The sequence below is a fragment of the Arthrobacter koreensis genome (assembly GCF_009193255.1).
GTDB lineage: Bacteria > Actinomycetota > Actinomycetes > Actinomycetales > Micrococcaceae > Arthrobacter_B > Arthrobacter_B koreensis.
On record NZ_WACG01000008.1, the window covers coordinates 55,957 to 163,715 of the forward strand.

General features: G+C 66.3%; 90 protein-coding genes, 2 tRNA genes, 1 rRNA gene, 1 pseudogene and 2 riboswitches (1 of these 96 running past the window's edge). Of the genes and pseudogenes, 43 read left to right on the top strand and 51 right to left on the bottom strand.

Annotated elements, in window-relative coordinates:
• The 4 genes from GD628_RS15305 to GD628_RS15320 form a co-directional block, all read right to left on the bottom strand.
• A protein-coding gene (locus GD628_RS15305; RefSeq protein WP_152275298.1) for an alpha-mannosidase crosses the window boundary here: on the bottom strand, positions 1 to 2,361 show its 5' portion. 639 nt of this gene lie to the left of the window's left edge; the window shows 2,361 of its 3,000 coding nt (coding positions 1-2,361); it begins with the start codon at positions 2,359 to 2,361; its stop codon lies off the left edge, out of view.
• Between the two features lie 41 nt (positions 2,362 to 2,402).
• The gene (locus GD628_RS15310) at positions 2,403 to 2,981 is read right to left on the bottom strand and encodes a helix-turn-helix domain-containing protein (RefSeq protein WP_091607698.1); all 579 of its coding nucleotides are present in this window, start codon (positions 2,979 to 2,981) and stop codon (positions 2,403 to 2,405) included.
• A gap of 225 nt (positions 2,982 to 3,206) precedes the next feature.
• A complete protein-coding gene (locus GD628_RS15315) occupies positions 3,207 to 4,409 on the bottom strand; it encodes an AI-2E family transporter (protein WP_091607700.1) in 1,203 nt (400 codons plus the stop codon).
• Positions 4,410 to 4,422: 13 nt separating this feature from the next.
• Positions 4,423 to 6,174, bottom strand: coding sequence for a long-chain-fatty-acid--CoA ligase (locus GD628_RS15320; protein ID WP_091607702.1), 1,752 nt, complete (start codon positions 6,172 to 6,174; stop codon positions 4,423 to 4,425).
• Positions 6,175 to 6,505: 331 nt separating this feature from the next.
• On the opposite strand from GD628_RS15320, the gene GD628_RS15325 reads away from it, so the two are divergent.
• Entirely contained in the window at positions 6,506 to 7,636 is a 1,131-nt protein-coding gene (locus GD628_RS15325; RefSeq protein WP_152275299.1) for a VIT1/CCC1 transporter family protein, read from the top strand.
• A 113-nt stretch (positions 7,637 to 7,749) separates the two neighbouring features.
• Here GD628_RS15325 and GD628_RS15330 read toward each other — a convergent pair whose 3' ends face one another.
• From GD628_RS15330 to GD628_RS15340, 3 genes are all read right to left on the bottom strand, one after another.
• Positions 7,750 to 9,387 carry an MDR family MFS transporter gene (locus tag GD628_RS15330; protein ID WP_152275300.1) on the bottom strand — a complete coding sequence of 546 codons (1,638 nt, stop codon included), beginning with the start codon at positions 9,385 to 9,387 and terminating at the stop codon, positions 7,750 to 7,752.
• Positions 9,384 to 10,022 (bottom strand): TetR/AcrR family transcriptional regulator, encoded by a 639-nt coding sequence (locus tag GD628_RS15335; protein ID WP_152275301.1) that lies wholly within the window; start codon positions 10,020 to 10,022, stop codon positions 9,384 to 9,386. Before GD628_RS15335 ends, GD628_RS15330 begins: the two co-directional genes overlap by 4 nt.
• 83 nt (positions 10,023 to 10,105) lie before the next feature.
• Complete coding sequence (locus GD628_RS15340; RefSeq protein WP_152275348.1) at positions 10,106 to 11,161, bottom strand: zinc-dependent alcohol dehydrogenase family protein; 1,056 nt, start codon at positions 11,159 to 11,161, stop codon at positions 10,106 to 10,108.
• Positions 11,162 to 11,916: 755 nt separating this feature from the next.
• Here GD628_RS15340 and GD628_RS15345 point away from each other — a divergent pair.
• Complete coding sequence (locus GD628_RS15345) at positions 11,917 to 13,476, top strand: alpha/beta hydrolase family protein (RefSeq protein WP_152275302.1); 1,560 nt, start codon at positions 11,917 to 11,919, stop codon at positions 13,474 to 13,476.
• Positions 13,477 to 13,524: 48 nt separating this feature from the next.
• On the opposite strand, the gene GD628_RS15350 is transcribed toward GD628_RS15345, so the two are convergent.
• The 5 genes from GD628_RS15350 to GD628_RS15370 form a co-directional block, all read right to left on the bottom strand.
• Positions 13,525 to 14,907, bottom strand: a complete 1,383-nt coding sequence (locus GD628_RS15350) for a sugar porter family MFS transporter (RefSeq protein ID WP_152275303.1) — start codon at positions 14,905 to 14,907, stop codon at positions 13,525 to 13,527.
• A 78-nt stretch (positions 14,908 to 14,985) separates the two neighbouring features.
• Complete coding sequence (gene sucD / locus GD628_RS15355; RefSeq protein WP_091607723.1) at positions 14,986 to 15,888, bottom strand: succinate--CoA ligase subunit alpha; 903 nt, start codon at positions 15,886 to 15,888, stop codon at positions 14,986 to 14,988.
• A gap of 31 nt (positions 15,889 to 15,919) precedes the next feature.
• Entirely contained in the window at positions 15,920 to 17,089 is a 1,170-nt protein-coding gene (gene sucC / locus GD628_RS15360) for an ADP-forming succinate--CoA ligase subunit beta (protein WP_152275304.1), read from the bottom strand.
• Between the two features lie 201 nt (positions 17,090 to 17,290).
• On the bottom strand, positions 17,291 to 19,792 hold the full coding sequence (pcrA, locus tag GD628_RS15365) for a DNA helicase PcrA (protein WP_152275305.1): 2,502 nt from the start codon (positions 19,790 to 19,792) through the stop codon (positions 17,291 to 17,293).
• Between the two features lie 72 nt (positions 19,793 to 19,864).
• Positions 19,865 to 20,668, bottom strand: a complete 804-nt coding sequence (locus tag GD628_RS15370; RefSeq protein ID WP_152275306.1) for an inositol monophosphatase family protein — start codon at positions 20,666 to 20,668, stop codon at positions 19,865 to 19,867.
• Positions 20,669 to 20,743: 75 nt separating this feature from the next.
• Here GD628_RS15370 and GD628_RS15375 point away from each other — a divergent pair, with 75 nt between their 5' ends.
• Complete coding sequence (locus GD628_RS15375; protein WP_226802591.1) at positions 20,744 to 21,388, top strand: hypothetical protein; 645 nt, start codon at positions 20,744 to 20,746, stop codon at positions 21,386 to 21,388.
• Positions 21,389 to 21,406: 18 nt separating this feature from the next.
• On the opposite strand, the pseudogene GD628_RS15380 reads toward GD628_RS15375, so the two are convergent.
• Positions 21,407 to 23,374, bottom strand: a pseudogene (locus GD628_RS15380) (MMPL family transporter); the annotation flags it as partial.
• 102 nt (positions 23,375 to 23,476) lie between these two features.
• Here GD628_RS15380 and GD628_RS15385 point away from each other — a divergent pair.
• Positions 23,477 to 24,025: a MarR family winged helix-turn-helix transcriptional regulator gene (locus GD628_RS15385; protein WP_091607736.1), complete on the top strand. Its 549-nt coding sequence runs from the start codon at positions 23,477 to 23,479 to the stop codon at positions 24,023 to 24,025.
• 32 nt (positions 24,026 to 24,057) lie between these two features.
• A tRNA-Arg gene (locus GD628_RS15390) sits at positions 24,058 to 24,131 on the top strand.
• A gap of 33 nt (positions 24,132 to 24,164) precedes the next feature.
• Here the strand turns inward: GD628_RS15390 and GD628_RS15395 are convergent.
• On the bottom strand, positions 24,165 to 26,063 hold the full coding sequence (locus GD628_RS15395) for an ABC transporter ATP-binding protein (protein WP_091607739.1): 1,899 nt from the start codon (positions 26,061 to 26,063) through the stop codon (positions 24,165 to 24,167).
• 243 nt (positions 26,064 to 26,306) lie between these two features.
• On the opposite strand from GD628_RS15395, the gene GD628_RS15400 reads away from it, so the two are divergent.
• Entirely contained in the window at positions 26,307 to 27,962 is a 1,656-nt protein-coding gene (locus tag GD628_RS15400) for a sensor histidine kinase (protein ID WP_193313293.1), read from the top strand.
• On the opposite strand, the gene fdhD is transcribed toward GD628_RS15400, so the two are convergent.
• Positions 27,959 to 28,810 (bottom strand): formate dehydrogenase accessory sulfurtransferase FdhD, encoded by an 852-nt coding sequence (gene fdhD, locus GD628_RS15405; RefSeq protein WP_091607745.1) that lies wholly within the window; start codon positions 28,808 to 28,810, stop codon positions 27,959 to 27,961. The genes GD628_RS15400 and fdhD overlap by 4 nt on opposite strands.
• Positions 28,811 to 28,885: 75 nt before the next feature.
• Between fdhD and GD628_RS15410 the strand changes: the two genes are divergently transcribed.
• Complete coding sequence (locus tag GD628_RS15410; RefSeq protein ID WP_091607748.1) at positions 28,886 to 31,237, top strand: FdhF/YdeP family oxidoreductase; 2,352 nt, start codon at positions 28,886 to 28,888, stop codon at positions 31,235 to 31,237.
• Here GD628_RS15410 and GD628_RS15415 read toward each other — a convergent pair.
• From GD628_RS15415 to GD628_RS15445, 8 genes are all read right to left on the bottom strand, one after another.
• Positions 31,188 to 32,477, bottom strand: coding sequence for a molybdopterin molybdotransferase MoeA (locus GD628_RS15415; protein ID WP_193313294.1), 1,290 nt, complete (start codon positions 32,475 to 32,477; stop codon positions 31,188 to 31,190). The genes GD628_RS15410 and GD628_RS15415 overlap by 50 nt on opposite strands.
• On the bottom strand, positions 32,474 to 32,758 hold the full coding sequence (locus GD628_RS16795; RefSeq protein WP_226802592.1) for a DUF6457 domain-containing protein: 285 nt from the start codon (positions 32,756 to 32,758) through the stop codon (positions 32,474 to 32,476). Before GD628_RS16795 ends, GD628_RS15415 begins: the two co-directional genes overlap by 4 nt.
• 9 nt (positions 32,759 to 32,767) lie before the next feature.
• A complete protein-coding gene (mobA, locus tag GD628_RS15420; protein WP_226802593.1) occupies positions 32,768 to 33,448 on the bottom strand; it encodes a molybdenum cofactor guanylyltransferase in 681 nt (226 codons plus the stop codon).
• Positions 33,445 to 33,942: an HNH endonuclease gene (locus GD628_RS15425; protein ID WP_091607753.1), complete on the bottom strand. Its 498-nt coding sequence runs from the start codon at positions 33,940 to 33,942 to the stop codon at positions 33,445 to 33,447. The genes mobA and GD628_RS15425 overlap by 4 nt, the downstream gene beginning before the upstream one ends.
• 234 nt (positions 33,943 to 34,176) lie before the next feature.
• A complete protein-coding gene (locus GD628_RS15430) occupies positions 34,177 to 34,965 on the bottom strand; it encodes an NlpC/P60 family protein (RefSeq protein WP_091607756.1) in 789 nt (262 codons plus the stop codon).
• A 30-nt stretch (positions 34,966 to 34,995) separates the two neighbouring features.
• Positions 34,996 to 35,802, bottom strand: a complete 807-nt coding sequence (locus GD628_RS15435) for an NlpC/P60 family protein (protein ID WP_091607759.1) — start codon at positions 35,800 to 35,802, stop codon at positions 34,996 to 34,998.
• Between the two features lie 3 nt (positions 35,803 to 35,805).
• Positions 35,806 to 35,962: riboswitch (cyclic di-AMP (ydaO/yuaA leader) on the bottom strand.
• 125 nt (positions 35,963 to 36,087) lie between these two features.
• Positions 36,088 to 36,852: a M23 family metallopeptidase gene (locus GD628_RS15440; RefSeq protein WP_152275310.1), complete on the bottom strand. Its 765-nt coding sequence runs from the start codon at positions 36,850 to 36,852 to the stop codon at positions 36,088 to 36,090.
• 3 nt (positions 36,853 to 36,855) lie between these two features.
• A riboswitch (cyclic di-AMP (ydaO/yuaA leader) is annotated at positions 36,856 to 37,065 on the bottom strand.
• An 85-nt stretch (positions 37,066 to 37,150) separates the two neighbouring features.
• Positions 37,151 to 37,852: an iron-dependent transcriptional repressor DtxR gene (locus GD628_RS15445; RefSeq protein WP_091607764.1), complete on the bottom strand. Its 702-nt coding sequence runs from the start codon at positions 37,850 to 37,852 to the stop codon at positions 37,151 to 37,153.
• A gap of 224 nt (positions 37,853 to 38,076) precedes the next feature.
• Here GD628_RS15445 and serC point away from each other — a divergent pair, with 224 nt between their 5' ends.
• Positions 38,077 to 39,201 carry a phosphoserine transaminase gene (gene serC / locus GD628_RS15450; RefSeq protein ID WP_152275311.1) on the top strand — a complete coding sequence of 375 codons (1,125 nt, stop codon included), beginning with the start codon at positions 38,077 to 38,079 and terminating at the stop codon, positions 39,199 to 39,201.
• Between the two features lie 48 nt (positions 39,202 to 39,249).
• Here serC and GD628_RS15455 read toward each other — a convergent pair whose 3' ends face one another.
• Genes GD628_RS15455 through GD628_RS15465 form a run of 3 tightly spaced genes read right to left on the bottom strand, consistent with a single transcriptional unit; the run spans position 39,250 to position 41,469 of the window.
• Positions 39,250 to 40,545, bottom strand: coding sequence for an MFS transporter (locus tag GD628_RS15455; protein WP_152275312.1), 1,296 nt, complete (start codon positions 40,543 to 40,545; stop codon positions 39,250 to 39,252).
• Between the two features lie 54 nt (positions 40,546 to 40,599).
• The gene (locus GD628_RS15460; RefSeq protein ID WP_152275313.1) at positions 40,600 to 41,070 is read right to left on the bottom strand and encodes a DUF3027 domain-containing protein; all 471 of its coding nucleotides are present in this window, start codon (positions 41,068 to 41,070) and stop codon (positions 40,600 to 40,602) included.
• 15 nt (positions 41,071 to 41,085) lie between these two features.
• Complete coding sequence (locus GD628_RS15465; RefSeq protein WP_091607783.1) at positions 41,086 to 41,469, bottom strand: cold-shock protein; 384 nt, start codon at positions 41,467 to 41,469, stop codon at positions 41,086 to 41,088.
• A gap of 229 nt (positions 41,470 to 41,698) precedes the next feature.
• Between GD628_RS15465 and GD628_RS15470 the strand changes: the two genes are divergently transcribed.
• The 7 genes from GD628_RS15470 to GD628_RS15500 all read left to right on the top strand — a co-directional run bounded on the left by GD628_RS15470 (position 41,699) and on the right by GD628_RS15500 (position 52,099).
• On the top strand, positions 41,699 to 41,980 hold the full coding sequence (locus GD628_RS15470) for a hypothetical protein (protein ID WP_091607788.1): 282 nt from the start codon (positions 41,699 to 41,701) through the stop codon (positions 41,978 to 41,980).
• A 40-nt stretch (positions 41,981 to 42,020) separates the two neighbouring features.
• The gene (locus GD628_RS15475; RefSeq protein ID WP_152275314.1) at positions 42,021 to 44,456 is read left to right on the top strand and encodes a helicase-associated domain-containing protein; all 2,436 of its coding nucleotides are present in this window, start codon (positions 42,021 to 42,023) and stop codon (positions 44,454 to 44,456) included.
• On the top strand, positions 44,449 to 46,095 hold the full coding sequence (locus tag GD628_RS15480) for a DNA repair helicase XPB (RefSeq protein ID WP_091607799.1): 1,647 nt from the start codon (positions 44,449 to 44,451) through the stop codon (positions 46,093 to 46,095). The genes GD628_RS15475 and GD628_RS15480 overlap by 8 nt, the downstream gene beginning before the upstream one ends.
• 480 nt (positions 46,096 to 46,575) lie before the next feature.
• On the top strand, positions 46,576 to 48,852 hold the full coding sequence (locus tag GD628_RS15485) for a LuxR C-terminal-related transcriptional regulator (protein ID WP_152275315.1): 2,277 nt from the start codon (positions 46,576 to 46,578) through the stop codon (positions 48,850 to 48,852).
• A gap of 571 nt (positions 48,853 to 49,423) precedes the next feature.
• Positions 49,424 to 50,134: a response regulator transcription factor gene (locus GD628_RS15490; protein ID WP_091607814.1), complete on the top strand. Its 711-nt coding sequence runs from the start codon at positions 49,424 to 49,426 to the stop codon at positions 50,132 to 50,134.
• A gap of 3 nt (positions 50,135 to 50,137) precedes the next feature.
• Positions 50,138 to 51,622, top strand: coding sequence for a sensor histidine kinase (locus tag GD628_RS15495; protein ID WP_338083429.1), 1,485 nt, complete (start codon positions 50,138 to 50,140; stop codon positions 51,620 to 51,622).
• Between the two features lie 186 nt (positions 51,623 to 51,808).
• Entirely contained in the window at positions 51,809 to 52,099 is a 291-nt protein-coding gene (locus tag GD628_RS15500; protein ID WP_091607820.1) for a WXG100 family type VII secretion target, read from the top strand.
• A 204-nt stretch (positions 52,100 to 52,303) separates the two neighbouring features.
• Here GD628_RS15500 and groL read toward each other — a convergent pair whose 3' ends face one another.
• Complete coding sequence (gene groL, locus GD628_RS15505; protein ID WP_091607823.1) at positions 52,304 to 53,941, bottom strand: chaperonin GroEL; 1,638 nt, start codon at positions 53,939 to 53,941, stop codon at positions 52,304 to 52,306.
• Positions 53,942 to 54,358: 417 nt separating this feature from the next.
• Here groL and GD628_RS15510 point away from each other — a divergent pair, with 417 nt between their 5' ends.
• Positions 54,359 to 54,922, top strand: coding sequence for a TM2 domain-containing protein (locus GD628_RS15510; protein WP_152275316.1), 564 nt, complete (start codon positions 54,359 to 54,361; stop codon positions 54,920 to 54,922).
• A 121-nt stretch (positions 54,923 to 55,043) separates the two neighbouring features.
• Here GD628_RS15510 and GD628_RS15515 read toward each other — a convergent pair whose 3' ends face one another.
• The 3 genes from GD628_RS15515 to GD628_RS15525 form a co-directional block, all read right to left on the bottom strand.
• The gene (locus tag GD628_RS15515) at positions 55,044 to 55,247 is read right to left on the bottom strand and encodes a cold-shock protein (RefSeq protein ID WP_066301805.1); all 204 of its coding nucleotides are present in this window, start codon (positions 55,245 to 55,247) and stop codon (positions 55,044 to 55,046) included.
• A gap of 185 nt (positions 55,248 to 55,432) precedes the next feature.
• Positions 55,433 to 56,035: a LytR C-terminal domain-containing protein gene (locus GD628_RS15520; protein ID WP_152275317.1), complete on the bottom strand. Its 603-nt coding sequence runs from the start codon at positions 56,033 to 56,035 to the stop codon at positions 55,433 to 55,435.
• Between the two features lie 35 nt (positions 56,036 to 56,070).
• Positions 56,071 to 56,379 (bottom strand): DUF3263 domain-containing protein, encoded by a 309-nt coding sequence (locus GD628_RS15525; RefSeq protein WP_091607832.1) that lies wholly within the window; start codon positions 56,377 to 56,379, stop codon positions 56,071 to 56,073.
• 166 nt (positions 56,380 to 56,545) lie between these two features.
• Between GD628_RS15525 and GD628_RS15530 the strand changes: the two genes are divergently transcribed.
• Together GD628_RS15530 and GD628_RS15535 are read left to right on the top strand one after the other, a co-directional pair.
• Positions 56,546 to 57,328, top strand: a complete 783-nt coding sequence (locus GD628_RS15530; RefSeq protein ID WP_420837579.1) for a uracil-DNA glycosylase — start codon at positions 56,546 to 56,548, stop codon at positions 57,326 to 57,328.
• Positions 57,329 to 57,360: 32 nt separating this feature from the next.
• The gene (locus tag GD628_RS15535) at positions 57,361 to 58,206 is read left to right on the top strand and encodes a siderophore-interacting protein (RefSeq protein WP_152275318.1); all 846 of its coding nucleotides are present in this window, start codon (positions 57,361 to 57,363) and stop codon (positions 58,204 to 58,206) included.
• 15 nt (positions 58,207 to 58,221) lie between these two features.
• Here the strand turns inward: GD628_RS15535 and GD628_RS15540 are convergent, their stop codons facing one another.
• Positions 58,222 to 59,796: a threonine/serine exporter family protein gene (locus GD628_RS15540; protein ID WP_091607984.1), complete on the bottom strand. Its 1,575-nt coding sequence runs from the start codon at positions 59,794 to 59,796 to the stop codon at positions 58,222 to 58,224.
• Between the two features lie 280 nt (positions 59,797 to 60,076).
• The gene (locus tag GD628_RS15545) at positions 60,077 to 61,153 is read right to left on the bottom strand and encodes a lipid II:glycine glycyltransferase FemX (RefSeq protein ID WP_091607837.1); all 1,077 of its coding nucleotides are present in this window, start codon (positions 61,151 to 61,153) and stop codon (positions 60,077 to 60,079) included.
• Positions 61,154 to 61,380: 227 nt separating this feature from the next.
• Between GD628_RS15545 and GD628_RS15550 the strand changes: the two genes are divergently transcribed.
• Positions 61,381 to 62,433, top strand: coding sequence for an LLM class flavin-dependent oxidoreductase (locus GD628_RS15550; protein ID WP_152275319.1), 1,053 nt, complete (start codon positions 61,381 to 61,383; stop codon positions 62,431 to 62,433).
• Here GD628_RS15550 and GD628_RS15555 read toward each other — a convergent pair.
• On the bottom strand, positions 62,430 to 63,995 hold the full coding sequence (locus GD628_RS15555; RefSeq protein ID WP_193313295.1) for an MFS transporter: 1,566 nt from the start codon (positions 63,993 to 63,995) through the stop codon (positions 62,430 to 62,432). The genes GD628_RS15550 and GD628_RS15555 overlap by 4 nt on opposite strands.
• Positions 63,996 to 64,110: 115 nt before the next feature.
• On the bottom strand, positions 64,111 to 65,025 hold the full coding sequence (locus GD628_RS15560) for a CHAD domain-containing protein (RefSeq protein ID WP_152275321.1): 915 nt from the start codon (positions 65,023 to 65,025) through the stop codon (positions 64,111 to 64,113).
• A gap of 138 nt (positions 65,026 to 65,163) precedes the next feature.
• Here GD628_RS15560 and GD628_RS15565 point away from each other — a divergent pair, with 138 nt between their 5' ends.
• Positions 65,164 to 66,141: an aldo/keto reductase gene (locus tag GD628_RS15565; RefSeq protein ID WP_152275350.1), complete on the top strand. Its 978-nt coding sequence runs from the start codon at positions 65,164 to 65,166 to the stop codon at positions 66,139 to 66,141.
• Between the two features lie 7 nt (positions 66,142 to 66,148).
• Here GD628_RS15565 and GD628_RS15570 read toward each other — a convergent pair whose 3' ends face one another.
• The 3 genes from GD628_RS15570 to GD628_RS15580 form a co-directional block, all read right to left on the bottom strand.
• Entirely contained in the window at positions 66,149 to 67,090 is a 942-nt protein-coding gene (locus tag GD628_RS15570) for a sugar ABC transporter permease (protein WP_091607848.1), read from the bottom strand.
• Positions 67,087 to 68,694 carry an ABC transporter permease subunit gene (locus tag GD628_RS15575; RefSeq protein ID WP_152275322.1) on the bottom strand — a complete coding sequence of 536 codons (1,608 nt, stop codon included), beginning with the start codon at positions 68,692 to 68,694 and terminating at the stop codon, positions 67,087 to 67,089. Before GD628_RS15575 ends, GD628_RS15570 begins: the two co-directional genes overlap by 4 nt.
• 91 nt (positions 68,695 to 68,785) lie before the next feature.
• Entirely contained in the window at positions 68,786 to 70,078 is a 1,293-nt protein-coding gene (locus tag GD628_RS15580; RefSeq protein ID WP_091607854.1) for a sugar ABC transporter substrate-binding protein, read from the bottom strand.
• 267 nt (positions 70,079 to 70,345) lie between these two features.
• Here GD628_RS15580 and GD628_RS15585 point away from each other — a divergent pair, with 267 nt between their 5' ends.
• From GD628_RS15585 to GD628_RS15600, 4 genes are all read left to right on the top strand, one after another.
• Positions 70,346 to 72,070 carry a glycoside hydrolase family 13 protein gene (locus tag GD628_RS15585; protein WP_193313296.1) on the top strand — a complete coding sequence of 575 codons (1,725 nt, stop codon included), beginning with the start codon at positions 70,346 to 70,348 and terminating at the stop codon, positions 72,068 to 72,070.
• 4 nt (positions 72,071 to 72,074) lie between these two features.
• On the top strand, positions 72,075 to 73,130 hold the full coding sequence (locus GD628_RS15590; protein WP_152275324.1) for a LacI family DNA-binding transcriptional regulator: 1,056 nt from the start codon (positions 72,075 to 72,077) through the stop codon (positions 73,128 to 73,130).
• A gap of 78 nt (positions 73,131 to 73,208) precedes the next feature.
• Positions 73,209 to 73,580, top strand: coding sequence for a DoxX family protein (locus GD628_RS15595; protein ID WP_091607862.1), 372 nt, complete (start codon positions 73,209 to 73,211; stop codon positions 73,578 to 73,580).
• Entirely contained in the window at positions 73,577 to 74,515 is a 939-nt protein-coding gene (locus tag GD628_RS15600) for a hypothetical protein (protein WP_152275325.1), read from the top strand. Before GD628_RS15595 ends, GD628_RS15600 begins: the two co-directional genes overlap by 4 nt.
• A gap of 33 nt (positions 74,516 to 74,548) precedes the next feature.
• Here the strand turns inward: GD628_RS15600 and GD628_RS15605 are convergent, their stop codons facing one another.
• Positions 74,549 to 75,232 (bottom strand): GntR family transcriptional regulator, encoded by a 684-nt coding sequence (locus GD628_RS15605; protein ID WP_152275326.1) that lies wholly within the window; start codon positions 75,230 to 75,232, stop codon positions 74,549 to 74,551.
• 48 nt (positions 75,233 to 75,280) lie between these two features.
• The gene (gene tcuA / locus GD628_RS15610) at positions 75,281 to 76,756 is read right to left on the bottom strand and encodes an FAD-dependent tricarballylate dehydrogenase TcuA (RefSeq protein WP_091607870.1); all 1,476 of its coding nucleotides are present in this window, start codon (positions 76,754 to 76,756) and stop codon (positions 75,281 to 75,283) included.
• A 240-nt stretch (positions 76,757 to 76,996) separates the two neighbouring features.
• On the opposite strand from tcuA, the gene GD628_RS15615 reads away from it, so the two are divergent.
• From GD628_RS15615 to GD628_RS15625, 3 genes are read left to right on the top strand one after another with little or no spacing between them, the layout of a single operon-like run.
• Positions 76,997 to 77,977 carry a Bug family tripartite tricarboxylate transporter substrate binding protein gene (locus GD628_RS15615; protein WP_091607873.1) on the top strand — a complete coding sequence of 327 codons (981 nt, stop codon included), beginning with the start codon at positions 76,997 to 76,999 and terminating at the stop codon, positions 77,975 to 77,977.
• A complete protein-coding gene (locus tag GD628_RS15620) occupies positions 77,974 to 78,606 on the top strand; it encodes a tripartite tricarboxylate transporter TctB family protein (protein WP_152275327.1) in 633 nt (210 codons plus the stop codon). Before GD628_RS15615 ends, GD628_RS15620 begins: the two co-directional genes overlap by 4 nt.
• Complete coding sequence (locus tag GD628_RS15625) at positions 78,607 to 80,145, top strand: tripartite tricarboxylate transporter permease (protein ID WP_091607879.1); 1,539 nt, start codon at positions 78,607 to 78,609, stop codon at positions 80,143 to 80,145. It abuts the gene before it with no gap.
• A gap of 5 nt (positions 80,146 to 80,150) precedes the next feature.
• Here GD628_RS15625 and zapE read toward each other — a convergent pair whose 3' ends face one another.
• Entirely contained in the window at positions 80,151 to 81,203 is a 1,053-nt protein-coding gene (gene zapE / locus GD628_RS15630) for a cell division protein ZapE (protein ID WP_091607881.1), read from the bottom strand.
• 112 nt (positions 81,204 to 81,315) lie between these two features.
• Between zapE and GD628_RS15635 the strand changes: the two genes are divergently transcribed.
• From GD628_RS15635 to GD628_RS15650, 4 genes are all read left to right on the top strand, one after another.
• Complete coding sequence (locus tag GD628_RS15635) at positions 81,316 to 82,173, top strand: hypothetical protein (RefSeq protein ID WP_141653702.1); 858 nt, start codon at positions 81,316 to 81,318, stop codon at positions 82,171 to 82,173.
• A 123-nt stretch (positions 82,174 to 82,296) separates the two neighbouring features.
• A complete protein-coding gene (locus tag GD628_RS15640; RefSeq protein WP_091607887.1) occupies positions 82,297 to 82,587 on the top strand; it encodes a DUF1540 domain-containing protein in 291 nt (96 codons plus the stop codon).
• A 22-nt stretch (positions 82,588 to 82,609) separates the two neighbouring features.
• Complete coding sequence (locus tag GD628_RS15645; RefSeq protein ID WP_152275328.1) at positions 82,610 to 83,500, top strand: HNH endonuclease; 891 nt, start codon at positions 82,610 to 82,612, stop codon at positions 83,498 to 83,500.
• A gap of 14 nt (positions 83,501 to 83,514) precedes the next feature.
• The gene (locus GD628_RS15650; protein ID WP_152275329.1) at positions 83,515 to 83,898 is read left to right on the top strand and encodes an RNA-binding S4 domain-containing protein; all 384 of its coding nucleotides are present in this window, start codon (positions 83,515 to 83,517) and stop codon (positions 83,896 to 83,898) included.
• Between the two features lie 87 nt (positions 83,899 to 83,985).
• On the opposite strand, the gene GD628_RS15655 is transcribed toward GD628_RS15650, so the two are convergent.
• The gene (locus GD628_RS15655) at positions 83,986 to 84,288 is read right to left on the bottom strand and encodes a hypothetical protein (protein ID WP_091607895.1); all 303 of its coding nucleotides are present in this window, start codon (positions 84,286 to 84,288) and stop codon (positions 83,986 to 83,988) included.
• 164 nt (positions 84,289 to 84,452) lie between these two features.
• On the opposite strand from GD628_RS15655, the gene GD628_RS15660 reads away from it, so the two are divergent.
• Together GD628_RS15660 and GD628_RS15665 are read left to right on the top strand one after the other, a co-directional pair.
• Complete coding sequence (locus tag GD628_RS15660; RefSeq protein WP_152275330.1) at positions 84,453 to 85,205, top strand: hypothetical protein; 753 nt, start codon at positions 84,453 to 84,455, stop codon at positions 85,203 to 85,205.
• A 75-nt stretch (positions 85,206 to 85,280) separates the two neighbouring features.
• Positions 85,281 to 85,706, top strand: coding sequence for a hypothetical protein (locus GD628_RS15665; RefSeq protein WP_152275331.1), 426 nt, complete (start codon positions 85,281 to 85,283; stop codon positions 85,704 to 85,706).
• Here GD628_RS15665 and GD628_RS15670 read toward each other — a convergent pair.
• Positions 85,703 to 86,356, bottom strand: a complete 654-nt coding sequence (locus GD628_RS15670; RefSeq protein ID WP_226802594.1) for a peptidyl-tRNA hydrolase — start codon at positions 86,354 to 86,356, stop codon at positions 85,703 to 85,705. The genes GD628_RS15665 and GD628_RS15670 overlap by 4 nt on opposite strands.
• A gap of 69 nt (positions 86,357 to 86,425) precedes the next feature.
• On the opposite strand from GD628_RS15670, the gene GD628_RS15675 reads away from it, so the two are divergent.
• On the top strand, positions 86,426 to 87,064 hold the full coding sequence (locus GD628_RS15675; protein ID WP_152275333.1) for a LysE family translocator: 639 nt from the start codon (positions 86,426 to 86,428) through the stop codon (positions 87,062 to 87,064).
• Positions 87,065 to 87,200: 136 nt separating this feature from the next.
• On the top strand, positions 87,201 to 88,022 hold the full coding sequence (locus tag GD628_RS15680) for a transporter substrate-binding domain-containing protein (RefSeq protein WP_152275334.1): 822 nt from the start codon (positions 87,201 to 87,203) through the stop codon (positions 88,020 to 88,022).
• Here the strand turns inward: GD628_RS15680 and GD628_RS15685 are convergent.
• The 3 genes from GD628_RS15685 to GD628_RS15695 are packed head-to-tail and all read right to left on the bottom strand — an operon-like array spanning position 88,019 to position 92,580.
• Positions 88,019 to 88,630 (bottom strand): isochorismatase family protein, encoded by a 612-nt coding sequence (locus tag GD628_RS15685; RefSeq protein ID WP_152275335.1) that lies wholly within the window; start codon positions 88,628 to 88,630, stop codon positions 88,019 to 88,021. The two genes, GD628_RS15680 and GD628_RS15685, sit on opposite strands and share 4 nt — an antisense overlap.
• Positions 88,627 to 90,501: a hydantoinase B/oxoprolinase family protein gene (locus GD628_RS15690; protein WP_152275336.1), complete on the bottom strand. Its 1,875-nt coding sequence runs from the start codon at positions 90,499 to 90,501 to the stop codon at positions 88,627 to 88,629. The genes GD628_RS15685 and GD628_RS15690 overlap by 4 nt, the downstream gene beginning before the upstream one ends.
• Before the next feature lie 6 nt (positions 90,502 to 90,507).
• Complete coding sequence (locus tag GD628_RS15695; RefSeq protein WP_091607914.1) at positions 90,508 to 92,580, bottom strand: hydantoinase/oxoprolinase family protein; 2,073 nt, start codon at positions 92,578 to 92,580, stop codon at positions 90,508 to 90,510.
• Between the two features lie 245 nt (positions 92,581 to 92,825).
• On the opposite strand from GD628_RS15695, the gene GD628_RS15700 reads away from it, so the two are divergent.
• Genes GD628_RS15700 through GD628_RS15710 form a run of 3 tightly spaced genes read left to right on the top strand, consistent with a single transcriptional unit; the run spans position 92,826 to position 95,660 of the window.
• Positions 92,826 to 94,034, top strand: coding sequence for a CaiB/BaiF CoA transferase family protein (locus GD628_RS15700; RefSeq protein WP_091607917.1), 1,209 nt, complete (start codon positions 92,826 to 92,828; stop codon positions 94,032 to 94,034).
• Positions 94,031 to 94,993: a beta/alpha barrel domain-containing protein gene (locus tag GD628_RS15705; protein ID WP_152275337.1), complete on the top strand. Its 963-nt coding sequence runs from the start codon at positions 94,031 to 94,033 to the stop codon at positions 94,991 to 94,993. The genes GD628_RS15700 and GD628_RS15705 overlap by 4 nt, the downstream gene beginning before the upstream one ends.
• A 10-nt stretch (positions 94,994 to 95,003) precedes the next feature.
• The gene (locus GD628_RS15710; protein ID WP_091607922.1) at positions 95,004 to 95,660 is read left to right on the top strand and encodes a GntR family transcriptional regulator; all 657 of its coding nucleotides are present in this window, start codon (positions 95,004 to 95,006) and stop codon (positions 95,658 to 95,660) included.
• A gap of 254 nt (positions 95,661 to 95,914) precedes the next feature.
• Here GD628_RS15710 and GD628_RS15715 read toward each other — a convergent pair.
• Together GD628_RS15715 and GD628_RS15720 are read right to left on the bottom strand one after the other, a co-directional pair.
• A tRNA-Thr gene (locus tag GD628_RS15715) sits at positions 95,915 to 95,991 on the bottom strand.
• Between the two features lie 127 nt (positions 95,992 to 96,118).
• Positions 96,119 to 96,997, bottom strand: a complete 879-nt coding sequence (locus GD628_RS15720; protein WP_091607924.1) for a DsbA family protein — start codon at positions 96,995 to 96,997, stop codon at positions 96,119 to 96,121.
• Positions 96,998 to 97,161: 164 nt separating this feature from the next.
• On the opposite strand from GD628_RS15720, the gene GD628_RS15725 reads away from it, so the two are divergent.
• The 4 genes from GD628_RS15725 (at position 97,162) to GD628_RS15740 (ending at position 102,126) form a co-directional block, all read left to right on the top strand.
• Positions 97,162 to 98,628: an alpha,alpha-trehalose-phosphate synthase (UDP-forming) gene (locus GD628_RS15725; protein WP_193313297.1), complete on the top strand. Its 1,467-nt coding sequence runs from the start codon at positions 97,162 to 97,164 to the stop codon at positions 98,626 to 98,628.
• 5 nt (positions 98,629 to 98,633) lie between these two features.
• A complete protein-coding gene (gene otsB, locus GD628_RS15730; RefSeq protein WP_152275339.1) occupies positions 98,634 to 99,401 on the top strand; it encodes a trehalose-phosphatase in 768 nt (255 codons plus the stop codon).
• 167 nt (positions 99,402 to 99,568) lie between these two features.
• Positions 99,569 to 100,657: an ABC transporter ATP-binding protein gene (locus tag GD628_RS15735; protein WP_091607932.1), complete on the top strand. Its 1,089-nt coding sequence runs from the start codon at positions 99,569 to 99,571 to the stop codon at positions 100,655 to 100,657.
• A 113-nt stretch (positions 100,658 to 100,770) separates the two neighbouring features.
• Complete coding sequence (locus GD628_RS15740; RefSeq protein ID WP_091607935.1) at positions 100,771 to 102,126, top strand: DUF4032 domain-containing protein; 1,356 nt, start codon at positions 100,771 to 100,773, stop codon at positions 102,124 to 102,126.
• Positions 102,127 to 102,192: 66 nt separating this feature from the next.
• On the opposite strand, the gene GD628_RS15745 is transcribed toward GD628_RS15740, so the two are convergent.
• Entirely contained in the window at positions 102,193 to 102,948 is a 756-nt protein-coding gene (locus tag GD628_RS15745) for a DUF4190 domain-containing protein (RefSeq protein ID WP_091607938.1), read from the bottom strand.
• A gap of 198 nt (positions 102,949 to 103,146) precedes the next feature.
• Between GD628_RS15745 and GD628_RS15750 the strand changes: the two genes are divergently transcribed.
• Positions 103,147 to 104,886, top strand: coding sequence for a glycoside hydrolase family 13 protein (locus tag GD628_RS15750; RefSeq protein ID WP_152275340.1), 1,740 nt, complete (start codon positions 103,147 to 103,149; stop codon positions 104,884 to 104,886).
• 15 nt (positions 104,887 to 104,901) lie between these two features.
• Here GD628_RS15750 and GD628_RS15755 read toward each other — a convergent pair whose 3' ends face one another.
• The 3 genes from GD628_RS15755 to rrf all read right to left on the bottom strand — a co-directional run.
• A complete protein-coding gene (locus GD628_RS15755; protein WP_152275341.1) occupies positions 104,902 to 106,275 on the bottom strand; it encodes an FAD-binding oxidoreductase in 1,374 nt (457 codons plus the stop codon).
• A gap of 9 nt (positions 106,276 to 106,284) precedes the next feature.
• Positions 106,285 to 106,758, bottom strand: a complete 474-nt coding sequence (locus tag GD628_RS16575) for an SRPBCC domain-containing protein (RefSeq protein WP_091607945.1) — start codon at positions 106,756 to 106,758, stop codon at positions 106,285 to 106,287.
• 929 nt (positions 106,759 to 107,687) lie between these two features.
• Positions 107,688 to 107,759 (bottom strand): 5S ribosomal RNA (rrf, locus tag GD628_RS17010); the annotation flags it as partial.

The window sequence follows — 107,759 nt, forward strand, 5'->3', positions numbered from 1 at the left end:
CTCAGCCGAGGCCCGGTCCGCGAGCACCGCAACCGGGAAGCCGAGCTTCAGCAGCTTCTGCCGCTCCTGCCAGTCCACGTTGATGTCCAGGTCCAGGGCGCGCCCGTCGGGGCTCACGGAAATCCGTTCCCGCAGTGACGAACTGCCGAACCCGCAGTCCAGCACCAGGCTGTCCCCGTCCGGGATCAGGTCTCCGCGAAGCGTGAGGGCGCCGGTACGGTCCGCGGCGTCGATGTCCCACGCATCCCACTGGTTCGGGGTGTCACGGAAGAGCTGGAACCGGTTCGCTTCTTCGCCCGGGACCACCAGTTCCCGGCCGCTCTCTCCGCGCAGCGAGAGCAGGGCACCTGTTGGACCAAAGCGTGCGGTGAGGCGGTCCGAGGACAGTTCCCAGCCGCCGTCGTACGCGTTGATCCGAACCGCGGCAGGCTCTGCCGGCCCGGCACCGGCACCCATGGCAGGTATCCCCCGCAGCGCCACCGGCGCCGCGTTGAAGACGAGGGTGCCGGTGCCATCCCCAGCCAGGGCCCGCAGGGCCCGGCGCGTGATCCGCTCCAGCTGCTCCGCGGTTTCCGCATAGGCGCGCTCGGCGTCCTGGTATACCCAGGCGATGGAAGAGCCCGGCAGGATGTCGTGGAACTGTCCCAGCAGCACCGTTTTCCAGGCCGCTTCAAGCTCCTGATACGGGTAGTCCGTGCCGCAGCGGACCGCAGCGGAGGCCGCCCACAGCTCCGCCTCCTTCAGCAGAGCCTCGCTGCGCCGGTTGCCGCGCTTGGTCCGGGCCTGGGAAGTGTAGGTGCCGCGGTGGAACTGCAGGTACATTTCCCCGGACCACACGGGCGGTTGCCCGTAGTCTTCCTCGGCTTGCGTGAAAAACTCCTGCGGGCTGGAAAACCGCACCTGCGGGGACCCTTCCAGCGACGCCGTGCGGTGGGCGGCGGCAAGCATTTCGCGGGTGGGTCCTCCGCCGCCGTCGCCCCAGCCGAAGGGCACCAGCGAGAGGTTCGTGGCGCCCTTCTCGCGGAACTGCCGCTGGGCCCGGGCCAGCTCCTGACCGGTCAGCGCGGAGTTGTAGGTGTCAACCGGCGGGAAATGGGTGAAGACCCGGGTTCCGTCGATCCCTTCCCACAGGAACGTGTGGTGCGGCATGGTGTCGGATTCGTTCCAGCTCAGCTTCTGGGTGAGGAACCACCGTGAACCGGCAGCACGGATGAGCTGCGGGAGCGCTCCCGAGTAGCCGAATGAATCGGGCAGCCATACGTCCAGCGGTTCAATGCCGAAGGCCTCCAGGAAGAAACCCTTGCCAAAGGTGAACTGGCGCACCAGCGACTCTCCGGAGGGCAGGTTGGTGTCCGCCTCGACCCACATGCCTCCCGCCGGGACGAACCGTCCCTCCGCGACCCGGGCGGCAACGCGGGCAAACAGTGCCGGATGGTCCTCCTGCAGCCAGGCGTACTGCTGGGCGGAGGACGCGGTGAAGACGAATTCCGGGTCCTTCTCCATCAGCGCCAGCACGTTGGCGAAGGTGCGGGCCACCTTGCGCCGGGTCTCGCGCACCGGCCACAGCCAGGCGCTGTCGATGTGCGCGTGCCCGACGGCGTGGACCAGGTGGGCGCTGGCCGCTGCGGGAGCGCTGAGCGCCGGTTCCAGCAGCGTCCGGGCCGCACTGGCAGTGCCGGAGACATCCTGCGGATCCACGGCGGCAGCCGCCCGTTCCATGGCGCGCAGCAGTTCATGCCGGCGCGGGGAATCCATGGGCAGTTCATGCATCAGGCCCCAGAGCACGGCGAAGTCCTGGGCCAATTCCCAGACCTGGACGTCCAGCAGCGCAGCGTCCGCCCTGCGCAGGACGTACAGCGGCTCACTGCCGGCGGTATCCGGGCTCCCGAGCGGCGTGGGCAGGAAGCTGAAGTTGCCAATCACGTTCGGAGTCGCGGCCGCCTCCACCCAGAGCAGGATGGCGCTGCCGGGCTCCTGTTCCAGCGGCACGGCCATGTTGGTCGATTCGAGCGCCTTGAGCACGTTCCCCTCGGCGTCGTAGACCAGTCCCTCGGCCTGGAAACCGGGCATGTCCGTACTGAAGCCAAGGTCGATCAATGCTTCCGGCAGGAAGCCCGGTGCTGCTGCCGGGACCGTGCCGGTGAGGCGGAACCAGGTGGTTCCCCAGGGCCTGCCCCAGCGGGTACCCGGGGTAACGGGACGGTAGTCCTGCGCGGTAGCTTCCGCGAAGGACACCGGTTCCGCCGGGGCGTCCCAGGCTGCGGGGTGAAGCGGTTCAGGCGCGGTCCAAAGATGCGGGGGCAGCCGCTGGGCGAGGAAACGGGCAAGACGGCGTTCGGTGAGTTCACGGTCCGGATGCATGCGCCCACTGTGCGCGCCGCACTGCCCGGTTGGGAAGGGGACTAGGCGGAGCCGGGGCTGACCAGGGTCCAGATGACGACGGCAGAGGCATCGGGGTCCGGGTTGCGCCAGGAATGCGGCTCCTTGCCCGGGAAGGTCACGGTGTCCCCGGCCGTGAGGCTCATGGTTTCGGCGGTGAAGATCAGCTCCAGCCGGCCTTCGGCGACGTGCAGCACTTCAACGTCGCAGTCAACGGAGTACAGGTCGGCCTCGCCGGTGCCCCCCGGGACGATCTCCGAGCGGATGACCTGGACGCGGCGTTCAGTGCGCGGGGTGACCAGCCGCTCGTTGATGCCGTTGCCGCCCAGGTTAATGCCGGGCGCCTCGGGCCAGCGGACCAGCGTGGTCTGCGGCGGCAGGAACAGGTCCCCGATGGAGATGGAGAGCACCTGGCAGAGCGTCACCAGCGAAGCCACCGAGGGAGAGGTGAGGTCCCGTTCCACCCGGCTCAGGAACCCCTTGGTGAGCCCGGTGGAGTCGGCTACCTGCTCAATGGTCAGGTGGCGCGCCTGGCGTGCGGCACGGATCCGGGAACCGATGGCAATCGGCGCATTGCTTGGTTCGACAGACAGAGCCTTCATGCGGGCAGCCGTCCTTTCGTTCCCCTAGTTGTTCCTGCGGTCCGGTCCTGCCGGGGAAGTCCGGAAGGCGTCGCCTGCGCCGCGGCCGCTATGGTGGAGGCCGGTGCTGCATGTTTCACACTAATTGACCCGTGCCTTCGGCGCCCATTAGCTTGGGTAAACAATAGTTTCGTGACCTACAACGCCGGCAGCGCCGGCTCCCAGTACCGCACCGGGTCCGGACGGTTAATCCCCTGCCCGTCCGGCCCCGGTGCTTCCAAGTTCCGCCGGGTGGTCTGCTGAATCCGCGTCCTGATCGGGGGACGCAACCTCCGCCACTTCCTGGGGGTCGCCCGTATCTTCGCCGATCCAGACCTTGATGACGGCCCAGCCGACGGCGGCTAGCGGCACCGAGAGGATCGCGCCGATGATGCCGGCGAGGATGGTGCCGGCAGTCAGCGCGAGCAGGATGACGAGGGCATGGATGCTCAGGGTCCGGCCCATGACCACCGGCTGCAGGAAGTTCCCCTCGAGCTGGTTCACGGCAATGATCACGATGACCACGATCAGGGCCACGAGCGGCCCGTTTGCCACGAGGGCAATCAGCGCGGCGAGGGTGCCGGCAGCGGTGGCGCCGACCAGCGGGATGAAGGATCCAACGAACACGATCACGGACAGCGGCAGCGCCAGCGGCACCCCGAGGATGAACAGTGCCGCACCGATGCAGATAGCGTCCACGGCGGCAACGATCGCCGTGCCGCGGACATAGCCGCCCAGCACCTCCATGCTGCGGGCGCCGGCAAGCGCGGCTTTCTCCCGGCGCTCCCCGCGGAACCAGCGCAGGATGAAGGCCCAGATCTTGTCCCCGTCCTTCAGGAAGAAGAACAGGACAACAGCCATGAGGACAAACCCGGTGGCGAAGGATCCGGCGGCAGAAAGTCCGGCGATCGCGCCGCTGCCCGCGGTTGAGGATGTCGCGAAGTCCAGGACAGCGTCCCGGGCATCGGAAATGGCCGAGTCGTCCAGGGCCAGGGGGCTGTCCTGGACCATCGAGTACAGCTCGTCAAAGCCCGCTGCGGCCTGGTCCACCAGCTTGGACCACTCGCTGCGCACCGCGAACACGATTCCGGTGACGAGCCCGCCGAAGACGGCCAGGAGCAGCAGGAAGGACGTGCCGGTGGCCAGTGCTCCCGGCCAGCCCTTACGGCGCAGCCAGTTCACGAACGGTGCAATGGCGGCGGCGAGAATCAGGGCGAGCAGCAGCGGAATGACCACCAGGGTCACCCGGGTCAGGCCGTAGACCGCCACGCCCACCAGCAGCAGGACCAGCAGCAGCTGGGCCGAGCGCAGCGCGGCATGGCCCAGGCCGTCGTTCCAGTAGCCTGCCAGCTGCTTCGGCTCGCTTTGTACCTCGGACTTGTTCGGAGTGGAGCCGGGCTGGCTGTCCATGGTTTTCCCCCGTCTAGGTTGTGGGTCCGGCCTCGTGGCCGGTTCCCTTTGGCTGCAGCGACTCTTTGACGTGGCGCCGGAGCACCTTGCCGATCAGGGACCTGGGCAGGTCCGGGATCTGCACAATGCGGCGGGGCACCTTGTAGGCTGCCAGTTCCGCCCGCACAAAGGAACGCAGTTCATCGGCGTCGAATTCCGCGTTGGGCCGGGCGACGACGGCGGCTACCACGTCTTCTCCGCCGCCGGTGCGGGTCAGGCCCACAACGGCAGCCTCGGCAACGGCCGGGTGGCGCTTCAGGGCTTCCTCGACCTCGGAGGGTGAGACGTTGAAGCCTCCGGTGATGATCAGTTCCTTGATCCGGTCCCGGATGGTGACAAAGTCGTCGTCGTCCACCGAGACGATGTCCCCGGTACGGAACCAGCCGCCGTCGAGCAGCGCTGCCCGGGTCTCGGCCGGTTTGTTCCAGTAACCCTGGAAAACCTGCGGTCCGCGGATCAGCAGTTCTCCGGCTTCACCGCGGTGGCGTTCCTTCGTGGGATCTTCCGGGTCCACTACCTTGATGTCCGTCAGCGGGAAGGGAACGCCCACGGTGCCGGCCTTGCGCGTTGGTCCCATGGGATTGCCGAGGGCCACCGGCGAGGTTTCCGTCAGGCCGTACCCCTCGATCAGGTAGCCTCCGGTTGCCTTCTCCCAGGCGTCCACCGTGGCAGCGGGGAGGTTCATGGCTCCGGAGATGGCGAAGCGGACGCCTTTGAGGGAAATGCCCTGCTCCTGCGCACCGGCCACAATGCGGTCGTAGATCGGCGGCACCGCGGGGAGGAAGGTTGGCGGGGTCTTCTTCGCCGCTTTGAGGACCATGTCCACGTCGAACTTGGGGAACAGGACCAGCTTGGCGCCGATGCTCATGGCGAAAGTGAGGCTCAGGGTCAGACCGTAGGCATGGAACATGGGCAGGACGCCGTAGACGGTCTCCTTGCCCATCCGGATCCCGGGAATCCAGGCCCGGCCCTGCGCGGCGTTCGCCATGAGGTTGGCGTGGGTGAGCATAGCGCCCTTGGGAGCCGCCGTGGTTCCGGAGGTGTACTGGATGGCAGCGAGGTCCTCCGCCCGGGGGTGCGGAGAGCGGCGCGGCAGCGGCCGGTTATCCAGCAGTTCCTTCCACTCAAGGACCCGCCTGCCGGCGCTGCGGGGCTTCTTGTCCGGAGCCAGGGCGCTGCGGCTGCGGCGGGCAGCGGGAAGGGGGAGCTTCAGGAGCAGCCGGGTAGTGCGCGGCATGGCGCTGATCAGGTCCACGGACACGATAGTCCGGACCGGAATATCTGCGGGCAGGGACTGGATCCGGTCCGCCACCTTGTCCCAGACGATGGCCACGGTTGCTCCATGGTCCTCGAACTGGTGGCGCAGTTCGCGGTCGGTGTAGAGCGGATTGTGCTCCACCACCACCGCGCCCAGGCGCAGGACGGCGTAGAAGGCAACCACGTGCTGCGGCGCGTTGGGCAGGACCAGCGCAACGCGGTCTCCGGGGCCGACGCCGAGGCGCTTGAGCCCCGCTGCGGCGCGCCGGATCTGCTCCCCCATGTCGCGGTAGCTGGTGGTGGCGCCGAAGAACTGCAGGGCCGGCTTGGAGCCGTACCTGCTGACGGATTCCTCCACCATGTCCACCAGCGAGCCCTTGGGCAGCTTGAGGTCCTGCGGCACGCCGTCGGCGTAGTGGCGGGTCCACGGCCGGTGAAAGTCAGGGAATCCCTTGGAAGCTCTACTCACGGTTTGAACTCTATCCCTTGCTGGACGGGAGCAATGCACCCGGACGGAACGGGGGCCAGCTGCAGTTGGGGCGCCCTTCCGGGCGGAATCGCTGGCCTGAGCTACACTTGAAAGCTGAAGGGGAGTAGCTCCGGTACACCTCCAATTCTAGGTTCGGCTCCGGCCGCACTAAAAATTGGAATTCGGACCGAGGCCTGTCGACATACTGGCTGTACATGCAGCCCGGCAGTCCACCCGCGGTGCATGGCACCGGGGCGAGCGAGACCTTCGGCCAGACGTAGAAGCTGGCCGGAGCCCTCCCTGTTTGCTCCGGCCATGACCAGGAGCGTGTGTGAAAAACCCACCAACTCAAGGGCAGCCGCACCCTGCGCACCCCACCCCCAGCCCGGCAGAGCGCCGTCGTTGGAGGCAGTACCTAGCCGACGAGCAGGCCGAAGCAGCCACCTATCGTTACCTGGCCGAGCGCCGTGAGGGAGAAGAGCGGGACATCCTGCTCGCCCTGGCCGAAGCAGAAGGCCGGCATGAGGAGCACTGGCGCCAGCTGCTCGGCCCGGACGCAGACAAACCCATGCGCCCGTCACTGCGGAACCGCATGCTCGGGCTGCTGGCCCGCCGGTTCGGATCAGTGTTCGTGCTGGCCCTCGCGCAGCGCGCCGAAGGCCGTTCCCCCTACAGCGATGACCCCAACGCCACCAGCGCCATGGCTGCCGACGAGCAGATCCATGAAGAGGTGGTGCGCGGACTGGCAACCCGCGGCCGCACCCGGCTCTCCGGAAACTTCCGCGCCGCGGTGTTCGGGGCCAATGACGGGCTGGTCTCCAACCTGGCCCTGGTCATGGGCATCGGCGCTACCGGCGTCTCGAGCACCTTCGTGCTCTTCAGCGGCATCGCCGGCCTGCTTTCCGGTGCCTTGTCCATGGGCGCCGGCGAGTATGTTTCAGTCCGGTCCCAGCGGGAGCTGCTGGAAGCCTCCAAGCCCACCCAGGTGACGCTTTCTGCCGCCAAGTCCCTGGACATCGACGCCAATGAGCTGGTCCTGGTGTACCGGGCCCGCGGCATGTCCCGGGAGGCAGCCGAGCACCGGGCAGCAGAGCGAATGGGGCTGTACACCTGCGACTGCGACCCGTCCCTGTCCCTGCAGCCGGAAAAGATGGAAGAGGCCGGCGCGGACAAGCATGAGACGGTCGGCACCGGCCTCGGAGCTGCGATTTCCAGCTTCTGCTTCTTCGCCTCCGGCGCCATCATCCCCGTTCTTCCGTACCTGTTCGGCATGGAGGGGCTCGCCGCCGTCGTGCTCTCCTGCACCCTGGTGGGAATCGCACTGGTCCTGACCGGCAGCGTCGTGGGGCTGCTCTCCGGAGCCTCCCCGCTCAAGCGCGGCCTGCGCCAGCTGGCCATCGGCCTCGGGGCCGCCGCCGTCACCTATGTACTGGGGATGATCTTCGGAACCTCCGTGGCCTAGCCCGCACCGCACCCCACCCCACCCCATCGCACCGCACCCCATCGAGATGACAGAAACTGCCCGTATGAGCGTTCATACGGGCAGTTTCTGTCATCTGGATGTTTGGGGGCGGGTCAGCGGGACGTGGGCGCGCCGACCTGACGCAGTTCGGTGGTGCTGGGGCCGTTGCCCTCGTCTTCCGTGCTGATCAGGACGTTGCCTTCACCCAGGGCCTCCGGCAGGACTTCCGGCTCCAGCCGGGTTGCCAGCGGTTTCTCCTTGATGAACAGGCACAGGATCGTTGCCACCACGGCCATGGGAACCATGAACAGGAACAGCGGGATCAGGGCCTCGTTGTAGGACCGGATGATGATGTCCTGGATTGCCTCCGGCAGCTCGTGCACAAGCTTGGGAGTCAGCGAATTGCCTCCCCCGGTGGCGGAGGCGGCGCTGGCCGGGAGCCGCTCGGCCAGCAGGTCCGAAAGCCGGTGCGCGAAGAGACTGCCCACGACGGCGGAGCCCAGGGTGGCGCCGATCTGGCGGAAGTAGTTGTTCGCGGCGGTGGCGGTTCCAACCTGGCTCATCGGGAAGGAGTTCTGCACTACCAGGACGAGGATCTGCATGTTCAGGCCCAGGCCAAGGCCGAGGACGGCGATGTAGACGCACAGCTGCCAGACCGGGGATTCGGCCGCGATTGAACCCATCAGTACCAGCGCCAGGATCATGATCGCGGAGCCCGCGATGGGCATCCACTTGTAGCGCCCGGTCTTGGAGACCAGGGATCCGGACAGCACGGAGCTGAACAGCAGGGCACCCATCATGGGAATCATCAGCAGGCCGGCCTCGGTGGCACTGGCGCCGGTGGCCATCTGCAGGTACGTAGGGAGGTATCCAATCGCGCCGAACATGGCCACGGACGTGAGCAGGCCGGAGGCGGTGGCGAGGTTGAAGTTGCGGTCGCGGAAGAGTTCCATCGGGATGATCGGCTCAGCCGTGCGGCGTTCGACCATCACGAAGACGACGCCGGCGAGGATGGTGCCGCCGGCCAGGCCCAGGATCACCGGGTCACTCCACGCGTGGGTGCTGCCGCCCCAGCTGCTCACCAGGACCAGGCCAGTGGTGGCCAGGGCGATGAAGACCATGCCCCATAGGTCGATCTTGGGCCGCGAGGTGACCGCACGGGGCTTCAGGAAGAACAGTGCGCCGAGCAGTGCCAGCACGCCCACGGGAATGTTGAACCAGAACGCCCAGCGCCAGCCGGGCCCCTCGGTGAGCCAGCCGCCGATCAGCGGTCCTACCACCGAGGAGAAGGCGAACACGCCGCCCATCCAGCCCATGTACTTGCCGCGCTCACGTGCCGGGACAACGTCGGCAATGATTGCCTGGGAGAGGATCATCAGGCCGCCGGCGCCAAGGCCCTGGATAACGCGGGCGATAATCAGCCAGGTCATGTCCGGAGCCAGGGCGCCGACCACGGAACCGGCCAGGAAGATGACGATCGCGGCGACCAGCAGGTACTTGCGCCCAATCAGGTCGCCCAGTTTGCCGTAGATGGGCATCATCACCGTGGAGGCCAGGATGAAGGCCGTGATCACCCAGAGCATCAGGTTGGCGCCGTTAAGCTCGCCCACGATCGTGGGCAGGGCGGTGCCGAGAATGGTCTGGTTCAGCGCCGACAGAAGCATGGCCAGGACCAGGGCGGTGAAGACAAGCACGAGGCTGGGTTTTTTCCCGTGGCTTGCGGGCGCTGCAGCGGCAGCTGAATTCGTCATAGAAGTTCCTTGAAGACGTCTCGGAGAAGTTCAAGGCCCCGATCGAGGGCCGTGAACTGGGCGGTGGCGGTCGGGTTTGACCAGGTTTTCTGCATCACGTGGCGCATGCGGGTGCTGGCAGTGAGGACAATCGTGAAGGCGACGTCGTCGACGTCGTGCCCCAGCCAGGCCGAACCGGGCGGCCGTTCGCGCCAGCGCCGGGACTCGGCGAGCTGGCTGGTCACCGTCTCAAGGACAAGCTGCTCGACCTTGAGGATGTACTGGTAGCGCCGGTGGCGCAGCTGGGGGTAGGCCTCGTAGATGCGCCCGCGGAGTTCGGCTGAGTCGTCGCCGCCCTGGATGGAGCGCACGACGGCGAGCATCAGGCGGCTGACCTCCGCCAGGAGGTCCCCCTCAATGTCGAACGCCGCCAGCATTTCGGGCTCGACGGACGGTTCCTTCAGCCCCAGGACCGCGTCTTCCTTGCAGGGGAAGTAATTGAAGAAGGTCCGTGCGGAGACTCCGGCTTCCTCGGCGACCACTTCGACGGTGACGCCCTCGATGCCCTCGCTGAGGGCACGGTTGGCGGCAGCCGCGTGCAGCGCCGCCCAGGTTTCGGCGCGCTTCCGATCGCGGAGGGAAAGTAGTTGACTCACCGAACTACTTTGTCATCCGTAACATTTTTTCACAACTGCAAAATTGCAGATGTGCAAGGAATCACAGCATACTGACGATGCCGCTAGGGCTTGAGCATCACCTTCACCGACTTCCGCTGGTCCATGGCAGCGTAAGCCTTGGCAGCATCCTCCAGCGGAAGCACCGAATCGAAGACCTTTCCGGGGTGGATCCTGCCGGCCAGGACATCTTCCAGCAGTTCGGGCATGTAGGTCCGTACCGGGGCCATGCCGCCGCCCACGGTGATGTTCTTGGCAAACAGCACGCCGATGGGCAGTTCCGCGCCGCCTGCGGGGACACCGACAAACCCAACCCGTCCGCCCGGACGCGTACACCGCAGTGCCTGGTCCATGGATTCCGCCGTGCCGACGCACTCCAGCACCGCATCGGCCGGAACTCCTCCGAGCAGCTCGCGCACCCGGGCCGCACCTTCCTTACCCCGTTCGGCCACCACGTCGGTGGCTCCGAATTCACGGGCAAGTGCCGCCCTGTCCTCGTGGCGGGACATGGCGATGATCCGGCCGGCACCGAGGCGCGAGGCAGCCAGCACGGCACACAGCCCGACGGCGCCGTCGCCTACCACCACGACGGTCGATCCGGCGGTGACGCCGGCGCTGACCGCGGCGTGGTGCCCGGTGCCCATGACGTCGGAAAGGGTCAGCAGGTCAGCGAGCAGGGAGTCCTCAGGATCGGATACCCCGGGAACCTTGACCAGTGTGGCTTCGGCATTGGGAACCCGGACAGCCTCACCCTGGGCGCCCTGGACAAAATCGCCGTGGACGTCCTTGCTGCCCCAGCCCACCAGCTCCTCACAGGCAACCGTCACGCCAGAGCGGCAGGGCGCACACTTGCCGCAGTTGCCGGTAAAAGGAGCGATCACGAAGTCGCCGGGTGCCAGCGAGGCGACGTCGCTGCCTACGCTTTCAACCACGCCTACGAACTCGTGGCCGATGGCACGGGGCTCGGGCGTTTCCCGGATGCCGCGGTACGGCCAGAGATCCGATCCGCAGACACACGCGGCACTCACCCGCACCACCGCGTCGGAGCCGCGGAGGACCGAGGGGTACTCCCTGTCCTCAACTCGGATGTCGCCGGGGCCGTGAATGATGGTGGCGCGCATGGCTGCCTTCCTGTTTGCGGGCATAGGTTCCATACCAGCCTAGCCGCGGAAGGGAAAGCCGGGTGCATGGGTAGTTCTCCCCATGTCCACTTTCCGGGATCCGGTCTAGCGTGTTGACGGGGGCATAAACGGAAGTTGGCGGACACCATCACGGACGCCGTCACGGGAGCACAAGGACAGGTGGAACATGCTGAGGCACTGCAAGGGACTGCCGGTCCGGCTGGCTCCGCGAGAGCGGATTCCGCGTACGCTGTGCCGGCGTAACTGGAACCGCATTCCCCGCTGCGTTCGCGCAGCGTAGTACGCCCCTAACCCCAACAGATTTCTTCCCGCCGGCCCACCGCCGAAGCTGGGAAGGCCAGATCCACGCTCCTCGTGCGTCGAAGCCGCCGGGATCGTGCTGGCAGCAGGACCGGCTTCCCCCAGCCGCCCCGCTGCCCCCGCCGCCGGTCCCCCCAGGCCGGCGGCGACGAACGTAGACCGCCGCTGAGTCCGGCGACGCGTTGCAGGCAGTGGCTGGAGCGGGAGGACGGACCCGCTCCAGCCACCGCCGGATTCCCCTCCCGCACCCCGCCCCGGCACCGAAACGCTGTAGGCACCGAAACGCAGTGGGCGGCGAAAAAGATTGCCGCTGAAGCGGCCCGCACGGACACATTGCCTTGTCTGGACATTCTTAGGGCACCTAGTCTCTGGCTAACCTACTGGCCGGTAGAACCTGGATCGGCCTGACAAAGACGTCACAGAAAAGGTCCCACATGCGAAAAACCCCAGCCCTGCTCGCCGCAGGAGCCCTCCTGGCAGCGTCCGTCCTGGCAGCACCCCCGGCCTCGGCATTCACCGGGCCCGGCGGGGCGGCGCCGCCGGCGGTGCGTACCGACGTCGTTGTTCCCTCCTTCGACGGAACCCCGATCCATACCAATTTCTTTCCCGCCCTGGGGCTGCAGGCGGGCGAGAAGGCACCCACCGTCATGGTGGGCCCGGGCTTCGGACTTCCCGGGGGACGCATCCCGTCCACCACCACGAGCACGCTCATCGGGTCCATTGGCATCCCGCCCCTGCGGGAAGCCGGCTACAACGTCCTCACCTGGGATCCGCGGGGCTTTGGTTTCAGCGGCGGCGAAGCCTATGTGAACAACCCCGCATACGAGGGCCGTGACGGCCAAGTGCTGATCGACTTCATTGCGCAGCAGCCGGAGGCGGAACTCGATGCTCCCGGTGATCCGGTGCTGGGCATGGCGGGGGCCTCCTACGGCGGCGGGATCCAGTTTGTGCTCGCCTCGCTGGATCAGCGCGTGGATGCCATAGCCCCCACCATCGCGTGGAACAACCTGACCACCAGCCTCTACAAGGCTGGTTCCTTCAAATCCGGCTGGGGTACCCTGCTCTGCCTGGAGGGTTCGGTCACCGGACAGCTGGGCGAACTGGTTGGCAACAGCGGCGCACTCGCCGCTCCGGTGCGGAAGGCCTGCCGGGAAGGCATGACGTATCCGAATACCCTCAGCCCGGAATCGGTTGCGTACTTCGATTCCCTGACACCGCAGAGTATGTTCACCTCCATCACGGCGCCCACGCTGATCATCCAGGGCACGGTGGACACCCTGTTCACCCTCGATGAAGCCACCCGGAACTACAACCTCATCAAATCCACGGGCACAGAGGTCAAGATGCTGCAGTTCTGCGGCGGCCACGGACTGTGCTCCTCCGGGGTTGCCGGACCGGACCGCATTACGGACGCCGTGCTGGACTGGTTCAGCAAGCATCTGGACGGCCGGGACGTTTCCACCGGTCCCGGCTTCGAATTCATTGACCAGCTGGGAACCACCCGTGCCGCAGAGGGATACCCTGCACCGGTGGGGGCACTGACCGGTACCGGCAAGGGAACCCTGCTGCTCTCCCCCGCCGCAATCAGCGGGGGCGTCATTGCCGCTGCCTGGGCCCCGGTTGCCGTCAACGCCCCCGTCGCCGCCCCGTCCGCAGCAGCCCAGGTCTTTGGCGCACCGCAGCTGACCCTCACCTACCGCGGAACGTCCAGGACCCCGAATACCCACGTCTACGCCCAGATCATCGACAAATCGCGCAGTTCCCTGGTGGCCGGCAACCAGGTAACGCCGCTCCCGCTGGTCCTGGACGGCACTGAACGGACCATTACGGTTCCGCTGGAGGAAATCTCCTACCTGGTCACTCCGCAGAGCAGGTTGGTGCTGCAGGTGACCCCCAGCTCCTCGGTCTACACCTACCCGAAGGTGACGGCACTGACGTCGTTCACCGCCTCGGTGTCGCTGCCGGTGATCGGCGACTACCCGGTGGTGCAGTAGTTACCGCCCGCGGTGCCCTTCGGCAGATGCTGCCGGAGGGCACCGGGCTCACCCCGCGCGCAGCTTCAGCTCGAGTTCTTCCAGGGACAGGCCCCGGGTCTCCGGCATGAACCGCCGGACAAACAGCACGGCGCAGATGCCCAGGCCAACGAAGATAAAGAACGTGTTGGAGATACCCAGGGCGGCCATCAGCATGGGGAAGGAGAACCCGACCGCGAAGTTGGCCATCCACTGCACGAACACTGACAGTCCGATGCCCAGGCCGCGGACCCGCAGCGGGAAGATTTCGGCCAGCATCAGCCACGTCACCGGTGACACAGCGCCCTGCTGGAAGGCCAGGAAGAGGACGGTCAGGGACAGGACGGTGAAGCCGCGGGCGGTGCCCTCAGGCATCAGGATGGAAGCGGCCCCGATGAGCGCCAGCGTGGTGGTGGTGCCGAGCAGCCCGGTGATGAGCATGGGCCGGCGGGCCACCTTGCCCAACAGCCAGATGCCAATCAGTGCCGCCGCGACGGAGACGACGCCGTTGGCAATGTTGGCTGTCAGCGCAGCCTCGGTCCCGAACCCGGCGTCGGCCAGGATCTGGGTCCCGTAGTAAATGATTGCGTTGACACCGGTGATCTGCTGGACGATGGACAGGCCCATGCCAATCAGCAGCACGCGCAGCAGCCACGGCTCGGCGAAGTCCTTCAGCCGCCCGGTCCGTGTAGTCCCGGCGAGTCCCTTGATCTCGTTGTACTCCGCCTGTGCCTCCTCAGCGCTGCGGATCTTCTGCAGGGCTGCGAGCATCTGCGCGTACCGGCCCTTGGAGCCCAGCCAGCGCGGGCTCTCCGGCACGAAATGCATTCCGATCCACAGCGCGATTGCCGGAAGGGTGGCGACCAGGAGCATCCAGCGCCAGACGTTGCCTTCCTCGCCCCAGACGTTGCCAATGACGGCGTTGCAGACGAAGGCCGCCAGCTGGCCGCTGACAATCATCAGCTGGTCACGCGTCACCAGCTGCCCGCGGCGGGCCGCCGGGGCGAGCTCAGCCAGGAACATGGGTACGACGGCGGAGGCGCCGCCAACGGCGAGGCCCAGGACCACGCGGGCGAGGACCATGATGCCAACCCCGGGTGCTGCGGCGGTGCCGGCTGCACCGAGCATGAACACGACGGCGAGGATCAGCAGCAGCCTTCGCCGGCCCAGCCGGTCGGCGAGCTGTCCGGCGCCAACGGCGCCGAAGGCTGCACCAAAGAGCAGGCTGGAGGTGATCAGGCCTTCGGTGAACGGGGTCAGGCCCAGGTCATCCTGCATGTAGGGCAGCGCCCCGTTGATTACGCCGGTGTCGTACCCGAAGAGGAAGCCGCCCAGGGTGGCGATCCACGTGGCGCGACGCAGTGCCCGCCGGTGGGCGCTAGGAACGGCCGGGGAAGCTGGCTTGGAACTCATGTACTTGTCTTCCTGGAGGTGGACGCACAAAACCCCCGTGCACCGGAAAACCGGGAACGGGGGTCTGTGCTGGTGGAGCTAGAGCGAAGCGTAGACTTCGCGCAGCAGCTCAGCGGTCTCGGACGGCGTCTTGCCGACCTTCACGCCTGCTGCTTCGAGTGCTTCCTTCTTGGCCTGTGCGGTTCCTGCGGAACCGGAGACGATGGCGCCGGCGTGGCCCATGGTCTTGCCTTCGGGAGCGGTGAAGCCTGCCACGTAGCCGACAACCGGCTTGGTGACGTTGGCCTTGATGAAGTCTGCAGCGCGCTCTTCCGCGTCGCCGCCGATTTCACCGATCATGACGATCGCCTTGGTCTCGGGGTCAGCTTCGAAAGCTGCGAGGGCGTCGATGTGGGTGGTGCCGATGATCGGGTCGCCGCCGATGCCGATGGCAGTGGAGAAGCCAAGATCGCGCAGTTCGTACATCATCTGATAGGTCAGGGTGCCGGACTTCGAAACGAGGCCGATCGGGCCCTTGCCCGTGATGTTGTTCGGGGTGATGCCAACCAGGGCTTCGCCCGGGGTGATGATGCCGGGGCAGTTCGGGCCGATGATGCGGGTGACCTGGTTACCGTCTGCGTCCACCTTGGACTGGGCGTGGGCCCAGAACTCGGCGGAATCCTGCACGGGAACACCTTCGGTGATGACCACAACGAGGCCGATGCCGGCGTCGATTGCTTCCATCACGGCGTCCTTGGTGAAGGCCGGCGGAACGAAGACGATCGACACGTCAGCCTCGGTCTTTTCCATGGCCTCGGACACGGTGCCGAAGACGGGGAGCTCAACATCGCCGTGGGTCACGGTGGTGCCGGCCTTGCGGGCGTTGACGCCGCCAACAACCTGGGTCCCGGCCTTGAGCATCAGGGCGGTGTGCTTGGTGCCTTCGCCGCCGGTGATGCCCTGAACGATGACCTTGGAGTCCTTGTTCAAGAAGATAGACATGTGTGAATTCTCTTTCTGGGGATCGGCTCGGTCAGCGAGCTGCGTTGGCGAGCTCGGCAGCCTTGTCGGCGCCGTTGTCCATGGTGGTTGCGAGGGTAACCAGCGGGTGGTTGGCCTCGGCCAGGATGCGGCGGCCTTCCTCCACGTTGTTGCCGTCCAGGCGGACGACCAGCGGTTTGTTGGCCTCGTCGCCCAGGATCTCCAGGGCCTTGACGATGCCGTTGGCAACGGCGTCGCAGGCGGTGATTCCGCCGAAGACGTTCACGAAGACGGACTTGACCTGCTCATCGTTGAGGATGACGTCCAGGCCTGCGGCCATGACGGATGCCGAGGCTCCGCCGCCGATGTCCAGGAAGTTGGCGGGCTTCACGTTGCCGTGCTTTTCGCCTGCGTAGGCAACGACGTCGAGGGTGGACATCACCAGGCCGGCACCGTTACCGATGATGCCAACTTCGCCGTCGAGCTTGACGTAGTTGAGGTCGTTCGCCTTGGCCTTGGCTTCCAGCGGGTCCGCAGCGTCCTTGTCTTCCAGCTCGGCGTGGCCGGCCTGGCGGAAGTCGGCGTTCTCATCCAGGGAGACCTTGCCGTCCAGGGCAACGATGTCCCCGGCGCCGGTCTTGACCAGCGGGTTGACCTCCACGAGGGTGGCGTCTTCCTTGGTGAAAACGTCCCAGAGCTTCAGGATGGCGTTCACGACGCCTTCGCGCAGTTCCGGCGCGAAGCCGGCTGCGTCGACGATTTCTCCGGCCTTGGCCTGGTCGATGCCGACTGCCGGATCCACGGCGACGCGGGCAAGGGCGTCGGGGCGCTCAACGGCGAGCTGCTCGATTTCCATGCCACCTTCAACCGAGCACATGGCCAGGTAGTTGCGGTTGGCGCGGTCCAGCAGGACCGAGAAGTAGAACTCCTCGGCGATGTCCGCACCCTGGGCGATCATGACCTTCTTGACCGTGTGGCCCTTGATGTCCATCCCGAGGATGTTGCTGGCGTGCTCGAAAGCCTCGTCAGCGGTCTTAGCCACCTTGACGCCGCCGGCCTTGCCGCGGCCGCCAACCTTTACCTGGGCCTTGACGACGACGACGCCGCCAATCTTTTCGGCTGCGGCTTTGGCTTCTTCAGGAGTGTGCGCCACGATTCCGGCGAGCACGGGTACTCCGTGCGCCTCAAACAGATCGCGCGCCTGATATTCAAACAGGTCCACGGGCTAGTGTCCTTCTACGTCGAAGTAGGTTTACATATTGATCAGCTGATCAAGAAGCAGATGCATCGAGCCGGGCTGCCCCAATGGCACTTTAGTCCCTTGGCGCCGGGGGCCCACCACAGACTACCGCTTTAGTGACGAAGGGCACAGTTCGACGGTTTGTAGAAGAACCGGCCTTTCCGCTATGGGGCTGAGGCTGTGTTATGACTCCTTGGTCAGCGGCGCGTAACGCAGCAGCAGCCGCTTCTCGCCGACGTCGAACTTCACCTTCGCCACCGTCTTGTCCCCGGAGCCTTCCACGGCCAGGACCTGGCCGTGGCCGAAGGACGTGTGGTTGACCTTGTCCCCCACCGCGACCGAAATGACTTCCTTCTGCGGCTGGACGCGGCCCATGGCCTTGGAGACGGGCGCGGCGGCGATGCTCCCGCCGGTGGAGGAGGCCGATCCTGCGCCCCAGTGCGATCCGCTGTACCGGCTGGAGGTGATGCTTCCTCCCCCGCCCCACGTGGGCCGGTCCATGCCCTCGCGCTTCCATTCGATGAGTTCCGAGGGCACTTCCCCCACGAACTGGCTGGCCGGGTTGTACTGGCTCTGGCCCCACATGCTGCGCACCTCGGAGCGGGTGAGGTAGAGCCGCTGGCGGGCGCGGGTCAGGCCCACGTAGGCCAGGCGGCGTTCCTCTGCCAGCTCGGCCGGGTCCGTGGCCGAGCGCTGGTGCGGGAAAATGCCCTGTTCCATGCCGGTCAGGAACACGACCGGAAATTCGAGGCCCTTGGCGGTGTGCAGGGTCATGAGGGTCACCACGCCCTGGCGGCGGGATTCCTCGACGGCGGCTGCCACTTCCTCGGCGGAGCCCTCCGGTGCGTCCGGAATCTGGTCCGCGTCCGCCACCAGGGAGACCTGCTCCAGGAACTGTTCCAGGGTTCCTTCCGGATTGTCGCGCTCGAACTCACGGACCACGGCGACCAGTTCGGCCAGGTTCTCCACACGGGACTCGTCCTGCGGGTCCGCGCTCTGCCGCAGCTGCGCCAGGTAGCCGGTCTGTTCCAGCACCGCTTCCAGGGCCGCTGAGGCACCGGACCCGGATGCCACTTCGGCCAGGTCGTCGATGAGTTTCACGAAGCCGTTGACCGCGTTCAGTGAGCGGGTGGCCAGCCCGGGGGCGTCTTCGGCCCGGCGCAGCGCAGCCATGAAGCTGATCCGCTCCCGTTCGGCGAGTGCCGCCACGGAGTATTCGGCGCGGTCGCCGATGCCCCGCTTGGGTTCATTCAGGATCCGCCGCAGGTTCACGACGTCGTCCTGGTTCACCAGCACGCGCAGGTACGCCAGGGCATCCTTGATTTCCTTGCGCTCGTAGAACCGGGTGCCGCCAACCACCTTGTACGGCAGGCCCACGCGCACCAGGACGTCCTCCAGAGAGCGGGACTGGGCGTTGGTGCGGTAGAAGATGGCGACGTCGCCGGGCCGCAGGTCCTCTTCGTCCTGCAGCCGGTCGATTTCCTCGGCAATGAAGCGTGCTTCCTCGTGTTCGTTCTCCCCCACGTAGCCGACGATCTTCGCGCCGTCGCCCTCCGCCGTCCAGAGTTTTTTCTCCGGACGGTTGGGGTTGCGTGAAATCACCGCGTTGGCTGCGGAGAGGATGGTCTGCGTGGAGCGGTAGTTCTGTTCCAGCAGGATGGTGCGCGCTGAGGGGTAGTCCTTCTCGAAGTCCACGATGTTACGGACGTCCGCGCCGCGGAAGGCGTAGATGGACTGGTCTGAGTCGCCCACCACGGTCAGCTCGGCCGGCGGGATGTCCAGGTGGCCTTCACCTTCGACGCCCACGAGCTCGCGGACCAGGGCGTACTGGGCGTGGTTGGTGTCCTGGTACTCGTCCACGAGGATGTGCCGGAACCGGCGCCGGTAGTATTCGGCAACACCCGGGAAGGCACGGAACATGAAGACCGTCTGGGCAATCAGGTCATCGAAGTCCAGGGCGTTGGCCTGGCGCATCCGCTGGGTGTAACCGGTGTAGACCTGGGCCACGGCCTGCTCGAACGGATCCGAATAGTTGGCACTGGAGGCGTAGGACTCATCGTCGATGAGTTCGTTCTTCAGGCCGGAAATCTTGTTGGCAATGGCCTTGGGCGCGAACCGCTTGGGATCAAGGTCCAGACCCTTGGCCACCAGCGTGATCAGGCGCAGGGTGTCCGCTGAGTCGTAGATGGAGAAGTTCGAGTTCATCCCCACTGCCTTGGCTTCCCGGCGCAGGATCCGCACGCAGGAGGAGTGGAAGGTGGAGATCCACATGGTCTTGGCTACCCCGCCCACGAGGGACTCGATGCGCTCCCGCATCTCCGCAGCTGCCTTGTTGGTAAAGGTGATGGCCAGGATCTGGCCGGGGTTGGAGCGGCCAGTGGCCAGCAGGTAGGCAATCCGGTGGCTGAGCACCCGGGTCTTGCCCGAGCCGGCACCGGCAACGATCAGCAGCGGGGATCCGGCGTGCTTGACTGCCTCTTCCTGCTGCGGGTTCAGCCCGCGCAGCAGGTCTGCGGCGCGGGCTTCATCCACGCGCCCGGAACCGCTGCGGTGCTGACCGGCAGCAACTGGGGTGTCCGCGCCCGGCTTCCGTGCGGCGTCTTCCGCGGCCGTGGCCGCATCCGGGTCAGCGGAGGCCTTGGTCTTGGCGGGCGTGGAAAAGTACGGATCAAAGAGATAGTCCATGGTGGTTTTAAGTCTAGGCGCTGGCCCCGACATTTGCCCGGACGCCGTTTCCGCCCCGGCCGCACGGACCCGCTAGCTCGTGGAGAGCCGGTGCTGGATCTCCAGCACCGCCGCTGCCGGACCGGCAATGTGCCAGCGGAACCCGTTGACTTCCAGGACCGCCGTCGTTCCTCCGGCTGCTTCCACGATCGCCTTGCCCGGCAGCCAATCCCACTCCGGGCAGCTGTGCTGGAACCAGGCACCCAGCCGGCCGTAGGCAACGGAGCCAAGGTCACAGGAGCCGCTCCCCAGCATCCGCAGGGTTGCCGCGCCGGCTGCAGCCCTGGTCCAGGGCCCGGCTACCTCTTCCCGCTGCAGCCAGGTGGGGTGCAGATACGTACCGGCGCTGAGCCGGTCCAGCGCAGTGTCCTCCAGTGGGGCCAGTTCCTTGCCGTTCAGCGTGGCCGGGTACCCGGGGCCGCCGAGCCACAGCTGGTCCTCCTGAGGCTGGAAAACGGCACCGAGCAGCACCTCGGGGTCCTGGTCGACAGTTTCCGGGAACGGGTCGGTGCGCAGCGCCAGGGCGGAACACCAGTAGGTGGAGCCGGAGAGGAAGTTGTACGTGCCGTCCACCGGGTCGATCACCCAGGTGCGGCCGGAGGTTCCCTCGTGGCTGGCACCTTCTTCGCCCAGGATCCCGTCCTCGGGGCGCAGCCTTCGCAGGGTCTCAAGGACCAGCTTTTCGGCTGCGTGGTCAGCTGCGGTCACGACGTCGGAGACCGAGGTCTTTTGTTTGCCCGTGAGCCCCTCGCTGCGCATGGCCAGGGCCAGGGCGCCGGCTTCCCGGACCAGGGACCCGGCCAGGGCGAAATCTTCTGCAGTGGCATTCGCGCTCATGCGCCTTAGCCTAAACCGTTCCTTCCCCCGCCGTCCTCCGCGGATGCCGGCGGCGCCCTCCGCCATACTGGAGGCATGGGTAAAACTCCGGCACAGCGCGCCGCCAAGCACGGCGACAAGGCACAGCTTCCGGCGGGGACGCAGGTCCCCGCCAATCCAACAACGCAGCGGACGCCGCAGCAGGCCAAGGCCAACGCCAATTTGGTCGTGATTGCCGCGGCGGCCACCGCGCTGTTCATGTTCTGGTACTACCACTTGCTGGTCCTGAACCAGATGACCCAGCTTTCGGGCGGACTGGCCATGCCGGACTCGCTGATCGGCGGGTACAGCATGGAGTACCTGGCTGCCCTGCGCTCGGCACTGGATGCCGATGCGCTGGGCCAGCTCAGCTACGTCCACAAGACGGCAGGTACCCTTTTCCCACTGATTTTCGGATTCGCCTGGCTGCTGATCATTGGGCTCAACACCCGGCGCCGTTCGCTGCGCTGGGTATTGTGGGCCGCGCCGATCCTCTTTGTCATCGCGGATCTCTGGGAAAACGTCGTCATTGACGGCGTTTTGGGCTCTGCCGAGCTATCGTCCGGAGACGCTGCCCTGGCCAGCTTCCTGACGGTCGCGCGCTGGGTCCTCCTCGGTCTCAGCCTCGTGGCGTCCGTGGTTGCCGTTTTTAGCTCCCGGACGGCTCGGCCACCAGAACTTGTCGCCGAGGACAAAGACTAGGGCCGGAACGATCACGGTCCGGACGATCAGGGTGTCGAAGAGGACACCGATCGCCACGGTGATGCCAACCTGGGTCAGGGTGACCAGGGGCAGCACGCCAAGGACCACGAACACTGCCGCCAGCAGGATGCCTGCGCTGGTGATGACGCCGCCGGTGGAACGGAGCGCGGCCAGCATGCCCTTCTTGGTTCCCATGGTGGCCGCATTCTCGCGGGCCCTGGTGACCAGGAAGATGTTGTAGTCCACGCCGAGCGCCACCAGGAAGAGGAAGCTGTACAGCAGCGTCAGGGTGTCCAGGGCCGGGAAGCCCAGGACGTTGACGAACAGCAGCCAGCTCAGGCCGCTGGCGGCAAAGAACGTGAGCAGTACCGAACCGACCAGCAGGAACGGTGCAACGAGGGACCGCAGCAGGACCAGCAGCACCAGGAACACGAGGATGATCACCAGGCTGACAACCAGGGTCACGTCATGTGTGTTGGCGTCCAGCTGGTCAACCCGTTCGGCCGCTTCGCCGCCCACCAGCGCTTCGTACTCGGGGGAAGCCGCGAGTTCCGAGCGCAGGTCACGGATGAAGTCGTTGGATTCTTCGGTTCCGGCCTCGTAGGAGTTGATCAGGTCGATCCGGGTCAGGCCGTCATGTTCGCTGCTGATGGTGGCGCTGTCCACGCCGTCCAGGGAGCTGAGCTCGTCCGCTGCGGCTTCTGCCTCGTCCGAGTTCACCAGCACGATCACCGGTGAGGTGCTGCCGGCGGCGAATCCTTCGGAGAGCTTCTCCGCGGCCGTCACGGCTTCGGGCTTGTCCGTGAACTGCTCGTTCTCGCTCAGGCCAATCTTGGCGCTGAAGAGCCCGCTGGCCATGACCAGGAGAACCACGACGGCGATGCCCGCGATAGTCTTCGGCCGGCTGGCCGTTGCGTCACCCAGCTTGCCCCAGAACTTTCCTTCCCGTGCCGGGTCTCCGACCTTGGGCACGAACGGCCAGAACAGCTTCCGGCCCAGGAGCACCAGTGCTACGGGAAGCAGGAAGAGGGCGCTGAGAATAGCGAAGACGATTCCCAGTGCGGCAGAGAACCCGAGTCCGCGGTAGCTCATGGTGTCGGTAAAGAGCAGGGTCAGCAGTGCCAGGATGACGGTGCCGCCGGAGGCGATGATCGCTTCACGGGTGCGGCTCAGCGCCTTACCCATCGCCGCGTAAACACTGTCATGGATGCGCAGCTCTTCACGGTAGCGGGCGATGAGCAGCAGGGCGTAATTGGTTGCCGCACCGAAGACGAGGACGCTGGTGATGCCCACTGCAGAAGGATCAACTTCAATTCCGGCGAGCGGGGCCAGGACGTCCACCATGCGCAATGAGAGCTGTTCGGTGGCAGCAACGATCGCCAGCGGGACAATCCACAGCCACGGGGAGCGGTAGGTGACGATCAGCAGCAAGGCCACCACCGAAGCGGTCACTGCGAGGAGCGTGAAGTTGGCTCCGGCGAAGACGCCGGCCAGGTCCGCAGTAAATGCCGCGCCGCCGGTCAGCTCGGCCTTGATCCCCTCGGGAGCTGCCTCGCTGACCGCCTCACGCAGGTTGGCGACCTCTTCCCCCACAGCGTCGCCGTCGTCGCTGGCGGACTGCAGGGTGACCGGAATAATGGCGACTATGCCGTTTTCCGAAACCAGCGGGGGCACCTGGGCGGGCGGAGCTTCCACGCCTGCATCAGTTGCTGCGGCGCTGATGTCAGCGATTCCCGCAATGTCAGACTCGCTCATTTCACCGCCGTCTTCGCGAGAAACGACAATAAGGGCGGTGGACTTCTGTGCGTCGGGGAATTCCTTGAGGAGCTCCTGAACCTGGGTGACCTGATACTTGTCACTGAGCTGCCCCACGGTCGAGGATTCGTTCTCCGGGACGGGAATGGCGAACAGCCCCACGATCACTGCCAGGCCAAGGAACAGCGTGACCAACGCCGCCCTGGCGGATTTCACTATCTTCGCGCTCATGGGGATACTCCAAGGGTGTAGGTGTTTCGAGCAAGTAACTAGAGAACAAAGTATCTCTTCTTTAGAGATACTTCAACGTGAAGCTACAATTTGGGAGTGGAGATGAACGCGCTGCGGCGCCAGATCGTGGAGGCTGTCCGGGGAATGGGCCTGGACGGACAGCAGGTAGCGGACGCCTTCGCCCACAAGCACGGACTGAACTCCACTGACATGCGCGCCCTCACCCAGATCATGGAGGCGGAAATGCGCGGGGTGCCGCTGACCGCCGGGCGGCTCAGCGCCCTCCTGGGCACGTCAACCGGCGCCACTACCGCAGTGATTGACCGGCTGGAGCAGATCGGGCACATCCACCGTGCACGCTCCGAGGCGGACCGGAGGAAAGTCACCCTGCACTTTGAGCCCCTCGCCCGCGAACTGGCAGGCGCCTACTTCGGGCCGCTCGGCGCGCTGACCACAGAGGTCATGGACCGCTATACGGAAGCCGAGCTTGAAACCGTCCACGGCTTCCTGACCGGAATGCGCCAGGCCTACAACACCTACCTGCAGCGCCTGGAAGAACCCGCCGGGGAACAGCAAGCTGCGGCTCCCGCAGGAAAACCGCAGCAGCGTGTCCCCGCAGCCCGCACGTCACCCGCCACCGAAAACAGGTAAGCTGTTTATCGCTGCCGGACGCCGGCGGCTCCGCCTCCGTAGCTCAGTAGGATAGAGCGGCCCTCTCCTAAAGGGCAGGTCGTCGGTTCGATTCCGGCCGGGGGCACTTTTTTGTATCCGGCAGCCGGTGCCAATACCGTTACTGCGCGGGCGTCTGCCCGCTGAGCGCCTCGGGCTCCGCTTCCGCGAACTGGGTGTTGTAGAGCTCGGCGTAACGGCCGCCCTTGGCCAGCAGCTCCGTGTGGGTGCCTTGTTCGGCGATCCGCCCGTCCTCAACCACCAGGATCCGGTCTGCGTTGCGGATCGTGGAGAGGCGGTGGGCAATCACGACGGCGGTGCGGCCTTCCAGCGCTTCCGTCAGGGCCGCCTGCACAGCGGCTTCCGACGTCGAGTCGAGCGCTGCCGTCGCCTCGTCCAGGACCACAATGCGCGGCTGGGCCAGCAGCAGCCGGGCAATAGTCATGCGCTGGCGTTCGCCGCCGGAGAGACGGTAGCCGCGCTCCCCGACCATTGTTTCCAGGCCGTCCGGCAGCGAACTGATCAGGTCCTGCAGCCGGGCCCGGCGCAGCGCATCCCGGATTTCCTCATCCGTGGCATCCGGGTTGGCCAGCAGCAGGTTGGACCGGATGGTCTCGTGGAACAGGTGCCCGTCCTGCGTGACCATCCCCAGGGCCCCGCGCATGTCCTCGAAGCTGACGTCCCGCACATCCGTGCCGGAGAAGCGCACCGCGCCCGCATCGACGTCGTACAGGCGTGAGAGCAGCTGCGCGATCGTCGACTTTCCGGCACCGGAACTGCCCACCAGCGCCACTGTTTGGCCGGGCTCCACCCGGAAGGACACACCATGCAGCACGTCCTCGCCGCCGCGGCTGTCCAGCACCGCAACGTCTTCAAGGGATGCCAGGGAGACCTTGTCCGCCGTCGGGTAGGCAAAAGTGACGTCGTCGAACTCAACTCCCAGGGGGCCGTCCGGCACCGGGGCCGGATCTTCCTTCTCCTGGATCAGCGGCTTGAGGTCGAGGATCTCGAAGACCCGCTCAAAGCTGACTACTGCGCTCATGATCTCCACGCGGGCGTTGGCGAGGGAGGTGAGCGGGGCATAGAGGCGGGTCAGCAGCAGCGCCAGGGTGACGACGTCGCCGGCGTTGAGGGTGCCGGTCATGGCGAACCAGCCGCCCAGCCCGTATACCAGCGCCAGGGCGAGGGCGGAGACGAGGGTCAGGGCCGTCACGAAGACGGACTGCATCATGGCGGTTTTGACTCCGATGTCCCGAACCCTGGCGGCCCGCACGGCGAACTCCGTGGATTCCTGCTCCGGACGGCCGAACAGCTTTACCAGGGTGGCTCCCGGGGCCGAGAACCGCTCGGTCATCTGGGTGCCCATCGACGCGTTATGGTTCGCGGCCTCGCGCCGCAGGGCAGCGAGGCGGCTTCCCATCCGGCGGGCGGGCAGGAGGAAGACCGGCAGGAGCAGCATGGCGAGGATGGTGACCTGCCAGGAGGTTGTCAGCATGACGATCAGGGTCAGGATCAGGGCTACGAGGTTGCTCACCACTCCGGAGAGGGTTCCGCTGAAGGCCTGCTGCGCGCCAATGACGTCATTGTTCAGCCGGCTGACGAGGGCGCCCGTGCGGGTGCGGGTGAAGAATGCGATGGGCATGCGCTGGACATGGTCGAACACCCTGGTCCGGAGGTCCAGGATCACCTGCTCACCGATGCGCGAGGAGAACCAGCGGGTTGCCAGGGACACCCCTGCATCCGCGATGGCGACCACCGCGATCAGGACGGCCAGCCACACCACCGTTTCGACGGACGTTCCGGCCACGATCGCGTTGACCACCTCACCGGCCAGCACCGGCGTAGCGACCGCGAGGAAGGCCCCTGCGGTGGACAGGGCCAGGAACCCGAAGAGCTGCCGCCGGTACGGGGATGCGAATGACAGGATCCGCCGAAGGGTTTCCCGGGAGATCTTGTTGTCTGTGCCCTTGGCCGTGGAGATCTTGTAGAGCGAACTCCACGCCGCACTTTCCATGCTCATACTGTTTTCTTCTTTCACGTAGCCCGGTATCCAGCTTAGGCGCGGGGCAGGCACTTCCCGAGTTCCATAACTGCCGCACGGGACGCTGAATTCCCCCGGGCGCCGCCCCCGCCGGGACACGGATTCGCTTGGTCCTTCACCACGGGTAACAGCAGCCGCACTGGGGTACACTGCAAATCGGTCCGACCTGCCCGGACCCCAAAACGAAAGGCCGCTATGCCGACGGCGCCGACTCACGAGGGCTTGTCCACAGGCGCCCTCAGCGAGGACCTTCCGGCTGTTGTTGCCGTCAGCGACCCGCAGCTGCGACGCGAGGTGGAAGAGGCACTGGGCCTGGCCGGACTGCGTCCCGTCCCGCACGGCATGCCTCTGGATCCCGAGCTGCCCGTGCTGGCCGTGGTGGACACGGCGGCCCTCCAGCAGGCAGGCACCGACCTGCGCCACTGGCTCCTGCCCGCCGCAGACGGTTCCGGACCTCCCGTCATCCTCGTCACTCCCGGTGAACTGCTCGACGTCGAAGACATGGTCCGGCGGGGCATCACCGACTTTGTGCTCAGCCCCGTCTCCGGCAGCGAACTCTCCTACCGGGCAGCCCTGATCAGGGCGGAGACCCTGGCGGTCCGCCGCCGCCGCGAAGTGAACGCCGTCCTCCGCGGGAAAGCCCGGGTCATCTCCGCAGCTGTCCGGGCCACCAATGACCCCCATGTCATGTCCGAGGCAGTGGTATCCGGGCTGGGAGACGTCTTCCGGGCAGACCATGTAGCCCTCACCACGTTCCCGGACGAGAGGGTTCCTGAGCTGCTGACTTCCTGGAGCCGGCCGGGTTCCTCGCGTGCCATCCCCGCTCCGGATCCGGCACTTGCCGCGGAAGTGGCGGAAATGCTGTGGGAATCAGGGAAGATCCTCGCCGCCCGGGACCATCAGGCCCCGGATCCTGACGTCCATCCCATCCTCCATCCGGCGCCCCGGGAGGCCGGGCTGCGGACCTCGGCCATCTTTCCCCTGGGCCACGGGGACCGTCCGTTCGGTCTGATCTGGCTCGCAGGCGAGAATGCCGCGCGCACCTGGTCTCCCACCGAGCTCTCCCTGATCCAGCACGTCAGCGGCAACCTCGCCCATGGCCTGGTGCAGGGCCACCTCATCACCGCCCAGCGGACGGTCCTGGCCCGGCAGCGGGAACTGGACCGGGAAAAAACCGATTTCGTCGCCACGATCAACCATGAGCTGCGCACTCCGCTCACGTCGATCACCGGTTACCTGGACCTGATCCTGGACGGCTCGGGCGGCGGAATCTCGCCCGAAATCGCCCAGATGCTCGAAATCGTGGGCCGCAACGCCACCCGGCTGAACCACCTGATCGGAGACCTGCTCACCATTTCCCGGGCAGATGCGGACGAAACCCGCATGGACGTCGAAGAACTCGTGCTGCAGGACCTGCTGGAGCAGGTCATCGCCGCCCTGACCCCTGCGGCCAGCAGCCGGAACGTCGAGCTTACGCTCGATGAGCTGGACCCGGAGCTTCGCCTGGACCTGCGCCTCGACGGAGACCGGGAGCAGCTTGAACGGGTGTTCATGAACCTTATTTCGAACGCCGTGAAGTTCACCCCGCCCAACGGCTCGGTGCGCCTCACGGCGGAGCTGTGCGACCCCGGGGACGGTACCGCGCCAATGATCCGCGTCTGTGTGCGGGACACCGGAATCGGCATCCCGGAGGAAGACCTTCCCAAGCTCTTCAGCCGCTTCTTCCGTGCCTCCAACGCCACGGCCGCCGCGATCCCCGGCACCGGCCTGGGCCTGGCAATCGTGCAGGACATCGTTAATCAGCACGGCGGGCGGCTCACCATCTCCTCCACCATGGGAGAAGGAACCTGCGCCGAAGTGTTGCTGCCCGCAAGCTAGCTGCCCGCTGCGGCCGGCACCTGCGCCTGGATCCGCTCCGGGAAGCAGTAGCAGTTCAGTGAGTTGCCGCGGCTGAACCCCACCAGGGTCATGCCGGCGTCGCGCGCCAGGTCCACGGAAAGGGCCGACGGCGCCGAGACCGCGGCCAGGACCGGGATCCCCGCCAGCTGGGCTTTTTGAACAAGTTCAAAAGAGGCCCGGCCGGACACCTGCAGTACGGTGCCGCGCAGCGGCAGCATGCCCGCCCGCAGCGCCCAGCCCACCACTTTGTCCACGGCATTGTGCCGTCCCACGTCTTCGCGCAGGCACAGCAGTTCACCCTCTGCAGTGAACAGACCGGCCGCGTGGACGCCGCCGGTCTTCTCGAACAGTGCCTGGCTTTCGCGAAGGCGGTCCGGCAGGGCGGCCAGGACCTCAAGCGGCACCCGCACGCCGTCCTCCGCCACGTCGAAGTGGGACGACTTCCGCACCGCTTCGATGGACGCGGTACCGCAGATACCGCAGGAGGAGGACGTATAGACATGTCGTTCCATGCCGGTGTCCGGCAGCGCGGTGCCCGGGCGCAGCTGCACATCAACCACATTGAAGGTCTGCTGCCCCTCCTCATCGACGCCGGCGCAGTAGCGCATGGAGATGAGCTGGCCTGCCTCCCAGATGACGCCCTCGGAGACCAGGAAACCGGCCACCAGGTCAAAATCGTCACCGGGGGTACGCATGGTCACGGTGAAGGATTTGCCCTGGAAACGGATCTCCAGCGGCTCCTCTCCGGCCAGCACGTCATCGCGCCGGCTCACCGTTCCGTCAGTGCGGAACCTCGTTATGCGGGCACGCCGTGAAACCCGTCCCATCCCATCGCTCCTCAATAAGTCTTAGACTGGCTTCACTTCAGACTAGGGGATTTCCTACACAAGGACGTGGTGGCTGTGCCAAGCAAGGCTCCGAAAGATGGAATCAACGAATCAGAGCTGCGGGTCGGTGATCCGAAAACCCATGCCGTGGGGCTGCCGGCAGTGATCAACTCGCTGCGCATCTCCTTCGACCAGATGGGTGCGCTGCGCAGCGCCAAGACGCTGATGAACGTCAACCAGAAGAAGGGCTTCGATTGCCCCGGCTGCGCCTGGCCGGAAGGGGATAAACGCCACGCCGCAGAGTTCTGCGAGAACGGCGCCAAGGCCGTGGCGGAGGAGGCGACCAAGCGGAAGGTGCCGCCGGAGTTCTTCGCGGAGCACTCAATAGCCGAGATGCTGGAGAAGGACGACTACTGGCTGGGCCAGCAGGGGCGCCTGACCCACCCGATGGTCCTTGAAGCCGGTGACACCCACTACCGCCCGATCAGCTGGGACGGCGCCTACAACATCATCGTCGAAGAGCTGGCCGCCATGGACAGCCCGGACCAGGCGGTCTTCTACACCTCCGGCCGCACCTCGAACGAGGCCGCCTTCCTGTACCAGCTGATGGTCCGCGGCCTGGGCACCAACAACCTGCCCGACTGTTCCAACATGTGCCATGAATCCTCCGGTTCCGCCCTGACGGAAACCCTGGGCATCGGCAAGGGCACCGTGAGCCTGGATGACGTCCAGGGATCGGACCTGATCATCGTGGCCGGGCAGAATCCCGGTACCAACCATCCCCGCATGCTGACCGCCCTCGAGCGGGCGAAGAAGAACGGCGCCACGATCGTGGCCGTGAATCCCCTGCCGGAGGCCGGGCTGCTGCGCTTCGACAACCCCCAGACCGCATCCGGCCTGCTGGGCACCAAGTTCGGCGGCGGCACCCAGCTGGCCGATGATTTCCTGCAGATCCGCCTGGGCGGGGACCAGGCGCTGTTCCAGGGGCTGGGCAAATACCTGCTGGAACAGGAAGAGGAACACGGGAACGTCTTCGACCACGCCTTCATTCGGGACTACACCGACGGACTCGATTCCTATCTGGCGGAGATCCGGAACACGTCCTGGGACGAAATCTGCTTCGCCAGCGGGCTGACCCGCGCGCAGATCGAAACCACCGGAGCCCGGCTGATCGCCGCCAAGTCCACGGTGGTGTGCTGGGCCATGGGCCTCACGCAGCACAAGCACTCCGTGGCCATGCTGCGCGACGTAGTCAACGTGCTCCTGCTGCAGGGCAATGTGGGCCGCCCCGGCGCCGGTGTCTGCCCGGTCCGCGGGCACTCCAACGTCCAGGGCGACCGCACCATGGGCATCTTCGAGCGCATGCCGGAGGCATTCCATGACAAGCTCGACGCCGAATTCGGCTTCGCTTCGCCGCGGCGCCACGGATTCGACACGGTCAACGCTATCCGGGCCATGCGGGATTCGAAGGTGCGGGTCTTCATGGCGATGGGCGGCAACTTCATCCGCGCCACCCCGGACTCCGCTGTCACCGAGGACGCGCTGCGCAATACCGAGCTCACGGTCCAGGTATCCACGAAGCTGAACAAGTCCCATCTGGTCCACGGCCGCCGGGCACTAATCCTGCCCGCACTGGGACGGACGGATCGGGACACCCAGGCCACCGGTGACCAGCGGGTCACGGTCGAAGACTCAATGAGCGCAGTCCACGCCTCCCAGGGCCGGCTGGAGCCGCCGGGACCGGAAGTCCGCTCGGAGGTGGCCATCGTGTGCGAGTTGGCTGAGCGCCTTTTCACCGGGGAGTCTGCACCGTACCGTGCGAACGCCCCGCAGCTGGACTGGATAGCCTGCCGTGCCGACTACTCCCTGATCCGCCGCCACATCGAAAACGTCATTCCGGGGTTTGAAGGCTTCGAATCCAAGATCAAGTACGGCGGCGGCGGATTCGTCCTGCCCAACGGACCTCGCGACGGCCGCCGGTTCGCCACGGCAACCGGTAAGGCGCGCTTCACGGCCAATGAACTGGACTATCCGAAGGTGCCGGAGGGCCGGCTGATCCTGCAGACCCTGCGCGCCCATGACCAGTACAACACCACTGTCTACGCCAAGGACGACCGGTACCGCGGCATCTACGGCGGACGCCGGGTGGTGTTCGTGAATGAGGTGGACCTTGCGGCAGCAGGCTTCAGGGACGGAGACATGGTGGACATGGTCTCCGAATACGAGGACGGCGTTGAACGCCGTGCCGAGTCCTTCCGGGCGGTCGCCTACAACACTCCCGTGGGATGTGCCGCCGCGTATTACCCGGAGGCGAACGTGCTGGTGCCGCTGGACTCCGTTGCCAAAGTCAGCGGCACCCCAACGTCCAAGTCGGTGATTATCCGGCTGGAGGCTGCTGCACCGGCCACGGCAGCGGCAGCGCACTAACGGCCTGGTCAGCGGTGCAGCCCTCTTCGGGCAGCACCATGACCGCGTCCGCTTCGGCCAGCCCGCGAAGCATGCCGGACCGGAAGTACTGCGAAGGAAACGCGCGCCCGTCCTGGATCCTGCAGGGAACCAGGCGGGTGCGCCCGGGCAGCGGAGCCACATCGACGCCCGCCAGGACGTGGTAGTCCTTGCCTGCAGGGGCGCCGCGGAGTCCCTGCAGCAACGGCTCGAGCACCGTGAAGACAGCCATCATGGCCGCCAGCGGGTTTCCGGGCAGCGCCACGACGAACCGGCCGTCCTGCAGCCGCGCCATCAGCGTCGGATGGCCGGGGCGCATCGCGATGCCGTCAATCAGGAGTTCGGCGTCCACCGCTTCCAGCGCCCTGCGCAGGTGGTCAGCGTCGGAAATCCCGGTTCCGCCGGTGGTTAGGAGCACGTCGCCTGAGGACATGGCCAGTGAGTGCTCGTCCACGGCGTCGGTGCTCAGGGCGGCAATCACATCATCCAGGCGGTCCGGCAGCCGCTGCACCACATCCACGCGTCCGCCCAGCATCTCCACCAGCTGCGGCAGCTGGGGTCCGAACGTGTCACGGACCTGTCCGGAGTCCGGCAGTCCCGATTCGATGACTTCGTCCCCGGTGAAGAGCATGGAGACCCGCGGTGCCCGCAGCACGGGCAGCGTGTCGTGGCCGCATACTGCGGCCAGGGCGATGTGTGCCGGGTTAAGGACCGTGCCGGCCGGGATAGTCGTCTCTCCGGCTGCGGCTTCTTCGCCGGCGGGCCGGATGTGCTCCCCGAGGCGTGGTTCGTCTTCCCGTGCGGTGGCTGCACGGCGCAGCACCGCAGGATCTCCCGGAGTCAGGTCCCCGTTCTCTGTCCGCAGGACTGCCTCGGCACCCGCGGGCACCAGCCCGCCGGTCAGGATGGACACGGCTTCGCCCGCCTGCAGCGGCCGCCGGCCGGATTCCTTGTGGATCTGCCAGGGTTCGGGCTCGGGCTCAGGCACCACAATCGTCCACGGTTCCGGGCCGGCCACCGCCCATCCGTCCATGGCCGAGGAGGCGTAGTGCGGCACCTGCTGGAGTGCGACGGCGTCGGACGCGAGCGTCTGCCCCAGCGCCTCGGCGAGGGGCACGGTTTCAAACGGAAGCGGACGCGCGGCTGCGTGCGCGGCCGTCCTCGCTTCCTTCCAGGAAGTATTGGGCTGCAGCGGCAGGATCACGGGCGCGGAACCGTTCACTTGGCCTCCCTCCGGCCGGCTTCGGCATCGCATTCGCGCTGGGCCGCCCGGATAGCTGCCCGCATGGCGACAGGCTCATCCGCCTGTCCGCTTCCGGCGGCGAGCCCCGCGGCGAGTCCGGCCACGAACGTCGTGAGGGGCGCGGCGGGACGGACCACGTTGTGGGCGGCTGCGGCCGCGAGGTCGAGTACGGCGTCGATGTCCACCTCTGTACCATCAAGCTCGAAGGCCTGCAGCAAACGCTGCGTCCATTCCTCGAGTTCCTGTTGCTGGGTTCCCATGCTGGCTCCTTACTCCTTGGCTGCAGCTGCGGATCCGGATGACGGGGCGGCGGCGCGTGACCCGGACCGGATGCCCCATTTCACGGCATCGTCCCAAGTGTCCACGTCCGCGGTGCTTCCCTCCGGAACGGCAACCTCTCTCCACTGCACCCTAGCAAGCATGCTGAACATTGAGAGATTTGCCAGCGTTGCCGGCCCTCCGGCCACGGCCTCGAGAAGCGCATCGGTGCGGTAGAGGCCCGCAAGTGGCTGCGTTTTGCCGGCACCGTCCACGGCGATCACGGAGCAGCTGGGGTCCTCGTCCGCTGCACCGAGCAGCACGGGAACTGCGCGCGCCGCGTCCGGCATGTCGCAGGCAAGTACGAAGGTCCAGGGGCGGCGCGGTGCGCCGCTGCCGGCGGAGAAGCCGCCGAGGGCAGCAATTCCTGCCCCCACCGCGGCGGCAGGGCCGGAGAAGGGAGGATCCTCCCTGACCAGGACCGGGGTATACGCAGAATGTGCGAGTATTCCCTCCAGCGACGGCGGCCCCGCGACGGCCACGCAAACCGCCTCCTGGACAGCCCGCAGGGTGCGTTCCAGCAGGGTCTCGCCTCCAACCCTGAGTTCTGCCTTCGGCACACCGCCCAGGCGTGAGGAGCGGCCGCCGGCCAGGATGACGGCGTCGTATCCTCTCAGTTTCGGGCCGCTCATGCAGCCGTATCCCCGAGGAACGGGCTCCACTGGGCGGCCGGCTGTTCCAGCTCACGGATCTGCCAGCGGGTCCCGTGCGGCGCCCGAGGAGTAAAGCGCAGCTTCCAGCCAAGCTGGTTCAGGGTCCTGTCTCCCTTTTTGTTATTGCAGCGCAGGCAGCATGCCACCATGTTTTCCCAGCTGTCCTCTCCCCCGCGGGATTTGGGGACCACATGGTCCACGGTTGCTGCGGCCTTTCCGCAGTACGCGCAGGAGTGGCTGTCCCGGCGGAGCACTCCCCTGCGGGTTGCCACACTCGAATCCCGGTAGGGAATGTTGACGTACCGGTTCAGCAGGATGACGGACGGGCGCCCGAACACATCGCCGGGACCTACCACCGGGTCACCGCTCTCGGCCAGGACACTCGCCTTTCCGGCAAGAACGAGCACCAGCGCGCGCCGGAAAGTGACCACAGCCAGCGGTTCATAGCCCGCGTTCAGAACCAGGGTTCGCATGCACGTTCCTCTTCGCCTGCCCGCCGCCGGCAAAACAACGTCCACCGGCCCAGCGGTACTTCGAATGTTCACTGCAAGGGTAAGCCGCCGGGGCCGTTCCCGCCATTAAAGGGGTCCGAGTTGGCCTGATCGCGCCGGGCCGCCGTCCTGCAGGCGCCGGATAGGACCTTGCCGGGAACGGCAGAAGGGCCCTGCCGTTCCCGGCAAGGCCCTTCTCTGTGTCATTCGTGCGTCTTAGCCGCCGACGCGGATGTAAACTCCGCCGGAACCGAGCTCAGCAGGTGCAACCACGGTCTGGTTTCCGAAGAAACCGCCATGGACGGCCTGGCCGTTGCCCACGTAGACAGCGATGTGGGCCATGCCCATGCCGCCGTCAGCGTAGTAGATCAGGTCACCGGGAATTGCTTCCGCGGCGCTGACCGTCCGGCCCAGGGAAAGGTAACCGGCAGGCCAGCCGTGGTAGTTGATGCCCGCTGCGGCCAGCGCGTTGGTGGCAAGCATGGTGCAGTCCTGCATGACGCCCAACTGGGCATACGCAGCTGCGGCGATGGTTGCCGCGACGCCTGAGGAAGACGCGGCGGGTGCAGCAGCCGGTGCAGCCTGGGCTGCGGCGGGTGCTGCGGCAGTGTTGGCTGCAGCCGTGTCGCCAGCAGCGGTGCTGTTGTCCGCAACAGTTTCCTGTACGGCCGGAGTGTTCACTTCCTGGGACTGGACAGTGACCTCGGGAGCCACCGTTACGCCCGGAACGGGAGTGAGCGTCAGGTTGGGTCCGATTGCATCGGCCGGAACCTGGAGCGGGATGGAGGACAGATCCAGCTTGCTGGTCTGCACATCGCGTGAGATTTCCGGTCCGGCCGCGTTTGCGGCAACGCCGGTGCTCAGGACGAGGCCGGAAGCAGCTGCGATCACTGCTGCCTGACGGCCAACGGTACCTGCGTTGCTGACGGCATCGGCAAGAGCGGTCAGGGACGCGTTTCGCTGCACGGGCGCGCGGTGGCGCGCACGCTCAGTTGACGTGGTCATTTTTCTCCGTTGTTTCTGGAAACTGAGCGATTAGCTGACGCGGACGAAGCTTGCGCCCGGCAGGTCAGACAGGGAGTGCAGGCCGGTGTTCATGCCGTTCAGGCCACCGCTGATGACCTGGCCGTTACCGACGTAGATAGCAACGTGGCCGCCGGTGATAACGAGGTCGCCGGCCTGGGGGCTGCCGACAACGGTGCCGTAAGCGAAGAACTGGCCGGGAGCCAGGTCGCCAACAGACTTGCCAACCGAGCGCAGTGCCTTCTCGACCATGGCGGTGCAGTCCTGTGCCACGCCAATCTGGGAGTAAGCGGATGCGACCAGGCCGGCGGCAACGCCGCTGGCGGCTACGGGAGCGGAGGAGGCGGTGGTGACCTCGCCGGCAGCCGGAGCGGCCGGGGCAGCGGCCGGAGCGGCCTGGGCGGGAGCTGCGGCCTGCTGTGCGGCGGCGGCCTGCTCCTGTGCTGCTGCGGCAACAGCTGCGGCTTCTTCAGCGGCAGCCTGCTCGGCAGCGGCGATCTGTGCGCGGGTCTCGGCTCCGGAAACGGAACCGGCCAGCGGCTGGACCGGAAGTTCGAACGGTGCCTGCTCGGAAACCGTCACGGTTCCGTTCGAGGTCACAACGTTAAGGGGGGTGGATTCAAGGGCCTGGCGGTCGGTCGAGACCGGGGCTGCCTGGGCCGGCATACCTGCGGCCAGGACGAGGCCGGAAGCAGCGACGACGACGGCGGCCTGGCGACCTACGGAGCCTGCGTTGGCGGTAACAGCTTTGGACAGCGCGGTAAACGGAGTTACCGGCGCAGTGGCGGCACGACGGCGGCCGGAATTGACTGATGACACAGTTTTGCCTCTCCCAATGCCTACGAGGTGAGCTGTCGGATTCGGATGGGAGTCACCCGGTTGCTGGACTGCTAGGTCCGGCAACTTAACCCCAAGGGCTTCTTACGAAACCCGAAATTGGTTCCCCCGCCTCTGCCATGCGATTTTGCGAACGGATCTCGGACAGTGGCAGAGCTCGGCAATCTGTTCGAGAGTGTCTGATCTTTGGCGAATCAGGCACGGTGACGAGAATATAACAACATCACTGAAATGTCACGCTCAGGTCACGAAAGCGTGTTGGAGCGGTCACAACCAGCCCAGGGGGTCGACGGGAGTGCCGTTTACGAGTACTTCGAAGTGCAGATGGCAGCCGGTTGAAGCGCCCGTGGTGCCGCTGGCACCCACCAGATGGCCGCGCCCCAGGGTGTCCCCAACGGAGACACTGATGGCGGAGAGATGGTTGTAGGTGGTTTCAACGCCGTTACCGTGATCCACCACAACGCGGTTGCCGCCGCCCAGTGCATGCCAGCCGGCTGACTTCACCGTGCCGGCCGCAGCCGCGGTCACTTCGGTGCCGCATGCTGCGGCGAAGTCCTGGCCCGTGTGCAGTTCCCCGGCGGTGCCGGTAATGGGACTGACCCGGTAGCCGAAGGAGGACGTCTGGACCAGGTCCGAACTCAGCGGGGTGGCCAGCGTTCCCTTGGCCGCGGCCGGGATCACGTCCGTACCGGCCACGGTCAGGCTGCGGAGCTTGGCATCCGGATCAAACTTGGAGCTCAGTGCGGTCCGCTCGAAGTCCAGGACAGCGTTGGCGTCCGCGGAGACCGGGTCTGCGGCAACCGGCTGCGGCTCGACAGCCGGATCGGTGGCTGCCGCCGTCGTCGGTACCGCTACCGTCAGCACCAGCCCGGAGGCGGCAGCGGCAATGGCGAACTTCTGGGCAGCTCCGCCGATGGGGCGGTGTACGGGTTCGGCGCGGCGCCTTCCGGTGGTCCGGACGGCGGTGCGTGGGCGCAGTTCAGCAGCTGGCGATTCAGCCCTGCGCCTGCCCGAAGCAGCATGCTTCGACAAGTGTTTCCCTCTCTAACAAGCCTGCGAAGTTAGCTGTCGGATTCGAGTAGAGAAACTCGGCCCACGACGCACGTACAGTCCGGTGAGGATTGTGCCGTGCTGCTCGAAGGGCTTCACCCCAAGACAGTAATACTGCCGGTTGGTGGGTCCTCCGCCCCTGCCCGCGAACGGTTGCACCTGCGGTCCAGTGGCAGGGTTAGGCTGTTGGACCGGTGAACGGTGTTGTTGCTGTAGTCAGATGCCACTATAGGGGAAAAAGCCCAAAAGATACCATTCCGTTATCTGGGGCCGCGGCAGGTCACGAAGCGGGCGCGGAGACAAACACGTGCGAAGCCACTTCCGCGGGCAGTTCCAGGGCACCCTCGATGCCCGGCACGCGGACGGAGATGTAGCCTCCCACCACCTCGGCGGTGATGGTGGCACCCGGACGCAGGCCGGCTTCGTCGAGCTGGGTCAAGAGCTCCGGATCCACCTGGATCGGTTCGGCCAGGCGTTCAAGGAGCATTGGCTGACCGGCGCTGACCTCCGATACAGCGGAGAGCAGGTCCCGGTACGGAGTAAGCGGCTGGAGCGCTGCCTCCCCGCCAAGGGCTTCCAGGCCCGGAATCGGATTGCCGTACGGGGACTCCGTGGGCTTGCCCAGCAGGTCATACAGCCGGCGCTCCACCCGCTCGCTCATGACATGTTCCCAGCGGCAGGCCTCGTCGTGGACATAGGCCCAGTCCAGGCCGATCACGTCTGCCAGCAGGCGCTCAGCGAGGCGGTGCTTGCGCATGACTTCGGTGGCGCGCCGCCGTCCAAGGTCCGTCAGTTCAAGCTGACGGGTACCGGAGACCACCACCAGCCCGTCCCGTTCCATCCGGCCAATGGTCTGGGAGACGGTGGGACCGGAGTGGCGCAGGCGCTCGGCGATCCGGGCCCGCAAAGCCACGATGTTCTCTTCTTCCAGCTCAAGGATCGTCCGAAGATACATCTCAGTTGTGTCGATGAGGTCCGTCATGACCAGCCACTCCTAGCAATCGTGCAAAAGAGAATCACCACAGCGGCGCAGAACGCGCCGGCAGTTTTGTTTCCACGTTAGCCCATGGCCGCAAACCCGGCTGAATTACCGCATCTGCTGATCCCGTGCCCGAAGGCCGGTCATAAATAGGACCGGTACGGGCACGGGGTGTTGAATGGAAGGGTACGTGAAGCACCCTGCCAACCCGCTTGGAGCATACAGAAATGGGCGATACCGCCGTTACGATTCCCGCTGAACTTCTCCCCAGGGACGGGCGCTTCGGAGCCGGTCCTTCCAAGGTCCGTCCGGAGCAGATCCAGGCGCTGTCCGACGCCGGAACCAAGCTGCTCGGAACATCCCACCGCCAGGCCCCGGTCCGGAACCTTGTGGGAAGCGTCCGCGAAGGCCTCTCCCACCTCTTCTCCGCGCCTGAGGGCTACGAAGTTGTCCTCGGCGTCGGCGGTTCCACTGCCTTCTGGGACATTGCGTCCTTCGGCCTGGTGGAGAATAAGGCCCAGCACCTGTCCTTCGGCGAATTCGGCTCCAAGTTCGCCGCGGCCACCAACAAGGCACCGTTCCTTGCCGCATCCAGCATCATCAAGGCCGAGCCGGGCACGCGTCCCGAGGCGGTTGCCGAAGAGGGTGTGGATGTCTACGCCTGGCCCCAGAACGAAACATCCACCGGTGTGGCCGCTCCGGTCCGCCGCGTTGCAGGCGCCGACGAAGGTTCGCTGGTCCTGATTGACGCCACTTCCGCTGCCGGCGGCCTGGACGTGGACCTCGCGGAGTCTGACGTGTACTACTTTGCTCCGCAGAAGAACTTCGCTTCCGACGGCGGACTGTGGCTGGGCATGTTCTCCCCCGCAGCGCTTGAGCGCGCCGCGCGGATCAATGCCTCCGACCGCTGGATCCCGGATTTCCTGAACCTGCAGACCGCTGTGGACAACTCCCGGCTGAACCAGACGTACAACACGCCCTCGCTCTCCACCCTGGTAACCCTGGATGCGCAGATTCAGTGGCTGAACTCCAACGGCGGGCTCGGTTTCGCTGCGGCCCGCACTGCGGACTCCGCAGGCCGAATCTACTCGTGGGCGGAAAAGTCCAGTGTGGCTTCGCCGTTTGTCAGCCGCCCGGAGGACCGCTCCAACGTCATCGCCACCATCGACTTTGACGAGTCCATTGACGCGGCGGCCATCGCCAAGACGCTGCGTGCCAACGGCATCGTGGATGTGGAGCCCTACCGGAAGCTGGGACGCAACCAGCTGCGGATCGCTACGTTCGTTGCCATTGAGCCGGACGACGTCAGTGCCCTGCTGCAGTGCATCGACTACGTGATCGAGCACTCCTAGCCGATCCGCCCGGGCCTGCGTAAGGCCGCAGAGAGGACCCTGGCCCCGCTAGCGCGGGCCGGGGTCCTCTTGTGTCAGGTCCGCGGTGTCCTCGCTGGCGCTGCTCGTCAGGTAAAGGCGCCGGCGCATGGAGCGGTCGTAATGCAGCCGCAGGTGGTGTGAACGCCAGGCCCAGACAAGGCCAATCACGGCGGTGACCAGGCCGGAGGCCGCAGCGACGCCCAGGCTCCAGCGGGGGCCGAACGCGTTGGAGACCCATCCCACAATTGGGGCGCCCAGCGGAGTGCCGCCCAGGAAAATCGCGAAGTAGAGCGCCATGACCCGGCCCCGCATCACCGGCGTGGTGGTGGTCTGGACGTAGGCGTTGGCGCTGGTCATCAGGGTCAGTGCGAACAGTCCCACCGGGATGAGGGACAGCGCGAAGATCCACAGGTTCGGTGACAGTGCGGCGATCAGGCAGGCAACGCCGAAGGCGCCGGCCGCACCGAAGATGAACCGCAGCCGCGGTTTGTCCCGGCGGGCTGAAAGCAGCGCACCGGCAACCGAGCCGATGGCCATGATGGAGTTCAACAGGCCGAAGATTCCGGCGTCCTGGCCGAATTCGGTGCGGGCCATCGCCGCGATGTACACCGCGAAGTTCAGCCCAAAGGTACCCACTATGAAGATGGCCAGCAGGACCATGATGAGGTCCGGCCGGTACCTCACGTACTTCAGGCCGGCCCGGATCCTGCCCTTGCCCGGCGGTGCCTTGGGCAGCACGCGCAGCTCTGCGGACCGCATCTTCAGCAGCGCCAGCACCATGGCGGCGAAGGTCACGGTGTTAATGAGGAAGACCCATCCCGGGCCTACGGCCACGGTCAGCAGGCCCGCTGCCGCCGGACCCACCATGCGGGCGCCGTTAAAGGAGGCGCTGTTGAGCGCGACGGCGTTGGGCAGGTTCTCTTCGCTGACCACCTCGGAGACAAAGCTCTGGCGGGCCGGCGCATCGATGGCCGAGACCACGCCCAGGGCCAGCGCGAAGGCATAGACATGCCACAGTTCGGCGTGGCCGGAGAGCACCAGCAAACCCAGTCCAGCGCCCAGGGCGGCCATGGCCACCTGCGTAGTGAGCAGGACCTTCCGCCGGTCATAGGTGTCTGCGACCAGTCCTGCCCAGGGTGCAAGCAGCAGTTGGGGGCCCAGCTGGAGCGCCATGACGATACCCATGGCAGCGGCATCCTGGTTGGTCAGGATGTCATAGACCAGCCAGTCCTGCGCGGTGCGCTGCATCCAGGTTCCGATGTTGGAAACCAGTGCTCCGAGGAACCAGATGCGGTAGTTGAAGATGTGGAGGGAACGGAACATGAGGGTTCACTTCTCCCTTCCGGGATCGTGAACCGCGTTCCGTGCACTCACTGCTTAGTCGTCCTCCGTTGCCGCAGGCGTGGCTGCGGATTCTTCCTCCGGCGCAGCCGCCGCCGCTTCCCGTTCCTTCTCTGCTTCCTGCGCTGCCACGTCTTCCGGACGGACACGCATGGACCACGGCACCCATTCCGGAGCCAGGACGGCCTCCGCCGAGGGCAGCAGTCCCACTTCACAAACCGTCGCGGCCTTGCCGCGGGGAACCCGGGCCACGGTGGCGAACCATTCCCACCCGCGGTAGCCGGGCCGATTGGCCCGGAACCGGTGGGTTACCAGCCGGTCCGCGTCGGGAACGGCACTGACCCACTCCCCTATCTGTTCTTCCGGCACTACTTCCAGCAGGCCGGCGCGGGCCGTCGCCACGGCAGCGGCAAGTACCGCGTCCGGCTTGGACGGCTTGCGCGGAGGCTTCCGCGCGGCAGCAGGCTTCGGCGTCTCTTGGGTATCGCTCGCTTCGGTGGTTTTCACTCGGTGGTTCTGTCCCTACGCATCAAGGTCGTCTGCAACAGCCCGCAGCACCGCAGCCACCTTGGTTGCATGCTTCTTCTCCGGGTACCGGCCCCGGCGCAGTCCGTTGGAGATGCCATCCAGCAGTTTAATGAGGTCTTCGGTGATGACGGCCATGTCATCCGCGGGCTTGCGGGTGGCCTTCGCCACCGACGGCGGGGCCTCCAGGATGCGGGCAGAGAGCGCCTGCGGGCCGCGGCGTCCGTCTGCGACGCCGAATTCCATCCGGGTCCCGGGCTTCACCTCGCTGACACCAGCGGGAAGCGCAGAAGCATGCAGGAAGACTTCCTGGCCGTCGTCAGTGGCCAGGAATCCGAATCCCTTGCCAGTGTCGAACCACTTGACCTTGCCGATGGGCACTTCGCTTACCTCGTTCTTAGGTGTCGGGTGCGGGCTTTCGTCCGCATCTGGTGATGAAAGGGGTGTTGCGTCCGCGCGTATCCGTCTTCCGGAGTCCAGTCGGACCGGCGGCGGACGCCTGTTGAGATACTACGGGGAAGAGTCTTCCCTTTAGAATATCCCGAGCCCCCTAATGCTGGGCCCGCCCCACTTTGGGCGGGCCGGTTTTTAGCTGTTAGCGTTAAAGACCATGGAGCACCTGGGCCCTCACCACGCAGATTCAGCAGACGGCACCGCCGCGCAGGGCACAGCACGTAAGAAGCGCTCACCCCTCCGCCTGCCGGCAGGCATACTGGCCGCAGCTCTTGCCGTGGCCGGCGTCGGAAGCCTTGCCGCCCTGTTGCTGGAGGCACTTCGCGGAGAGGCAGTCTGGCCCGGATTCGCTGCGGGCGCGTTCTACTGCCTGCCCCTGGCCTTCCTCATGATGGCGGGGCTGGTAATTGACTCAATCGTGCGGCGGCGCCGGGGTTAACCCGTTTGTTTTCGGTGCCACTCGGGTAACGTATTGGACGATGTCCGCGATCCGAGCCTTGGCCGAAGACCTTGAAGCGCGCAGTGACGAACAACTGCGTGAACTCCTCCTCGCCCGGCCGGACCTGGCGCTTCCTCCGGTGCCGGATTTCCAGGCGCTGGCAGCCCGGGCCTCAACGCGCATCAGCGTACAGCGTGCGCTCGAAAAACTCACGGCACCCCAGCTCCAGGTACTCGAGGCACTGGATCTGACCACCAACGAAGACTCGCACCTGAGCACCACCGCGTCCTGGCTCAAGGCATCCATTTCCGGATCTACCATCAAGGCGCTGGACGCGATCCTCGGCTACCTCCACAGCCTTGCCCTGCTGCGCCGGGCAACGCCGCATCCCGGAGCTCCAAAAGCCGACGCCGGACGCCGGTTCTACCTCCCGGTTTCGGTTATGGGCGAAGCGCTGGGTGCCTACCCGGCCGGCCTTGGCCGGCCCTATTCCACCTTGGCCGCGCAGCAGCCGGACTTCGGACAGCGCCTTGTGGGAATAGTCGAAGGGCTGCGCCAGCGTGGCCTTCCCATCGAAAAGGCAGACACGCCCTCCACGGCGGCGCACTCGCTGCATCATCTGGTCTCGGATCCTGCCGGGTGGGAAGCCCTGCTGGCCGATGCCCCTCCGCAGACCAATGAACTCCTCCGCCGCTTCAAGTACTCGCCGGTAGGAACCATTCCGCGCAGGGCTGCCATTAGCCGTGCCGTCCTGGAGAATCCCGCCCCCACGCCCGTGGAGTGGCTGGTGGCGCACGGTCTCCTGGTGCCGCTGGACGCCCTGCACGTTGAACTTCCCCGGCCGGTGGGACAGGCGTCCCGCGGCCATGTGATCGTTTCCGATTTCCAGCTGGATCCCGTTCCCCCAACGCCGCGCCCGGTGCCGCAAGCCCTGCGGGACAACGCGGCCTTCGGTGCCGTGGCGGAAACCCTGCGGCTCGTTACCGAACTGCTGGCCCTCGCTGCCGAAGCGCCGATCGGCACGCTGCGGTCCGGCGGGGTCGGGGTGCGTGAGGTCCGCCGCGTCTCTGAGGCCCTGCGGCTGGACGGAACTGCCACCGCCTGGCTGCTTGAGCTGGCCGCGTTGTCCGGGCTCCTGGTCCTGGACGCGGCAACGTCCCGCTGGGGCACCGCGGAAAGCGAATGGCACACTCTGGACCGGGAGCTGCAGTGGCAGCACCTGGTGCGTGCCTGGCTCGAGGCAGAGCGGGCGCCTTCACTTGTTGGCGGACCACTGCCAGGGGGAGGATCCGTCAACGCACTGGCTGCCGAACTGTCCCGCCCTGATGCGCCGCTGGTCCGCCGTCGAATGCTGGAAATGCTCTCGTCCCTCGCCGCCGAGGAAACCGTGGAGGAAGGGCAATCCGGCGCCTATGACGCTGAGGACCTGATCAGCGCGCTGACCTGGTACCAGCCGCGGCTGCAGCGCCGCTTCGCCCGGCTTGTGCCCGGCATCCTGAAGGAAGCCGCGCAGCTGGGACTGCTGGGGTCCGGGGCCATGACCGAGCTTGGCCACGCCGTCGCCGCAGGAGATATGGACCGCGCCGTGGACCGGCTTCGGGCGGCGCTGCCCGAGCCGCTGAGTTCCTTCCTGCTGCAGGCCGACCTCACGGCCGTCGCTCCGGGCTACCTCGATCCCAAGGTTGCCCGGCAGCTGGCCCTGCTGGCAGACGCAGAGGGACAGGGGCCGGCAACGATCTACCGTTTCTCCGCGAACTCGGTGCGCCGCGCGCTGGACGCGGACATGGACGCGGCGTCGATCCTTGAGTTCCTGGCACATTACTCCGCCACCGAAGTGCCGCAGCCCCTGCGCTACCTCGTGGAGGACACCGCAGCCCGGCACGGACGCATGCGCATCGGCGCAGCGTGGTCCTACCTGCGCAGCGACGATGAACCCGGGCTGAACGCCCTGATGGCCGATCCCCGGGCCGCCGTGTTGGGCCTGACCCGCCTTGCGCCCACCGTGATCGCCTGCGCGGCGACGCCGCAGGAACTCGCGCTGGCTATCCGCAAACTGGGCTACGCGCCGGTCATGGAGGGGCGCGCCCGTGAAGCGTCCGGTTCCCATGCCCGGCCGCCTGTCCCTGCGCCGTCGTCATCCGCCACGCGCGTCAATCAGTGGGAACTCACCGAGGAAGACCTCGAGGCGCAGCTCGCTGCGCTGCGCGGGCGCGGCCCCGCCGTGCCCGCCAAGCCGGACGAATCGGTTCCTCTTGTGGGGCTGGAGACCCTCCGCAAGGCCATCCGCACCAAGAGCTCCGTCCGGATGGGTGTGGTGGACAGCCAGGGGAATGAACGCCAGGAGATCTTCGTTCCCTTATCTGTCAGCGACGGGCGGGTGCGGGTCTTCGACCCCCGCCGGGACGTTGAACGCGTAGTGTCGATACATCGGATAATGGATGTGGAAATAGTGGAGGGCAGCCCAGCACATGGTTGACGGACCGTTGATCGTCCAAAGCGACAAGACCATCCTGCTGGAAGTGGACCACCCCTCGGCCGTTGAGGCCAGGCACGCGATCGCAGCGTTCGCTGAACTCGAGCGGGCCCCCGAGCACATCCACAGCTACCGGCTGACGCCCCTGGGGCTCTGGAACGCGCGGGCCGCCGGGCTGGACGCCGAACAGGTGCTCAATACCCTGCTCACGTACTCCCGTTTTCCGGTGCCGCACACGCTCCTGGTGGACATTGAAGAAACCATGTCCCGCTACGGGCGGCTGCGGCTGGAAAAGGACCCCCAGCACGGGCTGGTTCTGCGCACCAATGACTACCCCGTCCTCGAGGAAGTCCTGCACGCCAAGAAAATCCAGCCGCTGCTCGGTCCGAGGATCGACGGCGAGACCGTGGTAGTGCAGTCCGCGATGCGCGGCCAGCTGAAACAGCTTCTGCTGAAGCTGGGCTGGCCGGCGGAAGACCTGGCCGGGTACGTGGACGGAACACCGCATCCGATCCTGCTGGATGAAGACGGCTGGGCGCTGCGCCCCTACCAGAAGCTGGCCACGGAGAACTTCTGGGCCGGCGGGTCCGGAGTCGTGGTCCTGCCCTGCGGTGCCGGCAAGACCCTCGTCGGCGCTGCCGCCATGGCCACCAGCTCCACCACCACCCTGATCCTGGTTACCAACACCGTTTCGGCGCGGCAGTGGAAGGACGAGCTCCTCAAGCGCACGTCGCTCACCGAAGACGAGATCGGCGAGTACTCCGGCGCTGTCAAGGAAGTCCGTCCGGTCACCATCGCCACGTACCAGGTCCTCACGCTCAAGCGCGGAGGTCTGTATCCGCACCTCGAGCTGCTGGACGCCAATGACTGGGGCCTGATTATTTACGATGAGGTGCACCTGCTCCCGGCACCAATCTTCCGTATGACGGCAGACCTGCAGGCCCGCCGCCGCCTGGGCCTGACTGCAACACTGGTGCGCGAAGACGGCCGCGAGGGCGAAGTGTTCTCGCTGATTGGCCCCAAGCGCTACGACGCCCCCTGGAAGGACATCGAAGCGCAGGGCTACATTGCACCGGCGGAGTGCATTGAGGTCCGGGTTGACCTGCCGCGGGATGAGCGCGTTGCCTATGCCATGGCCGAGGACGGGGACAAGTACCGTCTGTGTTCCACGTCGGAGACGAAGTCCAAGGTGGTTCAGGACCTGGTGCGGCGGCATGAAGGCGACCAGGTCCTGGTGATCGGGCAGTACATCGATCAGCTGGATGAGCTGGCGGAGCGGCTGGAGGCACCGGTGATCAAAGGTGGAACGCCTGTCAAGGAACGCCAGCGCCTCTTCAGCGACTTCCGCGAAGGGAAGCTGAAGACCCTGGTTGTGTCCAAGGTGGCCAACTTCTCCATCGACCTGCCGGAAGCCTCGGTAGCCATCCAGGTCTCGGGGTCCTTCGGTTCCCGCCAGGAAGAAGCCCAGCGGCTGGGCCGCCTGCTGCGTCCGAAGGCTGACGGCCGGGCCGCACACTTTTACACCGTCGTCGCGCGGGACACCCTGGACCAGGACTTCGCTGCGAAGCGCCAGCGCTTCCTGGCGGAGCAGGGCTACGCCTATTCCATCCAGGACGCCGCGGATATCGAAAAGCCCGCCTAACCGAGGCACCGGATTTCCGTCCCGCCTCATGCGTCCCGGCAGCGTCACATAATGGCGCCCGCGGATTGGCAGCGGATATCTTGAAAATGCTTCCGGGCGCGCTTCCGCGCGGCTTCGGGCATCCACGTCCCGCCGAGCCGGATCCTGCCACATGCCGCACTTCGCCGTAGTCCCGGGCCCCCCGCGCCCGAATCCGCTCGTTCTCTCCCGCGCCAGGCTGCTCGGCGCGCTCGACGACGCCGCTGCTGCGCCGCTGCTGCGCCGCTGACGATCCTGCGCGCTCCGGAGGGCGCTGGTAAAACCACTCTTCTCCAGGACTGGACCGCTGCACGGGAGCGGACTGCAGCCTGGGTTTCGGCCCGAAGGAGCCCGCTGGCTCCCGCGGAACAGTCCGCCGGCCCGTCCGCCGACTTCCTCACCGCGCTGCTTGCCGGGGCGTTCGATGTACAGGACCCGGAAGAGGCGGTCCTGGTTGAGGAGGTGGCACGGGAGGCGGCCGACGGCGCTGGGCTCGGTTCCGTGCTTCCCCGGCTGGCACATCTGGCTGCCAGGAACCTGCTGATCCTGGAGGACCTCCATCTCGCCACCGGCTTCCCGGCTGAGGACCTGCTGCTGGACCTCCTGCGAGCGATGCCCGGCCTGCGGATCATAGCCAGCACGGCGTCCCTGGGAAGTATCGAAGTGCGCAGGCCGCTTCTCGAACTGGACATCGCGGTGATCGGTCCGGCGCAGCTGGCGTTCACCACGGAGGAATGCGAACACGCCCTGGCCGGTACCACGCTGCAGGACCAGGCGGAGGAGGTCCAAAGACTGACCGGCGGACTGCCGCGCTGGGTTCGATTTTTGGTCCTCTCCTCCTCCGCCGCTGCGCGCAGCCGTCCGGGACGGCAGCTTTCCGCCGTGCTGGACGCCGGGGCTGCGGACCTCGCTGCTCTGTTGTCCCCGCCCGCTGTCTCCGCCGGATTCGCCGAGTTCCTGCTGGGTGCCTCCGTGCCGGAGGAGCTGCCTGCTGCCCTTGCAGCCCGTATAGGCGGCGGGCAGGACGTGGAGGAGATGCTCAGAGACGCTGAACAAAGAGGCTTCCTCACCCGCACAGCCGACGGCGGCGCCGCGGTAGTCCCGCTCCTGCGCCGCGCCGTCCTGGCCAGCGCGGGTAAGACTTCCCCGGCACCTCTGCACGCCCTGCAAGAACTCTGCGGACGGTACTTCCTGGCGCAGGGACAGACCCTTGAAGCGCTTCGCCACGCTATGGCGGTGGACAGCCTGGACCTGGCCACGGACGTCATCCGTCACCATGCCCTGGAACTGTTCACCTTTCACGGTCCCGAGACGAGGAAGCTCCTGGAAGGCGTATCCCTGCGCCGGCTGGCCCGGCAGCCGGCTCCCGCCCTTGCCCTCGCTGTCCTCTACAACTCCTCAGCTTTTCGCCGCATTCGCGGTGCGGAACTGGCAACCCTGGCGATGTCCGGCGCACGGGCCATCTTCCGGGCCATGCCCGCAGCCGAGCGGTTGCTGCTCATCCTGGTTGAGGCAGTCACCCTTCGCGGGAGCGGCCAGATAGATAAGTCAGCGGCCCGCGCAAGGACCGGGCTGCAGACCTACCTGGAAATGCCCCTGGCCGAACGCGAGAGGATCGGCCCGCTCGAATCCGTCGCCATCGCGCACCTGGGAATCTCGCTGTGGCGGGACGGGGCCACGGAGGAAGCCGAAAACGCGTTCACGCGGGCGGCTTCACTGGCAGCGGCGCAGCACCAGCCGGACTATGAAGGCTACTACCACTCCCTCAGCGCCTGCATCCTGGCCGGCCGCGGTGACCTGACCGGCGCTGCCCAGTTCCTGCAGCGCTGCAGCAACCTGGGCTGGGGCAGCGGCGAACTGCATCATTATTCGGTAACGCCCCTTCGGCTGGCCCAGGCGATGACCGCGCTGGAGGCCGGGGAACCCGCTGCCGCCAAAGCAGCCCTGTCCGGCGTCCTGGACCAGGCAGACACCATGGAACTGTGGCCGCGGGTCAGATACCTGGACGCCCTCGCTGACCTGGCTGCAGGCAACCCGGCACCGGCCGCTGCACGGCTTGAAGAAGTCCTCGCCAACAAGTCCGGGCTTCCGCCCATCAGCGGGCCCGAACACGCGCTGCTGGTCCGGGCGCAATCACTCCTGTTGCTGGCGGGCGGGCTGCCGGGCCGAGCCCTGACTGCGGCCGAAAGCCTGCCCACCCCCGAACGGGACCTGGTGACGGCACGTATCCATCTCGCAACCGGACAGGCCGGCAAGACCCTCAGCACCGTTATCCGGTCTGGCGCCGGTGGTTCGCTCCGTGAGCAGGCAGAGGTGGCAGGACTGTCGGTTGCTGCCCGTCTGCAGCTGGAATCCGGGTTGGCGCCGGGGGTGATACTGGAGCTTGCCCGTTTGTCGGTGCTGTACCGGGAGCACGGCCTCAGGCTGTCCACGGCACTCCTGCCCGCAGCGGATCTTGAACGCGTTCGGAACGCCGCCGCGGCAACCGGGCACGACGTCGGGCTGGACCCCTTTCCGAAGAACATCATTAACAGCACGGCGGGCATGCCTGACCTGACATCCCGTGAGCTGGCGATCCTGAACTCGCTGGTCCGGTCGGGTTCCCTCGCTGAGATAGCAGGCATGCACTTCGTTTCAGTAAACACGGTCAAATCGCAGCTCCGCGGGCTTTACCGCAAGCTCGGTGTCGCCGGCCGGGACGAGGCTGTGAATGAGGCGCTGCGCAGGGGCCTGCTCTAGCCGGGAATCCAGGCTCCGCCAAACGAAGCCTGGATTCCCGCAGGCGGCCTCCGGGCGTTGGGGTACCGGGTTGCCGCTGTGTGCCGGGGGCGCCGGGTTGGGGTCCGGCCGCGCTCCGGCGGTTCTGGGGTCAGGCGCTGGTTGCAGCCTGGGGTGGCGGAGTCTCCTGCTGCCGGTAAAAGCTCACGGGCCAGTGTCCGGCGATCACGGCACGTACCGGGGCAGTCCCCAGCGGTCCAGCCTCGGCGGCCCCACCGTCGCGAACCGCCGGTCTGGCCGCGGAGAGCCCGTCCAGGGGCAGCACCGCCCCGGCGTCGTCTTCGGCCCGAGGGACCAGGCGGTGCCTGTACCCAGGCGAAGTTCCCAGCATCTGTTTTCCGCTTTCTCCGGTACGTCCGCGCTTGCGCTTTCACTCAATACTCTCGTTCGGCGGGTATCGAGTGTCCGGATCAGGCAGGGTTTCATCCTGCACTTCACCCCACCCGGCTGGCTCAAAGCTCCCGCTATCCATCCAGCAGACGCTGAGTTAGCATTCAGGGAACCATCAGCCAAATGCTAGAAACTAGGACACGTGACTAAATCTGCTCCTGAGGCCAGGCTCCTTGTTGTCGATGATGAACCCAACATCCGTGAGCTGCTCTCGACGTCGCTGCGCTTTGCCGGCTTCGACGTCGTAGCTGCGGGTAACGGCCGGGAAGCCCTGGCCGCAGTTGATGAGCACAGTCCGGATCTGGCTGTGCTGGACGTGATGCTGCCGGATATGGACGGCTTCACGCTGACCCGCCGGCTGCGCGCGGCGGGACGCCACTTCCCGGTGGTGTTCCTGACGGCCCGGGACGATACCGAAGACAAGGTCACCGGCCTCACCGTGGGCGGGGATGACTACGTCACCAAGCCATTCAGCCTCGACGAGGTTGTGGCCCGGATCCGAGCCGTCCTGCGACGCACCCAGCCCCTCGATGACGACGACGCCGTGATCCGGGTGGAAGACCTGGAGCTCGACGACGATGCGCACGAGGTGCGGCGCGGCGGCGTCACGATCGAACTGTCCCCCACCGAGTTCAAGCTGCTCCGCTACCTGATGCTGAACCCCAACCGGGTCCTTTCCAAGGCGCAGATCCTCGACCACGTGTGGGAGTACGACTTCAACGGCGATGCGTCGATTGTCGAGTCCTACATCTCCTACCTTCGCCGTAAGATCGACAGCAGCCCGGATGCCCCCGCCCTGATCCAGACCAAGCGCGGCGTGGGTTACCTGCTGCGCACGACGGAGAAGCGCTAAGCCTTGCTCCGCCGCTGGAAGTCCGCCTCGCTGCGTTCGCAGCTGGTGGTCATCATGGCCGTACTGATGGTGGTGACCGTCACCATCACGGGCCTCGCCACCATCTATGTCCTGCGCCAGATCCTCATCAGCCGCCTGGATACCGATATCCAGGACAACGCGGGTGCGATTTCCCGGTACCTGGTCTCCGGCAGCCCCACCACTGACGCCTCCCTTTTCCGTTTCTACGGTCTTTACCTGAATGAAGATGGAAGTCACGGACCGGAGACCCACTCCGAGCCGACCTTTGATATCCCGGTTATTGACAACCTGACCGCAGCGGACGTTGATGCCATGGGAGGACGGGGATTCGACGTCCCCGGTACGGCACCCGGCAGCAAGGGCTGGCGGGTGATGGTCTTCCACATTGCCAATTTTCCCGGCTCGATAGCCGTCGCCGTGCCGCTGGATTCGGTAGCCGAAACCGTGGATGAAGCGGCGTCGCTGGTCTTTTCGGTGGGATTGCTGGGAACGCTGGGAGCTACCGGAATTGCCTACTGGGCCGTGACCCGCCAGTTCAGGCCCCTGAGCCACGTGGAGAAGACGGCGGCGGCCATTGCCGCCGGGGATCTTTCCCGCCGTGTCGAAGTAGGCAATCCTGCCACCGAAATCGGCCGGCTTTCCCGGTCCCTTAACGCCATGCTGGCGCACATCGAAACGGCCTTCGCCGCCCGGACTGCCTCTGAGCAGAAAATGCGCCGGTTCGTCCAGGACGCGTCCCACGAACTGCGCACTCCGCTGGTGACAATCCGCGGCTTCTCCGAGCTTTACCGACAAGGCGCGCTGCAGAAACCCGAGGACGTCAGCGCCGCGATGGGACGTATCGAGAGCGAGGCCAAGCGCATGGGCCAGCTCGTGGAAGACCTGCTGACACTGGCACGCGTGGATGAACAGCGTCCGCTGGAATACGGCCCGGTGGATCTGATGATCCTGGGCAACGACGCCGCCCTGGACGCCCGTGCCAGCGCACCGGACCGGGACATCCGCGTGATTGGCCTGGACGGCAGTGCGCCGCGCAGTGCACCCACCATGGGTGACGAGGCAAGGCTGCGGCAGGTGGTTGCCAACCTGATGACCAATGCCCTCCGGTACACCCCGGGCGGCAGCCCCATCGAGGTGGCCGTCGGTGTGGCACCGGTGATCCATGACCGCATGGACGCCGTGCTGGAAGTCAGGGACCACGGTCCCGGAATCTCCGAAGAGGATGCCGCCCGGGTCTTCGAGCGCTTCTACCGGGCGGATTCCTCCCGATACCGCGAAACCGGCGGCACCGGCCTGGGACTGGCAATCGTGGCGGCGCTCGTGGCGCAGCATGACGGCACCGTCCGGCTCACGGAAACCGAGGGAGGCGGTGCCACCATGTCCATTCGCCTTCCCTACAATTCGCCCGACGGTGCGCCGGAGCACGAGCCCGCCGAAGACGAGGACGGGGACCACCCCGAGGACTAGCCCGACGATGGCTTGACCGGCTGCGGATCCACCTGCCGCCCACCGTTCCTGCACAGCTTGCGCCGCACTGCCCCGCGGGCCCGGGCTGTGTACGGCCGAACGGCGTGCAGGCCACCTTTTGCGTTCCGCACGTAGCGTTCCCTGCCTAGGACCGCACCGGGCGGTCCCTGGAAGCGGAGGCGATCCATGGCTGGCTTTTTCGTAGACAGCGACATTCTGGCGGCCCGAAGTGCCGAAGTCCGGGGGACCATCGAACGGCTGCAGGCAGACGTCAACGCCATGCAGGCGAGCCTGGTCTCGCTGGGCGAATCCTGGCAGGGCCAGGCTGCGGCAAACTTCCAGCTGCTCATCACGGACTGGAGGGCAACCCAGGCCCGCGTGGAGGAATCCCTGGCCAGCATCAACCAGGGGCTCGCCTACGCCTCGGCACAATACGCCGATACAGAGGCTGCGAATACGGCGCTCTTTATGCGCTAGCCGGGCGCTGGCGCGGCGGGCCTCTTCGGACGCTGGTGCACCGGGTCAACTCAGAGGGCACTCGAGCCCTTGTGCAGGGCCCGCCCCGGGAGGAAGGCAGGACCGCTGCAGCACGTTCTGGACACAACGCAGGAGCGCGGCACCCGAAGGTACCGCGCTCCTGTGCAGAGGCATGCAGCCGGGCGAACCGGCCGGGGATGGGGACTAGAAGCCGCCCATGCCGCCCATGCCGCCCATGTCGTCTCCGCCACCCATTGCCGGTGCAGCCTTTTCGGGCTTGTCGGCAACGACTGCTTCGGTGGTGAGGAACAGGCCGGCGATGGAAGCCGCGTTCTGCAGGGCGGAACGGGTTACCTTGACCGGGTCATTGACGCCGGCGGCCAGCAGGTCTTCGTACTCGCCGGTGGCGGCGTTCAGGCCGAAGCCTTCTGCCAGACCGCGGACCTTGTCCGCAACAACACCGGGCTCGAGGCCTGCGTTGAAGGCGATCTGCTTCAGCGGAGCGTCGATGGCAACCTTGACGATGTTCGCGCCGGTTGCTTCGTCGCCTTCCAGAACCAGGTTGGCGAACGCCTTCTGGCCGGCCTGGATCAGGGCGACGCCGCCACCGGCGACGATGCCTTCTTCAACAGCAGCCTTGGCGTTGCGCACGGCATCTTCGATGCGGTGCTTGCGTTCCTTGAGCTCAACCTCGGTTGCGGCACCGGCCTTGATGACTGCAACGCCGCCGGCCAGCTTGGCCAGGCGCTCCTGCAGCTTCTCGCGGTCGTAGTCCGAGTCGGAGTTCTCGATTTCGGCACGGATCTGGTTGACGCGTCCGGCGATCTCTTCGGGGTCGCCCGCACCTTCGACGATGGTGGTCTCGTCCTTGGTGACAACTACCTTGCGTGCCTTGCCGAGCAGATCCAGCGTGGCGTTCTCAAGCTTGAGGCCAACTTCCTCGGCGATGACCTGTCCACCGGTGAGGATGGCGATGTCAGCCAGCTGGGCCTTGCGGCGGTCGCCGAAGCCCGGAGCCTTGACGGCAACGGACTTGAAGGTGCCGCGGATCTTGTTGACAACCAGGGTTGCCAGGGCCTCGCCCTCAACGTCTTCGGCAATGATCAGCAGCGGCTTGCCGGACTGCATGACCTTCTCGAGGACGGCAACGAGATCCTTGACGGAGGAGATCTTGGAATTGACGATCAGGATGTACGGGTCTTCGAGGACCGTTTCCTGGCGCTCTGCGTCGGTGACGAAGTAGCCGGAGATGTAGCCCTTGTCGAAGCGCATGCCCTCGGTGAGCTCGAGCTCCAGGCCGAAGGTGTTGGACTCCTCGACGGTGATGACGCCTTCCTTGCCCACCTTATCCAGCGCTTCGGCGATCAGGTCGCCAATCTGCTGGTCACCGGCGGAGATGGAAGCCGTAGCCGCGATCTGTTCCTTGGTCTCGATTTCCTTGGCCGAGGAGAGCAGTTCGGCCGTGACGGCGTCGACTGCCTTCTCGATGCCGCGCTTCAGGCCGAGCGGATCAGCACCGGCAGCAACGTTGCGCAGGCCTTCCTTGACGAGTGCCTGGGCGAGGACGGTTGCCGTGGTGGTGCCGTCGCCTGCGACGTCATCAGTCTTCTTGGCAACTTCCTTGACCAGCTCAGCGCCGATCTTCTCGTACGGGTCGTCCAGCTCGATCTCCTTGGCGATGGAAACACCATCGTTGGTGATCGTGGGGGCGCCCCACTTCTTCTCGAGTACGACGTTGCGGCCACGCGGGCCGAGGGTGACCTTGACGGCGTCGGCGAGGGTGTTCAGGCCCCGCTCGAGGCCGCGGCGTGCCTCTTCGTCAAATGCAATGATCTTGGCCATAACGGCTATCGTCCTTCCGGAACAGTCATGCTTGGATTCTGCATTCCTGGCTGGAGTGCCCGCGACGGACGGGCCTGGGAGCACGATCTCTTTACGTGCATCCGCAGGGCCCTCACCCCAGTGGCTTGCTGGTTCACTCAACGCCGATGACTTAGCAGTCAGTCCGCAAGAGTGCTAACTCAATAATTAGCACTCCCAACCTTTGAGTGCAAGCAGTCACGGCGGCCTGTGACCGGCACCGCGCCCCCTTCCTCATGGCCGGATTGGAAACCCTGCCCGATTCTGCGGGGCGGCAGCCCGGAAGGGCGCGCTCCAGCGTAGATTAGGATCAGCACGGCCGGTCACGCCTCGGCGGCACCACGGCACCGTGATCAGCAAGCGACGTGCTCAGCGAACGACGATGCCAAGGAGCAGGCCATGGCGCCCAACCAGCCCCCGAACCATTCTTCTCCCCTCGACGGCGAGGCAGACGGGACCCGCGCGCCCGAAGCCCACGGTGCCAGCGCGGCTCCGCCCCCTTATGGCACGCCGCCGGGCGAGTACGCGTCCGAGGCCGGAACAGGTTCAGTTCCCGGGTCCTCCCAGCATCCCGGTTATCCCGCGGGCGGCTACCAGCAGGCCGGCAGCCAGAGTGGATACCAGCAGTACCAGCAGGGACCTCCGGCAGCGAACTACCAGCCCGGGTATTCCCAGGGCTATCAGCCCGGGTACCCGCATGGCTACCCTGCGGGTGCTCCTGCTCCATACGGATGGGTCGAGCCCAAGTCGCGGCTTGCTGCAGGCCTGCTGGGCATTTTCCTCGGCGGGCTCGGCATCCACCGGTTTTACCTCGGCTACACCACGCTGGGAATCGTGCAGCTCCTGGTAACCCTGTTCACGTTCGGCTTCGCCGCTATCTGGGGGTTCGTTGAAGGGATCATGATCCTGGCCGGAGCGCAGTCGTTCCGGACAGATGCCCGCGGAGTTCCGCTCCGGGAGTAAGCGCCGCTCGCGAGCAGGCTCGGCATCCGCCAAGACCAGGCGACTAGACAAAGCAGTGAGCCGGCACCCCGACGGGGTACCGGCTCACTGCTTTGTCTACCCGGTGTGTCCGGGCGTCCGCCTAGACGGTCCGGACATCCTCGGCCTGCGGGCCTTTTTGTCCTTCACCAATTTCAAACTCGACCCGCTGGCCCTCCTCCAGTGTCCGGTAGCCAGCGGACTGGATCGCGGACCAGTGGACGAAAACATCAGTTTGGGCTTCGTCAACGGTAATGAAGCCGTAGCCCTTTTCCCCGTTGAACCATTTGACGATCCCCTGCGCCATACTCATTCTCCCCTTTTAGGTTCCGCTGCCGCGATGGTGTTCCACGGCAGCAGCCAGACCGGAACTGCAGGTGGTTTGCCTGCCCATCCCGTTCGGCTGGCCCTTACTTTAGCCAGCGCCCGGGTCTTCACCCACGGGGTCCGGGGATAGTTATCGAGTCTTAACTAAACGTCGCTGGCCCGGGGTTACTGGAAGCCGGGACCGGCCACAACGGTGACCAGGCTGAACTCGGGAGACTCGGTAATGGTCGCTATTCCCAGCAACTTTCCAAGCTCCTCGGCGTTTGCGCGCTGTGCTTCACCGTTGAAGAAGATCGCCGAGGTCTGCATCGGCATGCCTGCCCAGTTACCTACCTGCGCCGTCGTCCAGCCGTCCGCCCCGATCCGGGCGGAGATCCCGGCACCCAGCCCGGAGACGCCGCTCGCATTGAGCACGACCACCGGCTGTGTCCGGTCCGCCGCCGGTGCCTCCGGCGTCGGCTCCGGGGTGGGAGTCGGCGTCGGAGTAGCTGACGGAGTGGGTGAGGCGCTTGGGCTCGGGGACTGCGACGGTTCCGCGGCAGGTTCGCTGGATTCCGAAACTGCGGGGCTGGCGCTGCTGCCGGCACCGATACCCAGCCGCGGGAGCACGAAATACGCTGCCAGGCCCACCAGGAGGGCAAGGACACCCACCGTGATGATCAGGCCGATTCCGCTGGAGCGCGCCGGAATAAGCCGTTCACGGTGAACGCCTTGGCGGGTCGAGGTCTCCGGGACCTTGTCGAACTCATCCCTGGGGTATTGGCTCATGGCTGCGGTGTCTGTCCTTGTGTATGGGGAATGCCCTAGGCGTCGGTGCCCATGCGGCGGGCCGTACGCGCGCGCTGGCGTGTAGTACGCAGTCTACGCAGCCGCTTCACCAGCATGGGATCGTGCGCAAGGGCTTCCTCGGTGTCAATCAGGGCGTTGAGGACCTGGTAATAGCTTGTGGCTGACATGCCAAAGAGATCGCGGATGGCTTGTTCCTTGGCCCCGGAGTACTTCCACCAGGAGCGCTCAAGTGCGAGCATCTGCTGGTCCCGCTCACTGAGGGGACTCTGGGGATCGACCACACCGTCGAGTGAAAACGCCTCGGCTCCGGCTGATCCTGCCAATCTGTTGTCCCCGTTTCCCGGTGCGCCCGGACTCGGCCGCTCGAGGGCACGGTCCAGGCAAGAGTCTGCTTCCTCAAGCAATCGTAAACCGGAATAACAGTGTTGTCATTCAGACGGCACCGCCCGCCGGCTGGGATCCTGTCCGTGCATCGCGGACACTTGAGGGGTGAACAGCAGCCATGAACCGGCCCTATTCGATCTCGCCAGCAATGGCACCGCCTCGCCCCAGGACCCGGTGCCCTTCGCCTCAGGCATCCCGCTGTCCAGCAGCATCGCCGGAGACTGGGCGGATCTCCTGGCGCCGGAGGCAGACCGGATCCACCGCATCGGCGATGAGCTCCAGCGCCGGATCAACGCCGGAGAGCACGTCCTCCCCCCTCCCGGGCATATTCTCCGCGCGTTTACCCAGCCCGCCGAGCAGGTGAAGGTGCTGGTCATCGGACAGGACCCCTACCCCACCCCGGGCCACGCCGTCGGCCTGAGTTTCTCGGTGGATCCCGGGGTGCGCCCGCTGCCGCGTTCGCTGGTCAACATCTACAAGGAGCTGAAGGCTGACCTTGGCATTGAGCCCGCGCAGCACGGGGATCTCAGCGCGTGGGCCAACCAGGGCGTGCTGCTCCTGAACCGCGCGCTGAGCGTTACCGCCGGCCAGGCGAACTCCCATCGGAACCTGGGTTGGGAGCCGGTTACCGAACTCGCTGTCCGTTCCCTCGCGGCGCGGCGGCACCCGGACGGCTCCCCGCTTCCGCTGGTGGCCATCCTGTGGGGACGCCAGGCGCAGTCCCTGGCTCCCCTGCTGGGAGGATTGCCGCGGATTGAATCGGCACACCCCAGCCCGCTTTCGGCCTCCCGCGGTTTCTTTGGTTCCCGTCCGTTCAGCCGGGCCAACGAGCTCCTCGTGCAACAGGGAGCAACACCGGTGGACTGGAGATTGCCCGGGGTACGGTAGAACAACCACCGCGTTCTAGGAGAAACACCGCTATGCCTGATGCCCCCGCAACCCCGACGCCGGCACCCGCCCGGCGCGCCCGGCCCACGCACACCATGACCGTGCTGCGCCGCGAGCAGCTCTCGCCGCACATGGTGCGCATCGTGGCAGGCGGCCCAGGCTTTGACACCTTCACTCCGAGCAGCAGCACGGACGCGTACTGCAAGATCTGGTTTGGCCGCGACGGCAGGCCGCTGAACGGCACCGTTCCGCTTGAAGAGCTGCGTGAGCAAACCCCCCGGGAGGACTGGCCCGTTTCCCGGACCTACACCGTCCGGTGGGTCGACGTGGAGCGCCGTGAACTCGCCATGGACTTCGTCGTTCACGGCGACGAGGGGCTTGCCGGCCCATGGGCCGCCTCGGCCCAGCCCGGGGATATCCTCACCTTTGGCGGTCCCGGCGGCGGCTACGCCCCCGATCCCGAGGCTGACTGGTACCTCTTCGCCGCCGACGAGTCCGCGCTTCCAGCCACTGCCGCTGCCCTCGAGGCACTGCCTGACGACGCCGTGGGACACGCTTTCATCGAGGTCCAGGGTCCGCAGGACGAACTTCCGCTGAACTCTCCCAGGGGTGTTGTGGTGACGTGGCTCTACCGCGGTGCGGACCAGCCGGCGGGCCGGCTGCTGGTTGCGGCCCTGGACGCGCTGCCCTTCCATCCCGGAGCGGTCCAGGTCTTTGCCCATGGTGAGCGTGAGGCCATGAAGGGCCTGAGGGAAATATTCTTCACCCGGCATAAACTCGAACGCAGTGCCGTCTCGCTTTCCGGCTACTGGGCCGCGGGACGAACTGAGGACGCTTTCCAGGCCGAGAAACGAACTCCGATCGGCAAGATCCTCTAACCCGGCCGCCGTCGATCAGCGGCGGCGGTTGCGGCGGTCGTTGCCGTTCAGGTTCCGGGTCAGCGGCCGGGCCAGGTTGTCACCGAAGACGACGCCGCCGGCGATCGCGAGGATGACAGTCAGCGCGTTGAACAGGCCAATGACCCCTGCGGAGATGTCATCCAGCCCAATGCTCAGCCCGTACATCGAGCGGAAGATGCTCAGCCCGGGGAAGAGGAACAAAATTGCGGGGACGGCCACCACCAGCTGCGGTGCGCCCATCCGCAGGGCAACTATCCTCGAGGCCATGCCAATGACGATCGCGGCGATGGCCGGCGTCAGCCGCGGACCGACTCCAGCTGCCTCGGAGGCCACCGAGACCAGGAATCCGCCCACCCCGATGAGCACCGTGGGCAGCACCAGGTTCGCCGGTGACTGCTCGGTAATGCTGATAGTTGCCAGCGCGACGGCCAGCACCAGCAGGACGACGGCAAAGGGATAGGGTGAGGAGCCTCCCGTAGTCACCTCCAGCCGCGGCATTCCCACCAGCGCTCCGGCTACCAGCGCAACGGCGATGCCTGCCACGATCGCGCCGAAGGTCAGGAACGCCGAGAGGAAACGGCCGGCAGCTGTCACCGGGAAGCCGTTGATCGCATCCTGCACCGCAGAGACCAGGCGCCCGGTGGGCAGCAGCAGCAGTATCCCTCCGGCCACGACGATGCCGGGTGCTATGTCCAGGTCCGCCACATCCGTGGCGTCCAGCCACCAGAAAAGCATGGCCAGCGCCGTGACCAGGAATCCGCTGGCAGCCGTGGTGAAGAAGTCCGGAACGCGCCAGCGTCCCAGGACCCGCTGCAGCAGGCTGACCAGGATGGTGCTCACGAATCCGACGACGGATCCAAGCGGGCTCCCCCCAATGAACGCCACGATTGCAGCGGCGAAGAGGCCGGCTGAAAAGGTAACCGCCCAGCGGGGAAAGGGCTTGGGCTGATGCACGATCGAGTTGAGCTGCTGGGAGGCCTCGGCACGGGATACGTTGCCGTCCACGATGTCCGTGACCAGCCTGTGCACCAGTGCCAGTCCTGCATAGTTGTTGGTCCAGGACCGGACCACCCGCATCACGGTGATGGGAGTCTGGTCCTTTGGAGAGTAATTGAGCAGGACGGACTGGTTGGTGATGTCCACCTCAATGTTTTCAAGCCCGTACGCAGCAGTGACCGCGATCATTGCCGTTTCAACCTCAAGCGCACCGGCCCCGTAACGGAACATTGTCTCGGCCATGCCCAAAGCCAGGTCGAGCGTCTTGCGGGCACTGGCATCCGGTCCGCCGGAACGGACCCGGGGATTGGCGTACGGGCTGCCAGCCAGGCGTTCGACAATGGACATGGCCTGGGTGGGCGGAGTCTCACCCTGCACCAGGCGCTTGAGCACCCGCCGCGCTGCGGCGGACGAGGAATCCGCCCGCTGGGCCGATGAGGGACTGTGCTGCCGCGGGGTCGTCTTCCGGGCACGCGGTTTGGCCGGGCGGGGAGCCGTGCCCGGAGCCGGGCGTCCGGGCTGGCCGGCCGCAGCGGCTTTGCGGGCAGCGGCTGCCTTGCTGCCCTTGGGCATGCGCGGGACCGAGGACGTGGCCGGCGGAGGCTTCGGCTTGGTGCTCCGCAGGCCACCCGGTCCGGGAACGGCGGGAAGCGCGTCGGCCGGAGTCTCAACCCCCGGCGCTTCATGGACCGGGGCAGGCCCGGTGCGCGGATGCCCCTCAGTGCCGTCCGGGCGCCCAGGCACCTTGATGATGGGAAGAAGGCCGGCCACGGGCTCCGGTGTTGGCGCAGGCCCGCGGCGGTCGTCGTCGTTGTCCACGGTGTCCACCCCTGCTTCGCTGCTGGTAGTCGGTTTAGTAGAACGGCTGGTGGTGGCGCCGCCAGTAGACCTGGCGCGTCACGCGTTCTCCTATGGTGTTCCAGATCCGGTAGCGGAGCGGATCCAGCACCACGTCCCAGCAGCCGGTGAAATCGGTGACGGTCTTGGAAAAACTGGTCTTGAACAGGCCCAGGCCGTGGTGCGGGTGTTCCTTGTTCTTCAGTTCGCTGCTGGGCGGAGTGCCGCAGAAATCGTATTCCTCAATGCCGAAGTCTTCCTTGAGCTCCGTGAGGGCGGTCCACTGCACCAGGTGGGAATCCCCGTACTGGCTTCGGCGCGGCTTGGATCCGCCGTCCTTGTAGGTTCCCTTTTTCCCGTAGGCGATCACGAACGCGCCCACGTTGGGTTCGCCGTTCTCGTCGAAGGCAAAGTAGAACCGGCCCTGGCCGGCGTCCACGAAGTTGGACCAGAAGCGGTGGTAGTACTCGTAGGAGCGCATCCGGGCGTCTGAGCGGTCTTCAATGTGGCTCATGAGTTTGTACATGGTCCGCATGTTTTCCTCGGTGGCCTCCACGCGGCGCACGTCGGCACCTTCGCGGATGGCCCGGCGCACGGCGTTGCGGGCACGCGAGGAAATATTCTTGAGGATCTGCTCGGTGTCCGGCGTGGTGTCCAGCAGCGCGGTTGAATCGTTGGGCTGCAGGTTGAACGTCTTCACGAATCCGGCGGAGGTGAACAGGTCCCGGACGTCGTCGCCGTCCACAATGTCCGGCTCGACCTTCAGAGCGAAGACGCGGCGGCCGGTTTGCTTCGCGAACCTGCCCAGTGCCTGCGCCATTGCCGGAACGTCCTCCGGCACGGCTGCGTCGGGACCCTTGATCAGGTACCAGAGGCTGCCCAGCAGCGGGACCTTCTTCTCGATCACCAGGTTGTAGGAGGTGTAGTCCGGGCAGCTGAAGACCACCTGGATCGGGTTCCAGCCGTGATGGGACTTGACCTCAGCGTAGGCAGCGGACTGCAGTACGTTGCCGCCGTTGGGGTTGGACTGGACCAGCTTGTCCCAGTCCGCAACCTCGTCAGCGGTGGCCAGGCGTGCACTAAAGTCTCGCAAAATTCCTCAACTAGTCCTCGTTGGTGGATCATTCTTCCGCCCCCGCACGGAGCACCGGCTCCGGGCCGTTTCCAAGTCTATCCGCCGGGTGCCCGCACCCTGAACGGACACCTCCCGGCGTGCCGGGGAACGGCGGGGACGCGCGGCAGGGGAATAGTCCGCCTCCAGGCGCGGTTGTGCGCAACAATAGATGCATACGCATATGTACGAGGACGAAGGTGGCGGCAGTGGCACAGCAGATTGAACTGGGACTGGACACGTTTGGAGACGTGACGCAGGGCGGGGACGGAACCAATTTGCCCATGCCTGAGGTCATCCGCAACGTGGTGGCCGAAGCCGTGCTGGCGGATTCCGTGGGACTGGACTTCATCGGAATCGGCGAACACCACCGGGACGACTACGCGGTGTCCTCGCCGGAAACCGTGCTGGCCGCGATTGCCGGCCAGACCAGCCGGATCCGGCTTGGCTCCGCAGTGACGGTTCTCTCCTCTGACGATCCAATCCGGGTCTACGAGCGTTTCGCCACGCTGGACGCAGTTTCAAGCGGCCGGGCAGAGGTCATTCTTGGCCGTGGTTCCTTCACGGAGTCCTTCCCGCTGTTCGGCTTTGAGCTCTCCGACTACGAAGTGCTTTTCGAGGAGAAGCTGGACCTGTTTACCCGGCTGCTGAGCGAGGAGCCCGTCACCTGGGAGGGCAGCATCCGCCCGCCGCTGCGCAACGTCCAGGTTTACCCGCCCACGCAGGGCGGCCATATTCCCACCTGGATCGCCGTCGGCGGCACCCCGCAGTCGGTGGTACGGGCCGCGCACTACGAACTGCCGCTGATGCTTGCCATCATCGGCGGCGAACCGGCGCGGTTCACCCCGTTCGTTTCCCTGTACAAGCGCGCCCTGAAGGAATTCGGCAAGCCCGCGCTGCCTATCGGCGCGCACTCCCCCGGCTACGTCGCAGCCACCGACCAGCAGGCGCTGGATGAAGCCTGGCCGCACTACGCCCAGATGCAGAACCGCATTGGCCGCGAGCGCGGCTGGCCGCCCGTCACCCGCAGCGAGTACGAGGCCGGTGCCGGCCCCGAAGGCGCCCTCTTCATCGGCTCCCCGGAAACGGTCGCGGACAAAATCATCCGGACAGCCCGCACCCTGGACCTGTCCCGCTTCGATCTGAAGTACAGCCTGGGCACCCTGCCGCACGAGAACCTGATGAGGTGCATCGAGCTCTACGGCACCGAAGTGGCTCCGGCCGTCCGCGCTGCCCTCGCCGCAGACGCAGAGCAGGTCTAGGCACCGGCCGGGAGGAACCAGCGCGTGCGCGGTTCCTCCCGCGCCAGACCGGCAGCCCGGGCAATATTGCTCCGGTCCGCGCCGGTCAGCCGCTGGTGTTCCTGGCGCATGTACTCCCGCCAAGTGGGAACGTCGTAGACCTCCCGGAACTGGCTGGAATCCGTAACCGAGTGCACCAGTTCCCAGTTCGTCGCCCCGGTCCGCAGCCGGGAGAGCTTCACTTCGCGCATGGCTTCCACGAATTCCGGCGCTTCCTCCGGCGCCAGCTCGTATGCCACCTGGATCGTCACCGGCCCGGCACCCGGGTTCGGCTCGGATTCGATCTCCAGACCCAGCTCCGGTGCGGGAACACTGCGGTCCAGGTTGCCGGTCCCCGGCAGCAGCGGCAGCGGCACCACGCTGGCGCCCACCAGCAGGAGAACGACGGCGGCACCGGCCAGCACGGGTGCGTAGCCGAACGCTGTGGCCAGGGATCCCCACAGCACCGATCCCAGCGCCTGGGTTCCGGTAAGCACCATCAGGTACACGGCCAGTCCGCGTGCACGGACCCATTCCGGCAGGGTCAGCTGCATGGCGCTGTTCAGTGTGGAGAGGGTGTTGATCCAGGCCATGCCCGCGAGAATCAGCAGGATTGCCAGTGGAATGGGCGTCAGGTAGCCGGCAGAAAAGACTGCCGCCCCAAAAACAGCGGCGGATGCGCCCAGCAGAGCCGTGTCACCAAACAGTTTCCGGGTCCTTCCCAGCAGCGCCACTCCCAGGATGGCTCCGCTTCCCAGGGCCCCCAGCAGCAGTCCGTATCCGGAGGACCCCATGCCCAAATGCCCGTTCACGGCAACAGGGAGCAGCGCATAGAGGGCGCTGGCCGGAACCAGGAACAGGATGCAGCGCAGCAGGATGCGGCGGATCCGCGGTGCCGCCCGGATATAGCGCATTCCTGCTGCGAGCGCTTCGCCAAGCTGCTCGCGGTCCTCGGGGCTCTGCGGTGCGCTGCGCCAGAGGAAGACGGCCAGCGCTGTACCGAGGAAGGACAGCGCGTTGAGTCCGAAGACGAAGGCAGGTCCGGCGGCCGAGACCAGCACACCGCCGAGCGCAGGGCCCACGGCGCGGGCAGCGTTGACTGCAACGGACCCGAGTGCTGACGCAGACCTGATCTGATCGCGCGGCACCAGGGAGGGAGTCACTGCCTGCCAGGCCGGGGAACTCAGCGCCACGCCGCAGCCGATCAGGAATGTGTAGAGCAGCAGTGAGTCCGGCCCCAGCAGGCCCAGGGCTGCGATTGCGGTGAGCAGGCAGCCGGCACCGGCGGCAAACAGGTTGCTGCCCAGGATCAGGCGGCGGCGGTTAAAGGCGTCCGCCAGGACACCGGCCACCAGTCCCAGCAGCAGTGCAGGGGCCAGTGATGCTGACTGCACCAGGGAGACGAGGACCGGACTCGCCCCGCTCTCCACGAGGTACCACTGGGCGCCAACGGTCTGCATCCAGCTTCCGACGTTGGATCCCAGCTGCGCCAGCCACAGGATCAGGAACCACCGGTTCTTCAGCGGCGCCCAGGGAGATTCCATCGGATTCCTCCGTCGGTGGCGGCGCTCCCGGCCGGGGTGGCATCCACGGACCCGCGCGCCCTCACTGGCAGGGTAGGTCTGCGGATACTGCGGAGTCCATAGAGCGGCGCCGCGATCACCAGCCGTGCGTCCCGGCAAAACCCTTCCACAGTCGGCGGAACTGTTTCTCCGCTGCGCGGCCCTGACGTTCCTCGACGGCATGCAGCCGTCCGTAGGTAAAGCCGCTGCCCCCGCGTCCGGGATGTGCACCGAGCTTCGCCAGCAGCTGCCGGGTGACAACACTGTCCTGGTGTTCTCCGAGTGCCTTCTGGACACCCTCGGCCGCCTCCACCATCGCCGCGGCACGTGCCCCGCCCACCGGCACGTATGCCTCCGCGGCATAGCGCAGCCGCTTGGCGTCCTTCCGGGCCTCGTGGAAGGCCTCTGCCCGCCGCTCGTCGTCGGGCTCCCGCTTCGCAGCGCGGACACTGTTCCGCAGCCTGCGCAGGTCGCGGAGGATCAGCCGCCGGCCAACCTTCCGCGCGGATTTTCCCGCCGGGCCGGTGAACTGCGGGTCCGCTGCCAGGCTGCCGAGGTCCTGGACCAGGGCAGCATAGCGTTGCGCGTCCAGCTCGCGGCGGATTACCGCGAGCGCATCGTCGTAACGCCCCAGCAGTTCCGCGTCTATCCGGGCAGAGACCGGTCCGCGCACCAGTTCCGGGGGCTGGGCTGCCACCAGTGCCTGCAGGCGGTGGCGCATGACCTGCGCGTCCCGGGCTGCGCCGAGCACCTGTGACAGCCACCTCAGTTCGCTCCGGATCCGGCGGGCTGGTTCGGGCGGAAGGATCCTGCGGTAACTGGAGAGCACCGAACGGAGCCGGCGCGTACTGACCCTCATTTTGTGAATGGCATCGGTTTCGTCCCGACGCAGCCTCTGCTCCTGCCGGAGCATCTCGGTGAACTGTTCCGAGAGGTAGGCCAGAAGCACCTCCCCCGCAGTGCTGCCCTTCCCCGTCCGGGGCGCAGTCGGGAGCGCAGTCTCGGAAGCCATGGCTCAGTATAGGGCGGGGCGCCCTGCGCCGGGCAGTCCCCCTGTACCCGACGAGGGGCGCCGCCGTAGCATCGGCAGTACCGGCCGGGAGCCGGGCACCGCCGCTCTACGCTTGGGGAGGCCAGGTCCATGAACTCGATGCGCTATGTAAAGCTCGGCCGTTCCGGGACAACGGTTTCGGGCATCGGATTGGGCTGCCTGAGCTTTGGGGACCCGGCCCGGGGCGCCCATTCCTGGACACTGCGGGAGGACGATTCAAAGGCGCTCATCCGCCGGGCGCTGGAACTGGGCATCAACCTCTTCGACACGGCGAACGTGTATTCCGCCGGTGACAGTGAGCGGATCCTGGGGGTGGCACTGCGGGAGTTCGCGCGCCGGGAAGAAGTCGTCATCGCCACCAAGGTGCATGGGCAGATGGCCCCGGGCCCCAACGGCTGGGGACTCTCCCGCAAGCACATCCTCTGGCAGGTGGAGGAATCGCTGCGACGGCTGGGCACCGACTACATAGACCTGTACCAGATCCACCGCTGGGACAGCTCGACCCCGCTGGAGGAAACCCTGGCCGCACTGGACCAGCTGGTGAGGGATGGAAAGGTCCGCTATGTGGGCGCCTCCACCACGTTTGCCTGGCAGTTCGCGAAGGCCCTGGGCCTGCAGCGGCAGAACGGATGGTCCCCGTTCGTCACCATGCAGGACCATTACAACCTGGTCTACCGCGAGGAGGAACGGGAGATGTACCCGCTCTGTCTCGAAGAAGGCATTGGGGTACTGGCGTACTGTCCGCTGGCCCGCGGCCGCCTGGCCCGCCCGTGGCACGAGGAGAGCCGCCGCCGGGGGCACGATTCGCTGGCGGATGCCATGTACGGGGCCCACGAGGAAACGGACCGCCTGATCTCGGATGCCTTGGGGGCCGTGGCCGACGCGCACGGGGTGTCCCGGGCCCGGGTAGCCCTCGCCTGGGTGCTGGGCCACCCTGTGGTTACCGCGCCGCTGGTGGGGGTCACCTCGCTGGCACAGCTGGATGACGACGTCGCAGCGCTGGACCTGGAGCTCACCGCCGAGGACCAGGCGCTCCTGTCAGAGCATTACGTTCCGCACGGCGTCGCGGGTTTCTGACCCGCCCCTAGCCCTTGACCGCGCCGGCCACGAGTCCCGAGGCAATATAGCGCTGCAGGAATAGGAACAGTGCCATGACAGGCAGCGCGGCCAGCACCGCTCCGGCCGAGAACACGCCCCAGGTCCGGGATTGGTTGTCTCCCACGAAGGAATAGAGCCCGACGGCGAGGGTCTGGGTATCCGGATCATTGAGGACAATGGAGGCAATCATGAACTCGCCCGTGGTGGTGATGAAGGTCAGCAGGCCCACGATTGCCAGAATGGGAGTCACCAGTCGCAGGATGATGGTGAAGAAGATCTGGAAGTGCCCCGCGCCGTCGATCCTCGCTGCCTCATCCAGGGTCTTGGGCACCGTATTGAAGAATCCGTACATCAGGTAGGTGTTCACTCCGAGTGCGCCGCCCAGGTAAACCATGATCAGGCCCAGCTGGCTGCCGAGCCCCAGCCACGGAACGATGTCCGAGATTTCGGAGAGCAGCAGGAAGATCGCCACCACGCCGAGCATCTGCGGGAACATCTGCAGTAAGAGCAGGCTCAGCAGGCCCATGCGCCGGCCGGTGAAACGCATCCGGGAGAAACTGTAGGCTGCAAGCGCGCCGAGGAAGACGGTGGAGGCGCTGGTGACGAGTCCAATGACCACGGTGTTGATGAACCAGCGGGCAAACGGTTTCTGCGGGTCCGTGAACAGTGCCTGGAAGTTGTCGAACCCGATGTCGCGGAACAGGCCGCTGGAGGCTACCAGCGTTCCGCTGGGGCTTAGCGCCGCCGAAAGAACGTAGGCCAGCGGCAGCAGGGCGAAGGCCGTCATGGCCAGGCCCACCAGGTGCCGCCAGCCGGTGTCCTTGAACCAGGCGCCGAAACTGCGCCGGCGGGGAGGCAGGCCGGGTGTGGCGGCTGTGCCATCGGTTCCGGCGGCGGGACGGGGAGGAAGGGCGGTGGAGGTGCTCATGAGTTCACTTCTTCCAGCGACTTGGTCTGCCTGAAGCTGACGGCGGAGATAACGGCCACGATGATGAAGATCAGGATTGCCAGCGCGCTGGCGAGCCCGTAGTCACGCCCGGTGCCCTGGCCAAAGGCGACCTTGTACACCACGGTGATGAGCAGGTCGGTGGCGCCGATGTCCTGGCTTGTCCCCGGGAAGCGCGGACCGCCTCCGGTGAGCATGAAGATCACATTGAAGTTGTTGAAGTTGAACGCAAACGTCGAAATCAGCAGCGGCGCCGTCGAGACCAGCAGCAGCGGGAGCTTGATGGACCGGAAAATCCGCCAGGCTCCGGCGCCGTCCATCCTGGCTGCCTCGTTGACTTCCTCCGGGAGGGACTGCAGCGCCCCGGTGCAGACCAGGAACATGTAGGGGAATCCCAGCCAGGTGTTGACCAGCAGCACACTGGCCTTGGCCAGCCATGGATCATTCAGCCAGGGGATCGACGCTCCGCCGAAGAACGTTCCGTTGATGAAGCCGAACTCCTGGTTCAGCATCCCGGACCAGACGAGTCCGGCCAGGAAGGCCGGGAAGGCGTACGGCATGATCATCAGCACGCGGTAGATCTTCTTGCCCCGGAGCGTGGGGTGGTTGAAGGTGATGGCCAGGAAGAGCCCAAGTCCGAAGCACAGTGCCACGGACGCGACGGCGAAGGTGAAGGTCCAGCCGATTACGCTCAGGAGCGGGCCGCGCAGCTCGGGGTCTGTGACGGCGCGCTGGAAGTTCTCGAAGCCGACGTCGATCTTCCAGCCGGTAGCCAGCCGCTCCCCGGTGTCGGAGACGAAGGAGCCCTCGCCGCCGTCCCGGTACACCGTGCCGGTTTCGGAGTTGGTGAACGTGTCTGCTTCCTCGTCATAGACCAGCACCGGCTTGTAGACGTAGGCATTGGACCCGTCAGCGGTAGCCAGCGTGCCGTCGTCGAGGTCCTCGGAGAAGGAAACCTTCAGCGCCAGGATTTCTGCCTGGCGGTTCAGCAGGTCATTGAAGGCAAGGGTTTCATAGCCCTCGACGCCGGTGGCTTTTCCGCTGCTGTTCGTCTGGGCGTCTGTGACCTCTTCCAGCGGCATCTCGGCACCGCCCAGCTGCACCTGTCCGTCGGGATCCGTGACAAGCAGGAACAGTTCGCTGTCCTGTTCCAGGACTGAGACGGCGTAGGCAGGCGAATCGGGCACCCGCTGCTGCGCGGTCAGGGAGATGGCCGCAACGGCGTCTTCCTTGGTGCTGTTATGCCCGTCGCCGTAGTTGGTGAAGGCCACGTAGCCGCTGTACACCACGACGAACACCTGGAACACGAGCAGGAACAGCACGCCGGGTGCCAGGTACTTGGCGGGGAGACCGCCGCGGCGCAGGTAGATCCAGTTGATGACCAGCGTGACCGCCGCGGCTACGGCAAACACCACCCACTCCTCGTTGAGGAACATAGCCATGAGGACGTAGACGGCGAAGGCGTCCACCAGTCCGAGCAGCACGATTTTCGCCAGGGTCCCGGCCAGCGAGTCGGGGCTCCGGCGGCGGGAGACGGCGGGAGCAGGTTTAGCGGGGCGGACGGGGGCGTCCGTTGAAACGGCCATGATGTTCTCCTACGAGTGGCCCGAACGGGGATAGCTCCCCGTCCGGGCCACTAAAGCGGCTGCGGCTTGGTTGCTGCCGTTATTTGTTGATCTATTTGCTGATCTTGGATTCGATGTTGGAGACCATGGTGGGCCAGGCCGTTGCCGGATCAGCTTCTCCCTTGATGAGGGCCAGCTGCGTGCCTCCCCAGTCCGCCCAGACGGCTTCCATTTCCGGGATGGCCGGCATCGGAACGCCGTTGGCGCCGATTTCACCGAAAGCGGCAACGATCGGGTCCGCAGCTGCCTTGTCGAAGGAGGCGGTCAGGGCCGGCGGACGTCCGCCGGCGTCGAACATGGAGTCCTGGACTGCTTCGGTGGTGAGGTAGTTCAGGGCGAACTCATTGGCGGCAAGGGCGTTCTGGCTCTTGGAACTGATGAAGAACCCGTTGACCCCAACGAACGGCTGGGCCGGGGAATCGCCAGTGGTCGGCAGCGGATCAACGGCAAGGTTGATTCCGGCGGCGACAGCGTCGGGAACGTTCCACGGGCCGGTCAGCAGGTACGGGGAGGCGCCGGCGTTGAACTTCTCCTTGGCAATGTCCGGTGTGATGCTGGAGTTGAAGATGCGCTCGCCGGAGTCACCCCAGGCCACCAGCTTTTCGGCGAATTCGACTCCGCCGGGGTTGCCCAGTTCAAGCTTCGAGGCATCGTAGCTGCCGGACTCATCCGTACCGAAGACCGGAACGCCCATGGAGGTCTGGAGCGGGTACAGGTGGTACGGGTCGCCCTGCTTCGGGTCCATCTGGACCAGGAACGGGAACTCGGCCTTGCCCTCGGCCACGGCTGCCTTGCCGTTGGCGATGACTTCGTCCATGGTGGCCGCCGGTTCGGAAACAATGTCCGTGTTACGCAGCAGGCCGATGTTCTCGATCGAGTAGGGCACACCGTAGGTGTTGCCCTCGTAGGTCATGGCCTGGATGGCACTGTCCTGGAACTCGCCGGCTTTGTCGCCGAGTTCGATCGGAGCCACAACGCCGTTCTGGACGAACTTGCCCAGCCAGTCGTGCGGTCCCACGATCAGGTCCGGGCCCTTGCCCGTGGGAACCTGGGTAATGAAGTCGTCCGAGACCTGCTGGAAGTCCTTGGTCACCAGCTTGACCTCTATGCCGGTGTCTTCCTTGAACTGCTCGGTGACCGCGGTGAGGGCCGGTGAACGCTCGGCATCCACCCACATGGTCAGTGTGGTTGCTCCGCCGGAGGCGAGGTCGCTCGATTCGGCGCCTTCGCCGGTATCGGAGCTGCCGCCGCAGGCGGTGAGGACGAGGGCAGCGGTGACCGACACGGCACCGAGAGTAAAGGTGCGGCGGCCGAAGCCCGCCACACCCGTTGTGCGCACCTTCATTGGTGTACCTCTTCTGTTTTTAGGCCCCGGCGTACCGGGGAGGTAATTGGTGCCTGCCCGTGACCCGGACCATGGCATGGAGGCAAGTGTAAGCGTGTGCGCAGTGTGCGTCCAGTCACACTCCCAATCGACTTCGACGCGACTCGGCCGGCCGCAGGAATCAGCGTTCGTACAAGTCAAATACGGCTTACGGCGGGCCTGGACACGATTGGTCATCTTGTGGAAGCGCTTGCAATCACCGGGTAGAGGTCCTCTAGGATGCAAGGCATGCTCAGCACTATCGCAGCCCCCTCAGTCCAGCTCCCCGGTGCCGGCCTCATCCCGGTCCACGAAGCCAACAGTGACCGGGACCGGCAATGGTGGCGGTCCTCGGTGATCTACCAGATCTACCCCCGCTCCTTCCGCGACCTCCGCGGCGACGGCATCGGCGACCTGCCCGGCATCACCGCCGAAATCCCCACCCTCGCCGAACTGGACATCGACGCGATCTGGCTCTCCCCCTTCTACGTCTCCCCCCAAAAGGACGCCGGCTACGACGTCGCCGACTACTGCGACGTCGACCCCCTCTTCGGCACCCTCCACGACTTCGACAACCTCGTCACCACCGCCAAAAACCACGGCATCCGCGTCATCGTCGACCTCGTCCCCAACCACTGCTCCGACCAGCACGCCCTCTTCCAGGCAGCCCTCGCCGCACCCGAAAACTCCCCCGCCCGGGACATGTTCATCTTCCGCGACGGCACCGGCGAACACGGCGAAAACCCGCCGAACAACTGGCAGTCCCACTTCGGCGGACCCGCCTGGACCCGCGTCCGGAACCCCGACGGCACCCCCGGCCAGTGGTACCTGCACCTCTTCGACTCCTCCCAACCGGACTTCAACTGGGACAACCCCGCCGTCCACGACGAATTCGAACGCATCCTGCGCTTCTGGCTCGACCGCGGCGTCGGCGGCTTCCGCGTCGACGTCGCCCACGCCCTGATCAAAAAAAGCGGACTCCCGGACTGGGGCGGACGCGCCGACGGTGCCTCCTCCGAAGGCTTCCCCGGCGAAGCAGCCCCCATGTTCGGCCAAGCCGGCATCCACGACATCTACCGCTCCTGGCGGAACATCCTCGACGAATACGACGGCGACCGCGTGCTCTGCGCCGAAGCGACCATCGATCCGCTGGACCGGCTCACCGACTGGGTCCGCTCCGACGAAATGCACCAAACCTTCAACTTCGCCTACCTCCACCACCCCTGGGACCCGAACGAACTGCGCCGCATCATCACCACCAGCCTCGAAGCCTTCGACAAGGTCGGCGCCCCCACCACCTGGGTCCTCTCCAACCACGACGTCGTCCGCCACGTATCCCGCTTCGGCCAGGCCCCCGGGCATGCCCGGCCCGGCGACGGCCTGGGCCCGGAGGACTTCCAACCGGACCATGAGCTGGGGCTGCGCCGTGCACGGGCAGCCACTGCCCTCATGCTGGCCCTTCCCGGCGGCGTCTACCTCTACCAGGGCGAAGAACTCGGACTGCCGGACCACACCATGCTCGAACACGTCCATCGCCAGGACCCGACGTATCACCGCACCGGCGGCGAGCGCCTGGGGCGGGACGGCTGCCGCGTGCCGCTGCCCTGGCAGGCCGATGCGCCGTCGTACGGGTTCAGCAGCACCGGCAACTCCTGGCTGCCCCAGCCGGAGCAGTGGCGGGGACTCTCCCGGGACCTGCAGCAGCAGGATCCCGACTCAACCCTGAACCTCTACCGGGATGCCCTGGCCCTGCGCCGGGAACTGAACCTGGGCCACGGGTCCCTGGCCTGGTGGCCGGAACACGATGGCAAGGGCGTGGTGTCCCTGGTTAACGGGAACGTCCTGGCCGTTCTGAACATGGGCTCCGAGTCCGTGGAACTGCCGTCCGGCGAGATCCTGCTCCGCAGCATTCCGGAGGCCGGGAGCAACGGTGTCCTCGCGCCGGACGCTGCCGTGTGGATTCGGCTAGCCTGAGCCAGTGGAACGCAGCGCCCGTGGGGCAGGTATTCGTGAAGTCGCCGCCAGGGCAGGAGTCTCGGCAGCGACAGTCTCCCGGGCGCTGAGCGGCAACGGCAGGGTTTCCGAGCAGACCCGCCGAAAGGTCCGTGCCGCAGCGGAGGAACTGGGATTCGTCATCTCCTACAACGCCTCCTCGCTGGCCTCGGGCCGGAGCCGGAACATCGGAATCGTTATTCCCACGGTGGGACGCTGGTACTTCTCCCAGGTCCTGGAGGGCGCCGCGTCCGCGCTCATCGAGGCCGGCTACGACCTCACCCTGTACAACACCTCTGACGGCCCTGGCCACCGCGAGAGCGTGCTCAAGGAGATGCTCCAGCGCAAGAGGCTCGACGCCGTCATCACCGTAGCGCTGCGCCTCACCGAGGAAGAACTGGAACAGCTGCGCGAGGTGGGCAAGCCGATCGTCGCCATCGGCGGGCCGCTGCCGGAGACGCCGACGGTCCGGGTGGACGAGTTCCACATTTCCGCACTGGCTACCCGCCACCTCATCTCGCTTGGCCATACGCGGATCGCCCACATTGGCGGCGGTGAGGAACTCGAACGCGACTTCCGGATGGGAAGCACACGGCAGGACGGTTACCGCTCTGCCATGGCAGAAGCCGGCCTCACTCCCGAACCGCAGTGGCTGCGCAGTTCCGAATTCAGCGTTGCCGGCGGATTCGCGGCAGCCAAGGCGCTGCTCGCCGATCCCTCAGCCGGTGTCACCGGAATCTTCTGCGCCGCCGACGAAATTGCCGTGGGTGCCATCCTGGCCGCGCGGGAGCTTGGCCTGCGGGTGCCGGAAGACCTCTCGGTCATCGGCATCGACGGCCATGAGCTGTCGGCAGTTTTTGGCCTCACCACCATTCGCCAGGACCCTGCCGGACAGGGAGCCGCCGCCGTCGGCGCCGTCCTGTCCCTTCTGCGCAAGGAGCCGGTGTCCGGCGAACTGCTGCACGGCACCTACCCCACCGAGTTCGTCGTCCGGTCCAGCACGGCAGTGCCGCCCGGATTCACGGGCAGGACCGCAACGTAACTGTGCCTCGGCGGACCGGCTGGATAGGATGACAGAGCCGGGCCTGACCGGAACGGAACGGGGGATAGAGGAACATCCATGCTGGTGTTTTTGTGGGTAGCGGAAATAGTACTTGCCCTGCTGTACTTCGGCCTCGGAGCCATGCGCCTGATCCAGCCCTATGCCAAGCTGGTCCGGGTCCTGCGGTGGCCCGCAGATTTCCCGGCCTGGGGCGTCAAGCTCATTGGCGTGGCTGAAATCCTCGGCGCGCTGGGGCTCCTGCTTCCGGCCGCCACCGACGTGGCGCCCATCCTCACCCCGATCGCCGCCTGCGCGCTGGCGCTAATGATGGCAGGCGCGGTTGCGGTGCACCTAAAGCGCAATGAACGCCAGCGGGTGGCGCTGCCCGCCATCCTGATGGCGGTGAACGTCTTCGTGGCCATTGGCCGGTTTGGTCCCTACCCGGGATGAGCCCCGCCCAGAGCCCGAAGGCCGCGGATCCGGCGGAGGCAGTCACCCGGCTTTACGGCTTGCTTCCAAGCGAGTTCACGGCCTCCAGGAATGCCGAAGCGGCCGCTGCCAGCCGAGGCGGGCATCCCGATCTCGGCAAACGGCTGAAAGCCCTGCCCAAACCGTCCGCCGCGGCTTGGCTGGCCAACATGCTCATCCGCGAAGAAGGGCCGTCCATCTCCAGTGTCCTGGCCCTCGGCGCGTCCCTGCGGGAAGCCCAGGCGGACCTGGACCGGGAAGAGATACGCCGGCTGAACTCCGAACGCCACCGCCTGCTCAGGAGCCTGGCCCGGGACGCACGGGGGCTGGCGGAAAAGCTCGGCAACCCGGTCAGTGCTGCAGTGGCCGCCGAAGTGGAGCAGACCCTCTGGGCCGCGATGACAGACCCCAACGCTGCTGCGGCGCTTGCCTCCGGGCGCCTCGTGCGCGGACTGGAAGCGAACGGCTGGGAGCCTGTGGACCTCGACGGCGCCGTCGCGGATCCGGAGTCTGCCTCACCGCTGGTGTCCGCGGGTGCCAGGAGCAGGCAACCCGGCAGTGCGGATGCCGGTAACGCGCCGGGCAAGGGAACGCCTCGCCAGCAGCAGGCAGCCCGGGCAAAGGCCCGGAAAGAAGCGCAGCAGGAGCTGGCGAACGCCAGCGAAGCCGCGAAGCAGGCTGAACAAAAACTCGCCGAAGTCCAGTCAGAGGTTGACGGCCAGGCGTCATTCCGTGACGGCCTGACCGATGAGATTGATGACCTGCGGGAGCGGATCCGCGAGCTGGAGCGCGAAATCAGCGACCTCGACCGGCGGCGCGGAGCGCTTGAACGTGCCCGGGACAAAGCACGGCGTGAGGCGAGAGCCGCCCGCCGAGCGGTGGAGAAAGCGGAAACGAAGCTGGACTCGCTTCGCTAGCCGGTGTCCGGCCGGGGCCTACCCCTGCAACATTCAGTTCTGGTAGGAACGCAGCTGCTCCTTCAGGGCTCCCTCCCGCAGCAGCTGAAGCCTGAGGGCGCGGGCCGTGGCCATGTGGTTCCGGGCGATAGTGCGGGCCGTATCAGCGTCTTCCCGGTCGATGGCGTCCACGAGTGCTGCATGCTCTTCCAGGGCATCTTCCCACCGCTGTCCTACCGAGAGGGTCGAGTGCGGCGCGTGCACCAGGTGTGTGGAGAGCCGCTCGAGCAGGTCCTGCAGCACTGGATTGTGGGCACAGGCCCACACGGCGGAATGAAATTCAAGGTTGGTCTTGATACGGGTCTGGTCATCGGGATCCTGCAGGCTCCGGTCCCTCTCCAACAGGGCCTCCAGCCGCATCTGGTCGGTAAAGCGGCGGGCCCTGGCAGCCTGTCCGGCAGCTTCTTCCTCCAGCAGGATCCGCATGTCATAAACCTGGATGACCTGCTGCGGATCCACTTGGGGAACCTGCAGGCCGCGTGCCACTCTTTCCAGCAGCCGTTCCTGCTGCAGGCGGGAGAGCGCCTCCCGAACCGGAGTCCGGGAGACGCCAAACCGCTCAGCGAGGTTCACCTCACGCATGGGAGTTCCGGGCGGGTGCAGCCCGGAGAGGATCTCCGACCTCAAAGTCAGGAAGATCGACTCGCCGTCCTTGCGGGAAGATGCCGGTTGGGCCACTGTGAGTTTTCCTTGCGCGAGAGCCGTCAGTAAGGGTCTACGGCAACTTTACGCGAGCGCTCCGGCCCGCCGTCCGAAGACGCATCCGGCTGCAAGGCCCGACCCGCCGGGGTAGTTCGTGCTGAACAGGCCGCCGAGCATCTCTCCCGCCGCGAAGAGCCCGGGGATGGGCGCGCCGCTATCGTCGAGGACACGTCCGTGGGTGTCTCCCTTGACGCCGCCAAAGGTGAAGGTGATGCCGCAGGTAACTCCGAAGGCGTAGAAGGGACCGGTTTCGATCGGGCTGGCCCAGTTGCTCTTCGGAGGCTGGGTGCGGGCCGCCCGGCCATCCAGGACGTTGGGGTCCAGGGGCACGGTCCGGTCGATTGAATTGTTGAACTCAGTGACGGTCTTCTCCAGCTTCTCCTCGCTGATCCCAATCCTGGCCGCCAGCCCGGCAATGGTGTCCGCTGATTCAACTGACACCCCGGGCATGTCGTACTCCTCCGTGCGCAGCATGGGACGCAGGGACGCATCGAAGATTTGGTAGGCGACGGAACCGGGCTGGCGCAGGATCTCGCGTCCGTACTTGGCGTACGTGTAGTTCCGGAAATCGGCTCCCTCGTCGAGGAATCGTTCCCCGTTCCGGTTGACGATGATGCCAAGCGGGTAGCTCTGCCGGGTCAGGCGGTTGGTGAGCTCCCTGTTCGATTCGTTCATCGGGGTGAAGGCGTCCCACTGCACGCTGTGGCAGGTGTTCCAGTCACCGCCGCGGGCAGCACCAATCTCCAGCGCCGCCGTGATCATGTCGCCGGTGTTGCAGGGGGTTCCGCGAACCTTGGCATTTTCCCAGCCGTCGCCGAGGAACTCCCGGCGCTTGTGCGGGTCGGATTCGAATCCGCCGGCAGTGAGGATCACTGATTCGGCGGTGAAGGCGCGCTCCCCCGCGGGCGTCTGCACGCGGACTCCGGTGACGGCACCGTCCCGGGTTATCAGCCCCGTAGCGGCGTGTCCGTAGCGGACATCCACGCCCAGACCGGCTGCAACGCGTGCATGGTCCGCCATCAGCCCCTCTCCGCCACCCACGTTGCCAACGTGCAGTCCACCCCAGAACAGGTAGCTGCCGTCGGAGCGCTGGTACGCCTGGCGTTCATACATCAGCCGATACTTGAGCCCCAGACCTGCCAGCCAGCGCAGGGTGGACTGGGACTCGGAGATAAGGACCCTGGTGAGTTCGGGATCATTGCGCCCCTCCGTCACCTTGGCCAGGTCATGTGCGTAGTCCTCAGCGGTATACGGCGGCACTTCGGTGTCCGGGTGCCGCTCATCGTCTTCGATGAACCCCCGCAGGTCCTCAAGCCCGCCATGGACAATCCGGGTGGCGCCTGCGGTGTAGAAGCTGTTACCCCCGGACAGCTCTTCGGATCCCTTCTCCAGCAGGATGACCTTCCTGCCCCGTTCGGCGGCCGCATGGGCAGCGGTGAATCCGGCGTTCCCGCCGCCGATCACCAGGACATCCGCGTCCAGCTGAGTCTCCTGTGGCATGGCTAAACACTCTCTCTCATCGTCGGCTGAGTTATGTATACAAACTAGCCTATGAAAATACATTGGAGAAGAGTTCCGCACTCTCGAACCGAAATTCAGCCTGCCATATCAGCCAAGTCTGCATATGGCTAGGGGTCTGCGCCGTATTGCAGTGACGTGGATCACGGTATATACATGGACTTCATTGTGTACAAGCAGCATCGACCCCCAACAACCACGACGCTCTTTGGAACAGGACCCATGAAGCTAAACCTGCGCTCCGGCGCCTTCGCCCTGGTTACGGTGCTGGTCACAGTGCTGGCCCTGATCAACGCTGCGTCATCCGGCGGAACCGCCACCGCCCGCAGCAAACTGACCCTGATCGCTCCCGCCGCCCCGGGCGGAGGCTGGGACGGGTTCGCCCGCGAATCCCAGCAGGCGCTGCGGGGCAACGGAATCGTGAACAACCCGCAGGTGGTCAACGTCCCGGGTGCGGGCGGAACAATCGGCCTCAGCCAGTTTGTACAGACCCCTGGACGCGAGGATGCCCTGCTGGTCACCGGCGGCGTCATGATCGGTGCCATCGAACTGGCGGACAACCCGGAGTCCATGGCGGATGTGGTCCCCATCGCCAAACTCGCAGATGACTACGCTGCCCTGGTGGTACCGGCAGACAGCGAGTTCCAGACACTGGATGACTTCCTCGCCGCGTGGATCCAGAACCCCGGCGGCACATCGATTGGCGGCGGCTCCCTCGGATCCATCGACCACCTCCTCAGCGGACTGCTCGCCAAGGAAGTTGGCCTCGATCCGAAATTGGTGAACTACGTGGCCTACTCCGGCGGCGGTGAGGCGCTAACCTCCCTGCTCTCCCACACCACGGCAGCGGGTATGTCCGGCTACAACGAGGTAGCTGACCAGATTGAGGCCGGTTCCCTGCGGGTATTGGCAATTTCCTCCGAAGAACGCCTGGACGGTGTGGACGTTCCCACCTTTAGGGAACAGGGGGTGGACGTAGCGATGTCCAACTGGCGCGGCGTAGTGGCAGCCCCCGGCATTTCCGACGCCGCCCGCGAGGAATTCACCGCCATTGTCACCGAAATGCGCGAAACAGACGACTGGAAAGACACCCTGGCCCGCAACAGCTGGACAGACAGCTTTGCCACCGGTGAGGAGCTCGAGGAGTTCATATCCGGCGAAGTGGCCACTGCACGCGAGATCGTAAAGGACCTGGGACTATGAGCATCACCGGAAGCAGGCCCGATGCAGGGCGCCGGCAGGGCACGGACAATCCTCCCGCAGCGGAAGGCGGATTCCTGCGGGGCCGAAGCGAACTGCTGGTCGCCGTCGTTCTCTACGCCCTTGCAGTTTTCCTGACCGTGGGCACGGCCACCATGAACGTGCAGGGCTCGGCGACACCCGGGCCACGGTTTTTCCCGGTCCTGGTGTGCATCCTGCTGTACGCGGTGGCCACGGCGCTGACTATCTCGGTGCTGCGCAACCCGAGCGTCCCGGATACCCGCAAGCACCCTGACCACGGGAATTTCTCCGCGGACATGCTCCGTGACCTCGCCGGCCTTCCGGCGGACAGGACCCAGACGGCACCGGCTGGTTCCTGGCGCACTTACTCAGACTGGCGGACCATCGGGCTGGTGCTCCTGGGATTAGTCACCTTCACTGCGGTCCTGAACCTCCTGGGCTGGATCCTCAGCGCAGCATTCCTCTTCTGGATCATCTGCTACGCGCTCGGCAGCAGGCGCCCGGCCTTCGACGCCGGTGTTTCACTGCTTTTCGCGTCCGCAATCCAGCTCGCTTTCAACGCCGGACTGGGGCTCAACCTGCCCTCCGGATTCCTGGGAGGACTTCTCTAGATGGATCAGCTATCCCTGCTCTTCGACGGCTTCGGAGCCGCACTGACACCCATGAACCTGTTGTGGGTACTGATTGGCGCCGTCCTGGGCACCGCCGTCGGGGTCCTTCCAGGCCTTGGCTCCGCCATGGCCGTGGCGCTGCTCCTGCCGGTTACCTTCTCCCTTGATCCCACGGCCGCGTTCATCATGTTCGCCGGCATTTACTTCGGCGGGCTGTTCGGAGATTCGACGGCCGGCATCCTGCTCAACACCCCCGGCAATTCATCCGCGATCGCTTCCACCTTCGAAGGCCACCGGATGGCTAAGAACGGCCATGCCGCCAAGGCACTGGCCACGGCCGCCATCGGAGCCTTCATCGGCGGGCTGATCGCCACCACGCTGGTGGTCTTCTTCGCCCCCACGCTGGTGAAGCTCGCCACCGTCTTTGGGCCGGCGGAGTACTTCGCCCTGGCAGTCTTCGCGTTCCTGGCCATCTCGTCAGTTGTGTCCGAGTCCGTGGTCCGTGGCCTTGCCGCACTGGGCATTGGGCTGGCGCTCGCCCTGGTGGGAATCGATGGTCCCAGCGGCACCGCCCGCTTCACGCTCGGAATGCCCCAGCTCTTCGACGGCATCTCCATCATCGTGATCACTGTGGGACTGCTCGCGCTGGGCGAGGTTTTCCACATTGCCTCCCGTATCCACCGGGATCCGGCCGCGACCCAAATCAAGACCCGCGGGCGTGCCCGCATCAATCTGGGAGACGTCCGCCGGGCGCTGCCGGCCTGGCTGCGCGGTACGGCTTTCGGTGCACCGTTTGGCCTGATTCCGGCCGGAGGTGCCGAGGTTCCCACGTTCCTGGCCTACGGTACGGAAAAGAAACTCGCTGCCCGGCGGAAGGACCCCGAGTTCGGAACCACAGGTTCCATCAAGGGCCTGGCCGCCCCAGAGGCTGCCTCGAACGCGACGGCGGGAACTGCCATGGGTGCGCTGCTCGCGCTGGGCCTGCCCACCTCCGCGACCGCCGCGATCATGCTCGCCGCCTTCCAGCAGTACGGCATGCAGCCGGGCCCGCTGCTCTTCGAACGCAGCGGGGAACTGGTCTGGGCCCTCCTTGCCTCGCTGTTCATCGGGCTGGTGATCCTGCTCATCATCAACCTGCCGTTCGCAACGGTGTGGGCCAAGCTGCTGAACATTCCACGGCACTACCTGTACGCCGGAATCACGGTGTTCTCCATGCTGGGCGTCTACGCCGTCAGTTCCTCGGTCCTTGATCTCTGGCTCCTGATCGCCATCGGCCTCGCAGGGTTCATGATGCGCCGCTTCAACATCCCCCTCGCCCCGGTGCTGATCGCTGTCATTCTTGGCCCGATGGCCGAAACCGAACTCCGCCGGGCGCTGGCCGTCTCTGAGGGGGATCTGGGCATCCTGGTGGGAAGCCCGATTACCATCACCCTCTACCTGGTACTGGCAGTCGCCCTCGCCGTCTCCGGAGTCCAGCATGTGCGGCACCGCCGCACCCGGAAGGATTCAGAACCCGCAGTGCAGGCCGTGGATGCCTGAGGCAGCTAGGCGGGGACCGGCGCGGAGAGCATCCCGAACCGGCTGCTGATCCTGGCCAGGTCGATTTCGTGGGCAATGCCCGGGAACGTGCCCGCGTAGTTCCTGAACCCGAGCACATCCAGGCGGCAGCCGGCGTCGTACAGTACGTCCACGAGGTTGCCGAAGCGCTGCCAGGCAAACGGGTCTTCGTGGGTGGTGTCCGGAACTCCGGACACCACCCAGTGGCGGTATTGGCCGGCCAGCGCCAGATAGTCCGACGCCGCAGAACGGGCCGCGCACAGGTCCCCGAAGGTGAACCAGAGCTGCCCGTCCGCTGCCCGTGCCGCCTTCAGCGCCACCGGGCCCGGAGAGAGCACTGCTGCTTCCTGCGGCTCGGGCAGCCGCAGGCCCGCCGCCGCCAGGCTCGCCGCATCCGGCTCACGGAGATGGTGTCCCGAAGCGAATCCGGCCGTTCCGCGGGGGCGGGTGGAGCGGTAGTCCAGTGTTCCGTCCAGGGCCGCCACCTGCAGCCGGGTGGTGATGAGTTCGATCCCTGCTTCAAACAGGTGGTGGAACATCGGATCCGGCAGCAGCTCGTGCGGCGCGTAGTTCGACGTCGCCACCAGCACGGTTCCGCGTTCCTCCACCTCGCGAAGCAGGCGGGTCACGAAAGCGGCGTCCGCCGGACCGTTGACGTGGAACTCGTCGAAGCAGAGCAGCCTGGCATCGCCCAGCAGGGCGTCCAGCCCGGCGGCGAAGGCAGACTGCTGGGCGAAACCCTTCTGCCCGTATCCCTCGAAGGTCCGGGCATGCAGCTCCCGGAAGAAGTCATGGAAGTGCAGGCGGCGTTTTTCGGCGAGGGGAACGGCTTCGCAGAACGCGTCCAGCAGCCAGGTTTTTCCCCGGCCGGGAGGGCCCCACAAATAGACGGACCTGCCGGGCTCCCCGGAGATGGCTGCTGCCCCGGCGCGCGCAAGCAGCGGAAGCACCGCCAGCTGGGCGGCGTCTAGCTCCAGGCCCTCCGCCCGGGCCGCCTGCCGTACCGCCGAGGAAATCGAATCAACGTGCACGGAGGTCATACACCGGTTATACAGAGTCGTATCGGCGCCTCCAAATGCTCCGCTGTGGCAAGATTTCAGCGTCGGCACAGATGGCTGCCGTTACGTGTCAGGACAGCAGGCAAGGGACAAAGTGCAGCAGTTGTGGGCAGGCCTGGATTTTTGGACTATCAGCCAGGCAACGGCCCTGGTCTCTGCGGTTTTCGGCGTGTTCATCGTGGCGCGGGCGTGCTGGGACAACACGGTGCTGCCGGCGCTGACCGACCATTGCCTTGACCTCACGGCCCGCCGCGCGGATGAACTGCGCCAGCCGGCAGAACAGCCGGACCGGTCTGCGGCGGCGCTGGGCCGGCGCGTAGTCCGTACCCTGACCGACCCGCGGCTGATGATCCCCACCTCTGACGAAGCAGCCTGGGTGCGGAAACAGGAACAGCGCAGGCACTCCCGGCCCTCCCCCGCACAGCGCCGCCGGAGTGCTGAGGCCCTGGCGGGTCTCCTGCGCCGTCCGCACCTGGTCACCGAACAGCAGGCGCTCCTGGCCGAAGCGGCAGCCGGGCTCGCACCGGCGCTAGGCTCCGCGTCTGACTGGGACGAGCTGCGCGCAGCCTCGCGGCAGCGCTTCCGGGAAGCTGCGTCGCTGCTGCGCCCGGGCGCTGTCCGGCGTTTCCTTTCTGTCTTCCTTCCGGCGATGGGCCGTTACCTGGACTTCGTAGGACGCGGCAGCGCGTTGGGTTTGGCCGTGGGAGTCCTTGCCTCCGGCGGGCTGAGCGGGGACAGCACCCTGGTGGGCGTGCTGACCACCATCTGCGGAGTCGGCGGAGCCATTGTCTTCACCGCGACCGTCATCCGCTGTGATGCCCGTTCCTGGCCGGCACCGCGGCGGCAGGTACCGGCGCCGCTTCGCCGGATCTACCCCGAAGCCTCGTTCCTCCTGCGGCTGCTGCTCACGGTTGCTGCCGTCCTGGTGACGGTGTCAATCCTGCGCCAATAGCATCCGGCCCCTCCCCCAACAGTCGAATTACGGCCCGGAAATTCGTGCTAATTATTCGTTCCCAACGGTGGTACGTTCGGAACTCGGGCACGATCCAATCCGGCACCAAGCACGGGAGGAACCATGACTGACCATGTAGCACCCGTATCAGACTGTTCGGTCCACAACTGCGATTTCAACCACGACGGCTGCACCGCCTATGCCATCACCGTGGGCGGTTCCCAGGACCATGCCAGCTGCGCCACGTTCATCGATACCTCCGCCACGGGTGGGCTTCCGAAGGTCCTTGCCACTGTTGGCGCCTGCCAGCGGGAAGAATGCCGCCACAACAACCACCTGATGTGCGACGCACACGATGTGCGGGTGGGTCCCGGCGCCGAGCTCGCTGACTGCCTCACCTACCAGCCGCGTTGACCGGCGCAGTCCGGAACACCGCATGACCGCTGTCCTCCTTGCGTGGGATCCGGTCTGCCCGGAGGCGTGGCAGCCTGACTACCGGGAGGCGGCCGCAATCGCTGCCGACGCCGGTTTCTTCCGGGCGGTCTGGGATGTCACGTCAACGGCGGACAGGATTGAGCCCGGCTCGGATGCCTGGTTCATGGTTCCGGGCGAACGCGCAGGGCTGGCCGGCCACGGAGTGGTAGTTTCCGCTCCCTACGGCCTCGCGGACCCGCAGGGACCACCCGGGACCCGGCTCGTCGATATCGACGTCGACGTGCTGCTGCCCCCGGATGAACTCATCCTTCTGCCGGACCTTCCGGAGGAGATTGCTGCCGCCTGTCCGAAGGACGGCGGCACCGCCGTCGTTAGCCACTCAGCTGGTGAGGATCTGCGCCGGAAATGGTCCCGGCATGCTGCAGCCGAGACCCGCGACGGACTGTTCCCGGGGTCCCTCCCCCAGCAGGCCGTCCGCTGGTCCCTCACCAGCCGGTGGGAGAACGACGCCGAGGCCCGGCGAATCTGCCTTGCCCACCATGGACGGTCCTGTTCGGCCTGCGGGTTGGACCCCGAGGCGGTGTTCGGACCCGACGGCAGCGGAGTCCTGCAGGTGCATCACATTGTTCCGCCCGGCTTCCTCTCGGAGACGTACGTGATGGACCCGGTGACCGATCTGGTACCGCTGTGTCCTACCTGCCACGCTGTGTCCCACCGGGGTTTTCCCGATCCGTTCACTCCGTCTGAGCTAAGGCGGCTGCTGGCCTCCCGGCGCGTGCCCCGGCAGGACCCGGTTCTCCAGGGCAGCCTTCCGTCAGCGGCCCAGCTGCGTGCCGAGGACGACGCCCGAAAACTGCTCGGCCTTCGGAGCAGGCGGAGCCCGGCAGACTAGACTCGGGTATCACCATGAGCATTCCGAACAGCAGTTCCCGTCCGGTGCGCATCGACGCCTGGCTCTGGGCTATCCGTGCCTACAAGACCCGTTCCGCGGCAACGGCCGCCTGCCGGGCGGGTCACGTGAAGCTCAACGGCAACGCGGCGAAGGCCGCTGCTCCGGTTCAGCCGGGAGACACCATCCGGGTGCGGCAGCCCGGCTTTGAACGCATCCTGGAGGTCCGCGGGCTGATCGCCAAGCGGGTGGGTGCCGAGGCGGCATCGCACTTCTTCACCGACCACACCCCCGAACGCCCGGCCGCCCCGGCGCTGGGCATTCCGCAGCGCGACCGCGGCACCGGGCGGCCAACCAAGAAGGACCGCCGGGAGCTGGAGCGGCTCCGGGGCGCACGCTAGCACCGGTCCGCGCCGGGTAGCGCCGGGCAGCGCCGGGCAGCGCCGGAACGCCCGGGCAGCGCCGGAACGCCCGGGCAGCGCCGGAATTCAGAGGCGCCGGGTTTCCTCCAGGCAGGAACGGCACAGACGGCGCTGTCCTGCTGCCTCCCGGCCGCAGACCTGCAGGGCCGGGCGGTTGAATTCCCAGGTCCGCTGGACAACCTGGCACCAGGCAGAGTGGAAGACGGTCCCCCGCCGGGTGACGTAGACCTGGTCCGTCTCCAGCGCGGGAGGAGCCGGTACGGACCGGGCGCGGCTGGCCAGGACCCAGCGGCTGACTGCAGCGCCGGAGGCAGGAGTCAGGACATCGTTAGCGGGCTTCGTTCGCGTGAGTGTGTTGTAAGTCCCCATGCAGGAACTCTAGGAAACCGACAGCCGGTGTCCGCGAAAGATACCCTCATTTTTTGCTCAAGTTCCAGCGCGCCGCGCACTGGAAACCGTGCAGCCGCCTTATCGTGCAGCTTCCTGATCCGCACTCCCTGCCGGATTCCAGCTTCGGGAGCTATCCTGTCGGCATGCTGAAGAGGATAGCCCGCAGGATTGCCGCGGCCGCACTGGTGCTTTTCGCCCTCACATCCGGGCTGGTGGTACTGGGCATCTATTCCCTCCTCTCCTTTGCGTCCTGGGCGGTCTTCGATGCTGTGCCCCCTGCGTACACCTTCGCCCTGGCATTCATCATTCCGCCGGCCGGCATCGCGGCCCTTGCCGGCCTGGGAGTTGCCGCAGGCCGGTCCACCCGCATCCTGAGGGCCCGGCGGAACCGGCGGACCATGGCGGCCGCAGCGGCATCTTCCTGGGATCAGGCCCACAGCCGGAGGGACGCGGCGCTGGTTGCCTGGTCCCGCTACGAGACGGATGTTTCGCTGCTCATCGAGTACCCGCTCATGACCGACTACAGCGACCCGGTGATCCGGGAGGTTATCGTGACCATGCAGGGCATCCGCGAAGCTGAGCGCGGCACGGACCCCCACAAGCTGCACGCCGCCGTCGACCGTTTCGAGGTGGCGCTGCGCACGGCAGAGAACTATGCCCGCCGCTGCGGACAGTCCCGCCTCACGGATGCAGAACGCGGAAAACTGGCAACCGCCCGGTCCGCCCTGAATCTCCTGCTCGACGGCGGCGCCTCACCAACCGAGGTCGAGGGGGCCTACCGGAGCCTGCGCCGTTCCCTGAAGGGGATTATCGACCTGCCTGCCCAGGCAGCCGCAGACTTGGATGCGCGGGCCAGGGATGCCCGGCGGCTGGGCGCGCTTCGGGTAGCCGGATAGCAAAAACGGCCGAAGGTTCGTCCCTGGACGGGACAGGTCTCCCCGAAACCCCTGATGGGGAGTACGTTGTGACCCATGACGCCAGAGCCAGCACCCCGCCCCGGAAGCAAGGGTGCCACAGACGCGGCGGCCGCAGTCCCCCGGGAACAGGTCCGGCGCGAGTTCGGGCTGTACACGGCCGCTGAACTCGCCGGGCGGCTGAATTTTGGCGGCACCGAGAACGCGCGGGCGAAAAACCTCACCGGCAAGGCCCCGGTGCTGGCGCTCACGGACGGCGGGGGGGTGCTCTACCCCGGGTTCCAGTTCGACGAGAAACGGGCCCGTATCCTTCCTGCGGTCAAGGACATCATCCGGTTGGGGCGCTCGTCCGGCTGGCGGGACGAGGATTTGGTCAGCTGGTTCTTTCGCGCTAACCCGCTGCTCGACGGCAAGCGCCCGGTGGACCTCCGGGAAGACGAGGAAAGGGTCCTCCCGGCGGCGGAAAAGGACCTCGCCCGCTAGCCGCGGGGAACGGAAAGTTCAGCCGCGGTGACGAAAGCCGTCGCGGAGCCGGGGTCTATTTCGGTGAGTCCGGCGTCGACAATCAATGGACCGGCACAGCGGCCTAAGCGCAGCTCCCCGAAGCGTGCCGCCGGAACCTCGGTGGCCGCGGCATCCGGGTTGGCCGCGAACGCCGCGGCCTCCTCCGGACCAAGCTCGAGGTACCAGGCAAGGAGCGCGTGGGCGGCCTGGGCTGCTGCCTTGCCGGTGGACATTTTCAGTTCCTGGTTGAGGACAATGAGCGGGCTCCCCGGCCGGGCCGGCACGGGAGCTCCGGCGGGAAGCTGGGTCCCTGATACCTGCAGGGAGCGCAGCGCCCGCGGCATGTCTTCGTAGCGCTGCGGTTCGAACGCGGCGGCCGCTGCCTTGCCGACCACCACCGTTCCGAAGGGCGCATCCGCGGTGAGCTTCGCAAAGGGTTTGGGGCCGGCCCGGCGTACCGTCTTGGTGAAGCGTCCGGCCATCCAGTCCGCCCACTGCTCGTCGCTCTCCCTGCGGGCAAACGCCAGGACGCAGGCCACGGCGGCTGCGGCCACGGCATCGGTGTGCGCCGCCGGGTCTTCCTTGTCCACGCGCAGCAGGATGGGCTGAACCGTATCGCTGAGTTCCACTCCTCCACTCTCCCATGGGTCCCGGCGCCGTGCTGACGGGGGTTCGTTCCCCGGGGATACGATGAGCTGGTGAGTGTTGAACAAGCCCTTCTTGGCTTCACCGCCGTCGCCGTCCTTTTGACTGTCCTTCCGGGCCTGGATTCGGCCATGGTGCTGCGCTCGGCCATCAGCCAGGGTCCCCGCCATGCCGTCGCCACCGGCCTGGGCATCAACACCGGCGCGTTCGCCTGGGGCGCGGCCGCCGCCGTCGGGATCTCCGCACTGCTCACGGCATCCGAAACCGCCTACACTGCGCTGAAGCTGGCCGGTGCCGTCTACATGCTCTGGCTCGGGAGTTCCCTGCTGTGGAAGTCCTTCCGCCGCAGCCATGCCCCCGTGCCTGTGAACGGGGTCCCGGTGCCTGCCGGTGAACGGCTGTCCACCGCGTGGGCCAAGGGGCTGGGGACCAACCTGCTCAATCCCAAGGTGGGCGTCTTCTACATCGCGATGATTCCGCAGTTCATGCCTGCAGGGGTCTCGCCCCTGCTCATGGGCCTGGCCCTCGCCGGAATCCATGTGCTGCTGAGCTGCGTGTGGTTCGGGCTCATCATTTCGGCAGCGCATCTGGCCCGCAGGGTCCTGCAGGCTCCGCGGTCAGTGAAGATCACTGACCGGCTGACCGGGCTCGCCCTGCTCGGGTTTGGCACCTCCCTGGCCGTGAAGCACTAGCGGCTACCGGCGGTAACAAATCGGCAACGCACCCCTTATGGGCTCCTGACTAGGGCAGACGCATCCATGGGGCTCCTGCTAGGTCTGTAGGGACGGAGCGAAGACGCTCCGCCCCCACACGATAAAGGAGCACTGCATGAAGTACCGCCTGCTGTCCGTTTTCGCTGCCGCCGCACTCCTGGCCACCGGATGCTCTGCCCCTGCGGACGAGCCGACGCCTGCCACGGAAGAGCCCGGCACGGAGTCCCGGCTCGCGGCGATCACCGATCGCGGTTCGCTGAAGGTCTGCACCACCGGCGACTACCGCCCCTTCACGTACAAGGATCCGGACAGCGGGGAGTGGAGCGGGATCGACATTGCGATGGCTCGTGACCTCGCTGCCAGGCTGGACGTGGACGTTGAGTTCGTGCAGACCACGTGGAAAGACCTGATGCCCGACTTCCTGTCCGGCTGCGACATCGGTGTGGGCGGTGTTTCAATTTCGCTGGCCCGTGCCGAGCAGGCGTTCTACACCGATCCCGTCCTGGACGACGGCAAGACACCGATCACGCTCTGCGGCAAGGAGGAGCTTTATGACACCGTGGAGGAGATCAACAGTCCCGGTGTCCGGTCCATCACCCCGATCGGCGGAACGAACGAAATCTTCGCGGACACGAACTACCCTGACGGCGAGATCATCCGCTTCGAGGACAACAACACCATCTTCGATGAGATCGTCGCCGGCAGGGCGGACGTGATGACCACCGACGCCGCGGAGGTGAAGTGGGTGGCCAACGAATACCCCGAACTTTGCGCGGTGGACCCGGACAACCCGTTCAACTTCTCGCAGAAGGCCTACCTGCTGCCGCTCGGGGACACGGTCTTCCAGGAGTACGTCAACCAGTGGCTGAACCTTGCCGAAAATGACGGCACGTACGACGCCGCCAAGGAACCCTGGTGGGGCGAGGCCGAGGGTTAAGTCCCTGACGCGCTGAAGTACTCCAGCACCGCGGGGCTCTGCCAGATCTCCGCGTACTTTGCCTGCAGGTCATAGAGCGAACCTCCATGCACGGTTTCATCCCGGTCCCCGACGGCGTCGGCCACCACGATCGGGATGAAACCATGCTGCACCGCATCCACGGCGCTGGCACGGATGCAGCCGCTGGTGCTGGTCCCCACGATCACCACGGTGTCCACGCCCCAGGTGTGCAGCAGCGAGGCGAGGTCCGTGCCGAAGAACGCGCTGGCGTACTGCTTCACCAGCACGGTTTCCTCGTCCTGCGGAGCAACTTCCGGCATGATCCGGCCCAGCTCGCTGTCCCCGATCAGCAGCCGCAGCGCCGGGATCTTGTGGATAAAGACCCCGCCGTCCGCGCCGTCGGGCCCGTAGCTGACCCGGGTGTGCAGCACCGGGACACCGTTGGCGCGGGCCGATTCAAGGACCTGCGCGGCGGTGTCCAGGAACTGTTTCTCCGGCAGGCACAGGGGACTCTGCGGATCGAAATAGGCGCGCATCAGGTCCACGGACACCACGGCCGGGGTGTTCCCCGGCGCCAGGGTGCCGTCGAAACCGTCCGCAAACGTCATGGCATCACCACCGGGGCGGACGGAGCTTTCAGACCGGTTTCCGCTTCGGCGTTGGCCAGCAGGTCCGCCAGTTCGCCGCCGCGGTTGAACAGCGGCAGTTCTTCCGGGCGGCCCTCGCCCAGCTGCCCGCGCAGCGCAGCGGTTGCACCGGCGTCGAGCTCTCCGTCTCCGGAGCAGACCACGCCGTAGGCCCGGGCGCCCTCAGGAGTCACCAGCCCCCGTCGAACTTCCTTGCACACCAGCTCCGGGTCCCGCTGCAGCGGGTCCCCCCAGCCGCCGCCGCCCCAGGTGACGAAGTGCAGGACGTCTCCCGGCGCCACGGACACATCGTGGACTTTGGAGGGCAGGACAACGGTGGAGCCGTCCGCCTTGTCGATCCATTTCCGGCCGCGGGCGCCGGGTTCCCCGCCGCGCACGCCCCAGGGGTAGGTGAGCCAGCGGTCGTCGTGGATGGCGATGGTTCCCGGTTCCAGGAAGCGGTAGGCGACGTCGACGCCGTTGCCTCCGCGGTGCAGCCCTGCGCCTCCGGTGTCCGGAATGGTTTCCCAGCGGTCGATCACCAGCGGGTAGTAGGACTCCAGGTACTCGCACGGGATGTTGGTGAAGGAGGGCCAGAGCGAGTGCCCGTCCGGTCCGTCGCCGACGGGGCGTCCCGGGATTCCGCCGAAACCGATCGAGTAGAGCTGGAACCATTCCCCGCTGCGGTCCCCGGAGCTGTAGTTCCCGGAGTACATGAAGTGCGGCGAGGAGGAGAACCCGGCTCCGTTGAGCAGGTCCGGGTTAGCCTGCCCCAGCAGCCCGCCGAAGAGGTCGAAGAGCCGGCCGATGCCGTGGTTGCGGCCGTTCAGGGCCGCCGGGTAGCGCGGTTTCCAGAAGGTATCCTCGGGGATTTCGACGTCCACCAGCGGATAGAAGCCGTCATTCCAGAGGATCTGCGGGTCCGCGACGGTGATCATGTAGATGCCGAAGAACATCCGGATCAGGTTTTCGTTGATGTAGTAATTGATCGGGCCCTGGGCCTGCGGGCTGCTGCCGGTCAGGTCGATAAGCACCTTGTCCCCGGTGCGGGTGATGGTCATCTTCAGTTCGTACGGGCCGAAGCCGCGCCCGTCGTCGTCGATGTAGTCGGTGAAGGAGAGCGGTTTGCCTTCCTCGAAGACCATTGAAAGCAGGGTCTTCATGGCGCGGTAGTTCCGGTCCAGCAGGGCGTTCAGCGCCGAGGTGTAGGTGTCCACTCCAAAGCGGGCGCACATTTCCTGTACCCGCCGGGAGGCGGTGCTGCAGGCGGCAACCAGCCCGTTCAGGTCTGCCCGGTTCCAGTCCGGCTTGCGGACCTGGTTCAGGATGATGCCCAGTGCCGTGTCATCCCGTTCTCCGCGCCGGTAGAGCTTGAACGGCGGGATCACCACGCCTTCCTCGAAGATGGTGCGCGCGTCGGTGGGCATGGACGCCGGTGTCTTGCCGCCGACGTCGGTCATGTGGCCGAACTGCGAGGCCCAGCCAACAATCCGGCCCTCGTAGAAGATGGGCATGACCACCAGCCAGTCATTGGCGTGGCTGATCGCCGCACCGCAGGAGTACGGGTCCGAGGTCATCAGGACGTCGCCCTCCTCGATCGTCCCGTGGAAGTTCTCCAGGAAGTCCGGAATGGAGAGGCCGAACTGGCCCACGATCATTTTGCCGCCGGGGTCCGCGATCAGCGGGAACTCGTCATGCTGCTCCCGGATCCCGGGGCTCAGGGCGGTCCGGAAGAGTGTCTCGTCCATCTCGTACCGGGCGCTGCGCAGCGCGTTTTCGATCAGGTCAAGGGTGACTACGTCCACGTCCACCGCGCGCAGCGGCTCGGTGGCGGTTTCCACTAGCTGGGCCATGGGGGGCTACTCCTTCGAATCTGCGGGGCGGATGAGCAGGCTGCCGTGCGGGTGCACGGTGGCGGCGTGGCCGGGCAGGACCAGCGTGGTGGAGTCCATTTCGGCAATGATGGCCGGGCCGGGCACAATGTTCCCGGCCAGCAGGCGGTTCCGGTCGTAGACCACGGCCCCAACCGTTTCTCCGTCCACGAAGAGGCTGGTCCGGGTACGTTCCGCAGCGGACGGGTCTTCTCCGCCGGATTCCAGGGTGATCGAGGCGACCTCAGGGTGTGGTCCGTTGACCGTGGCCCGGACCGTGACGAGTTCGTGCTCGTTGTCCAGCAGGAAGGAGAAGAGCCGTGAGTGCTCGGCGTCGAACGCTGTCCGCAGGCCGGCGAACCCGGCACCTGCCCCTGCGGCGAAAGCCGCGTAGTCCAGCGGCACCGGGATCTCGAAGCCCTGGCCGTGGTAGCGGACGTCCGCCGAGTAGCCGACGGTGAGGTCCTCTTCCCCCAGTCCCGCGGCGAGCAGTGATTCGCGGGCGGTGGCGGCGAGCTCATCGAGCAGGCCGGCCAGCTCGGAGTCGGTGAAATCGCTGAACGGGCGCACCAGGGTGCGGGCCGCTTCATCCCGCAGGCTGGTGGTCGCGTCCCCGTAAGCGGAGAGCACTCCCGGGGAAGGCGGAATGATCACCGGCCATGCACCGGTGAGCTTGCCGAGCGCGTTGGCGTGCAGCGGACCGGCGCCGCCAAAGGCAACCAGTGCAAAGTCCCTGGGATCAAACCCCTGCTGGGTGGACACCAGTTTCAATGCACCGAACATGTTCTCGTTGACGATGTGGACGATTCCTTCGGCGGCCCGCTGGACATCGTTCAGCCCAGTGGCATCGGCGATGGTTTTCACTGCTGCGGCCGCGGCCTCGGTGTCCAGGCCGATCTCGCCGCCGGCCAGCTCGGCGGGCAGGTAGCCCAGCACCACATTCGCGTCCGTCACCGTGGGTTCAGTGCCGCCGCGCCCGTACGACGCCGGCCCGGGGGCGGCTCCGGCGGACTGCGGACCGACGCGCAGGGCCTGGGTCAGCGGCGGGACGTGGGCGATCGATCCGCCGCCTGCGCCCACGGTGCGCACGTCGACGGAGGTGGCACGGACGGTGAGGTCACCCACCGTGGTTTCGCGGCCGATCCGCGGCTGCAGGTTCTGCACCAGCGCTACGTCCGTGGAGGTCCCGCCCATGTCGAAGGTCAGGAAGTCGGTGTAGCCGGCCTGTTCGGCGGCCCAGGCGGCGCCGGTGACGCCGCCGGCCGGTCCGGAAAGCAGCAGGGAGACCGGGTTGTCGGCGGCAACTGCGCCGGAGACGAGTCCGCCGTCGCTGCGCAGGATGGAGAGCTGGGCGTCCATGCCGGCGCCGGTGAGCTGCTCATCCAGGCTGCGGACGTACCCGGAGACCTGGCCCTGCACGTAGGCGTTGGCAACGGTGGTGATGGCGCGTTCGTATTCGCGCAGCTCCGGCAGCACCACGGAGGACCTGGAGACCGGAATGCCGGGCAGTTCCTCTGCTGCTATCCCGGCAATGCGTGCTTCGTGCTCGCCGTTGGCGTAGGCATTGATCAGGCAGATGCTCAGGGCTTCAACGCCATTGTTCCGCAGTTTGGCGAGCTGGCGGCGCACGTCGTCTTCATCCAGTTCCGTCAGCACCTCCCCCGTAGTTGAGACGCGTTCGGTTACCTCGACGGTGTCCTCGAGGTCTGCCAGCGGCTCCGGCTTGGGCCAGATAATCCAGCCGGCCAGACCGCCGGGAACGAAGGACCGGGCAATCTGCAGCACCTGCCGGAAACCCCGGGTGGTTACCAGGCCAACCCGGGCGCCCTTCTGCTCCAGGATCGCGTTGGTGGCAACTGTGGTTCCGTGCAGTACGTCCTTGACCTCGGAGGGATCAACACCGGCTGCCGCGCAGACCTGCTGGATCCCGTAGAGGACCCCCACGGACTGGTCCTGTGGGGTGGAGGACGTCTTGTAACGGTGGGTCTGGCCGGTGTCTTCATTCACCAGCAGTATGTCCGTGAATGTGCCGCCCACATCCACGCCTAGCCGAAACGCCATCAGTTCTCCTTGGGGATGGTGCCGCGTCTCTCCGAGGGGAGATACGGCGGAGGGAATCCGAGCCGGGCAGTGCCCGAGTGTTAGGTGGGTCACATTCGTGGGATCAGGCTAGGTGTGCACACGGGTGCTGTCAAGGGATTGCATACAACTGCTCTCATCGCTTTGAGCACGTCCTTGACATGCCCGGATGAGACTGCCAAGTTGTATGCAGATTGCCCATTTGCTCAGCGACGAAGGAGTACTCCATGGCAACAGAGACGCAGCCCGGGGGTCCGCTGGCGGGCCTTCGCGTCGTCGAAATGGGACAGCTGCTGGCGGGCCCTTTCTGCGGGCAGCTGCTCGGCGACCTGGGCGCGGATGTAGTGAAAATCGAAGATCCGGAACGTGGGGATCCGATGCGGCAATGGGGCCGCCAGCTGCCGCAGGGCGTTTCGCTGTGGTTTTCCGTGGTGGGCCGCAACAAACGTTCGGTGACGCTGAACCTTCGGGAAAAGGAGGGCCAGGACCTCGCGCGGAAGCTGATTTCAGAAGCCGACGTGGTCATCGAGAACTTCCGGCCCGGCACCATGGAACGCTGGGGAATGGGGTTCGAGGACCTGCGGCGGGAGAACCCTGGACTGATCATGGTCCGGGTGTCCGGCTTTGGGCAGGACGGGCCCTACTCCCAGCGTGCCGGCTACGGCGCCATTGGCGAGGCCATGGGCGGGCTACGGTACGTGGTGGGCGACCCCTCAACGCCCCCGTCCCGGGTAGGCATCTCCATCGGCGACACGCTCGCTGCCATGTTTGCCACCATCGGTGCGTTAGCTGCCCTGCAGGAGCGGAACTCCTCCGGCCAGGGGCAGATCGTGGATTCGGCCATTTACGAGGCAGTCCTGGGAGTGATGGAATCCCTGGTTCCCGAGTGGCAGGTCACCGGCTACCAGCGCGAACGCACCGGTGCGGTCTTGCCCAACGTGGCCCCGAGCAATGTCTACCCCACCAGGGACGGACAGTGGCTGCTGATCGCCGCCAACCAGGACACCGTGTTTTCCCGCCTCGCCAAGGCCATGGGCGCTCCCGACCTGGCCGATGACCCCAGGTATGCAACGCACGGCGCCCGTGGTGAACGGCAGAGCGAACTCGATGACCTCATCGCCGGATTCACCTCGGGCCTCGATGCAGCGGACCTGGAGCCGCTGCTCGAAGAACACGGCGTGCCGTCCGGACGGATCTTCCGGCCCGTGGACATGTTTTCCGATCCGCAGTTCTCCGCCCGCGGCTCCATCACCCACGTGGAGCACCCGTCGCTTGGCCCCGTGTCCATGCAGAACGTGTTTCCGCGGCTGAGCCGCACCCGCGGCACCGTCCGCTGGCCCGGCCCGGAGCTGGGAGCGCACACGGAAGAAGTGCTTGCCGGCATCGGCATCAGCGGGGACCGGCTGCAGGACCTCCGCGCCCGGGGTGTGGCGTGAGCCTGCCGGGACTCCCTGCATCGGTCCGGCTGGTGGAGGTTGGGCTCCGGGACGGGCTGCAGTCGGTCCCGAAGACTCTGCCTACCGCAGCAAAGGTTGAGCTGGTGCAGCTGCTCATCGACGCCGGGGTCCGGGAGATCGAGGCGGTCTCCTTCGCCCATCCGAAGGTGCTGCCGCAGCTCGCCGATGCCGCTGACGTCATGGCGGCGGTTCCCCGGGTTCCTGGCATCCGCTACCGCGGTCTGGCCCCGAATTACCGGGGCGCCGAGCGCGCAGTGGACTGCGGACTGGATGAACTGGTGGTGGTTGTTTCGGCTGACGAGGAGGTCAGCCTGCGCAACCAGCGCCTTGCGGTGGACGAGGCGTTGGAAGGATTGAGGCGCATCGGGGAACTGACCCGGGCCGCGGGCCTGCGCCTGGTCACTGCCGTCGCCTGTTCCTTTTTCGCACCGGCACGCGGACCGGTGCCCCGTGAGGAACGACTGCGGGTGGTGGACGCCGCGGTGTCCGCCGGATCTGCCGGGATCTATCTGGCCGGCACCTCCGGCCAGGAAGGCCCGGCCGAGTTCTATGACGGAATCCGGGAAGTCCGGGAGCTGTATCCGGGTCTGGAAGTGGGGGTCCACCTGCATAACCGCAATGGCTTTGCCCCGGCGAACGCGCTGGCGGCGCTGCAGGCCGGAATTGACTGGATTGAAGGTTCCTTTGCGGGGCTGGGCGGGGACCTGTGGTTCCCGGGTGACCCGTCGGTACTGGGCAACGCACCTTTCGAGGACCTGGTCCACCTCTGCGACAGCCTGGGCATCCACACCGGGGTAGACCTTGAACGCTACCTGCTGGCAGCCAACCGCATCGTGGAGCTCACCGGCCGCGCATCGGCGTCGTTCGTTTCCCGCGGCGGCACGCGCACCCAGCTGGCCGGGGCCCGCTGGCCGGAACCCGCCTCCGGCAAGGGATAACGTAGACCGCATGGACCACTCCCCCGCCGCTGAGCCAGCCGATGACAGCCCTTACGCCCGGCTGCGCGCCCTCATTGCCTCCGGCGACGTCGCGCCGGGCTCGTGGCTCCGCGAAGCTGCACTGGCCGAGCGGCTCGGGGTGTCCCGGACCCCGGTCCGCGAGGCACTGAACCGGCTCGCAGCCGAGGGCATCGTGGAGATCAGCAAGAACAAGGGTGCCCAGGTGGTGTCCTTCACCCCTGAGGATGTTGCGGGCCTGTATGACGTGCGGGCCGGCTTTGAACCGCACGCCGCCCTGCTCGCCGTCCCCCGGCTCTCGGATGACGACGTCGACCGGCTGGAAGAGCTGAACGCGGCGATGGAGGCTGCCGCTGCGGAGGGCGACCTGCGGACCCTGGGCACACTGAACAATGAATTCCACGGCCTGTTCGTGGAACGCTGCGGCAACCGGCACTTCGAGGTGGCATTGCAGACGCTGATGCGTCCGGCGGTGGTGGCACACACCTTCGGAAAATACAGTCCCGAAGCGCTGCGCCGCAGCATGCTCCACCACGCGGAGCTCGTGGCTGCTGCCCGGGCGCGCGACGGCGAGTGGGCAGAGGCCGTGATGCGGACCCATATCCTGGCGGCCCGCAACGCCGCGGGGGCCCGCCCTTCAGGCGGGTAGCGTCTGTGCCGAGCACGGAAACGACGGTTAAAGACAGGTGCCGGCCCGGAGCCGGTGATTCCACCCCCATGGAAATCACCGGCTTCGGCCCGGCGCTTGAGTCTGTGCGTTGTTCCTTCATGAGAATAGCGAACATTGCTCTTTGCCTACGCCGCTTTAGGACACAAATAGATATCAAACAGGTCAGCTGGCCGGTTTTGTTGGGCTGACACAGGAAAACCCCTCCTGATCGGAAATGACCAGGAGGGGCTTCGTGGAGCCCCCTGCCGGATTCGAACCGGCGACCCCCTGTTTACAAGACAGGTGCTCTGGCCAACTGAGCTAAGGAGGCGCGGGCCGTTGCCGGCCCCGCGGCGTCATACGTGCAGTACAACAGCGCTAGACAAGGTTAGCCCAGCATGCCCGCCGGAACGAAACCAGCAGCGGTTCCGCTCCGGCGGGCAGCCGGACCCGGTGGACTAGGAGGAGGCCTCAGCCTTGTTGGCGTCGATGGCGCTCTGAACCGTATCCACGAAGGAGTTCAGGTCCGCCTCGGCACCGTTGACGTAAACGGTCGGGGTTCCGGCAACGCCGGCTTCGCGTGCGAGGGCGTCGGAGTACTTCACGTACGTGCGGAAACCGTCATTCTGGATGCAGTCCGCGGCGTCGGTAGCGCCAACGGACTCGGCCATGTCTGCGAGCGCGGCGTTGTTGATTTCACCGGAGGCGTGCTGGGCGAAGATCGCCTTCATGAAGTCCCAGTAGGACTCGGGGTTGGTGTCAGCGACGCAGGCGGCAGCGTTCGCGCCGCGGGAGGAGTAGTTGGTCGGAGAGCCACTGTCCAGGAATGCCACCGTGCGGTATTCGAGGGTGACATCACCGGCGTCGAGCCAGGTCTTGACCTGGTCCGAGTAGGTGGAGGAGAAATCGGCGCAGTGGACACAGTTGATGTCCACGTATTCAACGATCTGAACCGGTTCTCCGGGTGCCGCGGCTTCCACTCCTGCCGGAACGGTATCGCCGGCCTCATTCGTGGTGGTCGCCTCCGGGAGGTTGTTCACGTCAACCTCACCGGTGTCCGCCGGTTCCAGTGATGTGGTGGAGGTCAGCGTGAACCCGCCGTTGACGTTGCCGGTGGCGGGAGCCGGTCCGGCGTCGGGGATCCCGCCGCGGACACTGTTGACGACAATCACAGCGACGATCACGATCACGGCGACGATTCCAGCGACGATGCCCCAGCGGGTCAACAGCTTGTTGCGGCGCTCTTTCTTCAGCTGTGCCTCACGCAGGGCCCGTGCCTTTTCGCGGGCCGCGGCCTGGCGCTCGGCCTTGGTGACCTTGGGATTCCGGTCGGTCATAGTTCCTTCTGTCTCTCAAACGGCCACCGTTGGGCGGCATCAGGTACACGGTCTTCAGGGACAACGATAATCCCTGCACCTCACCGTCAACGCCCGGGGTGGGTACAAAGGTTCCCCTGTTGGATAGAGTGGCGAACAAAGAAGTCAACTGAGGAGTGCAAAAAGTGAACGCTGTTGCCGCTGAATCGAAAACTGAGATTTCAACGGACGGGTACGGCGATTACGACTTCATAGTGGTCTCCAACCGCCTGCCCGTGGACCGGGTGGCGGACAACGGATCAGAGGGCGGAGACAAGTGGCGCCGCTCCCCCGGCGGCCTGGTGACGGCGCTTGCGCCGGTCATGGCAAAGGCCGACGGCGCGTGGGTGGGCTGGCACGGCGCCCCGGACGAAACACTTGAACCGTTTGACCATGACAACATGCACCTGCGGCCCGTACCGCTGAGCGCCTCCGAGGTAGAGCTTTACTACGAGGGTTTCTCCAACGCCACGCTCTGGCCGCTCTACCACGACGTCATTGCGCCGCCGGAGTTCCACCGAACCTGGTGGGATTCCTACCGCACTGTCAACCGCCGCTTCGCTGAAGCCGCTGCCGAAGTCGCCGCCGAGGGCGCTACGGTCTGGGTGCAGGACTACCAGCTGCAGCTGGTGCCGCAGATGCTCCGCAAGGCACGCCCGGACCTGAAGATCGGCTTCTTCAACCACATCCCCTTCCCCCCGCTGGAGATTTTCGCCCAGCTGCCGTGGCGCCGGGACATCATCGCCGGCCTGCTGGGCGCAGACCTGATCGGGTTCCAGCGCCCCAGCGACACTGCGAACTTCCTGCGCTGCGTCCGCCGCTTCGCCGGCCATTCGGTTCGCCAGCAGCAGGTCCACATCACCGATGAGGAAGGCAACAGCTATGTCTCCCGGGCCGAGGCCTTCCCGATCTCCATCGATGTGGACCAGATCACCGAACTGGCCCACCGCGAGGACATCATCGAGCGGTCCAAGCAGATCCGGCGTGAACTCGGGAACCCGAAGGTCATTCTGCTCGGCGTCGACCGCCTCGACTACACCAAGGGCATCAGCCACCGGCTGAAGGCCTACGGCGAACTCCTGGAGGACGGCCGAATTAGCGTCGAGGACGCCGCCCTGATCCAGGTGGCCAGCCCCAGCCGCGAACGCGTGGAGCAGTACCGGCTGCTGCGCGAAGAGGTCGAGGGCACGGTCGGCCGCATCAACGGCACTTACGACACCATGTCCAACACCGCCATCCGCTACCTGCACCACTCTTATCCGGTGGAGGAAATGGTGGCCCTGTACCTGGCCTCGGACGTCATGCTGGTCACGGCCCTGCGGGACGGCATGAACCTGGTGGCCAAGGAGTATGTGGCCGCGCGGACGGAGAACACCGGAGCCCTGGTGCTCAGCGAGTTCGCCGGGGCCGCGGACCAGCTCCGCCAGGCGGTACTGGTGAACCCGCATGACATCGACCGGCTGAAGGACGCGATCGTTTCCGCGATCCAGATGCAGCCGCGTGAAGCCCAGCGCCGCATGCGCCTGATGCGCCGGCAGGTACTGCAGAACGACGTCGAGCGCTGGTCGCAGAACTTCCTCAACGCCCTGCGCCTGGAAGGTGAAGCCCAGTGATACCCATGGATTTGCGTTCTGCCCTGGCCACCCTCGCGGCCACTGACTGCCTGCTGGTCGCCGTCGATTTCGACGGCACCCTGGCCCCGCTGGTGGAACGGGCCGAGGACGCTCGCCCGCTCCCTGCCGCGGCTGCGGCACTGCGGTCCCTAGCCAGCGTGCCCCACACCGCGACGGCGCTGATTTCCGGGCGCGCCCTGGACAGCCTGCGGGCAGTGGCCGGCCCCGAGCCGGAAACCCTGCTGGTCGGCAGCCACGGCGCCGAGACCTGGACCGGCCCCAACGCCGCGCCGCTGCAGCTCACCCCGGAGCAGGCTGACCTGCTGGCCCGGGCCCGCGCCGCCGTCGCTGAGGTGGCCCGGTCATGGGACGGCTGCAGGCTCGAAGACAAGCCGGCGGGCGTGGTCCTGCATACACGCAGCGCCTCCGACGACGACGCCGCTGCCGCGGTGGACGCAGCCCGCGCCCGGCTCCAGGAGCTGGACGGCGTGCAGGTCACGGATGGCAAGCGTGTCCTGGAAGCTTCCGTGGTCCACGCGAACAAGGGAGAGGGCATCGAGGCGCTGCGCGAGCTGACCGGCGCTACCGGAGTGCTGTTTGCCGGAGACGACGTCACCGACGAGCGGGGGTTCGCCGTGCTCAAGGACGGGGACGTCGGAATCAAGGTAGGCCCCGGGGAAACCACGGCGCAGTTCCGGGTTGGGTCACCGGAGGAGTTTGGCGCCGTCCTGGAGCATTTGCACGGGCTGCGCCTCGCCGCCGTCGGGAATTAACCTCCCGGCTACCCGTTTTGCTTCTGCCCGCTTGACGGACATGGCATACTTGCCACCAGTGAACGCTTCCGTGGCGTCCGTCACTGTTTCACTGCTGTTTCACAACTGAACATCCACCCATTCACAACGGATCGTCGGGCACGTACCTGCCCGTGAAGGGAAATATCATGGCAACGGTAACGTTTGACCAAGCTACGCGGCTGTACCCGGGCACCGAGCGCCCCGCAGTCGATAACCTCAGCCTCGAAATCGCCGACGGCGAGTTCTTGGTGCTCGTTGGCCCCTCGGGCTGCGGCAAGTCCACCTCGCTGCGAATGCTCGCCGGGCTGGAAGACGTGAACTCCGGGCGCATCCTCATTGGTGACCGTGACGTCACCGATGTTCCGCCCAAGGACCGCGACATTGCCATGGTGTTCCAGAACTACGCCCTGTACCCGCACATGTCCGTGGCGGACAACATGGGCTTTGCCCTGAAGATCGCCGGCGTTCCGAAGGAGGAGCGCCTGGAGCGCGTCCGCGAGGCAGCCAAGCTCCTCGACCTCGAGGACTACCTGGACCGCAAGCCCAAGGCCCTCTCCGGCGGCCAGCGCCAGCGCGTGGCCATGGGCCGCGCAATCGTGCGGAACCCGCAGGTCTTCCTGATGGACGAGCCGCTCTCCAACCTCGATGCCAAGCTGCGTGTGCAGACCCGCACCCAGATTGCTTCGCTGACCCGCCGCCTGGGCGTCACCACCGTCTACGTCACGCACGACCAGGTTGAGGCCATGACCATGGGCGACCGCGTCGCCGTACTGAAGGATGGCGTGCTCCAGCAGGTGGACACCCCCCGGAACCTCTATGACAAGCCGATGAACGTCTTCGTCGCCGGCTTCATGGGCTCCCCGGCAATGAACCTGCTGGAACTGCCGGTCACAGAAGGTGGCGTGACGTTTGGCGGCACGGTGTATCCCGTCCCCCGCAGCATCCTCGACGCCGCGGCCGGCAACACCGTCACCTTCGGTGTCCGCCCGGAAGACATGGACGTGGCGCCGGACGGCGAAGGCCTGAAGGTTGAAGTGGACGTAGTCGAGGAACTCGGCGCAGATGCGTTCGTCTACGGGCACACGTTCCTTGACGGCCAGGAGCACGAGATCACGGCCCGCGTGGACGCCCGCAGGCCTCCGGCCAAGGGTGACACGCTGTACGTAACGCCGAAGGCCGGCCATGTTCACCTCTTTGACACCAGCACCGGCAAGCGACTTGCTGACGAAGCGTAGCCTTTAGCAACACTGTGCGCGTGCGGTGGCCTATCCCCTGATCTAGACTTCAGGAGAAGGCCACCGCACTGGTTTAACCCCCATCCCAGCGCCGATAGAAGGCATCAACGCCCATGACAGAAGCACCACGCGCCAACTGGCGTGATGAACCAACCAATTGGGAGCAGCCCGGCAAGCTCCCCCGCAGCCACGCCGAGGCGACGCAGGAACCGCTCGGTTCGCTGAACATCACCGCGGCTTCCATGGATCCGGCACTCCTGGACCTGCCCTGGTCCATCCCTCTGGAGGACTGGCCCAAAGAGAACCTCGCCGCCCTGCCGCGCGGTATCTCCCGGCACGTTGTCCGTTTTGCCCGCATGGGCGACTCACTCATTGCCATCAAGGAAACCAGCGAGCACGTGGCCCGGCAGGAATACCACATGCTGCGCAAACTGCGGAGGCTGAACGTCCCCAGCGTGGCTCCGGTGGCGGTCATTACCGGCCGCCAGGACCCGGAGGGCAATGAGCTGGCTCCGGTGCTGGTGACGCGCCACCTGCGCTTCTCCCTGCCCTACCGAGCCGTGTTTTCCCAGACCCTGCGCGAAGTCACGCTGACCCGTCTGATCGACGCGCAGGCCCTGCTGCTGGTGCGGCTGCACCTGGCGGGCTTCTACTGGGGCGATGTCTCGCTCTCGAACACCTTGTTCCGCCGTGACGCCGGCGCCTTCGCCGCATACCTGGTGGACGCCGAAACGGGTGAGCTGTACCCCGAGCTCTCCCGCGGCCAGCGCGAATATGACCTGGAGATTGCCCGCGTGAACATTGCAGGGGAATTGATGGACCTCGCCGAGGGCGGCCTGGTGGAGGAGAGCATCGATCCCCTGGCGACCAGCGAACGCATCATGGACAGCTACCGGAACCTCTGGGCGGAACTCACCGAGCAGGAATCCTTCGAACTCGGTGAACGCTGGCGCGTCAACGCCCGGATCCGCCGCCTCAACGAGCTGGGGTTCGACGTCGACGAACTCACCATCCGCACCACGCCGGACGGCTCGCAGGTGCAGCTCCAGCCCAAGGTGGTGGACGCCGGGCACCACCAGCGGCGGCTGCTGCGGCTCACCGGACTGGATGCGCAGGAGAACCAGGCCCGGCGGCTGCTGAATGACCTTGACTCCTACCGGGCGGACAACAACCCCGAGATGGACGAGGAACTGAGCGCCCACCTGTGGGTTACCCATGTCTTCGAGCCGATCGTCAAGGCCGTGCCGCGGGAGCTTGGCAGCAAGCTGGAGCAGGCAGAACTGGTGCATGAGGTTCTGGAGCACCGGTGGTACATGTCCGAGCAGGAGAACCGCAACGTACCCATGGCAGAAGCCGTACAGTCCTACCTGGACAACGAGCTGCGCCACCGCCGGGATGAGGCCGCCATCCTGCTCAACCCGGACACCACCACCATGCGCATCCTCGAGAGCGGAGCGTCACCGGGCTAGCTGCGCAGCCAGGACAGACGGAAAGGCCGGGACCCTGGGGTCCCGGCCTTTCCTCTTATGGTTCGGCTAGAGCGACTGCTGGAGGCTGTCGACGCCGCACTCGTAGATTTCGCCGTCCACGAAGTGGGTGCCCGGTCCGAGGTCTTCACAGACCTCGAAGAGCGTACCTACCTGGTCCACTGCGAAGACGAAGATCGCAATGGTGGCGATGAGTGTCAGGATAAAGACGACACCGCCGATGATAATGCCGGCAAGCGCCGGCCCATTGCTCATCTTGGCCTTGCGCGACTGCACGAGTCCCACGATGCTGAGGATCACGCCCACCAGGGACGCGAACGGGATGAAGAACAGGCAGGACAGGATCAGGCCTACGATGCCCATGGTCTTGCCCGGCTGCTGCGCCGGAGCCTGGTAGTTCCCGGGGTACCCGTAGGGTGCCGGCGGAACACCGTACCCCGTGCCGTAGGTCGGCTGCTGGCCGGGCGCCTGCTGGCCGGGTGCCTGCTGGCCGTACGGCGGCTGAGGCTGGCTGTGCTGGTTCGGCTGGGCCCACGCACCCGGAGCGGTCCCCGGAGCAGACGGGTGGTTTTCCGTGGCGGAGGACGCCGGGGCATCCGGGGAGGATGGGGCCGCCGGGGCATCCGGAGAGGACGCGGCACCACCGGCGGACTCGTAGCTGCCGTAAAGCGGCTGCGTCGGAGCCCCGTCCCCGGGGGTGTTCTCCGGAGCGTCCGGGGCGGCGTCCCCGGATGGCTTGGCCCAGGGCTGTTCCTGCGGTTCCCCGGCAGGACCGCCCGGGACGTCGTTGCGGTTCTCTGACATGCTTCTCCCGAAAAAGTGACTGATGGTGTTTTGGGGTTCGAATGCCAGCCTATCGTGTTGCGCCGCCTGAACCATCGGCAAGTTTTTGGGTCTGACCTGCAGCGATGGGCTGTGCGACTTCTCACGTGCGCAGCTCGGCACAATCGGGCATGCAGCCGCGTTTAAGTAGGCGTATTCAGACCATACGAGATTAGAGGGATGATTCTTTTCATGGACAACGCTCCCGGCGTACCTGTCACGCGAAACGGAGAACTCCGCCTGGTCCCGGTCCATGAAGCCAACAGTGACCGGGAACGGCAATGGTGGCGGTCCTCAGTGATCTACCAGATCTACCCCCGATCCTTCCGCGACCTCCGCGGCGACGGCATCGGCGACCTGCCCGGCATCACCGCCGAAATCCCCACCCTCGCCGAACTGGACATCGACGCGATCTGGCTCTCCCCCTTCTACGTCTCCCCCCAAAAAGACGCCGGCTACGACGTCGCAGACTACTGCGACGTCGACCCCCTCTTCGGCACCCTCCACGACTTCGACAACCTCGTCACCACCGCCAAAAACCACGGCATCCGCGTCATCGTCGACCTCGTCCCCAACCACTGCTCCGACCAGCACGCCCTCTTCCAGGCAGCCCTCGCCGCACCCGAAAACTCCCCCGCCCGGGACATGTTCATCTTCCGCGACGGCACCGGCGAACACGGCGAAAACCCGCCGAACAACTGGCAGTCCCACTTCGGCGGACCCGCCTGGACCCGCGTCCGGAACCCCGACGGCACCCCCGGCCAGTGGTACCTGCACCTCTTCGACTCCTCCCAACCGGACTTCAACTGGGACAACCCCGCCGTCCACGACGAATTCGAACGCATCCTGCGCTTCTGGCTCGACCGCGGCGTCGGCGGCTTCCGCGTCGACGTCGCCCACGCCCTGATCAAAAAAAGCGGACTCCCGGACTGGGGCGGACGCGCCGACGGTGCCTCCTCCGAAGGCTTCCCCGGCGAAGCAGCCCCCATGTTCGGCCAAGCCGGCATCCACGACATCTACCGCTCCTGGCGGAACATCCTCGACGAATACGACGGCGACCGCGTGCTCTGCGCCGAAGCGACCATCGATCCGCTGGACCGGCTCACCGACTGGGTCCGCTCCGACGAAATGCACCAAACCTTCAACTTCGCCTACCTCCACCACCCCTGGGACCCGAACGAACTGCGCCGCATCATCACCACCAGCCTCGAAGCCTTCGACAAGGTCGGCGCCCCCACCACCTGGGTCCTCTCCAACCACGACGTCGTCCGCCACGTCTCCCGCCTGGGTCTCAACGGCAATGAGCTGCGCCTCGGAGACGGTATTGGCCCCGACGATGCGCAGCCGGATCACGCCGTCGGCCTGGCCCGGGCGCGTGCCGCAACGCTGCTGATGCTGGCCCTTCCCGGCGGCGTCTACCTCTACCAGGGCGAAGAACTAGGACTGCCGGACCACACATTGATCCAGGAAGAGTTCCGACAGGACCCAACCTTCCATCGAAGCGAGGGCCTGCGGATTGGCCGGGACGGATCCAGGGTGCCGCTGCCCTGGCGGGCGGACGCGCCGTCGTACGGGTTCAGCAGCACCGGCAAGTCCTGGCTGCCCCAGCCGGATGTGTGGGGAGCCAACGCGCGTGATGTCCAGCAACGCAATCCCGACTCAACCCTGAACCTCTACCGGGATGCACTTGCGCTGCGCCGGGAACTGGGCCTGGGCCACGGGTCCCTGGCCTGGTGGCCGGAGCGCGATGCCGTGGGGCTGATCGCGTTCGTCAACGGGAACGTCCTGGCGGCAATGAACATGGGCACCGAACCGGTGGAACTGCCGGAGTTCGAGATAATCCGCGAAAGCTCCCCCTGCGCCATGGAACATACGAGGCTCCGGCCCAACCGTGCCGTGTGGATGCGCGTCCCGTCCTAGGCGCCGGGTGGCTGCCTAAACCTCAGGTATCGCTTTGCCTGGATTGAGTATCCCGGCCGGGTCGAAGACGGCTTTGATCTGCTGCTGGAGTGCGAGCACTTCGGCCTGCTGCTCCTGCGGCAGCCAGCGCAGCTTGAACTGTCCAACACCGTGTTCGCCGGTAATGGTCCCACCCATGCGCAGGGCAATGGTGATGGATTCGTCCAGCGCGGCATTGAGCCGTTCGACGCCGCCGGCACCTTCCTCCGAGGCGATCCAGAAGGTGGGATGCAGGTTGCCGTCGCCGGCATGTGCCACCACCTTGAGTTGGACCCGGTGGTCCCCTGCCATGCGCTCGAGTTCGGCGACGTAGTGCACCAGCTGCGACCGCGGCACGGCGACGTCCTCGCCCACGCGGATCTCATGCTCGACGTCGTCCCCGCGGCTGTGCCTCCGCAGCTCCAGGAGCCGTTCGGCTTCCTCTGAACCTTCGCTGCTGACGGTGCCGCCGAGTTCGGTGAGGACAGCCCGAACGGCCGCGGCTTCTGCTTCGGCACCGAAGCCGTCTGTCTGGATCAGGAGCAGCGCGCCTCCGCGGCTACCCAGGTCGGAGCCGTGGGCGCCGTCGAGCGCCGCCATCGTGGCGCCGTCGAGCAGTTCCATGATGGACGGCTGAACCCGTGCCGCACCGACGGCCAGGACGCCTGCAGCGGCGGTGCGGAAGTCAGGGAAGAAAGCCGCGACGGTCCGTACGTCGCTGGGCAGGTACCGCAGCCGGACCGTCACGCCAACGACAATGCCGAGGGTACCCTCCGAGCCGGTGAAGAGGCCCGTGAGGTCATATCCGGCTACGCCCTTGAAGCTCTGGTGCCCGGTGTGGATAAGCGTGCCGTCTGCCAGCACTACGTCCAGTGCCAGCACCGAGTCCCTGGTTACGCCGTACTTGGCACAGCGCAGGCCGCCGGCGTTGGTGGCGACGTTGCCCCCGATGGTGGAGATCTTGTAGCTGGCCGGGTCCGGCGCATACATCAGCCCGTACGGCGTCACTGCGTCGTTGAGGTCCGCGTTGACCACACCGGCCTCAACCACAGCCAGTTCGTCGCCGGGACGGATATCCAGGATGCGGTTCATCTTCTCCAGGCTGAGGATGATGCAGTTGCGGGTGGCGTGCGCTCCTCCGGACACTCCGGTGCCTGCGCCGCGGGGAACGACGGCGGTCCCGGTGCGCGACGCCCAACGCAGGGTCTCCTGTACGTCGGCCACCGATTCCGCCCAGACGACCGCGAGGGGATCGATGAGTTCCTGCACCGGGCCCTGGTCCCGGGCGTACATTGTCAGTGTCTCCGGGTCCGTGTCGATGCGGATGCCGGGGATGGACACTTCCAGGTCATGCAGGGCAGGCAGGCTCATGCAAGAAGGCTACCGGGCGCCCATGAAACGGCCATATCGTTGCAGAACGTTGCGCCACAGAGATTCTGCTTCTGCGCGCCGCGCTGCGGCGTCGCGGGCTGCCTCGAAGCCGGTGTGCGTCACCGTTACGGCAGTACCGGAGCCTTCCGCGGTGAAGACGATCGAGACAGAAGTAGAACCCGTGCCAGGGTTCCACTCCAGATCCAGCAGCTCCCCCGGCCGAATGTCCCGGACGACAGCTCGAGTGGCGGATTCTTCGTCTTCGCTGGTTTCCACCAGGGCGCCGCCTTCGAACTCCACGTGTGTTCCCTCGCCGAATGTGGTGAACTCTTCCGGCCACCACAGGTGGGGGTACTCGTGGAAGCCACGAAACGCCTCTTCGGTTTCACGGGGAACGGTGCAGGTCTGCACTACGTCAGCGATGGGATCTTGGGACTTCGCCGGCTCGGGTTCCGGGGCGTGGGAGAAAAGCGATGGAGTCATTTTTCCAGAGTACGCAGTCGGTATGGGGTTCGTTCCCCGTTGCAGCGTCCCGGCGGTTCCCAGCCGTCGTGGCCGGTGGCTCCTGGGACTCCCCACCGTGTGGTTCCCACCCTCCGTGGCTGATGTGGCTTCTGGGACCCGGTTCCTGCGGTGGTTCCCACCCGTCGTGACCGGTGTTTCCGATGGGGTTGCGCGAGGGTGGTGGTTCCCAGCCCTCGTGACAGGTGGGGCCCCTGGGGTTGCGCACTGCGGTGGTTCCCACCCGTCGTGGCCGGTAGGGCTTCTGGGGTTCCGCACTGCGGTGGTTCCCATCCGTCGTGACCGGTGTTTTCGATGGGGTTGCGCGAGGGTGGTGGTTCCCAGCCCTCGTGACAGGTGGGGCCCCTGGGGTTGCGCACTGCGGTGGTTCCCACCCGTCGTGGCTGGTGGTGCCTGGTGTGGTCCCGGGAGGGGCCAGGAGTCACAGGGACTGGGAAACCCCGGCCCGGCCAGCTGTTCCGGTCCCCTAGTTCAGGCCAGACCGACCCCGGGGGCCGGGAACGGGGAACGGCTGGTTAAACACGGAAAGGGCCCGCACCAGAGTGCAGGCCCAAAGAACACACTCGATCAGCGCGGGCCGCCGGCCCCGGTACCCGCGCCCGTCCCCGGCACCCGGCCCCCGGCAATTGTCCGGGCACACGGTCCGGGCAAACTGTTCAGACCGAACCGGCCGGTTAACACGGAAAGGGCCCGCACCAGGGTGCAGGCCCAAAGAGTGACCGTCCCCGGCCCCCGGCAACCGTCCGGGCCGGCGGTTCGGGCAAACGGTCCGGGCCGGCAACCAGCCCCCAGACCAGCCCCCCGACCCACGAGCCCCCGGCTGTGGGTGTTCGGGGGTGTTAAAGCAGTTCAGGCCCCGCAACCCTGCGGGGCCTGAACCTGTAATGATTGTCCGGCGGTGACCTACTCTCCCACACCCTCCCGAGTGCAGTACCATCGGCGCTGCGGGTCTTAGCTTCCGG

Coding starts and splice junctions, on each gene's coding strand:
- GD628_RS15310 (WP_091607698.1), bottom strand. CDS start 2,981: ATGAAGGCTCTGTCTGTCGAACCAAGCAATGCGCCGATTGCCATCGGT.
- GD628_RS15315 (WP_091607700.1), bottom strand. CDS start 4,409: ATGGACAGCCAGCCCGGCTCCACTCCGAACAAGTCCGAGGTACAAAGC.
- GD628_RS15330 (WP_152275300.1), bottom strand. CDS start 9,387: ATGACGAATTCAGCTGCCGCTGCAGCGCCCGCAAGCCACGGGAAAAAA.
- GD628_RS15340 (WP_152275348.1), bottom strand. CDS start 11,161: ATGCGCGCCACCATCATTCACGGCCCCGGCGACATCCGAGTTGAGGAC.
- GD628_RS15345 (WP_152275302.1), top strand. CDS start 11,917: ATGCGAAAAACCCCAGCCCTGCTCGCCGCAGGAGCCCTCCTGGCAGCG.
- GD628_RS15350 (WP_152275303.1), bottom strand. CDS start 14,907: ATGAGTTCCAAGCCAGCTTCCCCGGCCGTTCCTAGCGCCCACCGGCGG.
- sucD (WP_091607723.1), bottom strand. CDS start 15,888: ATGTCTATCTTCTTGAACAAGGACTCCAAGGTCATCGTTCAGGGCATC.
- pcrA (WP_152275305.1), bottom strand. CDS start 19,792: ATGGACTATCTCTTTGATCCGTACTTTTCCACGCCCGCCAAGACCAAG.
- GD628_RS15370 (WP_152275306.1), bottom strand. CDS start 20,668: ATGAGCGCGAATGCCACTGCAGAAGATTTCGCCCTGGCCGGGTCCCTG.
- GD628_RS15375 (WP_226802591.1), top strand. CDS start 20,744: ATGGGTAAAACTCCGGCACAGCGCGCCGCCAAGCACGGCGACAAGGCA.
- GD628_RS15385 (WP_091607736.1), top strand. CDS start 23,477: ATGAACGCGCTGCGGCGCCAGATCGTGGAGGCTGTCCGGGGAATGGGC.
- GD628_RS15395 (WP_091607739.1), bottom strand. CDS start 26,063: ATGAGCATGGAAAGTGCGGCGTGGAGTTCGCTCTACAAGATCTCCACG.
- fdhD (WP_091607745.1), bottom strand. CDS start 28,810: ATGGGACGGGTTTCACGGCGTGCCCGCATAACGAGGTTCCGCACTGAC.
- GD628_RS16795 (WP_226802592.1), bottom strand. CDS start 32,758: ATGGGAACCCAGCAACAGGAACTCGAGGAATGGACGCAGCGTTTGCTG.
- mobA (WP_226802593.1), bottom strand. CDS start 33,448: ATGAGCGGCCCGAAACTGAGAGGATACGACGCCGTCATCCTGGCCGGC.
- GD628_RS15425 (WP_091607753.1), bottom strand. CDS start 33,942: ATGCGAACCCTGGTTCTGAACGCGGGCTATGAACCGCTGGCTGTGGTC.
- GD628_RS15430 (WP_091607756.1), bottom strand. CDS start 34,965: ATGACCACGTCAACTGAGCGTGCGCGCCACCGCGCGCCCGTGCAGCGA.
- GD628_RS15445 (WP_091607764.1), bottom strand. CDS start 37,852: ATGACGGACCTCATCGACACAACTGAGATGTATCTTCGGACGATCCTT.
- serC (WP_152275311.1), top strand. CDS start 38,077: ATGGGCGATACCGCCGTTACGATTCCCGCTGAACTTCTCCCCAGGGAC.
- GD628_RS15455 (WP_152275312.1), bottom strand. CDS start 40,545: ATGTTCCGTTCCCTCCACATCTTCAACTACCGCATCTGGTTCCTCGGA.
- GD628_RS15470 (WP_091607788.1), top strand. CDS start 41,699: ATGGAGCACCTGGGCCCTCACCACGCAGATTCAGCAGACGGCACCGCC.
- GD628_RS15475 (WP_152275314.1), top strand. CDS start 42,021: ATGTCCGCGATCCGAGCCTTGGCCGAAGACCTTGAAGCGCGCAGTGAC.
- GD628_RS15480 (WP_091607799.1), top strand. CDS start 44,449: ATGGTTGACGGACCGTTGATCGTCCAAAGCGACAAGACCATCCTGCTG.
- GD628_RS15500 (WP_091607820.1), top strand. CDS start 51,809: ATGGCTGGCTTTTTCGTAGACAGCGACATTCTGGCGGCCCGAAGTGCC.
- groL (WP_091607823.1), bottom strand. CDS start 53,941: ATGGCCAAGATCATTGCATTTGACGAAGAGGCACGCCGCGGCCTCGAG.
- GD628_RS15510 (WP_152275316.1), top strand. CDS start 54,359: ATGGCGCCCAACCAGCCCCCGAACCATTCTTCTCCCCTCGACGGCGAG.
- GD628_RS15515 (WP_066301805.1), bottom strand. CDS start 55,247: ATGGCGCAGGGGATCGTCAAATGGTTCAACGGGGAAAAGGGCTACGGC.
- GD628_RS15520 (WP_152275317.1), bottom strand. CDS start 56,035: ATGAGCCAATACCCCAGGGATGAGTTCGACAAGGTCCCGGAGACCTCG.
- GD628_RS15535 (WP_152275318.1), top strand. CDS start 57,361: ATGCCTGATGCCCCCGCAACCCCGACGCCGGCACCCGCCCGGCGCGCC.
- GD628_RS15540 (WP_091607984.1), bottom strand. CDS start 59,796: ATGCCCAAGGGCAGCAAGGCAGCCGCTGCCCGCAAAGCCGCTGCGGCC.
- GD628_RS15555 (WP_193313295.1), bottom strand. CDS start 63,995: ATGGAATCTCCCTGGGCGCCGCTGAAGAACCGGTGGTTCCTGATCCTG.
- GD628_RS15560 (WP_152275321.1), bottom strand. CDS start 65,025: ATGGCTTCCGAGACTGCGCTCCCGACTGCGCCCCGGACGGGGAAGGGC.
- GD628_RS15565 (WP_152275350.1), top strand. CDS start 65,164: ATGCGCTATGTAAAGCTCGGCCGTTCCGGGACAACGGTTTCGGGCATC.
- GD628_RS15570 (WP_091607848.1), bottom strand. CDS start 67,090: ATGAGCACCTCCACCGCCCTTCCTCCCCGTCCCGCCGCCGGAACCGAT.
- GD628_RS15575 (WP_152275322.1), bottom strand. CDS start 68,694: ATGGCCGTTTCAACGGACGCCCCCGTCCGCCCCGCTAAACCTGCTCCC.
- GD628_RS15580 (WP_091607854.1), bottom strand. CDS start 70,078: ATGAAGGTGCGCACAACGGGTGTGGCGGGCTTCGGCCGCCGCACCTTT.
- GD628_RS15585 (WP_193313296.1), top strand. CDS start 70,346: ATGCTCAGCACTATCGCAGCCCCCTCAGTCCAGCTCCCCGGTGCCGGC.
- GD628_RS15595 (WP_091607862.1), top strand. CDS start 73,209: ATGCTGGTGTTTTTGTGGGTAGCGGAAATAGTACTTGCCCTGCTGTAC.
- GD628_RS15600 (WP_152275325.1), top strand. CDS start 73,577: ATGAGCCCCGCCCAGAGCCCGAAGGCCGCGGATCCGGCGGAGGCAGTC.
- tcuA (WP_091607870.1), bottom strand. CDS start 76,756: ATGCCACAGGAGACTCAGCTGGACGCGGATGTCCTGGTGATCGGCGGC.
- GD628_RS15615 (WP_091607873.1), top strand. CDS start 76,997: ATGAAGCTAAACCTGCGCTCCGGCGCCTTCGCCCTGGTTACGGTGCTG.
- GD628_RS15620 (WP_152275327.1), top strand. CDS start 77,974: ATGAGCATCACCGGAAGCAGGCCCGATGCAGGGCGCCGGCAGGGCACG.
- GD628_RS15625 (WP_091607879.1), top strand. CDS start 78,607: ATGGATCAGCTATCCCTGCTCTTCGACGGCTTCGGAGCCGCACTGACA.
- zapE (WP_091607881.1), bottom strand. CDS start 81,203: ATGACCTCCGTGCACGTTGATTCGATTTCCTCGGCGGTACGGCAGGCG.
- GD628_RS15640 (WP_091607887.1), top strand. CDS start 82,297: ATGACTGACCATGTAGCACCCGTATCAGACTGTTCGGTCCACAACTGC.
- GD628_RS15645 (WP_152275328.1), top strand. CDS start 82,610: ATGACCGCTGTCCTCCTTGCGTGGGATCCGGTCTGCCCGGAGGCGTGG.
- GD628_RS15650 (WP_152275329.1), top strand. CDS start 83,515: ATGAGCATTCCGAACAGCAGTTCCCGTCCGGTGCGCATCGACGCCTGG.
- GD628_RS15655 (WP_091607895.1), bottom strand. CDS start 84,288: ATGGGGACTTACAACACACTCACGCGAACGAAGCCCGCTAACGATGTC.
- GD628_RS15660 (WP_152275330.1), top strand. CDS start 84,453: ATGCTGAAGAGGATAGCCCGCAGGATTGCCGCGGCCGCACTGGTGCTT.
- GD628_RS15665 (WP_152275331.1), top strand. CDS start 85,281: ATGACGCCAGAGCCAGCACCCCGCCCCGGAAGCAAGGGTGCCACAGAC.
- GD628_RS15680 (WP_152275334.1), top strand. CDS start 87,201: ATGAAGTACCGCCTGCTGTCCGTTTTCGCTGCCGCCGCACTCCTGGCC.
- GD628_RS15685 (WP_152275335.1), bottom strand. CDS start 88,630: ATGACGTTTGCGGACGGTTTCGACGGCACCCTGGCGCCGGGGAACACC.
- GD628_RS15690 (WP_152275336.1), bottom strand. CDS start 90,501: ATGGCCCAGCTAGTGGAAACCGCCACCGAGCCGCTGCGCGCGGTGGAC.
- GD628_RS15695 (WP_091607914.1), bottom strand. CDS start 92,580: ATGGCGTTTCGGCTAGGCGTGGATGTGGGCGGCACATTCACGGACATA.
- GD628_RS15700 (WP_091607917.1), top strand. CDS start 92,826: ATGGCAACAGAGACGCAGCCCGGGGGTCCGCTGGCGGGCCTTCGCGTC.
- GD628_RS15710 (WP_091607922.1), top strand. CDS start 95,004: ATGGACCACTCCCCCGCCGCTGAGCCAGCCGATGACAGCCCTTACGCC.
- GD628_RS15720 (WP_091607924.1), bottom strand. CDS start 96,997: ATGACCGACCGGAATCCCAAGGTCACCAAGGCCGAGCGCCAGGCCGCG.
- otsB (WP_152275339.1), top strand. CDS start 98,634: ATGGATTTGCGTTCTGCCCTGGCCACCCTCGCGGCCACTGACTGCCTG.
- GD628_RS15735 (WP_091607932.1), top strand. CDS start 99,569: ATGGCAACGGTAACGTTTGACCAAGCTACGCGGCTGTACCCGGGCACC.
- GD628_RS15740 (WP_091607935.1), top strand. CDS start 100,771: ATGACAGAAGCACCACGCGCCAACTGGCGTGATGAACCAACCAATTGG.
- GD628_RS15745 (WP_091607938.1), bottom strand. CDS start 102,948: ATGTCAGAGAACCGCAACGACGTCCCGGGCGGTCCTGCCGGGGAACCG.
- GD628_RS15750 (WP_152275340.1), top strand. CDS start 103,147: ATGATTCTTTTCATGGACAACGCTCCCGGCGTACCTGTCACGCGAAAC.
- GD628_RS15755 (WP_152275341.1), bottom strand. CDS start 106,275: ATGAGCCTGCCTGCCCTGCATGACCTGGAAGTGTCCATCCCCGGCATC.
- GD628_RS16575 (WP_091607945.1), bottom strand. CDS start 106,758: ATGACTCCATCGCTTTTCTCCCACGCCCCGGAACCCGAGCCGGCGAAG.